The following is a 110,808-nucleotide window of genomic DNA, read 5'->3' as shown; positions in this document are numbered from 1 at the left end:
CCAGGGGCCGATGACCCGGACCCCGTTGGACCGGGACCCTCGGTACATGACCACACCCGACGCAGCACCCGGCCCTACGGCGGCAGCGCTACCCGAGACCGCGCCCGTCCAGGCCCGTCGGCGCGCCCGCCACACCTGGCTCGTCCCCACCGGCCTGCTGCTCCTGGCGCTGATCCCCGCCCTGGGCGGCTCCGCGCGGCTCGCCGAGCTCGCCTCCGACCCCGTGCTCACCGAGGAGAACGCGCGGTTCGTCAGCCAGCCCCTGCCCGTCGTGCTGCACGTCGTGTGCGTGACGGTCTACAGCCTGCTGGGCGCCTTCCAGTTCGTGCCGAGCCTGCGCCGACGTCGCTGGCACCGGTGGGCCGGCCGGGTGCTCGCCCCGGCGGGGGTCGGCGTCGCCCTGACCGGACTCTGGATGACGGCGTTCTACGACCTGCCGGTCAAGGACACGGCGGTGGTCAACGGCATGCGCTACCTGGTGGGCACCACCATGCTGCTCGCGATCGTGCTGGGGGTGCGGGCGGCGCTGCGCCGCGACCTCGCGACGCACTCCGCGTGGATGACGCGTGCGTACGCGCTGGCGATGGGCGCCGGGACGCAAGGGCTGCTGCTCGGGCCGCTCGTGCTGGTCACCGGCAGCCTCGACCCGGTGACCAACTCGATCGGGCTGACCGCCGGCTGGGTGGTCAACATCGCGGTGGCCGAGTGGGTGATCCACCGCCGTCGGCTGCGGGGGCACGGATAGTCCGGCCGGTCCAGCCCGCATGTGACGCAAGCCATGGCTCCGCCGTCGGCGACCTGTGGCATGCTGACGAGCAGCAGTACGCACACACGTGCTCCGGGGTCGGTGTAATTCCGAGCCGGCGGTGATAGTCCGCGACCCGCGTCCGTCCGCAAGGACAGGCCGGTTGACCTGGTGGAACTCCAGGACCGACGGTGAAAGTCCGGATGGGAGGAAGCACGTGCGGCGCCGCCGTCCCCTGGGGCGTGCGTCGCCGTGACGTCGTGCGCGCGGGCCGGGCCTTGCGGCCCCCGGTCCGCGTACCCGTCGTCCACCCCGGAGCACCGACGCTCGGGGAGGACGGCATGAACCAGGCAGCCACGGATCACACGGCCACGGATCAGGCGAGCACTGATCAGGCGAGCACTGATCACACGGCCACAGCGCCGCACGGTCTCGAGACCGTGATGCGCCGCGCCCTCGCGCTCGCCGCGCTGGGCCCGGCCCACGGCCCCAACCCGCGCGTCGGCTGCGTCCTCCTGGACCCGGGCGGCCGCACGGTCGCCGAGGGTTACCACCGCGGCGCCGGCACCCCGCACGCCGAGGCGGCGGCCCTGGCGGACGCGCGGTCCCGCGGCGTCGACCCGCGTGGCACGACGGCGGTGGTGACCCTGGAACCCTGTGCGCACCACGGCCGCACCGGCCCCTGCGCCGATGCCCTGATCGACGCCGGCGTGGCCGCCGTGCACGTCGCGGTCGGCGACCCGAACCCCGTCGCGACGGGCGGCGCCGACCGGCTGCGGGCGGCCGGGATCCCGGTGACGGTGGGCCTGCTCGCCGACGAGGGCGAGGAGCTGCTGCGCGCCTGGCTGCACGCCGTGCGCGCCGGGCGTCCCTACGTGACGCTGAAGCTCGCCACCAGCCTCGACGGCCGGGTCGCGGCCGTGGACGGCACGAGCCGCTGGATCACCGGCGCCCGGGCCCGCGCGCACGCCCACACGGTCCGTGCGCAGGTCGACGCGATCGCCGTCGGCTCCGGGACCGCTCTGACCGACGACCCGTCCCTGACCGCCCGCCGCACCGACGGCGGCCTCTTCGACCACCAGCCCCTGCGGGTGGTGCTCGGCCGCCGCCCGCTGCCCGACGGCGCCCGCCTGCGCGGGCCCGGCGGCGAGCTGCTCCAGCTACCCGGGGACGACCTCGACGCCGCTCTGCGCGCGCTCGGCGACCGCGAGGTGCGGCACCTGCTCGTGGAGGGTGGCCCCACCCTGGCGACCGCCCTGCTGGCCGCGGACGCCGTCGACGAGCTGCACGCGTACGTTGCGCCGGTGCTGCTCGGCGCGGGCGCCACCGCGGTCGGCGACCTCGGCGTGACCACGATCGGCGATGCCGCGCGGTTCGCCACCGAGGACGTGACCCGGCTCGGCGACGACCTGCTTCTGGTGGCGCGGCGGATCGCGCCCGCAGCCGGCCCCGCCGCCCCTGCCGGCTCTGCCGGCGGCGAGATCGAGTACGAGAACGGCTCTGTCCACACCGCCCAGCACGGCCGGCCCCGCCGGCACACCGAGGAGGAGATCTGATGTTCACGGGAATCGTCGAGGAGCTCGGCTCAGTGGTCGCGCTCGACCGGCCCGACGGCGCCGCGGGAGAAGACGCTCCCGACGCCGTCCTGACCGTCGCGGGCCCGCTCGCCACGTCGGACGCCCGCCCCGGCGACTCGATCGCCGTCGACGGCGTCTGCCTGACCGTCACCTCGGTGGCGGACGGCGCGTTCGTGGCCGAGGTGATGCCGGAGACGCTGCGCCGCACGTCGCTCGGCGGGCTGGTCCCGGGTGCGCGCGTCAACCTGGAGCGGGCCCTGCCGGCGAACGGCCGGCTGGGCGGGCACGTGGTGCAGGGGCACGTCGACGGCGTGGCCACGCTCGTGGGCCGCACGCCCGGTCCGCGCTGGGACGACCTCGAGTTCGCCGCTCCCGCCGCCGTGACCCGGTACGTCGCGGAGAAGGGCTCCGTGGCGCTGTCCGGGGTCTCGCTCACCGTCACGTGGGTGTCCGACGACGGCTTCGGCGTCTCGCTGATCCCGACGACGCTGGCCGCCACGACGCTGGGCGGTCTGGCCCCGGGCGACGCGGTGAACGTCGAGGTCGACGTGCTCGCCAAGTACGTCGAGCGGCTCATGGCGGCGGGAGTCGCGCGATGACCGGGACGGGGGTGACCGCGCCGGTCGACGCGGGAGCCGAGCGCCCGGGAGCGGACGACCAGCACCGGACGGAAGAGTCGCACCGGACGGAAGAGCTGATGGCGCGTGCCCTCGCCGAGCTCGCCACGGGCCGTCCCGTGCTCGTGGCGGACGACGCCGGCCGGGAGAACGAGGTCGACGTCGTGCTGGCCGCCGGCGTCGCGACGCAGCAGTGGGTCGCCTGGACGGTGCGGCACTCGTCCGGGTACCTGTGCGCGCCGATGCCGGCGCACCGGGCGGACGCCCTGGAGCTGCCGCTCATGGTGGAGCGCACCGAGGACCCGCTGCGCACGGCCTACACGGTGTCGGTGGACGCCGTGGGGGTGTCGACCGGGATCTCGGCGGCCGACCGGGCGCTGACCCTGCGGGTGCTCGGCGACCCGACGTCCGTCGCGGGTGACCTGATCCGGCCCGGGCACGTCCTGCCGCTGCGGGCGCGCCCGGGCGGGGTGCTGGAGCGCCCCGGGCACACGGAGGCCGCCGTGGACCTGGTGCGGCTGGCGGGGGAGCGGGTCGCCGCTGCGGGCGCTGCGGGCGCGGCAGCGCTGGGCGAGGTCGGCGCGATCGCCGAGCTGGTGCGCGACGACGGCGACGTGATGCGCCTGGCCGAGGCGCACGACCTGGCTGCTCTGCACGGGCTGGTGCTGCTGACCGTCGCCGACCTGGTGGCATGGCGGCGGGCGCACGACCCGGCGCCTGCCGGTTCAGGACCGAAGGACGACACGACCTCCGCCGCCGGCCCCGCGTCCCGCGTCGAGCGCGTCGCGCAGGCCGCGCTGCCCACGCGGCACGGCGACTTCCGGGTGGTCGCGTACCGGGACCTCGTCTCGGGCGCGGAACACCTGGCCCTGACGCCCGTGGGGCGCGAGGGCGGCTCCCTGGTGCGGGTGCACTCGGAGTGCCTGACGGGCGACGGCCTGGGCTCCCTGCGCTGTGACTGCGGCCCGCAGCTCGAGGCGTCGCTGCGCGCCGTGGCGGCCGAGGGCGGCGCCGTCGTGTACCTGCGGGGGCACGAGGGCCGGGGGATCGGCCTGGCCGCCAAGATCCAGGCGTACACGCTGCAGGACGCCGGGCGGGACACCGTCGAGGCCAACGTCGAGCTCGGGCTGCCGGTGGACGCGCGGGAGTACGGCGCGGCGTCGGCGATCCTGGCCGACCTCGGTGTGGCCGGTGTGACTCTGCTGACCAACAACCCGGACAAGGTGACGGGCCTGCGCGCGGCGGGCACGGACGTCGTCGGGCGGCGTGGGCTGGTGGTGGGGCACGGCGTGCACAACCACCGGTACCTGGAGACCAAGCGGCTCGTGATGGGGCACCGCCTCGGCGCGGTCGCCGTCACCGAGCTGAACCAGGACGAGCTGAACCGAGCACAGAACCAGAACGAGCTGAACCAGAACGAAGGAGCATGCGCATGAGCGGGGCTGGAGCACCCAACGTGATCGTCGACGGCACGGGCCTGCGGGTGGTGCTGATCGCGGCGAGCTGGCACCAGCAGGTGATGGACGGCCTGCTGGCCGGCGCCCGCCGGGCGCTCGTCGCGTCGGGCGCCACGTGGACTGAGGTGCGGGTGCCGGGTTCGTTCGAGCTGCCCGTGGCCGCGGCGCGTGCCGCCGGGATCGGGGGAGGGCCGGCCGCCGACGCCGTCGTCGCGCTCGGCGTGGTGATCCGCGGGGGCACGCCGCACTTCGACTACGTGTGCTCGGCGGCGACGTCGGGCCTGACAGACGTGAGCGTGCGGACCGGGGTCCCGGTCGGGTTCGGGGTGCTGACGTGCGACGACGAGCAGCAGGCGCTGGACCGGGCGGGCCTGGAGGGGTCCAAGGAGGACAAGGGTGCGGAGGCCGTGGAGGCGGCCATCGCGACCGCGGCGACGCTGCGGGCCTTCGCGTCGAGCGGGGTCTGAGCAGCGTGCCCGGAGCGCTGGCGGCGCTGAGCCGGCGCTGAGACCTGCGGGCCGTTCCGGGTCCACGGACCCGGAACGGCTCTGCTGTTCGCCCGTCAATCGGTGGTCCCTCTTCCACTCCCTGGTATAAATAGTGTGCCAAGCGGCTGTGCCACACCCGAGCCGGGCGGACAACGCACCGAACAGCCGAAAGAAAGCCCGGTCTCGGCACACTGGTCGGGTATGAGAACCTCACGCGCCCGGCGGGCGGCAGCGGTAGTGATGACGACGGCGCTGGCCGGAGTGCTGGCCGGAGGGTTGACGGGCTGTGCGGCCGCAGACCTGCCCGGCGGGGCGTCCGGCCCGACCGGGGGAGCGGGCGGGAAGACGGCCGGAGCGTCCGACGAGACGACGGGCGACCCGGCCGAGGAGGAGCTGCTCGCGGAGCCGCTCGACCAGCTGGCGGGAGCCGCGTGTGTCGACTGGGTGCGGTTCGTCGACCCGGCCGAGGCGGCGTCCGCGGCCGGTGCCGTGCTGCTGGGGACCGTGGTGGAGCGGGACGGGACAGCGGACCTGTACGGCGTCGAGGCGAACAGGTGGTTGTTCGACGTCGAGCAGGTGCTGGAGCGGCCCGACTCCGAGATCCCGGGTTGGGAGCCGCCGGAGGAGCTCGCGATCTCGCCGGGGGAGCGCATCTCGGTGGTCTCGACGCCCGAGACGTGCGGCGGCCGCGACAGCGCCTACCCGGCCGGCGACCCGCTCGACCCGGCCACCGACCCCGGTCCTGTGATCGTGCTGCTGTCGGGCTCGACGGAGGACGGGTCGACCGACAGCGAGGTGGGCTTCCAGCTGATCACCCCGTTCCAGGGCGTCGTACCGCCCGAGGACGACGGCGCGCTGCCGGCGGAGTGGCCCGAGAACCCTTGAGCACGGCTCGCGGAGGAGGGGCGTCGACCCCGGGCCGGAACGAGAGCCTGGCCACAACGTGGGACGGCGAGGGGTGGTGGCCCCCTCGCCCGATTACTCTGAGCACGTGAAGACCTTCGAGACCCTGTTCGCCGAGCTGACCGAGAAGGCCGAGACCCGTCCCGCGGGTTCGGGCACCGTGGCCCAGCTGGACGCGGGCGTCCATGCGATCGGCAAGAAGGTCGTGGAGGAGGCCGCCGAGGTGTGGATGGCGGCGGAGTACCAGTCGGACAAGGAGACGGCGGAGGAGATCTCCCAGCTCCTGTACCACCTGCAGGTCCTGATGGTTGCCAAGGGACTGACCCTCGAGGACGTGTACACGCATCTGTAGCGAGGCTTCCGGGTCTCGACAGGCTCGACCCCCGCTGGTCGAGCTGACCGCCGGTCGAGCCTGTCGAGACCCGGACCTCGCACCCAGACCCGTCGTACACCCCGGAGAGGAACCAACCACATGCTGCGTATCGCCGTCCCCAACAAGGGCGCCCTGTCGGGCCCCGCTTCCGAGATGCTGCGCGAGGCGGGCTACCGCCAGCGCCGCGACACCCGCGAGCTCGTGCTCGCCGACCCTGAGAACGACGTCGAGTTCTTCTTCCTGCGCCCGCGCGACGTCGCGGTCTACGTGGGAACCGGCACCGTCGACGTCGGCATCACCGGCCGTGACCTGATGCTCGACTCGGGAGCCGACGCCGTCGAGCACCTCGGCCTCGGGTTCGCCCGCTCCACCTTCCGGTACGCGGCGCCCGCCGGGCCCGGCGAGAGCGACCCGGTGACCCGGATCGAGGACATCGCGGGACGCCGCGTGGCGTCGTCGTACACCACGCTCGTGGCGCAGCACCTGGCGAAGCAGGGCGTCGAGCCCGCCGCCATCGTGCACCTGGACGGCGCCGTGGAGTCGAGCGTGCGGCTCGGTGTCGCGGACGTGATCGCGGACGTCGTCGAGACCGGCACCACGCTGCGGGCCGCGGGCCTGGAGGTCTTCGGCGACCCGATCCTGCGTTCGGAGGCCGTGCTGATCCGGCGTTCCGACGCCGAGGCGCCCGCCGGCCTGGAGGTGCTGACCCGCCGTCTGGAGGGCGTGATCACCGCCCGCGAGTACGTGCTGATGGACTACGTGGTCCCCGAGTCCCGGCTGGAGCAGGCCGTGGCGATCACGCCCGGCAAGGAGTCCCCGACGGTCTCGGCGCAGCACCACAGCGACGCCCGCGCGGTGCGCGTGATGGTGCCGCGCAGCGAGACCAACCGGATCATGGACGCGCTGTACGAGGTCGGGGCGCGCGCCATCATCGTGACGTCCATCCACGCCTCGCGGCTGTAGGGCCCATGGGACCGGCGACGGGTGGCGGCGCCTCCGGCCAGGGCCGGGGCGACGACCGGTTCCGCACCTTCCGCGGCCGGTTCGGCACGCCAACTGCCTACGGCATCGCGCTGCTGTTCGCCGGAGGGTGCACGTTCGTCGCGCTGGCGGCGAGCGGCCCCGGGGCGGACGCCGCCAACCGCATCTCGATCATCGTGTTCGGGTTGCTGGGCGCCCTGGTCGCCTGGCGGTTCGGCGCGGTGCGCGCGGTCCCGGACCGGACCGGGCTCACCGTCGTCAACTACGCGAAGCGGCGCCGGCTCGACTGGGCCGAGATCGTGACGGTCCGGTTCGGGCCGAACGACCCGTGGGTGCACCTCGACCTGGCCGACGGCGACGTGCTCGCCGTCATGGGCATCCAGCGGGCCGACGGCGAGCACGGCATGGCTGAGGCGCGCCGTCTGGTGGCGCTGATCGCTGAGCTGGGCGAGGCCGCGGAGCCGGACCAGGGGTCCCCGCGGTAGGGCCTCGTAGGAGCAAGGCTCGTGAGAGAGAGAAGCAGTGCGCCTGTCCTTCCGGACAGGCGCACTGCTTCTTGGTCAGGCTCTTCGATCAGCCGGCGTCAGCGGCTGCTGCGTGCCTCGTAGTGGGCCGGGCCACGGCCGCGGGGGCCGCGGTCGCCGTCCGGACGACGGTGGTCCCCACCGGTGCGCGGGCCACGCTCGCCGCCGCGCGGTGCGCCGCGGTCCAGCGTGATGCGCAGCGGCTTGCCGGCCACGCGGGCGCGGGCCAGGCGGTCGAGCGCCTCGTTGTCCAGCGGCGCGATGATGTCCACCAGCGAGAAGTTGCCGAAGATGTCGATCTTGCCGACGTCGGCGCCGGTGATGCCACCCTCGCCCGTCAGTGCGCCGACGATCCCGCCCGGCTGCACGCCGTGCGTGTGGCCGACGGCGATGCGGTACCGGGTGCCGCGGGCCGGACGGCGGATGCCGCGCTCGCCCTCGGACCGGCCGCGCGTGGGCCGGTCGCCCGACCGGTCGTGGCGGTCGCCCTCGCGGGTGTTGCGCCGGGCGGCCGCGGCCTTGGCCTCGGCCCGCTCGCGCTCGTACTCCTCCTGCTCCGCGCGGGCCCGGGGGCCGTCGTCGCCGACAGCGAGCGCCGCCATGGCGGCGGCGACGTCGATGGGGTCGACGTCGTTCTCCTGGGCGTAGGTGCGGATCATCTCGGTGTACATGTCGAGGCGGCCGGCCTCGCGGCGGGCCTCGACCTTGCCAAGGGCGCGCTTGACCTGGTGGGCGGAGACGTCCCGGGGGGAGGGGATGTCGACCTCTTCGAGCTGGGCGCGGATGGTGCGCTCGATGGAGCGGAGCTTGCCGCGCTCGTGGGGGGTGACGAAGGTGAGGGCCTCGCCGGTGCGTCCGGCGCGGCCGGTGCGGCCGATGCGGTGGACGTAGGCCTCGGGCTCGCCGGGGACGTCGAAGTTGACGACGAGGCCGATGCGGTCGACGTCGAGGCCGCGGGCGGCGACGTCGGTGGCGACGAGGACGTCGAGGGCGCCGGAGCGGAGGCGCTCGACGATCTTCTCGCGCTCCTTCTGGGCGACGTCACCGGAGATGGTGGCGGCGGAGATGCCCTTCTCGATGAGGGCGGAGCCGACGTCCTCGGCCGCACCGCGGGTGCGGGTGAAGACGATGGCGGCGTCGGCGTCGGAGGTGGCCAGGACGCGGGCGAGCGAGCCGACCTTGTGGCGGAAGGGGACGACGGCGTAGGTCTGGTGCACCGCGGTGACGGTGGACGACTGCCGGGCGACGGCGATCTGGACCGGGTCGGTGAGGTGCTGGTCGGCGACCTTGCGGATGGCCGGGGGCATGGTCGCGGAGAAGAGGGCGACCTGGCGCTGGGCGGGTGCCTGGCCGAAGATCTCCTCGACGTCCTCGGCGAAGCCCATGCGGAGCATCTCGTCGGCCTCGTCCAGGACGAGGAAGCGGATGTCCTCGAGGCGCAGGGCGCCGCGCTCGAGGTGGTCCTTGATACGGCCGGGGGTACCGACGACGACGTGGACGCCGTCGCGCAGGGCGCGCTGCTGGGGCACGTAGGGGGCGCCGCCGTAGACGGGCAGCACGCGGACGTCGTCCATCTTGCTGGCGAACGACTCGATGGCGTCGGCGACCTGCATGGCGAGCTCGCGCGTCGGGGTCAGGACGAGGGCCTGGACCTTGCGCAGGGCGGGGTCGACGGCGGCGAGGAGGGGGAGGCCGAAGGCGGCGGTCTTGCCGGTTCCGGTCTGGGCGACGCCGGTGATGTCGCGGCCGGCGAGCAGCTCGGGGATGGCGCGGGCCTGGATGGCGGAGGGGGTGATGAAGCCGAGCTCGTCGATGGCGGCCATCAGGGGCGCGGGCAGGTCAAGGCTCGCGAAGGTCGGGCCGGTGGGCTCGGCCGGGGCCTGGGTGGCCTCTGCCTCAGGGGTGGCGGCCGTGGGGGCTGCCTGGTCGCCGGAGTCGGCGGTGACCTGAGCGGTCTCCTGCTGGTCGGCAGGCGCGATCAGGTCATGGGTGTCGATAGACATGCAGTGCTGCACCGTTCGTCGTGGGGTGGGGGAGTCAGGGCCGAGGTGAGGGCCCTCGCGTCGCGCGCTCCCGACACACCTTCCCCGCAACCGAGGCTGCGGGCCTGTCTCGCACTTTGCGTGCACACACGGGAAGACGACGAACTCCAAGGGGATGTGGGACCACTGTATCGGCTGCGAGCGCCTTGGGCACAGAGGTTTGGAGCGTGACGTGCAGCACGCGGGTGATGTCGTGCGTGGTGAGGGCGTTGTGGGGTGGGTGTTGTCGGCGTGTCGGTGTGGGTGGAGGCTGGGTCTTGAGGGGGTGGTGCACGGGGTGGTGCTGGTCGCGCTGACCGGCGTGCCGTGCGTATACGCAACGGTCGCCCCGTAGTATGGCGGCCGAGACGAACCGGCGTGAGCAAGGGCGGTGAGCGTGTCCACTGGGGCGGAGATGAGCTCCCGGGTGCTGACCGTGCCCAACGTGATCAGCATGGTGCGGCTGGCGTTCGTGCCGGTCTTCGCGGTGCTGATCGTGGTCGGCGAGGACGGGTGGGCGCTGGTGGTGCTCGCGGTCTCGGGTGTGTCGGACTGGTTGGACGGTGTGCTCGCCCGTCGCCTGAACCAGGTGACGCGGCTGGGGCAGATGCTGGACCCGCTGGCGGACCGGTTGTTCATCTTCGTGACCCTGATCGGCCTGGCCTGGCGTGAGGTGGTGCCGCTGTGGCTGGTGCTGGTGATCGTGGCGCGTGACGTGCTGCTGGCGGCGACGGTGCCGGTGCTGGCGCGTCTGGGGTACGGGACGTTGAACGTGACGATGGTGGGCAAGGTCGCGACCTTCGGCCTGTTGTACGCGTTCCCCCTGTTGCTGCTGGCGGAGATGCCTGGCTGGGTGGGAGCGGTCGCGCACGTGGTGGGCTGGGCGTTCACGTGGTGGGGTGTGGGCCTGTACTGGCTGGCCGGCCTGCAGTACGTGGCGCAGGTGCGCCGGCTGGTGGCTGCGGGATGACGCCGCCCGGTCCGGTGGCCGGTCCGGCGTCGGCTCCGGTGTCGGGCGGGGCGGGGCCGGCGCGGCGGCCGGACGAGTCGATGACGCTCCTGCGGGAGGTGACCGAGCGCCCGCTGGACCCGGGGTACGCGCTGATGGCGCGGCGCCGTGCGGAGGCGGGTGGGGCCGCGGGGCGGAGCAGGCGCAGCGTGGTGCTGATGCTGCTGGTGGCGATCCTGCTCGGGGCGGCGACGGCGGTGGCGGTGCGGGACCTGCGGGCGCCGCAGCCGACGATCGCCAAGGGGCGGGCGGTGCTGATGGAGCAGATCCAGGACCGCTCCGCTCAGGTGGAGGCGTTGTCGGGGCAGACGGCGTCGCTGAGCGCTCAGGTGGAGGGGTTGCAGACCGGTGGGCTGCTGCCGTCGGCGCTGCAGGAGGTCAACCAGCTTGACCGGCTGGTCGCCGGTGCGGTGCCCGTGGAGGGCCCGGGCATGGTGGTGTCGCTGACCGACGGTTCGGGTGGCGGGCTGGTGGAGCCGGGGGATGCTCCGGCGGAGTCGCGGGTGCGGGACGCGGACGTGCAGTTCGTGGTCAACGAGCTGTGGGCGGCGGGTGCGGAGGCGATCGCGATCAACGACGAGCGGCTGACGTCGCTCTCGGCGATCCGGAACGCGGGTGACGCGATCCTGGTGGACCTGCAGCCGCTGAACGGGCCGACGTACCGCATCGAGGCGGTCGGTGACCCGGAGGACATGCAGGTGGAGTTCGCGCGGTCGGCAGGGCTGGGTTTCCTGCAGCTGCTGAGCGCGGAGTACGACATCAAGAACGAGGTGACCACGAGCGACGGGATGTATCTGCCCGGTGCGGGCTCCCCGACGCTGCGGTGGGCGAAGGTGTCGCAGCCGGGAACGACGGCGGGCACGACACAGGACCGATCCGAGGAGGACAACGGATGATCGCGATCGTCGGGCTGGTGATCGGCGTGGTGGCCGGGCTGGTGCTGCAGCCGACCGTGCCGCTGATCTTGCAGCCCTACCTGCCGATCGCGGTGGTGGCCGCGCTGGACGCGCTGTTCGGCGGCCTGCGGGCGATGCTCGACGGGCTGTTCGACGACAAGGTGTTCCTCGTGTCGTTCCTGTCGAACGTGGTGGTGGCCGCGTTCATCGTGTTCCTCGGTGACCAGCTCGGGGTGGGCAGCCAGCTGTCCACGGCGGTGGTGGTGGTGCTCGGGATCCGGATCTTCTCGAACGCCGCCTCGATCCGCCGGCACATCTTCAAGGCGTGAGCATGAGCAAGGAGAAGAACGGCGCGGGCGCGAAGCCCGACAAGACCGGGTCGAACAAGCCCAGGACGGGAGAGCCGGCGCGGGTCGAGCCGGTCGAGGCCTCCTCGACCGAGCAGACCGGGACCGAACAGCCCGAGACCGAACAGGCCGGGGCGGACCGAGTCGAACCCGAGCAGGTCGAACCCGAGCAGGTCGAGAGGCCCGCCGCGGAGCCGGAACAGCCGGACGACGACGCGCCCGTGCCGGATGCCGGTCCGGCCGAGGCCCCCGCCGAGCCGCCGTCCGGTTGGCGACGGGTGGGGCGGCTGCTGCGCCCGCGCGGCACGCGCTCGGAGCTGCTGACGGGTCTGCTGTGCCTGGCCCTCGGGTTCGCGCTGGCGGTGCAGGTCGGGCAGTCGACCGGTGACCAGCTCAGCAGCCTGCGGCAGGACGAGCTGGTGCGGCTCCTGGACGAGGTGACCCAGCGCGCCGACCAGCTCGACGCCGAGGTCGGGGACCTGGAGGCGATCCGGGACGACCTGCAGTCCGAGGACGGGCGCGACCAGGCCGCGCGTGACCTGGCGGAGCAGCGTGCCGAGCAGGAGGGCATCCTGTCCGGCCGGCTCCCGGCGCAGGGCCCGGGCGTGCAGATCCGCGTGACGGACGGCGCCAAGCCCCTGGAGGCGCAGGCCCTGTTCAACCTGCTGGAGGAGCTGCGCAACGCCGGCGCCGAGGCCATCCAGGTCAACGGCAAGCGCCTGGTCACCACGAGCTACTTCGTGGACTCCGGCGGCGGCGTCGTGCTCGACGGCGGGGCCATCGCCTCGCCCTACGAGTGGACGGCGATCGGCGACCCCGACACGATCGACCGCGCCCTGGAGATCCCCGGCGGAGCGCTGCCCCGCATCCGCGAGGAGGGTGGGGAGGCCACCACCACCCGGTCCGATCAGGTCGAGGTCGACGCCGTGCGCATCCCGGGCCGCCCGGAGCACGCCGAGCCGGTGGACCCGGACGCCGGGAAGTGACTCCGACCACCTTCCTGACCTGCCCGGACACCCATTCGGACCCAACCTGCCGAACCAGCATGCGGAACTCCCAGGACGTCGGTAGTTTTATCCGGGTTGGTTCCTGACATTGGTTTTCGCCACCACCCCGATCGGGGTAGGTTGAGTGGAACCCGGACGCCGCCCCGGCCGTTGTACCGACGTAGTCACCCCTGTTTCACCGACATCGCACCCGAGGAGACCTGATGACGGACCCCAGCGCCCATCCGGTCGGGCCCGATACCACGGCCAACCTGGGTCGCATCGCGTTCCCGACCTCCGACGAGCAGGCACCCCGCACCGCCCTCAGCCCGGAGGAAGCGGCCGCCGTCGCCGCCCTCCCGCGGCACTCGGCCCTGCTCATCGTGCAGCGCGGCCCCGGTTTCGGCGCCCGGTTCCTGCTCGACACCGGCCGCTCGGTCGCGGGCCGCAGCGAGCAGGCCGACATCTTCCTGGACGACGTCACCGTCTCGCGCAAGCACGCCGAGTTCGTCCGCGAGGGCGACTCGTTCGTCGTGCGCGACATCGGCTCCCTGAACGGGACCTACGTCAACCGGGGCCGGATCGACGCCGCCACTCTCGTGACCGGCGACGAGGTCCAGATCGGCAAGTTCCGCCTGACCTTCCACGCCAGCCCGCAGTCGCCGGCCCAGTGGGGCCCGGGAACGCCCGCCCCGTGACGACCGGCGCCGCACGCGACCGTGACCGTGAGCACGGCCATGACGCGGACCTCGACGCGCCCTGGCCCCGGGGCATCTCCCGGCAGGCCACGATGCGCATCAGCGACGTCCTGCGTGCGCTGGGCCAGGAGTTCCCCTCCGTCTCGCACTCCAAGCTGCGCTTCCTGGAGGAGCAGGGCCTGATCGACCCCGTGCGGACGCCGTCGGGCTACCGCCAGTACAGCCAGGCCGACGTCGAGCGCCTGCGGTTCGTCCTCACCGAGCAGCGCGACAGCTACATGCCGCTGAAGGTGATCAAGGAACGCCTCGCAGCGATGGACGCCGACCCCGACTCGGCCGAGCACCCAGCACCACGCCTGGCCGCCGCCGGCTCACCGGCCCGACGACGCTGGACCGCGCCCGCCGTGGCCCAGGCCGCCGGCGTCACCGAGGAGTTCGTGCTCAGCCTCGCCCAGGCCGGCCTCCTGCCGTCCACGGGCAGCACCTTCGGCCCCAGCGCGGTCGACGTCGTACGCATCGCCGACGCGCTGGCCGAGTTCGGCGTCGAACCCCGCCACCTGCGCACCTTCCGCACCGCCGCCGACCGGCAGGTCACACTCGTGGACCAGGTCGTGGCACCGCTGCGCAGCCAGCAGGCCAGCGCCGGCCGCGGCCGCGCCGCGAGCATCGCCACCGAGATGGGCGAGCTGTTCACCCGCCTGCACGCCGCCTGGGTACGCCAGGGCATCGACGACCTCGGCTGAGCACACCCCCGACACACCCGGCCCAGCACGCCCGGGACGCGGAACACGTTTTGCCGTCCACGGACCGGCCCGTGACCAGGAACTTGTCCCGAGCGCGCGACGAGGGGCACCAGGACGCCGTACGGTGAAAGCGTGAGGCCGGACGACGTGCCGATGGTCCCGGTGGAGATCCTCGGCGTTCGACAGCAGCAACGCGATCAGGAGATCGTCGTGCTGCTGCTCGACACTGCCGCCGACCTGGCCGTTCCCATCGTCATCGGCGCACGCGAGGCCAGCGCCATCGCCATGGCCCAGGCCGGCCTCGCCACACCGAGGCCCATGACCCACGACCTCCTGCGCGACGTCCTGGGCGCCGTCGGGGTCGCGCTCGAACGCGTGGAGATCGTCGCCCTGGAGGGCGGCATCTACTTCGCCGAGCTCGTCCTGAGCAACGGGGTACACCTCGACTCACGCGCCTCCGACGCGATCGCACTCGCCGTGCGCACCGGCAGCCCCGTGCTGTGCTCCGCCGAGATCGTCGCCCTGGCCGGCGTCGAGATCGTCGACGTCGACCAGCAGGCGGAGGTCGAACGCTTCCGTGACTTCCTCGACCACGTCACACCGGAGGACTTCTCCGGCCCGCCCGGCGGGGGCGGGCAGGGCGGTGGCCGGACCGGGTGAAAAGCGGGCCAACCGCGACACGCCGAGACGTTTCGCGGCGCGCATCTTTGAAATCACCTTCGACGCGCCATAGCGTGGCCACGACACCCCAGGAGGCACAGTGAACACCAGCGGTGAGAGAGCCACACGCGCTACGGTCCCGCACGGCGCGCAGGGTCTCCTCTTCGGTGAGGACCTGACGGAACAGGACGCCACGACCGGCTACCGGGGCACCACCGCGTGCCACATCGCCGGCATCACCTACCGGCAGCTCGACTACTGGGCCCGCACCGGGCTCGTGGAGCCGAGCATCAAACCCGCCACGGGATCCGGCACCCACCGGTTGTACAGCTTCCGCGACATCCTCGTGCTCAAGGTCGTCAAGCGACTCCTCGACACCGGCGTCTCCCTCCAGCAGATCCGCACTGCCGTCACGGCCCTGCGGGAACGCGGCGTGGAGGACCTGGCCCAGATCACCCTCATGTCCGACGGCGCGAGCGTGTACGAGTGCACCTCACCGGACGAGGTCGTCGACCTGGTCGCCGGCGGACAGGGGGTCTTCGGCATCGCCGTCGGACGCGTCTGGCGCGAGATCGAGGGCACCCTGGCCCAGATGCCGACCGAGACCCTGGAACCCGGCGAGTCCGACGACGTCCCCGAGGTCGAGGGCGACGAGCTCGCCCAGCGCAGGGCCGCCCGCTCCGCCGTCTGACCCGCCCGCCGACCACCTCCTGAGCCGTCTGGCACGGGGTGCACAGCACCCCGACCAGGCGGCCTGCTGTTGCCACGGCACAGGCGTAGCCTGCGAGCATGCACCTCACCTTCCACGGACACGCGTGCGTCACCCTCCGCCTGCCCGGCACCCTGCCCGACGGCGGCGGCACGCTCGTCATCGACCCCGGCACCTTCAGCGACACCGACGCCGCCCTCACCGGCGCGCGCGCGATCCTGATCACCCACGACCACTTCGACCACGTCGACGCGCCCGCTGTCGTCCAGCACCTCACCGCGCACCCGGACACCCAGGTCTGGGCCACCGGCCCGGCAGCCAGCGCCCTGCGTGAGGCGGGTGCCCCGGCGGACCGAGTGCACGAGGTGATGCCCGGTCAGGTGCTGGACGCCGGCGGTGCGCGTGTCACGGTGGGTGGTGGGGACCATGCGCTGATCCACCCGGAGATCCCGCGGGCGGTGAACGTGACGTACCTGGTCGAGGCGGACGGGGCGAGCGTGTTCCACCCGGGCGACTCGTTCGACCCTCCGGCGGCGGCGCCGGAGGGTGGTCTGGACGTGCTGCTGGTGCCGGTGGCGGCGCCGTGGTTGCGGACGGCGGAGTTCATCGACTTCGCGCGGTCGGTCCCGGCGGCGACGGTGGTGCCGATCCACGACGTGTTCCTGTCGGAGATCGGGTACGGCAACGTGGGGCGTTGGCTGGACACGGCGCGCCTCGGGGGTGAGTACACGTACACGCGGCTGGCGCCGGGGGAGTCGCTGGAGGTCTGACGCGCCGGGCCGGTACGACTAGTGGTCGACTTGCGTAGTTTGCGAGTCGTGGCGGTGCTGCGCGAGGCTGGACGGATGGCTGACGAAGACATCGAGCAGGCGACGAACCTGGCCGTGACCCTGGGATGGTCGGCGCTGGCCGTGACGGTCGCCTACGTGGCTGTGGTGCTGGTCTCCAAGCTGGTCCGGGTGGCGGCGCGCGGCAACACGACGGTGCGTGAGGTGGCGCTCCGGCTGCGCCGACCCGCGCATGCGACGTTCATGGTGCTGGCGATGTGGATCGCGGTCTGGTCGACCGCGAACCGGCGCGATCCGTGGTTCCCGGTCCTGGAGCACGTGGTGGTCATCTCGGTCATCGTGAGCTCGGCGTGGATGATCGGCACGGTCGCCGTGGTGGTGGAGGACCGGGTGCTGCGCCGGGTGGGTAACCGTCTGGCGGGTCGGTACGCCCGTCGTCTGCGGACCCAGGTCATGGTGGTCCGGAGGCTGACGATCGGGCTCGTCGCGGTCGTGGCCTGCGCCGCGGTGCTGTTCACGTTCCCGGAGGCGCGGGCTGCGAGTGCCAGCCTGCTGGCGTCGGCGGGGGTGCTGTCGGTGGTGGCGGCGCTGGCGGCGCAGTCGTCGCTGGGCAATGTGTTCGCGGGACTGCAGATCGCGTTCAGCGACGCGGTGCGGGTGGGTGACGTGGTGGTCGTCGAGGGGGAGTGGGGGACGATCGAGGACATCACGTTGGCGTACGTGGTGGTCGGTATCTGGGACGAGCGCAAGCTGATCCTGCCGTGCACCTACTTCACGACGACGCCGTACGAGAACTGGACGCGGAAGTCCTCGGAGGTGCTGGGCACGGTGGAGATCGACGTCGATTTTCGTGTGCCGTTGGAGGCGATGCGCGAGGAGCTGGAGCGGGTGGTGCGGGGGTCGGACCTGTGGGACGGGCGGGTGGTGAGCCTGCAGGTGACGCATGCGGTGTCGGGGACGGTGCGGACGAGGGCGCTGGTCAGTGCTGCGGACAGCTCGGCGCTGTGGGACCTGCGGTGTGCTGTGCGAGAGGGGCTGGTGACGTGGTTGCAGCGGGAGGCGCCGTACGCCTTGCCGCGGACACGGTGGGAGGGGGAGGTCCCGGAGATGCTCAGAGCAGGGGCCGCAGGGGGATGAGCAGGTATTCGCCGATCTTGGCCACGGCGCCGCGTTCCTCCCACTGGGCCAGGGTGAGCTCGCTGGCGTTGGACAGGTCCATGGCGAAGACGTCCTCCATGCGGGCGGCCAGGCCGGGGTCGACGATCTCGAGGTTGACCTCGTAGTTGCCGGTGAGGCTGAGGCGGTCGATGTTGGCGGTGCCGATGGTGGTCCAGCTGCCGTCGATGGTGGCGGTCTTGGCGTGGACCATCGCGCCCTCGTACAGGAAGATCCGCACGCCGCCGCGCAGGAGGGACGCGTACTGGCCGCGGGCGAGCCAGTCGGCCACCACGTGGTTGGAGCGGTGGGGCACCAGGACCCGGACGTCGACGCCGCGGGCGGCTGCCGCGAGGAGGGCGGCGTGGATGTCGTGGTCGGGGATGAAGTAGGCCTGTGTGATGTACACGTGGTGCGTGGCTCGGTCGATCGCGTCGAGGTACAGGCCGCGGATCGGGAACACCAGTTCGGACGGCGCGTTGCGGGCGGCCTTGAGGTGCGGCAGCCAGGTGCCGGAGCCGACGTCGGACAGGATGGGGTGGCGCGGCCTGCGGTGCCGGTTCCAGAAGTCGACGAACGCGTTGCGCAGCTCCCAGACCGACGGGCCCTGGAGGCGTACGTGGGTGTCGCGCCACTGCGTGGCGTACAGGGAGCCGATGTTGTATCCGCCGACGAACCCGATCTCGTCGTCGACCACGAGGATCTTGCGGTGGTCGCGCCCGGACTTGCGGACGTTGAGGAACGCCATGCCGGGGCGCAGCACGGGGAAGCGCAGCACGTGCACGCTGGGCGGGAAGTCGAAGAACGAGTAGGGCACCACGAGGTTCGCGAAGCCGTCCACGATGACGTAGACGTCGACGCCGCGCGCGGCGGCATCGATCAGCTCCTGCTTGAACTGCTGGCCCACCTCGTCGTTCTTCCAGATGTACGACTCCAGCATCACGCTGGTGCGGGCTCCGCGGATCGCCTCGAGCATCGCGTCGTACAGGTCGGCCCCGTACGTGTAGACCGTGGTGGCGGTCTCGTCGATGTGCTCGGTGAGCGGCTTCTCGGTGGGGAACTTCGCCGTCAGGGGGTGGATGCGCCGTCGGACCATGTCGGTCGCGGTCAGGGCGACGGCCACCGCCGCGGGCACGGCCGCGGCGACGATCGCGGCACGGGTCGCGACCGACCGGGCACGCTGCGTGAAGTCGGACGGGACGTCCACGGTGAGCTTCGGAAAATTGCCGGGGATCTTACGTGCAGCCACGACCTCACGGTACCCGGTCTCACGGTGTCGGACCCGGTAAGACGCACGGCGCGGGTCAGTGGAACGTCGTGGCGTAGTACGCCTGGCGGTCCACGGTCTCCACCGTGACGTCCTGGGTGCGTTCGAGGTGGCGGCGCAGGTTGTCGGCGAACCGCAGCGAGTCGTCGTTGAACCGGGAGACGTCGTAGGCGCACACCACCTGGTTGGCGGCGAGGTGGGCCACGAGCGCGTCGATCATGTCCATGAAGGTGCGGGTGGCGCGCCGCCCGGGGTGCGCCAGGGTGAACCCGATGTACCACAGGGCCCCGCGCGCGGCGTGCTCGGGGTAGCGGGCGGCGAAGAACTCGGGGCTGACCCAGGGCACGGCGGCCAGGTCCTTCGCGAGGGTGGTCAGCCCCACGGGCTCGCCCTGCTCGTCGCGGGCCAGGAGCTTGGTCACGCGCCGGTCGGCCATCTCGGCGTCGAACTCCTGGCGGTACAGGACGTGCCGGGCGGCGGCGCGGGTGCGCAGGGGCTCGAAGGCCTGCACGTACAGCTCCCAGAACCCGTCGGCGTCGGCGCCGCCGACGACCTCCTCGAAGGTGACGTCAGCCATGCTGGAGCTCCTGCCAGCCCACGTGCCGGTAGGTCGCCACGACGACGGCGCACACCGGCATCGTGACGCAGGTGATGCCCGTGATCCGGCGGCCCTCCGGGTGGTACCGGTTCCCGCGCGTGGCGGACAGGTCCTGCAGGCTGTGCGTGAGGTCCGCCGAGACCTGCTCGTTCGAGGGCCCCTCGTGCTCGACGAACAGGCCCGCCCCGCTGCCGTCCTCGTGCCGGGACCACGCGATGCCCGCCCACGCCTCGTGGCCCGGCAGTGATGCGTGGGCTTGGGCGTACACGCAGAACAGCACGTCCCCGTGCGCACCGCGCAGCTGGTCGTGCCGCTCCACCTCCTGCACGGCGGCCCCTGGCGGTACGATCGAGCTGAGCCGCACCAGGTTGAAGTCGCTCACGCCGGCGGCGGCGAGGGCGGCGTCGAACGCCGCCAGGGGCGTACGCCCTGTGCCGCTGCCCGAGCTCACACGGATGGTCAGGGTGTCGGTCATCGAGGCCTCGTGGTCGGGTGCTGGTCGGACTGGTCGGACTGGTCGGGCTGGTCGGGTCGATCAGGCGGGTCCGGAGGATCCCGCGGGTCGAGGGGGTCGGGCCGTCCGACGTCGCCGGCACGGCCGGCAGCGGCGTCCAGCAGGTCGAGCACGGAGTGCAGCACCGCGTCCGGTGCCGCCCGGCCCTTGGTCAGGAAGACGGTGCTGCCCAGACGCAGGTCGGCGCGTTCGGCCGGGTTGACCTCGGCTCCCGAGTAGACCACGAGCGGCACCCGGCGCAGGCGGCCGTCGCGCCGTAGGTCGGCTACGAGCTCCCGGCCGTTGCCGTCGGGCAGGGTCAGGTCGAGCACCACGAGGTCCGGGTCAGCACCGTCGGCCAGGGCGCCGCGCGCCTCGCCGACGGTGCTGACCGTGGTCACGACGAGCCCCGCGTTGCGCAGCACCGTGGCCACGACGGTGCGCAGGTCCTCGTTGTCCTCGACCAGCAGCACCCGCCCGTGGTGCGGCTGGCGGCGGATCACGTCCCGCACGGTCTCCACGATGCGCTCGGGGTCCACGGGCTTGACCAGCCAGTCGTCCGCGAGCGCCGCGGTCTCCAGGGCGTCGTGGGGGCGGGTGGCGGACAGGACGACGACGGGGACGTCGGCGGTCGCGGCGGTCCGCCGCAGGCGGCTGAGGACCTCGGCGCCGCTGGTGCCGGGCATCGCGAGGTCGAGGACGACGGCGGCGGGGTGCTCGTCCTCGACGACGGCGAGCGCGGCCTGTCCGTCGGTGAGGCCGACGACCTCGTAGCCGCGTTCCTCCAGGACGGTGCGCAGGACGTCGACGACGTACCGGTCGTCGTCGACGACGACGACCTGGGTGGCCTGGGGTGAGCCGGTGGTCTCGGGGGCGCGGAGGGGGCCGAGGGGGTGGGGGGCGGCGCGGCGCAGGGTGAAGCGGAAGCTGGACCCGGTGCCCTCGCCCTGGCTGACGGCCCAGAGGCGGCCGCCGTGGCGTTCGACGATGCTGCGGGCGATGGTCAGGCCGAGGCCGGAGCCGCCGCGTTCGCGGGTGTCGGAGGCGTCGACCTGCTCGAAGCGCCCGAAGATGGCCTCGAGCTTGTCGGACGGGATGCCGCGGCCCTCGTCGTCCACGCGGACCTCGACGAGGTCGCCGACGGGGGCGGCGCTGACGCGCACGGTGCTGCCGGCGGGGGAGAACCGGACGGCGTTGCCCAGGAGGTTGGTCAGGGTCTGGACGATGCGTCCGGCGTCGGCGCGGACGATCTCGGGGGAGGTCTCGGCCTCGAGGGTGATGCCGGCGTCGTCGGCGAGGACGGAGACCTGGTCGACGGCGGCGGCCACGAGCGTGTCGACGTGATGGTCGGCGAGGTCGAGCTGGGTGGTTCCTGCTTCGAGGCGTTCGGTGTCGAGGATCTCGTCGACGAGGCGGCTGAGGCGTTCGCTGCTGGTCAGCGCGATACGGACCATGCGGTCGGCCTGCTGGGGCGAGTCGGCGAGGGCGTTGCTGTCCAGGAGGGTCAGGGCGCCGCGGATGGCGGTCAGCGGGGTGCGCAGCTCGTGGCTGACGACGGACACGAACTCGTCCTTAATGCGTTCGACCTCGCGTCGTTCGGTGATGTCGCGGAAGACGACGACGGCGCCGCGGATCACGCCGTCGTCGCGCAGGGGGCTGGCGGTGACCTCGACGGGTACCTCCTTGCCGTCCAGACGCAGGTAGGTGTCCTGTTCGGCGGTGACGGTGACACCGTCGCGCAGGGCCTCGGCGATGTAGCAGCCCTCGGCGGGCAGCGGGGTGCCGTCGTGGGCGGGGGCGTGGAAGGTGGCGTGCGCGTCGTGGCCGACGAGGTCGGACACGGTGGCTCCGAGGGTGTAGGCGGCGGCCGTGTTGACGAAGGTGACGCGGCCGGCGGTGTCGACGCCGTAGATGCCGTCGGCCACGGACTCGAGGGTGCGTTCGCGTTCGCTGGCCAGGGAGCGCAGCTGGGCGGTGCGTTCCTGCACGCGGCGTTCGAGGCCGTGGCGCAGGGACTCGTTGTCCACGACGACGATGATCTGGCGGGTGACGACGGCGACGAGGACCGCGACCCACAGTGCGTTGGCCACCCAGGGCACCGCGTGGTCTCCGGACTGGGCGACGCGGACCAGGGCTGCGGCGAGGAACAGGGTGAACGTGACGACGGTGCCGAGCACGGGCGTCCCGGCCTCGCGCCGGCCCACGACGGGGGCGCCGGACGCGGCGGGGTGGCGTGCGGCGAGCGCGATCGCGAGGTAGCCGCCGACCCAGCCGGCGTCGACGGGGCTGCCGAACGTGAAGCCGCCCTGGGCCTGCAGGAGCGCGAACGCGACGTCGGCCACGGCGTACAGGACGAACCCGCCGCCGACGAGGACCAGGGGTACGCGTTCGGCGCTGTTGGAGCGCGTCATGACCTGGACGGCGAGGGTGGCAAGCAGGGCGTCGACCACGGGCAGGGCGTAGGCGGTCAGTGCGGGGTCGGCCTGGGAGGGCTCGGACTGCAGGGCGACGGCGAACAGCGCGATGTACAGCACGGAGCCGCCGACGACGGCGCTGTCGAGCAGCATGCGCACGAGCTCCTGGCCGCGGGGGCGGACGGCGGGGAAGAGCGACAGGCCGACGACGCCGAGCAGGAGGGCCGCGATGTAGGCGACGTCCCCGGTGGCGGGGTCGCGGACGAGGCTGGAGTAGACGTTGCCGGTCAGGCCCACGATCGCGCCGAGGGACAGCAGGCCCCAGGCCCGGCGGCGCCGGCCGACGGACAGGACCGCGCGGTGCCCGCAGCTGATGGCCGCCACGATGCCCGCCCCGGCGATGGCGGCCATGGAGATCTGTTCGCGTGCCGGCTGGCCCAGTGGACTGGCCAGGGCGAGGGCGAGCAGCACGACCAGCACGCCGGCGACCCAGCACCAGCGCAGAAACCCGTCCTTCGACTGTGCAGCGTCGCGCCGCGGCCCCATGTGCCCGAGCGTAGGGCACCCTTCGCGAGCACGCAGTTTAACCCGCCGTCTCGCCCACCTGCTCATCTCTCCGCCGGACGCCCCGCGGTGGTGGGGTGGCTCAGTCGCGCCAACCGAGCAGGTGGGAGATCTGGTCGGGCAGGGTGAGCGGGTCGAACGGCTTGGCGAGCACCCCGGCGACCCCCAGACCCTCGTACTGGCGGCGTTCGGCGGGCTGGACCTTCGCGGTCAGGAAGATCACGGGCACGCTGCGGGTGCGTGGCTCGGCCTGGAGCTGCCCGAACGTGGACGGGCCGTCCATCGTGGGCATCATGACGTCCAGCAGCACCGCGTCGGGCGGGTCGGCGGCGCACATCGTCAGGGCGTCGGCCCCGTTGGTGGCGAGCTGGACGGTCCATCCGGCGACGATCTCCAGGCCCGTGCGCACCACGTCCCGGATCGCCTCGTCGTCGTCCACCACCAGGATCCGCCGGTTCATCGGGCCGCCGCCCGCGTTGCCAAGCCGAGTGTCTTCAGCATCTGCCCGTCCCTTCCGGCGGTTCTCATCGTGCCACGGAGGGTCCCGTTCGCGCCCGGCGTCAGGCGGGTGACCCGCGGGTGAGCGGGGGGTGACGCGTGCCCGACGAGGGGCGACGACAGGCGCGCCGGGGGATTCGTGCCTACCGTCTTACAGGTAGGGCAACCAAAGGGGCGGGCTGGTTCCTGCGTGGAGGAGGACGTATGACCGACGACGTGGCCGGTGCTCCGTCCCCCGCGTGGTCCGCCCTGGTGGTCGAGGACGACCCGGACGCGGGCGAGTTCACGCGGACCGTCCTGGCCCAGCACGCGGGCGTCGACGTGGTCCTGGCCGGGGACGCGGAGAGCGCCCTGGCGGCCCTGCAGGGCGCGAAGTTCGACCTCGTGGTCATCGACGTCGAGCTTCCCGGGCGCTCGGGCCTGCAGATCCTGCCCGAGGTGCACCGGCTCGCCGCCGGCGTGCCGATCATCGTCCTGACGGCGCACAACCGCGTCGACTACGCGGTCAGTGCCCTGCGCGGCGACGTCGACGACTTCCTGGTCAAACCCGTCGACGTGGACACGCTGGTCGAGCGGGCCACCACCCTGGTGCAGCGTGGTCGCGACCGGCGGGCCGCGACCCGCAGCCGCACGGTCCTCGCGGTCGGCGCCCACCCGGACGACGTCGAGATCGGGGTGGGCGGCACCCTGGCCGCGCACGCCGGCAGCGGGGACCGGCTGGTGATCCTGACGATGTCGGGCGGCTCCGTGGGCGGCGACACCCAGGCCCGCCGCCGGGAGTCCCAGGAGGCCGCGGACATCGTGGGTGCGAAGCTGATCCACCTCGGCTTCGAGGACACGCACCTGGACCCGGCGTCGGGACCGATCACCGCCGTCGAGGACGTGATCCGCGAGTTCCGCCCGGACCAGGTCTACACCCACAGCAACCACGACCGGCACCAGGACCACCGCGCCGTGCACCAGGCCGTGCAGGTCGCCTCCCGCGCCGTGGCCGACCTCGCGTGCTTCCAGAGCCCGTCGTGCACGATCGCCTACCAGCCCAACCGGTTCATCGACATCGACGAGCACCTGGAGACCAAGCTGCGCATGCTGCGCGCCTTCGCGTCCCAGGCGCACCGCGACTACATGGACGAGGACATCGTGCGTGCCACCGCCCGCTACTGGTCCCGGTTCACCCGCGGCCGGTACGCCGAACCCCTGGAGACGATCCGGTCCACGATGCGCCTGACGCCGGCGCACGCCGTGACCGCGGACGAGATCGCCGGCGGGCCGGGGCACGCGTGAACACCCGTGGCGTCAGCGAGAGCGCGGGCGACAACGTGAGCCGCGACTCGGTGGACGCCGAGCTCGGCGTCGTCGGTCACGAGCTGCGCTCGCCGCTGACCGCCGTCATCGGGTACGCCCAGCTCCTCGGGATCAGCTCCCTGAACGACGAGCAGCGCCGGCACGTGGAGGTCATCGAGCGCAACGGGCGGCGCATGCTGCGCCTGGTCGACGAGCTGCTGCTCAGCGCCCGCCTCGCGGCCGGCACGTTCGATCTCGACCGCGCCGACACGGACCTCGCGGCGCTCGCGGGCACCTGCGTCACGGACCTGACGCCCACGGCGCAGGCTGCCGGGCTGACGCTCACCGCCCACGCGCCGGGTCCGGTGCAGGTGCCGGGCGACCCGGACGTCCTCGCGATCGCGATCGACAGCCTGCTGGGCGCCGCGATCAAGCGCACCCCCCGCGGCGGGTCCGTCACGGTGGGCGTGCACGCCGCGGGCCCGGACGCCGTCGTCGAGGTGACCGACACCGGGGTGCCCCTGCCGTCCGACGCGCTCGGTCGCCGCACGCCACGCGAGGCGACCGGGATCACGCTCGGCCTGCCGGTCGTCACAGCGGTCGTGGCCGCGCACGGCGGCACCGTGACCGTCGACAGCGGCCCCGACCAGGGCACACGGGTCAGCCTGACCCTTCCGACGGGCTGGTCCGCACCGAGGGCGTCGTCGGGGGAAGCGTCCTCCACACCTCGCTCAGGGCGCTCCAGTGCTCCGGGGTCATCAGCGTGAACGGTGTGACGTTGACCGCCGTGACGCCGTTCGTGCTCGCCGCGCGCACGCCACGGGCCATCAGCCCCGCCGAGATCGAGTCGTCGGGCTGGCTGAGGTCCCACAGGCCCACCGACACGATGAACTTCTCCATCGGGATGTCGGAACCCGCCAGCTCCGCGAGGACCTGCTCCAGCTCCTGCGGGCTGTGGTCCCCGATACCGAGGTAGCCCCACAGCACCAGCCGGTCGGCGGCCCCGGCCAGCAGCGGGTAGCTCAGGCCGGCGTCGGGCACACCCTTGACCGGGTCCTCCCAGTTGATCAGCACGTCCATGCCGAGGTTGGTGCGCTTCCCGGTGTCGGCCGCGACGTCGTCCAGCACCGCCGACGCCTGGTCCAGGAAGTCGGCCAGGACCTGCGAGCGCCACTCGCCGATCTCCGGTGCGTCCTGGTGGATGCTGCCGTCGGCCTCGCGGGGCCAGTCGTCCTCCCCGGTCATCTCCCGGTACAGGGCCGCGTCGTCCTGCCCGAACGTCTCGTCGTCGAACTTGAGCTCGCTGAACGTGATCTGGTCGGGCTGGTAGCGGCGGGCGAGCTCCTCGACGAGCTCGAGGAAGCGGGCGCCGACGGGCCCGTCGTGGATCGCGGAGGCGGACGGCGTGTACTCGGAGCGCGAGCCGTCCTCGCCGACCCCGCCGACCGACGGGTCCTTCTTGATCCAGGCCGGGATCAGGGCGTCGATCAGGAGGTCGACGCGGCGCGGCTCCCCGTCGGGGCTCTCCGCGAGCTCGTCGATCGCCCGGGCGAGGTGGTCGGTGCCTTCCTCGGCGACGGCGTCGGGGTGTGCTGCCCAGTCGAAGGCGACGAACTCGACGCGGCCGGCGGCGAGGGTCACCATGTTCACGTGGGCGGCGTCGAGGTGCTCACGGACGGCGTCCCAGTCCTGTTCGGTGTCGGTGATGTCCTCGATGCCGAGGCTGACGGAGTGCACCTCTTCCGCCTGGACCAGGGGGCGGTCCACGGTGGGCGGTACCGGGTCGGGGGTGCAGCCCGCGAGGGCGGCTACGCCGACGAGCGCGGCGAGCCCGGTGAGCGTGGCCGCGACGGCGCTCGCGGGGGTGCGTGCGGTGCACTGGCTCATCGGTCCTGCCTCGTGTCCGCGGAGGTCTCCGGAGCGCCGTCCAGGTTTGTGTCGATCGAGATGGTGCCGGTCCGGTCGAGCTTGTTCCACCGGTTGTCGGCGCCGCGCAGCTCCAACCACAGTGCGCGGAGCATGACCAGACTCATCATGGCCGAGTAGAAGGGCCACAGCGGCAGGGTCCAGGCGTGCCGCAGGTCGCCGGGTGAGCGGTCGAGCAGGACGGCGACCAGGAGCAGCACGACCGACAGGGCCAGCCCGGTGAACAGGACGACGCCCCAGACCGTGTCGGGCAGGGCGCTGGTGTCGCCCAGGAACGCGAGGACCACGAGGACGACGAACGCGGCGACCTGGACCACGGGCAGCAGCACCTGGGTGGCGACGGTCAGGGCGAGGTAGGGGCCGAAGATGCCGTAGCGGGGGTTGCCGACCATGTCGCGGTGCCGGCGTACGGACTGGAGCAGGCCGCGGGCCCAGCGCACCCGCTGCTTCCACAGGCCGCGCAGGGTCGACGGCGACTCGGCGTGCACCAGGGCGCGGGGGGCGAACGCGACGCGGTACCCGGCGCGGTAGACCCGCCAGGTCAGCTCCAGGTCCTCGCCGACCGTGTCCTCCCGCAGGGGTCCGGTGCGTTCCAGGACGTCCCGGCGGAACGCGCCGGTGTTTCCCGAGACGATGGGCAGGCAGCGCAGCACGTCCAGGGCGCGGCGCACGAGCCCGGTCCCGACGTGGCTGACCAGGGCGAGGTAACGGGTCTGGACGCGGTCGAGGTTCACGGTCCGGTCGTCGCCGCACACGGCGCCGATGCGGGAGTCGGCGAAGGCGCGGACCATCTCGCGCAGCGTGTCGGGCCGGAACACGCCGTCGGCGTCGACCAGCACGAGCACCTCGCCGCGGGCGTGCTGCAGGCCCCGGTTGAGCGCGGCGCCCTTGCCGGCGTTGGGCTGGGTCAGGGCACGCACGCGGGGCAGCTCGGCCTCGAGCGCCTGGAGCTGGGCGAAGGTGTCGTCGGTGGAGCCGTCGTCGACGCAGACGATCTCGAAGTCGGGGTAGTCGCTGCGGGCGATGGACCGGATGCAGGCGTCCAGGACGACGCCCTCGTTGTAGGCGGGGACGATGACGGAGACCGACGGCGGGGCCGCGGGCGGCGGGGCGAAGATCGTCGAGGCATGGGGCGGGGTGCCGGCGGGCGGGCGGCGGTGGCGGGCCTCGAACCACAGGGCGCAGGGCACGATGAGCAGCCGCGCGAGGCTGACGACGAGGACCGTCACGCCGAACACGAGGACGGCGGCGGCCAGGGCCTGGTTCATCGGGGGGCCAGCCGGTGCGTCAGGGCGGCGTCGAGCAGCTCCGGGGCGTGGTCGCTGTTGGCGCCGAACCGCCCGTTGACCTCCAGGACGAGGGGCGCGCCGGTGGTGTCGCGGCGGATGTCGAGGTCGGCGGGCCCGGTCAGGCCCAGGGCTTCGACGGCGCGGCGGGCGACGTGCTCGACGTCGGGCAGGGTGCCTGCCCGGGGGCGGACGACGGCGGCGGCGTTGCCGACGCGACCCTGCTTGAGCTCGGTCTTCTCCAGGACGACGGCGGTGATCGTGCCGGTGCCGGTACGGGGGCGGTACAGCTGCGGGCAGTACTCGGTACCGGGTGCGAAGGACTGGACGATCCAGGAGGCGTCCAGGGCGCTCCAGGCGCTCTCGTCGGCGCCTGCTGTGCCGACAGCGTCGGCCGTGGTGCCCAGGTCCGCGGGGGACTCGATGAGCCGTACCCCGCGGCCGCCGCGCGAGACGCGGGGCTTGAGCACGATCGGTCCGCGCGCCCAGGCCAGGGCCTCGGCGACGCCGCCGAAGTCGGTGGGCAGGGCGAAGCGCGGTACGGGTACGCCGGCGCGGTCGAGCGCGAGCATGGTGAGCAGCTTGTCCGCGGCGATGGCGGCCGGTCCCGGGTCGGGGGTCAGCACGGGGCCGACGGCGTCCGGGAAGGGCCCCGGCACGGCGCTCGCGGTGCCGGGGCCTTCGGCGTCGAAGGCCCGGTCGGACGACCGGTCGAGCGCCTGGGCCAGGACCGCGACCTGGGGCAGCTCGTCCTGGACGGTGGGGAGCACGAGGTCGGGGGCGTGCTTGAGGATCAGGTCCCGCATGCCGGTGGCGTAGTCCCACGCATCGGCGCGGGGCGCCTGGTCGGTGGCGGGGTAGTTCGGGTCGGTCACGGGCGTGATGTCGACCCCGACCCACGTGAGGTCGGCGCCCGCGGCGGCCCGGGCGGCGAGCTGGCTGCCGAGCGCACGGCCCGCGGGGCCGCCCGCGCCCGTCACCAGCACGGTGGTCATAGATCTGTCCGCATCGGCAGGCTCCTCGTCCGGGTAGTCCGAGTCTCACCCGCCGCTGGTGGGGCCGCACTCGGAACCCGTGGTCCGGGAGCCGCGTCATTCGATGGCGGCCCCCAGGGGATGGGAGCGGATGGCGGCGGCCAGCTCACCCTCGATGCGGTCGAGGTAGACGCCGGTGGTGGCGATCGACGCGTGCCCGAGGAGCTCGGCGACGACCTTGACGTCCCACCCGTCCGCCACCAGCAGGGTCGCCGTGGTGTGCCGCAGAGCGTGCGGGGTGGCCTCGCGCTGGTAGGGCGCGGGCATGCGGCGCACGGCGCGGGCCAGCAGCGCGCGGATGGCCTGGGTGTCGATGCGGCGGCCGCGCCAGGACAGCAGGAGGGCGCGCTGGGCGTCGTCGTCCTGCGGGCGCTTGGCGGCCAGGGTGGGGCGCAGCCGGGTCAGGTAGTCGTCCAGGGCGCGGGCCAGGGGCGCCGAGAGAGTCACGGTGCGGGTGTTGCCGCCCTTGCCGCGGATACGCCAGGTGGTGCGCTCGGGCTCGCGGGCGACGTCGTCCACGTCGGTGCGGGCCAGCTCCGAGACGCGCGGGCCCAGGACCAGCAGGAGCGCGACGACGAGCCGGTCGCGCAGCGCGAGGTCCTGGTCGGTCCGGGCCGGGGAGTCGGGCGGGGCCGTGGTCAGCAGGCTGCGGGCGGCGCCCGCCGACAGGGCGGTGCGCGCGGTACGCAGGTTGCCGCGCACCTTGGCGGGCGGTGCGGCCCACTGCATGGGGTCCGCCTGCACCCAGCACTCCCGGGCCGCGTACGCGAAGAACCGGGACACGGACTGCCGGAACCGGTTGACCGTCGCCGTGCTGCGCCCGGGACCCGCCTTACGGTCGGGGTCGGTGTACCGGGCGTCCGGCGCGGACTGGTACCGCACCAGCACGGTGTCCACGTCGGACCCCGTCACGTCGTCCAAGATGCGCTCGCGGCCCGTCAGGCGCCCGAACTCCGTCACGTCACGCGTGTAGCTGCGTGCCGTGGCGGGGGACAGGACACCGCGGATCGTCTCGACCTCGACCGCCGCCAGGTAGCGGCGTGCGGCTTCGTCGACGGTGATGCGCTCGAGGCGCGGAGGAGCGACCATGTCCGCCACCCTAAGCGCGACCACTGACACTCCCGATTTGCCGGAATGTGCCGCTGACCTGCGACGGGACCGGCGCTCGCCGCAGCGCACCACGCCGGTCCGCGTACACCCGGCTTCGCGCACCGGCGAATGTGCTTGTGCCCTCCGGGCACGCGCAGTTGCCTGGACCGAGAGGTACGCCCAGGACGGAGAGAACCCATGACCACCACAACGCCGTTCCGCTTCGGCGTCGTCGCCACGCCCGCACGCACCGGCACCGCATGGCTCGACCAGGTCCGCCACGTGGAGCGGCTCGGCTTCGACACCCTCGTCGCGCCCGACAGCATCGCCCACGGCCTGTCCGTGCTGCCCGCGCTCGCCGCGGCCGCCACCGTCACCAGCCACCTGCACCTGGGCACGTACGTGCTGGCCAACGACTTCCGCCACCCCGTGCTGGTCGCCAAGGACGCCGTGGCCCTCGCCGTGCTGTCCGACGGGCGCTTCGAGCTCGGCATCGGCGCCGGCCACCCCGGCACGGGCCCCGACAACGCCATGCTCGGACGCACGTTCGACCGCCCCAGGGTGCGTGTGTCGCGGCTGGCCAAGTCCGTCCGCATCATCCGCCGCCTGCTCGACGGCGAGACCGTCACCACCACGGGGGAGCACTACGCCACCACCGACGCCTGCGTGGTCCCGCGCGACACCGACCTGCCCCGCGTCCCGCTCCTGATCGGCGCCGGGGGACCGCGCATGATCACCCTCGCCGGCCAGAACGCCGACACCGTCGCCCTCGGCATCCCGCTCGACGCCGACGACGCCACCGCCGCAGCCCTCGTCAAGGTGCTGCGCGACGCCGCCACCGCCGCAGGCCGCGACGCGCCCCTGGAGCTCAACGTCAACCTCATGGCCGTCGGCGACGCCGTACCCCGCTACCTCGCCGACCGCGTCGACCCGACGGCGCTCGCGGCCTCGGGGGCGGTGTCCGTGGTCACCGGGCCGCCGCAGCAGATGGCCGACCAGCTCCGGGAGCGCCGCGAGCGCCTGGGCATCTCGTACCTCGTGGTGTCCGAGGAGCTGATGGACGCGTTCACCCCGGTACTGCGGATCCTGTCGGGGGAGTGAGGGGCGCGGGGAGCAGGGCGCCCAGGAGGGTGCGCAGCCCGGCCGTGGCGTCGTCCGAGGCGGGTGGGGCGTCGGGGAAGGCGAGCCGGTGCACGACGGCGCCGTCCAGGTGGGCCATCAGCAGGGCCGTGTGCGCCGCCGGGTCGGGGGAGCCGGCGGCTGTCAGCCACTGGCGGCCGATCGCGGCGACGCGGGCCGCGCCCCGGCCCATCTCCGCCTGGAGCCCGCGGTCGCGGGCAGCCTCCATGAACAGGCTGTAGCGCGCGACGGTGAGGGTGCGCAGCTCTCCGGTGAGGGTGGCGACCATGCTCGCCAGGAGATGGGCGAGCGCGTCGGAGGTGGTGGGCGCGGCTGTGGCGCCGGCCAGGCGGGTCCAGCCGTCGACCTCGGTGTCGATCATCCGCACGACCATGGCGCGCAGCAGCGCCTCGCGGGTGCGGAACAGGTTGGACGTGGAGCCGGTGGGCAGCCCGGCGGCGGCGTCCACGGCGCGGTGCGTCAGGGCGCGCATGCCGTCGGTGCCGACCACGTGGATCGCGGCGTCGAGCAGGGTGTCCGAACGGGAGGGCATGCCCTCACACTACGGCTGTAGTCAATTGCACTACATCTGTAGTACCGTCGCGGGCATGCCACGAGCCGTCATCATCGGCGCCGGTATCGCCGGCACCGCCACCGCCATCGGCCTCACCCGCGCCGGCTGGCACGTCACCGTCCACGAACGCGCCACCCACCCCGAGACCAGCGGCGCAGCCCTCGGCATGTGGCCCACCGCGATCACCGCCCTCGACCAGCTCGGCGCCGGAGACGCCGTCCGCGCCGTCGCCACCCCGCAACACGCAGGCACCGTCCGCCGCCCCGACGGCACCCTCCTGGCCAGACTCGACACCGAACGCATCACCCGGCACCCCGGCGACCACGTACGACTCATCGCCCGCCGCGACCTCGCCCACATCCTCGGCACCGCACTGCCCGCGGAGACCATCCACCACCACAGCGCCGTCCACGGATCCGCCGACGACATCGCCCGCGGCCGGGTGGACACGGAAACGGACGGCGCCGCACCAGGACGTGAGGCGGGCAGCCCGGCGCTCGCGGACGTCGTCGTCGTGGCCGACGGCGTGTTCAGCGCGCACCGCACCGCCCTGCTGGGGGAGCGCTACCGCGCCCGGTACACGGGCCAGAGCGCGCTGCGCGGGCGCGTCGCCGTCGTCACCCACGAGGTGAGCGAGACCTGGGGCCCCGGTCGGCGGTTCGGCGTCACGCCCTACCTGGACGGCACCACCAACTGGTACGCGTCCCTCGACGCACCCCGCGGGCAGCGCGCCGCCGGGGGAGAGGTGGCTCTGCTGCGCGGGCTGTTCGCCGGGTGGCACGCCCCGATCGGGCAGGTCCTGGAGGCGCTCACCGAGGACGACGTCATGCGCCACGACCTGTACGACGTCCACCCGCACCTGCCCACCTACGTGGCCGGACGCGCGGTCCTGGTGGGCGACGCCGCGCACGGCATGACCCCCGATCTCGGCCGCGGCGCGTGCGAGGCGGTGGTGGACGCCGTCACGCTGACCCGGTGCCTGACGGACGCCGAGGGCCACCTGAGGGCGGGCGGCGTCGACCGTGCGCTCGCGCGCTACGACCGCCTGCGCCGTCGTCCTACGCAGCGCCTGCAGACCCTGGCCCGGGGCATGGGCCGGGTGGCGCACGCGCGGCGGTTCACCGGGGCGCGCGACCTGCTGCTGCGCGTGGCGCGCTGAGCGGCGTGGGTCGGGTGTCGCCGGCGCATGGTTGAATCCGCGGGTGCGAGCGATCCTCTTCGACGAGTACCAGGGCCCCGTCTCCGTGCGCGAGGTCCGCGACGTGACAGCCCCCGACGGCGGCGTCGTCGTGCGGGTGCACGCCACCGGGCTGTGTCTCAGCGACTGGCACGCGTGGGCAGGCCACGACACCGACATCCCCGCCCTGCCGCACGTGCCGGGCCACGAGCTCGCGGGCACCGTCGCCCAGGTCGGCGCGGGCGTCACGAAGTGGCGCGAGGGCGACCGGGTCACCGTGCCGTTCGTGAGCGGCTGCGGTACCTGCGAGTGGTGCCGCACCGGGCAGGCGCAGGTCTGCCCCGACCAGACCCAGCCGGGCTTCACGCACTGGGGCTCGTACGCCGAGCTCGTGGTCCTGAACGCGGCCGACACCAACCTCGTGGCGATCCCGGAGGGCGTCTCGTACGAGGCGGCGGCGAGCCTGGGCTGCCGCTTCGCGACCGCCTACCGGGCCGTGGCCGGCCGGGCGCAGGTCCGGGCCGGGGAGTGGGTGGTGGTCGTCGGCGCCGGCGGTGTGGGACTCAGCGCCGTCATGATCGCCGCGGCCCGCGGGGCGCGCGTCGCCGCCGTCGACCGGTCCGAGGGTGCCCTGGAGGCCGCCCGTCGCGCCGGCGCCGAGCGCACCGTCCTGGCCGACGGCCTGGACGTGCCCGCCGTGGTGCACCAGCTGACCGACGGCGGCGCGCACGTCGCGGTGGACGCCGTCGGCAGCGAGCAGACGTGCGCCGACGCGGTGCTGAGCCTGCGCCGACGCGGCCGCCACGTCCAGGTGGGGCTGTTCGCGCCCGTCGACGGCGGGCCGCGCGTGCCGATGGGCCGCGTGATCGCCTGGGAGCTCGACGTGCTCGGCAGCCACGGCATGGCCGCCGCCGACTACCCCGCGATGCTCGACCTGGTGGCCTCCGGGGCGCTGCGCCCGCAGGACCTGGTCGACCGCGTCGTCGGCATGGCGGAGGCCGCCCGGCTGGTACCCACCATGGACACCGCGCCCCGCGCGGGGATGGTGGTGCTGGACCCGGCGCGGGAGTGATCGGGTAACGGCACTTCGGGCCGGGCGGGACTCGTCGACGGCGTCGGTCAGGTGGCCCAGCGCAGCAGCCCGGCCAGGGGCTGCGGTACCCGGTCCAGGGGGACGGCCTCGGCCAGGCGGCGCCCGTAGTACTCCTTGCGGCCGCCCTTGCTGCCGAAGAACCGGTGCAGCTGCTGGGCCGTGGTGCGGTCGCGCTGCGCCGGCTGGCCCTGCAGACGCTCTAGGCTGCGCAGCTCGCCCTCGGCCGTGATCAGCTCGATCACCGCGTCGGCGCCGAGGGCGCGGATCAGCTCGTCCTCGAGGTCTCGGTCGCAACGGAAGAAGCCGTGCGCTGACAGGGAAGCCCTCGCGCTCTCGGGGCGTAGCCCGACCCGGTCCAGCCCCTTGATCACGAAGCGCTCCTCGGCGGCGTCGTACAGCCCGCCGATCCGGAGCGGCTGGCTCGTGCGGACGGGGGAGTCCAGGAGGGCGACCAGGTGGTGCCCGATGTTGGTGATGCCGCCCATGGCGACGACCTGCACACCGAGGGTGGCAAGGGGGAGACCTTGTCGCGCGGCGAGGGCCTCGACGGCCGCGCGGTCGCTCTCGCCCTCGACGAGCACGGCGGTGCTGGTCGAGGGGGCGAGTATCCCGGCGAGGTTCATCGTCTCGGAGCGTATGCCGGAGGTGCGGGACAGCGCCGCAGAAAATCCGGACTGCTACCGTGATGATCTTCTTTGATATCGAAAGACGGTTGTGTTGCGCTATACACACTGCTTTAGGTTTCCTGGGGCCGACCAGTGGTAGGGGTGGGGGTGTCCTGGGGCGGGCTGCACGGCGAGGTTGGCCTCGGCTGCCTGATGCTCGTCGTCCGATCGCCTTCGAGGCCTAAGTTTCTTCGCTTTGGGTCGCGCCAAAGCGAAGAAACTTAGGCCTCGAAGGGGAAGAGCCGGGCGGGGATCACCTTCGGGGCGAGCTGCGGCCCTGGTGGCGCGCTCGGGGCGCCATTTGGCGCCATTGCCGCACGGAGGCACTCGGCGATGCCCTGGGGGCGTGGTTCCTGGCCGTTCTCCACGCCGTAATGACATAATGTGCATTATCGGATCTCACCAGAAGCGCGGGATCTCGGCCTTCGCGCCGGCCTGTCGGCCGAATCGGCACGGTGCCCGGCTGCGTCATCCGATGGCCATCCAGCCCGCCGACGCCCGCTGGACCGCGGACTGCGAGACCCAGCGCGCCGCCCAGGACCGGCCAGTTCGTGTGCCTGACCGCTCCGGCAAGGCACCGCTGATCAGCGAGCTCGTGAGCGAGATGTACGCATGGCGTCCGACCATCTGAGATCCGCGATCCTGGATCGCCGGTGCCTCGACGCTCGCTGACATAACGAAGCCGCGACCAACCTCCGCGCCTGGCACCCGGCACGGTTCCCGGCACTGATGCAGGCGCGGAGCCGACGCCGCCCGCAGGGCACAATCGCCGCATGACACCTGAACTCGACGCCAGGGAACGTGATGCCCGGGCCGCCGATCCGCTGTCCGACGTACTGTCCGTGGCCGACGCCCTGCGCCGCCACCCCACGGTTCGCCTCGGTGACGACGTCGACCCCGGCTGGTGCGAGGCGCTCAACCTCTGGGTGAGCACCCACGGCCTGGAACGGGTCACCGGGCGGGACGCGACGCTCGTGATCACGGGTGATCCCGCACACATCGGAGGCGCCTTCTGGGTCCACTCCCCCAACGCCGGTGTCGAACGACTGGCGTCGACCTTGTCGGAAAGCGCTCTCCTGACCCGTACGACGGGCACCATGCCGGCGCGTATCGCCGAGTACGTGCTGACCTGGGTGCTCGCGGAGCGCTGGCACGTCCCGCGGTACCTCGCGCACACGGCGACGGCGACGTGGGACCGCTCGGAGCCGCCGCTGCCGCCCCGTCGTCAGGAGGCGGTCGTGATCGGCACCGGTGCGATGGGATCGGCGATCGCCCGGACGCTGGGACTGCTCGGGTACCGCGTCGTGGGACTGAGCCGGACGGGCCGGCCCGACGGCGCGTTCGACGTCGTCCTGCCGCTCGACGAGGCCTTTGGCAGGACGGACGCCATGCCGTCCGCTACCACCCTCGACGCGTCCCGGGCGGACGTCCTGGTGCTCGCGCTCCCCCACACCCCGCAGACCGACGGCCTGGTCACGCCCGGCCTGCTGCGTGCCTTCGACGGGGTGCACCTGGTCAACATCGGCCGGGGCTCGGCCGTGCAGACCGCGACGCTGGTGGGCGCGCTCGATGCCGGCCGCGTGCGGCACGCGACCCTGGACGTCACCGAGCAGGAGCCGCTCCCGGCGTCGTCACCCCTGTGGCGGCGGCCGGACGTCACCGTCACGCCGCACGTCTCGGGGCTCACCCTGGCGGCGGACGTCGTGGAAGCGCTCGACGCGGCGCTGACCGAGATCCGCGCCGGGGTCCGGCCGTCCTCGGCCGTGGGGCGGCACCGCGGCTACTGAGCGTGCTTGCCCGGCGCGAACGGCCACTCCTCGAACGCGCTGCACAGCCCGTGGTCGTCGAGCTCCAGGATCCACAGGTCGCGCCAACGGTCACCCGGCTCGAGGTACTCGACGTTCACCCGGACCACCGCCGTCGGACCGTCCACCGCGATCACCTGGGCGGTCAGCGTGAACTCCTCGTCCGGGCCGTCACGTTCGGCGTCCCAGAACTCCGCGAGCGCCGGGAGTCCGACGACGGGTGGTGCCCAGGGTGAGGTCTTGTAGGTGGCGTCGGCGGTGAAGAGCTGGGCGAGGCCGTCGGTGCCCGGGGTGCGCCAGAGTCGTTCGTAGTCGCGGACCCAGGTCTCGACCTGTGTGCGGTGCGTCATTCCTCGAGGCTAGTCATGGGGCGTCGGGTACGCCTGGGCGGTCGATCTGCTCGGCGAGGTGCTGGGGTGCCTGGATGCAGTAGGAGTCGGTGAGGAGCTCGGTGAGCTCGTCCCAGTCGGTGTGCTGGTCCAGGACGAGGCCGACGACGTTGCTCCCCCAGTCGGCCTTGAAGTACTGGGGGCCGAGGTGCTGGAAGGCGTGGACCTCGTCGGGGTCGGCGCGGAAGGTGACGCGGACGAGGCCGTCCTCGCCGCCGAAGACGTGGGCGACGGTGCTGTCGCGGGTCTTCCAGGCGACGCCGGTCCAGGCGTCGTGTTCGGTGCACTCGGGCAGGCGTTCGAGGATCGCGGCGATCCGCTGGACGACGTCGACGGGTACGGGTGCGCGTTCGGTCACGTGGGGAGTCTTGCACCAGCCACTGACACCGCTCCCCTGCCTGTTGGGTCGGGCCTCGGTCAGACCAGGCCGAGCTCGCGGGCCCGTACCCCGGCCTGGAACCGGGACTCCGCGCCGAGGGCGTCCATGAGCTCGGCCACGCGGCGCCGGTAGGTGCGCACGCCGAGCCCCAGGGTGCGGGCGGCGGTCTCGTCCTTGACGCCCTGGCTGAGCAGGTCCAGGACCTGGGGTGCGAGCTGGCGGATCTCGGCGATCTGGGTGTCGTAGACGGCGAGGTCGGTGGCGGACCGGAAGGCGGCCTCGAACAGGGAGGTGACGCCCTGGACGGTCTCGGGCTGGGTGATCACGCTGTAGCTGCGCTGCCCGGCGCGCACGTCGCCGGCGAGGATCACCAGGCGGCGGTCGAGGATGATCGTCTCGTTGATCTCGTCGGCGGTGATGCGGATCTGGGCGCCGTGCCGGTCGCGGTCGCGGGCCAGGCCCTGGGCGGCCACGGGGTCGAGCAGCAGGGCGGACCGGTAGACCTTGCGGATCCGGACGTCGCCGGGTCGGCGGTGGCGGATGGCGTCGGCGAGCTCCCCCGACGCCTGGGCGCGGGCCCAGGTGGCGAGGTCGTTCGCGGCGCAGGCGACGTCGGTGGCGGACGCCAGCAGGTGCGCGGTGCGCTCCATGAGCTCGCGCTCGCCGTGCACGATGGTGACCATCTCGCCCGTCCGCATGGGAGCGATCATGCCCCGTGTGCCGGGCCGGGCACCAGGCGGGGCGCCGGATGCGGCAAGAACCTGCCAACGGGCCGGGGATCCGCGGCGGCGGGGACAGGCTGGTGGCATGACGACAGACACGACCACCTCCACCACCTGGCAGCTCGGGGACCGCACCGTCAACCGGGTCGGCCTCGGCGCGATGCGGCTGATGGGCATGCCCTGGGACGCCGCGCCCCGCAGCCGTGACTCGGCGCTCGCGGTGCTGCGCCGCGCCGTCGAGCTCGGGGTGAACCACATCGACACCGCCGCGTTCTACTTCACGCCCACCCGGTCGGCCAACGAGCTGATCAGCACTGCCCTGCAGCCCTACGGGGACGACCTGGTGATCACCACGAAGGTGGGTCCCGCGCGGTCGCGGGACGGGCAGATGGAGCCGATGGCGCGCCCCGACCAGCTGCGCGCGCAGGTCGAGGAGAACCTTCGCCAGCTCGGCCGGGACCACCTCGACGTCGTCAACCTGCGCTGGGGCACCCGTATGGCGGGCGAGGGGCGGGCGGCCGACTCCGTCGCCGAGCACTTCGGCGCCCTCGCCGAGCTGCGGGACGCCGGGTTGATCCGGCACCTCGGCGTGTCCAACGTCCTGGCCGAGCAGCTCGCCGAGGCGCTGACCATCGCGCCCGTGGTGTGCGTGCAGAACCAGTACGGCCTGACCAGCCGGGAGGACGACGCCCTGGTCGCCCTGTGCGGCGAGCGTGGCATCGCGTTCGTCCCGTTCTTCGCGGTCGGGGCGGCCGTACCTGGCGCTTCTCCCGCCGAAGGCGCCGACGACACCGGGCGGTCGGAGGTCGCCGCGATCGCGGCTGCCCACGACGCCACCCCGGCACAGGTGCGCCTGGCCTGGACGCTGCACCGGGGCCCGCACGTCCTGGCGATCCCCGGCACGGGCAGCGTGGCGCACCTGGAGGAGAACGTCGCGGCGAGCGCCCTGCGGCTGAGCGGTGCGGAGCTGGCGGTGCTGGACGGGGTGGGCGGCAGTGGTGGCGTCGTCGGCGGGGACGGCCGGTAGCCTGACCGGCGTGAAGATCGCGGTCACCGGTTCGACCGGCACGGTGGGTAGTCAGGTCGTGGGCCTCCTGGCCGCGAGCGCCGGGAACGAGGTCGTGGCGTTGGCCCGGCGTCCGGAGGCGGTGGCCGCGGCGTTGGGTGCCCGAGGCCCGGACGCGCGGGTCCCGGATGCGCAGAGCCCGGTCACCGCGGTGTACGCGGACTACGACGACCTGGCCTCGTTGCGGGCGGCGCTGGTGGGGGTGGACACCCTGGTGTTCGTCTCGGGTGACGGTGAGGCGGCGCGGATGCTGGTGCAGCACGGGAACGTGGTGCGGGCGGCCGCGGACTCGGGCGTGGGGCACGTGGTGTACCTGAGCGGGGTGGACGCGGATCTGGCGTCGCCGTTCTGCTATGCGTTCACCAACGGGTACACGGAGGGTCTGCTGGCGGCGAGCGGGTGCGGGTTCTCGTTCGCGCGGGCGTCGCTGTTCACGGAGTTCTTCGCGGCGTTCCTGCGGCCGGCGCTGGTCTCGGGCGAGCTGCGGGTGCCGGCCGGGGACGGTCGGGTGTCGCCGGTGTCGCGGGCCGACGTGGGGCGGTGCCTGGCTGCGCTGGCGGTATTGCCGCCGAGCGGGCGGCACCATGACCTGACGGGTCCGCGGGCGCTGTCCCTGGAGGGTGTCGCCGAGGAGCTCACGCGGGTGGCGGGGCGGCCGGTGCGGTACACGGACGTGGAGCCGCGGGTGCTGGTGGAGGACCTGGCGCGGGACGGTGAGGACCCCTGGTGGACGTACGCGTACGGCAGCATGTTCGCGTCCGTCCGCCAGGACCGGTGGAGCGCCGTTTCGACCGAGGTGCGGCGCCTGACGGGACGGGTCCCGCTGGGTGTGGCGGACGTCGTCGGCCTCGTTGCCTGACGACGTCCGCCACACTCCGGGTCAGCGGTACTGCGCGACGATCGGGCAGTCCATGGGGTCGGCGTAGCCGAGGCCGACGCGGTTGAGGTAGCGCACGATGATGCCGTAGGACTCGATCAGGCCGGTCTCGGTGTACGGGATGCCGCGCTCGGCGCAGAACGCCTGCACGATCGGGCGCACGTGGCGCAGGTTGACGCTGGGCATCCGCGGGAAGACGTGGTGCTCGACCTGGTAGTTGAGGCCGCCCATGGCCCACTCCACGAAGCGGCCGCCGCTGATGTTGCGCGAGGTGAGGACCTGGCGGCGCAGGAAGTCGATGCTGGTGTCCTTGGGCAGCAGCGGCATGCCCTTGTGGTTGGGGGCGAAGGTGGCGCCCATGTAGACGCCGAAGACGGCGAGCTGGACGACGAGGAACGCGAGGCCGAGGGCCGGGCCGAGGGTGAGGAGCACCAGGGCGGGGAACCCGATGAGGCGGACGGCGAGCAGCACGCTCTCGACGGCGCGGTGCTTGATGCCGGGTGTGGTGGCAAGGGTCTGGACGGAGTTGGCGTGCAGCACGGGGCCGAACAGGGCGAGCATCGGGAAGAACAGCCAGCCCTGGCGGCGGGTGACCCAGCCGAGGAACCCGGTGCGTCCCGTCTCCTCCCCCGGGACGAACACGAGGGCGCCGGTGGCGATGTCGCCGTCCTTGCCGATCACGTTGGGGTTGCCGTGGTGCTTGTTGTGCTTGCGGTTCCACCAGCCGATGCTCAGGCCCACGAAGAGGTTGCCGACGATCCGGGAGAACCACTCGTTGTGCCGGCCGTGGGCGAAGATCTGCTGGTGCCCGCCGTCGTGGGCGAGGAACGCGCCCTGGGTGAAGACGACGCCGAACAGCGCGGCGACGGCGAGCTGCCACCACGTGTGCCCGAGGGTGAGCAGCAGTGCCAGCGCGATCCCGAAGGCGGCGGCGAGGGCGATGGTGCGGCCGACGTACCAGCCGACGCGGCGCTCCATGAGGCCGGCGGCGTTCGCGCGTTCGACGAGCTCGAAGTAGTCGTTCGTCTGCGCGTTGCGGGCCGTGCGTCGTTGGCGGGCCGGGCGGGGCGGGGCTTCGGTCGTCATGTGCGTCAACCTAGGAACCTGGCTTGTGGTGGCGCGTCCCCCGCAGGAGCCAATCTCACCCCCTACGCAGGTAGTGGGTCGGTGTCCTCGACGGGCAGGGTCGCGGTGATCTCGAAGCCGCCGTCGAGCGTGGGGCCCGCTGAGACGACGCCGCCGAGCGCGGTGACACGCTCGCGGATCCCGGCCAGGCCCAGGCGGGCGCCGGGGGTGGGCTCGTCGTCCCGGTCCGGCGCGGTGTTGGTGACGGCCACGCGCAGCTCGTGCCCGTCGTCGGTCACCGTCACCGTGATCGCGGACCCGGGGGCGTGCCGCAGGGCGTTGCTCAGGGCCTCCTGGACGACGCGGAACGCGGTCAGCCCCACGACCTCGGGTACGGCGCTCTCGTCGGCGTCGGCACCAGCATCCTCGCCGGTGCCGCGCGGGTGGGCTTCCCGGTAGGTGATCTCCACGCCGGAGGCACGCGTCGACTCGATCAGCCCCGTGACGTCGGACAGCGTCGGCAGCGGCGCGGTGGGCGCGGTGTCGTGGCCGCGCAGGATGCCCAGCAGGCCGCGCATCTCCCCCAGTGCGCGGCGCGAGGAGGCGGCGATCTCCTCGAACTCACGCTGCACCGCCTCGTCCAGGCCGGGCTGGCGGTAGCGCGCCGTGGACGCCTGGACGGTGATGACCGACATGCTGTGCGCGACGACGTCGTGCAGCTCGCGGGCGATCCGGTTGCGCTCCTCGAGCTCGCGGCGCCGCCCCGTCTCGGTGGCGCTGAGCCGCTCGGCCTGCTCCATGCGCAGCACGCTCAGGCTCCACAGCCGCACCAGCACGCCGAACAGGGCGAAGCCGCCGCTGAGGGAGACCAGCACGACACCGTTGGCGAACGCGCTCGGGTGCCCGCCGTCGCTCAGCGCCGCCGGGGCCAGCACGGTCAGCATCGCGCCGGCCAGCCACAGGGAAGCGGCCCAGTACCAGGAGTGGCGCAGGGCCAGCACGAACACCGTCAGGCAGTGCGCCAGCAGCACGGTGACCGGCCACGGCCAGGGCCACTCCGGCGGCGCCCCCGCGGTGACGACCGCCAGGGCCGCGGACCCCGCGATCGAGGCACTCAGCCCCGCCCACGGCCAGCGCATCGCCAGGATCGCGGCGGCGCAGTCGACCAGCGTGAACGCCATCGCGGCAGCGGGGTGCGTGCCGTAACCGGAGGCGGTGACCGGCCAGCCGACGGCGACCAGCGTGACCGCCGCGATCGAGACCAGCGACCACAGCCACACGACCTCACGCCGCGCGATCGAGACCGCACTGACGTCCAGCCGGGTCAGGGAGCGCAGCCGTCGTCGCCGCGTCTGAGGTGGGTGATCCATCCTGAGCAGGCTATGCGCTCCCCCGCGCCGGGCGCGTCCCTCGTACGAGCGACCCGGCGTCATACTTTCGTCTCTCGGTTAGGTTGTCCCCATGCCAGCCTCCGACGTCGCCCACGACATCCGCGTGCTCATCGTCGACGACCAGTCGATGATCCGCGCCGGGTTCGAGGCCCTCCTGAACGCGCACGAGGGCATCACCGTCGTCGGCACCAGCGACGACGGCGCAGGCATCGCCGACGTCGTGCGCCGCGTGCAGCCCGACGTCGTGCTCATGGACATCCGCATGCCCAAGGTCAACGGTCTGGACGCCGCCCGCACCGTCATGGGCCTGCCCGGCACCCCGCCCAAGGTGATCATGCTGACCACCTTCGACGCCGACGAGTACGTCTTCTCCGCCCTGCGCGCCGGCGCCAGCGGGTTCCTCCTCAAGGACTCCCCGCCCGAGGAGCTGACCCACGCCGTCCGGATCGTCGCCGCGGGTGACGCGCTCCTGTCTCCGCGCGTCACCCGCGCCCTCATCGCGGACTACGCGGCCCGCCCCGCCGTGCCCGCCTCGGCCGAGGTCAGCCTCGCCGGGCTGACCGACCGCGAGCTCGACGTCATGAAGGCCGTCGCGGCCGGGCGGTCCAACGCCGAGATCGCCACCGAGCTGCACCTGGCCGAGCAGACCGTCAAGACGCACGTCTCCCGCATCCTGAACAAGCTCGGCCTGCGCGACCGCACCCAGATGGTCGTCAGCGCCTACGAGTCCGGCCTGGTCCGCCCCGGCCGCTGACACCTCACGGGTTGCCGACGTAGCGGGCCAGGTGCTCCCCGGTCAGGGTCGCGTCCCCCGCGACCGCCTTGGCCACCAGGTCGGCCGGCGTGCCCTCGAAGACGACGCGGCCGCCGTCGTGCCCGGCCCCGGGACCGAGGTCGATGATCCAGTCGGCGTGCGCCATGACGGCCTGGTGGTGCTCGATCACCACCACGGACTTGCCGGACTCCACGAGGCGGTCCAGCAGGGCCAGGAGGTTCGCGACGTCGGCCAGGTGCAGGCCCGCGGTCGGCTCGTCCAGGACGTACACGCCGCCGTCCTCGGCCAGGTAGGTGGCGAGCTTGAGGCGCTGGCGCTCGCCGCCGGACAGCGTGGTCAGGGGCTGACCGATCTTGAGGTACCCCAGGCCGACGTCGGCCAGGCGCGCCAGGATCTTGTGCGCGGCGGGGGTGCGGGCCTCGCCGGCGGAGAAGAACTCCTCGGCCTCGGCCACCGACATCGCGAGGACCTCGGCGATGTCCTTGCCGCCCAGGCGATACTCCAGGAAGGCGGCCTGGAACCGCTTGCCCTCACACTCCTCGCAGGTGGTGGCCACGGTGTCCATGAAACCGAGCTGGGTGTAGACGACACCGGCGCCGTTGCAGGTGGGGCAGGCACCCTCGGAGTTCGCGCTGAACAGGGCGGGCTTGACGCCGTTGGCCTTCGCGAACGCCTTGCGCACCGGCTCGAGCAGCCCGGTGTAGGTGGCGGGGTTGGAACGGCGCGAGCCCTTGATCGCGGACTGGTCCACGACGACGACACCGTCACGCCCGGCGAGGCTGCCGTGGATCAGGGAGCTCTTGCCCGAGCCCGCGACGCCCGTGACGACGCACAGCACGCCGAGCGGCACGTCGACGTCGACGCCCTGCAGGTTGTGGCTGCTCGCGCCACGGATCTCCAGGGCGCCCGTGGCGGTGCGCGGGGACTCCTTCAGGGTCGCGCGGTCCTCCAGGTGACGTCCGGTCAGGGTGTCGCTGGCGCGCAGCTCGTCGACCGTGCCCTCGAAGCAGATCGTGCCACCCGCGCTGCCGGCGCCGGGGCCGAGATCGACGACGTGGTCGGCGATGGCGATGGTCTCGGGCTTGTGCTCGACGACCAGCACGGTGTTTCCCTTGTCGCGCAGCTGCAGCAGCAGGTCGTTCATGCGCTGGATGTCGTGCGGGTGCAGACCGATGGTCGGCTCGTCGAACACGTACGTGATGTCGGTCAGGGCGGAGCCGAGGTGACTGATCAGTTTGGTGCGCTGCGCCTCACCGCCGGACAGCGTGCCCGACGGCCGGTCCAGGGACAGGTAGCCCAGGCCGATCTCGGTGAACTTGTCCAACAGGTTCTGCAGGTTGCCCAGCAACGGGGCGACCGACGGCTCGTCCAGCTCGCGCACCCAGTCGGCGAGGTCGCCGATCTGCATGGCGCACGCGTCGGCGATGTTGATGCCCCGGATCTTCGACGCCAGGGCGGCCTGGGCCAGGCGGGTGCCGCCGCAGTCCGGGCAGGTGATGAACGTGACGGCACGGTCCACGAAGGCCCGCAGGTGCGGCTGGAGGGCGTCGCGGTCCTTGGCGAGCATCGAGCGCCGCACCTGGGGCACCAGGCCCTCGTAGGTCAGGTTCGCGCCGCCGATCTTGCGCTTGGTCGCGTCCCGGTACAGGAAGTCGTGCCGCTCGGTCTCGGTGTAGTCGCGCACCTTCTTGTCACCGTCCAGGTACCCGGACTCGGTGAAGAACCGCACCGACCAGCCGCCCGCCTTGTAACCGGGCACGGTGATGGCGCCCTCGTTGAGCGACTTGTCCTCGTCGACCAGCTCGCTCAGGTCGATGTCCGAGACCGTGCCCCGGCCCTCGCACCGCGGGCACATGCCGCCGTGGTAGACGGCCTCGCGCACGATCTGCTTCTCGCCCGTGGCCGACGTCATCACGCCGCTGGCCTTGCGGGCCGGGATGTTGAACGAGTACGCCACCGCAGGACCGGCCGACGGCGTACCCAGCCGGCTGAACAGCAGCCGCAGCAGCGCGTTGGTGTCGGTCACCGTGCCGAGCGTGGAGCGCGGGTTGGCCCCGAGCCGCTCCTGGTCCACCACGATCGCCGTGGTCAGCCCCTCCAGCAGGTCGACGTCGGGCCGCGACAGCGACGGCATCATGCCCTGCACGAACGCGCTGTAGGTCTCGTTGATCATCCGCTGCGACTCCGCGGCGATCGTCGCGAACACCAGCGAGCTCTTGCCCGAGCCCGACACCCCGGTGAACACCGTCAGGCGGCGCTTCGGGATCTGCAGGTCCACGTCCTTGAGATTGTTCTCCCGGGCGCCGTGCACGCGGATCAGGTCGTGGCTGTCGGCCGGGTGGGTGCCGGACGACGTCGCGTCCACTGGGGTGGTCGTGCTGGTGGTGGTGCTCGCCGCGTTCATGCTCGGCCTTCCGTGGTGGTACGTGATGCGGATACGAGGGGTCGGTCTTCGGCGACCGGCCCGGTGTCGTCGGTCAGCTCGGTGTCGGACGGTCCGGCGTCGGACGTGCCGACCGAGGCCGCCCGGAGGTAGGCCGCCAGCCCTGGGACGCACATGCGGGGCTCAGAGCTGCTTGATGCGGACGGTGTTGCCGGCCGGGTCGCGGAACGCGCAGTCGCGGAAGCCGTACGGCTGGTCCACGGGCTCCTGCATGACCTCGGCCCCGGTGGCCTGCACCCGCTCGAACGTCGCCTCCAGGTCGGTGGCGCCCAGGATCACGGCCGCGTAGGTGCCCTTGGCCATCATCTCCGTGACGGTGCGGCGCTCGGCGTCGGTGACCCCCGGGTCGGCCCCCGGAGGGGTCAGCACGATCGAGGTGTCCGGCTGGTCGGCGGGACCCACCGTGATCCAGCGCATGGCGCCCTGCCCGACGTCGAGGAAGGCCTCGAAGCCCAGCGCGTCCCGGTAGAACGCCAGCGACGCCTCCGGGTCCGTGTGCGGCAGGAACGTCTGGTGGATCGTCAGGCCTGTGCTCTTGCTCGTCTGTGTGCTCATGAGCGTCACGTTAGGTCCGGGCGTGGGGGTTGCGCTTCTCGATTCCTGACCGGCCTGGTCACCTGCTTGGCGATGCACGCGGGCAGGCCCGCGGGGTCGACCTCCGTGGACCCGAGCTGCGGGTCGTTGCGGTAGACGCTCGGCGGCACCCCGACCAGCTCGGTGAACCGCGTGCTGAACGTGCCCAGCGACGAGCAGCCCACCGCGAAGCAGACCTCGGTCACGCTCAGGTCGCCACGGCGCAGCAGCATCATGGCCCGCTCGATCCGCCGGGTCATCAGGTAGCTGTACGGCGACTCGCCGTAGGCCGCCTTGAACTGGCGCGACAGGTGCCCCGCCGACATGTGCACCCCCGCCGCGAGCGCCGCGACGTCCAGGGGCTGGGTGTACTCGCGGTCCATGCGGTCGCGTACCCGGCGCAGGAGGGCGAGGTCGCGCAGGTGGTCGGCGTCGACGGCGTTGTTCGTCACGCAGGCGATGCTGTCATGCGGTGGCGCCCGGCTCAGGTGCGGGCCGGGAGCGAGCGCAGGAACGTCACAACACGTCCGTGGTAACACCGCAGGTAAGAGCGCCCGACCGGGAACAAATCGGGCCTTGTCGCACGTTGTGAGAGCAGCAATGAGCAACTGTCCGATGGCTGTGGCCCAGGGCTCGTCCCAACCTGTGGTGTGCGTCGGCGCACCCGTGTCTCCCTGGCTCGGCAACCCGGTCCGCGCACCCCGTCCAGCGCTCTCTCAGGGCGCTCCCGGTGGTTCCGGATCGGCTCGCGCGATGCTGCTCACCCGGCCCCCTACGTATGGAGGACCACGTGACAACACCCGCCCCACTCCTGCGTCCTGCCCCCGACTCCCCGGATGATGCTCACGGCCTCGCGCCGGGGGTGGTTCCTGACCGTGTCGCGGACCGGGTCCCCGGCCCTCTGATGATCGTGGTGGGCGGTGTTCCGGGGGCCGGCAAGAGCACTTTGCTGGCCGGCGTCGCCGCTGACGTGCCCCGCGCGCTGGTGCTCGACCCGGACCGCTACCGGCGGCGGATCGCCGCGCGTCTGCCGTCCTGGGTGCCGTACGGCAGCTACCGATGGCTGACGCACACCCTGCACGCCGTCGCGACGGTCCTGTACCTCGTGGCTGGTGCGCGGCGGGGCCGGCCGTTGCTGGTGCACGACACCGCCACCCGCGAGCGCCGTCGGGAGCTGCTGGGCCTGGTGGCGCGGCTGTGCGGGTGGGACCCGGTGCTGGTGGCCGTGGACGTGTCGCTGGCGGAGGCGTTGGACGGGCAGCTGGACCGGGGTCGCGTGGTGCAGCCGGACGAGTTCGTGCGGCACTGGGAGCGGTGGACGGCGCAGCGGTCGCTGCTGGCGGGGGCGCGCGGAGGCGCGCGTGGTCCCTGGTCGGCGGTGCACCTGATGGCGCGGTGCGACGCGTTCGGGCAGGTGCGTGAGCTGGTGCGGCGGCGTTCGGTCGTGGTGGCGGCGAGCCGGCCGGCGCCGGGTCCGTCCGGTGGCCGGGCCGCGAACCCCTGCGCGGCCTAGCGGCACCTGCGCCGCCTAGCGGCCGTCCGACGTCGGCAGCCCCGTCAGCAGGGCCTCGCGGAGGCTGTCGGGCAGGTCCGGCGGCACGTCGGGCACCACGGCCAGGGCGTGCAGCGCGCGGCTGAAGTAGTTGCGCGCTGCCGCGGCCAGGACGACGTCGACGATCTGCCGGTCGTCCAGGCCCAGCTCGCGCAGCCGCAGGGTGTCCTGCTCGGTGATCGCGGCCGAGTCGCCGCTGATCTTCTCGGCGAGCTCCATGGCCGCGACCTCCAGCTCGGTGAGGCCGGCGGCGTGGTAGTCGAGCGCGATGCGTTCGAGCTGGGCGTCGTCGAACACGCCGCGGGACTTGCGGCCGTGGGCGAGGCGGCAGGCCTCGGAGCCGATGGCGCCCGCGGCGGCGAGGGTGACCAGCTCGTACAGGCGCAGGCCGATGCTCTGCGCGACGGCGCCGGTGAGATCCTCGAACGCCTGGTGCGCCCGGGGGTTGGTGGCCATGACGCGGGTGTGGCTCGGCACGTAGCCGAGGGCGTCGAGGTCCCCGGCGTACCGCTCGGCCCAGGCGCCGGTCGCCTGGGCGGGCTCGGGCGTGCGGATGATGCTCATGTCCGTCAGAGTCCCACCGCCGGGGCGGGGCCGACAGCGGGTGGGCGGGTGAGATCCTCGCCCACCCGCTGTCGGCCCGGCCCCCGCAGGGGGCGTCAGCGCCAGCCGAGCGCGGGTGCCACGTGCTTGACGATGTTCTCGATCACGTGGGCGTTGTAGTCCACGCCGAGCTGGTTGGGCACGGTCAGCAGGAGCGTGTCGGCGGCCTCGATCGCCTCGTCCTCGCGCAGGTCGTCGATCAGGGCGTCCGGCTCGCCCGCGTAGGTCTTGCCGAACCGGGCCGGGCCGGTGTCGAGGTGGCCCACCTGGTCCTCGCTGTAGACCTCCATGCCGAAGTACTGCCGGTCACGCTGATCCGTGATGGGGAAGATGCTGCGGCTGACCGACACGCGCGGGGTGTGCTCGTGCCCGGCCTCGGCCCAGGCGTCGCGGAACCGCTGGATCTGCTCGGCCTGCAGGCGGTGGAACGGGATGCCGGTGTCCTCCGTGAGCAGCGTGGAGGACATGAGGTTCATGCCCTGGGCCGCGGTCCACTCGGCCGTTGCCCGGGAGCCCGCACCCCACCAGATGCGCCGGCGCAGCCCCTCGGAGTGCGGCTCGATGCGCAGCAGGCCCGGCGGGTTGGGGAACATGGGCCGTGGGTTGGGCTCGGCGAAGCCCTCGCCGTCGAGCGCCTGGAGGAACCGGGCGGTGTGCTCGCGTGCCATGTCGGCGCCCCCGGCGTCCTTCGGGGCGGGCTCGTGGCCGAAGTACCGGTAGCCCTCGATGACCTGCTCGGGTGACCCACGGCTGATGCCGAGCTGGAGCCGCCCGCCGGAGATCAGGTCCGCCGCACCGGCGTCCTCCGCCATGTACAGCGGGTTCTCGTACCGCATGTCGATGACGCCGGTGCCGATCTCGATGCGGCTGGTGCGCGCGCCGACCGCGGCCAGCAGCGGGAACGGCGAGGCGAGCTGCCGCGCGAAGTGGTGCACCCGGAAGTAGGCGCCGTCCGCGCCCAGCTCCTCGGCGGCCACGGCCAGGTCGATCGACTGCAGCAGCGCGTCCGACGCCGAGCGGGTGCCCGACGTCGGGTGCGGTGTCCAGTGACCGAAGGACAGGAACCCGATGTTCTTCACGCTGACCTCAACTCTCCCGGGCGGTCCGTCCCGTCCCGCGACGGGAGGAACGTTCCCGAACCGTTATCGGTACCGGGGCATCGTTTCCGACTCCCCGGGCGTCTGTATCAGTGTGAGCAACAACGACGCCTTCCTCGACCGCACCACCTCCGCGCAGCCCGGCCACTTCTACGGTCGCACCCAGCCGGAGCCCGTGCGCTGGTGGATCCCCCTGGTGGCCTCCACCGGCGCTCTGCTCGTCCTCGTCCTGGGTACCGCCGCCGTCGTCAGCGGCATCGTGAACCAGGCGATCGGCAGCATCGGCTGACCGTCCCCCAGGGGCGCCCAGCGCAGGAGGCCCGGCCGGACGGCACATCGCCGTCCGACCGGGCCTTCGTCGTGCCGGGACGGACGCCCGGCGCGGAGCTCAGACCTGCTTGCGCACCGCGTCCGCCACGGCGTCCGCGACCCGGTGGTCGAACACCCCGGGGATGATGTACGCGCTGTTCAGCTCCTCCGGCGCGACGACGTCGGCGATCGCGACCGCCGCCACCCGCAGCAGCTCCGTGGTGATGTCCGTGGCGCCCGTGTCGAGCAGCCCGCGGAACAGACCCGGGAAGGCCAGCACATTGTTGATCTGGTTCGGGTAGTCGCTGCGCCCGGTGGCCACCACCGCGGCGGTCTCGGCCGCCTCCAGGGGGTCCACCTCGGGGGTCGGGTTGGCCAGCGCGAACACGATCGCGTCCTGCGCCATCTGCGCCACGTCCGCACCCGACAGGATCCCGCCCGCCGAGACCCCGACGAACACGTCGGCGCCCTTGAGCCCCTCCTGCAGCGTGCCGGAGAACCCGTCGACGTTGGTGTTGTCCACCAGCCAGCGCCGGTGCGGGTCGTCCGTGACCACGCCCGGGTGCAGCGCGCCGCCCCGGCCGAACGCCACGATGTGCCGCGCGCCCTGGGCCTTCAGGAGCCGGATGATCGCGTTGCCCGCCGCGCCCACGCCGGACACCACGATCCGCACGTCCGCCAGGTCCTTGCCCACGACCTTCAGTGCGTTGACCAGCGCCGCCAATACCACGATCGCCGTGCCGTGCTGGTCGTCGTGGAACACCGGTATGTCCAGCTCGGCCCGCAGCCGCGCCTCGATCTCGAAGCAGCGCGGCGCCGCGATGTCCTCCAGGTTCACGCCGCCGTACACGGGCGCGATCGCCTTGACGATCCGCACGATCTCGTCCGTGTCCGTGGTGTCCAGGCACACCGGCCAGGCGTCCACGCCGCCGAACTCCTTGAACAGCGCCGCCTTGCCCTCCATCACGGGCAGCGCCGCCGCCGGGCCGATGTCGCCCAGACCCAGCACCGCAGTGCCGTCCGTGACCACCGCGACCGTGTTGCGCTTGATCGTCAGCCGGCGCGCGTCCTCGGGCTTGTCCGCGATCGCCAGGCACACCCGCGCGACCCCCGGGGTGTACGCGCGCGACAGGTCGCGCCGCGTCTTGAGCGGCACCTTGTTCGTGACCTCGATCTTGCCGCCCAGGTGCATCAGGAACGTCGAGTCGCTCGACTTGAGCACCTCCGCGCCCTCGACGGCGTTGACGGCCGCCACGACCCGCTCGCCGTGCTCGGCGTCGATCGTGTCGCACGTGACGTCCACGACCAGGCCGTGCGACGTCGAGTGCGCGATGTCCACGCCCATGACCGCCGCCCCGGCGTCGGCTACCGCCGCTACCACCGTGCTCGTGGCGCGCTGCGAGGCCGCCACCTCCACGCGCAGGGTGATCGTGTAGCTCGGGCTGGGCAGCGACATCGTCGTTTCTCCTCGGTCTCCGGACCTCGTCGGCCGGGCAGGCGGCGCGCGGGCGTGCGCGCACCTGGAGATTCCTACCCGCAGAACGTGACGTGCGCCACACGGGACCGCCATCCGGACGGCGCACCCGCGAGCGCCCCGCAGGATGGGCACGTGAACGTCTCCCCCGACTCCCCCGCCCGTGACGACGTGCTGCGTCTGCTGGACGAGCACCTGACCGACATGTTCGCCACCTCGCCCGCCGAGAGCGTGCACGCCCTGGACCACGCAGCGCTCCTCGCCCCGACCATCACGTTCTGGACCGCGCGGGACGACGACGGCACGCTCCTGGGGTGTGGTGCGCTGAGCCGGCTGGACGGCCCCGACGGCGCGTACGGCGAGATCAAGTCCATGCGCACCGCCGCTCCCGCGCGGGGCCGTGGCGTCGCCTCCGCGCTGCTGGACGCCGTGCTGGCCGAGGCTCGGCGGCGCGGGTACCCCCGCGTGAACCTCGAGACCGGGACGGAGGACTACTTCGCGCCGGCCCGCCGCCTGTACGCGCGCCACGGGTTCGTCGAGTGCGACCCGTTCGGCAGCTACGTCCCGGACCCGAACAGCGTGTTCATGACCCTGGAGCTGCCCGCCGACCGGCCGGACGAGAGCCCGGCTACCGCAGGAGCGTCCGCAGGCTCGTGATCCGCGCCTGGCCCAGCCCCGCGTACCGCAGGTAGGCCACGGGGTCCAGGTCGGCCAGCCACTCCAGCAGGGCCGCGCGGCGCTCGCCGACCCGCTCGTCGAGCTGGCGGGCGGTCCAGGTCTCGCCGCGATGCTGCACCCAGGCGCCCCGCTCCACGTCGTAGGCGATGCCGCCCCCGCGGTGCGTGGTGCCGCGGAACGCGCGCTCGTAGTCGCGCGCGATCGCCTGGTGCTCCACGCCCGTCAGCGACAGGAGCAGGGCGGTGATCATGCCGGTGCGGTCGCGGCCGGCCGCACAGTGCACCAGCACGGGCCCGGGGGCGTCGGCGATCGCGCGGAACACGCCGGCGAACAGGTGCGGGTACATCGCGATGTTCGGCGCGTAGGAGCGCGGGTGGTCCAGCCAGGGGCCGCACGTCTCCAGGAAGTGCGGGTCGCCGGGGTCCTCGGTCGGGGTGTGGTGCGTGACGACCTCCCAAGGGCGCTCCGCGTCGGGCATCAGGCTCCGCGCCTGCTTGACCTCGGCGGGGTTGCGCAGATCGACGACGGTCGTGAGCCCGTCGTCGATCGCCTCCGCCCAGCCGGTGGTCGTCATCGGCTCGGGCGCGCCGGACCGCCAGACGCGGCCGCGCACGGTCACGTCGCCGTCCTCCAGCGGGAGGCCGCCGAGGTCCCGGAGGTTGACGGCGCCGTCCCAGACCTGGAGGTTCACCGGGTTGCTCATGCCCGGCATCGTGGGTGGGTGTCCACGGGCAGGTCAACGGGTAGAACTGCCCGTGGACAGCGGGATCAGGTCAGGCGTCCAGGTCGACGACGACGAGCGCGTAGTTGTCCGGGGCGCCTGCCGTCTCGACGGCGTCGGCGATCTGCCGTGCGACGTCGTCTGGGGCGCTGGGGGTCGTCAACAGGTCCGCAAGGTGCCCGGGCTCCAGGACGGCGTGGACGCCGTCGCCCGTCAGCACGATCCGGTCGCCGGGGCGCACCGGCGTGGCGGTCAGGTCCGGTCCGTCGTCGGAGTGCCCGCCGGTGCCGGCCGGTACGAGCGCGCGGTTCAGCAGGCTGCGGTCCTGGTGCGAGCGGGCCTCGTCCTGCGTGAGCCGGCCCTCCTCGATGAGCGCGGTGACGACCGTGTGGTCGCGGGTGAGCTGGTCGGCGCGACCGTCCCGCACCAGCCACAGCCGCGAGTCACCGACGTGGGCGCTGAACAGCGTGGACCCCACCAGCAGCGCGACGGTGGCCGTGGTGCCGAAGTGCCTGGGGTCGGTGAGTGCGGCGGCCTCGGCGTCGAGCGCCCGCTGGGCCTTCGCGAAGGCCGTCCGGAGCGCGGCGGCGGGGTCACCATCGGCGGCGGCCCAGGACTCGTCCAGCGTGGCAAAGGCATCGACGGCCAGCCCGGCGGGCACGGGGCTGCCGTGCGGTCCGAACCCGTCGGCGACGACGAACAGCGAGCGCCCGGCGTGGAGCGCGTCCTGCTGGGCGGGGCGGGCGCCCTGGCCGAGCCGTGAGGCGCTGCGGTGGGTGAGGGTGGGGCCGGTGGTGGGCATGCTGGTCTCCTTCGTGCGCAGGTGCTGGACGACGGATGCGACGATGTCGCGGCGCGAGGCGGTGTCGGCCTCGACCTGGCGCCAGTACGCCCGCACCTGGTCGGCCGCGACGCCTGCAGGCGCGGCGGCGACCCCACGGATGCGGGCCAGGGGCATGCCGATCAGGCGCAGTTGCGCCACCAGGCGGGCCCGGTCGAGCTGGGCGGGCGCGTACCGGCGGTACCCGCTGAACGCGTCCACGTGGTCGGGGCGGAGCAGGTCGAGCTCGTCGTACAGGCGCAACGCCTTGGGTGTCAGGCCGGACCTGCGGGCGAACTCGCCGATGCTCAGGTGCTCCACGTCGTCATCCTCGTCCCCGGCGACGGTCGCCGGTGCCCAGGAGCGTGGGTGTTGCCCCAGGGTGAAGGTCAAGGCTTGCGGAGCGCCGTTGCGTATAAGCAACAAGATGCTTCAACAGATGCCAAACACTGCTACTCCTGCGAGCCTGGCACCGTTCAGTTCCAGCTCCGAGGAGTCATCGATGGCCGCCCCCACCCTGACTGCGACCCACCATCGCGCGGTCGCCAACCTGCTCAGCCCGCCGCGCCTGGCACCGTACCTGCGGGCATCGGGCGGCAACCTGAGGGCGGCGCTCAAGCTCTACCAGTGGAACGTGGAGATGTCCTCGGCCGTGTACATGATGCTGCACCTCGTCGAGGTGTTCCTTCGCAACTCGATCGACAAGCAGCTGCGTGCGTGGAACGCGACCCAGATCAATCCGCAGACCTTGCGGCCGCACGGCAGGGACTGGCTCCTGGACCCGTCGCATCTGGTCGAGCGGGTCGTGCGACGGGACGAGATCGACAAGGCCGCGCGGCGGGCGAGGCTCGCGGTCAGGGACTCCGCGACGAGCCGGCGCCCGGTGACACATGACGACGTGCTGGCACAGCTGGCGTTCGGCACGTGGCGTTTTCTGCTACCGGGTCGGGATCCCGGGCGGCAGCTGCTGTGGCGGGAAGCGATTGGCGGGGCCTTTCCCGGGCTGAGGCGCCCGGTGCGAGACCTGGTCCGTGACGTCGATCGCCTGCATCGTCTTCGCAACCGCGTGGCGCACCTCGAGCCTCTGCTCGTGGTCGCGGTCGTGAGCCTCCAGCTCAAGGCTGCCCGACGGGTACTGCGAGAGATCGAACCCTCCGCGGAAGCGTGGCTCGTCTCGCAGCAGCAGGTCTCGACGGTGGCTGCCCAGCAGCCGGTAGCTGCCCCCAGAAATGCCTAACGGCCCCCTCAGTGAGAACTGAAAGGGCCGCGGCCGAACTGTTAACCGGGAGACCTGCCCCGGCTTTCGTGCACCAGTCTAGACCACCGGCTCGGGCTGTGCGCGGCAGGACTTCACCGCCGCCGCGGCACCGCCACCCGGTCCAGGTCGGCCGCCACCGTGAGCTCGCCGTCGAACACCGTGCGGGCCTCGCGCTCGAACTCCGTCGGGTCGGTGTAGCGCTGCGAGAAGTGGGTCAGCACGAGGCTGCGCACGCCGGCCTGCGCCGCCACGGTAGCGGCCTCCAGGGCGGTCAGGTGCCCGTGGTCGTGCGCGAGCCCGCTGTCACGGTCCAGGTAGGTCGACTCGATGACGAGCAGGTCCACGCCGTCGGCCAGGCGCCGCACGGCGTCGCACAGCCGGGTGTCCATCACGAACGCGAACGACTGGCCGGGGCGCGGCTCGCTGACGTCCTCCAGCCGGACCAGGCCCCGCGCGGTCCGCAGCGTGCCCTCCTGGGCGAGGCGTCCGACGTCGGGCCCTGAGATGCCCGCGGCGGCCAGGCGCTCCGGGACCATGCGGCGGCCGGCCGGCTCGTCGAGCCGGTACCCGTAGGCCTCCAGCGAGTGGTCCAGCCGCGCCGCGCTGAGCACCGCCGGGCCGTGCATCTCCCCCGGCACGCGACGCACCTCCCCGTCGCGGCTCAGGCCCTGCAGCGCGAGGCGCTCCTGGTGGTAGAACGCGGTGGCGTCGCACAGGTTCTCGACCCAGCGGCGGCCCGACTCCGGGAACACGATCGGGATCGTCTGCGGCACGGCGTCCAGGCTGATGCGCTGCACCACGCCGGCCAGGCCGAGACTGTGGTCGCCGTGCAGGTGCGTGAGCGCGATGCGGGTCAGCGCCGTCGCGGAGATGCCGGCGTACAGCATCTGGCGCTGCGAACCCTCGCCCGGGTCGAACAGGATGACCTCGTCGTCCCAGAACAGCACGTAGCCGTTGTGGTTGCGGGTGCGGGTCGGCACCTGGCTGGCGGTGCCGAGGGCCACGAGCTCACGGCTCGAGACGCGGTGGTTGGCCGGACGCTGGAACACGGTCGCATTGTGTCCCGGGGCGCGGCCTGCGGCACGGGAAAAACTCCCGATAAGGCCAAGGTCCTTAACTTTCCAAAGATCACCCGCAGCCCGGCAAGACGTTCAGCGGGTCGCAGCCGTACCTGGCCTGGGCGAGCAGGAGCACGGCGTACCCGAACCCGGCAAGCATGGCCCCACCCACCAGGATGTTCAGCACCGGATAGGCCCCGCCCTGGATCGCCGGGGTCAGCGCGAGCCCTGCGCCGGCAAGCAGGCAGCCCAGTGCCACAATGGTGATCGGGCTGGTCAGGGCGTCGGAAGTGGACAGCTGCAGCCAGCCGAACCGTTCCCCGACCAGGACGAGCGCGACGTACGGAAGAGCGAACGCGAGCGCCGCGATGGCGCGCCAGTCCATGATCGAAAGCTTTGCCAGCATCCTGACCTCCCCTTGTGCACCGCCCAGGCGGTGGCCAAACACCCACCGTAAGTGTTAATAATCGGGGGGCGGTCCGCTATCTTTGGTAGTGATTTTCACAGAATCCGACATATTCGTACGATCTCCACTTTCAGGACTCTCGCTCAGATGGCACCCTGTGGCGCGTCGTCGCGCCAACGGCGGCACGGCGGTCGAGAAAGGACGCGCATGGCGAGGGACGAACGCGTGGGCAAGCCCGCGTACGCAGCGGTGTCGACCCGGATCACCGGAATCCAGCTTGCCGGGGCACGACTACGAGAGATCGCCGTCGTCCGGATCGACGAGCGCGGCGGCGTGGTCGACGAGTGGTCGGCGGTGCTGCACCCCGACGGCGCGTGGATCGCGCTGGCCGACGTGGCCGCCACCCTCCGCGAGCGCCTGTCGCAGATGGCGATCGTGACCCACAACGGCCGGCTCGGCATCGAGGTCCTGCGCGCGGAGCTGTCCCACCTGGGCTGGGAGCTGCCCACGCTCGCCCAGCTGACGATCATCGACGCGAGCTACCACTACCTGCCCGGCCTGGTGCACCGCCGCCTGTCGGACTGCTGCACCGCGGCAGGTGTGCCGTTCGAGGGCGGTCAGCCGAGCTCCGGCCCGCTCAACGAGGCGCGGGCGGTCGCCGGACTGCTGGCCCGGTTCGTGCAGAGCGCGAGCGGCCTGCCGGACCTGCCCGAGCTGCTGCAGGTCACGCTGCGCGCGTGGGTCTACCCGTGGCCCGAGGGCCCCACCCGCACGCCCGGGCCCCCGCGCCCGTGGCCGGGCCGTCGCGGCCGGAGTGTGCTGACGACGCTCGCCGGCCAGCCGCTGGCCGACGCGATCGCGGCGGTCGCCGACGTGCGCACCAACGGTTACCTCTCGCTCGTCGCCGAGACGCTCCAGGACGGCCGCCTGACGCCGCAGACGGCGTCGGGCCTGGCCGAGGCCGAGCCGCTCTACCGGCTGACGCCGGAGGCGGCCGCCGACATCCGCAAGAAGTTCTTCGACGCGCTGGTGCACCAGGCGATCGAGGCCGACCGGTACCACCTGGAGGCCCGGCAGGAGCTGTGGCGCGTCGCGGACACGCTCGGCTGCTCCCGGGAGTCGGTGATCGAGCCGATCGTCGAGGCGACGCCCGTCGAGTTCCCCAAGCTGGTGGACGAGTCGGGTGCCAAGAAGCCGACCGATGGGCGCCGCTCGTCGTCCCCGGCGCAGATGCGCGCCTGGGCCATCGCCAACGGGTTCGACGTCGAGGGCTACATCCGGCTGCCCTGGTCCATCGTGCGGGCCTTCGAGGAGGCGCACGCCGAGCCCGTCGACCGCGCGATGCGCCAGACCGTGCGGGAGGAGCCGTCGGCCAGCGAGCGCGCGACCCGCAACGACTCGCGGTCCGCCCTGGGACCCGACCAGCGGCCCATCCCGATGCCGGCGCCGCGGACCAACCCGCGGCCGTCGCGCACCACGGACCCCGACGAGGGCGTTCCCCAGCTCGAGTTCGACCGGCTGGAGACACCGCCGATCGGCAACCCGCTGGTCTGACCAGCGACGACGTGGGGCCCGCAGCCGGTGGCTGCGGGCCCCACGCGTGCTCGGGCCTGCTCAGGCAGGCGGCCTCAGCTGCCGGGGAACCCCTCGGGGTTCTGCGACTGCCACCGCCACGTGTCGGCGCACATGTCGTCGATCGTCTTGGTGGCGTGCCAGCCCAGCTCGGTGTTGGCGCGCGTCGGGTCGGCCCAGAACGCGGGCAGGTCCCCGGCCCGGCGCGGCCCGATCTCGTAGGGCAGCTCGCGGCCCACGGCGCGCTCGAACGCCTTGAGCAGCTGCAGCACCGACGTGCCGGTACCGGTGCCCAGGTTGAACGCCCGCGCCGGCTCGGCCATGTCGTCCAGGTGCTCCAGGGCTGCCACGTGCCCGGCGGCGAGGTCGGTCACGTGCAGGTAGTCACGCTCGGCCGTGCCGTCCGCGGTCGGGTAGTCGCCCCCGAACACCGTGAGCTTGTCCCGGCGTCCCACCGCGACCTGCGCGATGAACGGCATCAGGTTGTTCGGGATGCCCTGCGGGTCCTCGCCGATGTCCCCGCTCGCGTGCGCTCCGACCGGGTTGAAGTAGCGCAGCAGCGCCACCTTCCAGCCCTCGGAGATCTGCGCGATGTCCGACAGGACGCGCTCGATCATCACCTTGGTCTGCCCGTACGGCGAGGACGACGACAGGTACTCGTAGTCCTCCGTGTACGGCACCGGGGCCTTCTCGCCGTAGACCGTCGCCGAGGAGGAGAACACCAGCTTGGTGACCCCGTACTTCGCCATCGACGCCGCCAGGGCGAACGTGGAGTCGAGGTTGTTGCGGTAGTAGTCCAGCGGCCGGGCGACCGACTCCCCCACCGCCTTGAACCCCGCGAAGTGGATCACGGCGTCGATGTGCTCGTGCGCGAACAGCCGCTCGGTCTTGTCGGCGTCGGTCAGGTCGAAGGCGTGGAACGGGATCTCCCGGCCCGCGAGTGCCTCCAGGCGACCCTGGACGGAGGGCTTCGAGTTGGAGAAGTCGTCGACCACGATGACGTCGTGACCGGCGGCGACCAGGGCAAGGACGGTGTGCGAGCCGATGTAGCCGGCCCCACCTGAGACGAGAACGCGCATGGCTTCCAAAATACCGGCTCGTTCGCCCGGTTCGGGCACTGGTACGTTCGCGCGCGTGACGATGCCCGAGGCGATGCTCCTGTTCGCGCTGGTCGCGATCCCCCTGACGATCATGCCGGGCCTGGACAGCGCGCTCGTGCTGCGGACCGCCGTCGTCAGCGGCCGCGGGCACGCCTACGCGACAGCGCTCGGCATCAACATGGGCACCCTGGCGTGGGGCGTGGCTGCCGCCGTGGGCGCGACGGCGGTGCTCGCCGCCTCCGAGACCGCCTACCGGGCGCTGACCCTGGCCGGCGCGGCCTACCTCGCCTGGCTCGGTGGCCGTCTGCTGTGGACCAGCTTCCGCCCGGGAAGCTACGACGCGCTGCCGGACGGCGTCGTCCCCGGCGCCGCCTCGTCCGGCACGGCCCTGACCGACGTCGTCCGGCCGGTCGTGACCCGGTCCCGGTGGCGCTCCTTCGCGGTCGGCGCCACGACCAACCTGCTCAACCCCAAGGTCGGGGTGTTCTACCTGGCCACCATCCCCCAGTTCCTGCCCGACGGCGTGCCGCACCTGCTCATGGGCGTCCTCCTGGCAACCGAGCACAACGTCCTGGGGCTGGCCTGGCTCGGCCTGCTGATCCACGCCGCGGGGCTCGCCAAGCGGTGGCTGTCCGGGCGCGCGATCGCCCGCGTCACCGACCGCGTGACCGGCGTCGTGCTGCTCGGCTTCGGCGGCCGCATCGGGTGGAACGCCCTGACCGGGCAGGCCCGCCCGCTCTGACGGCCGCCTCACCGGGCACGGCCTAGCGGCGCGCGGCCTGCCCGGCCTCGGCGCGGACCGCGTCGAGCATGTCGTCCACGGAACCCGCCGGGTCGGTCACCGGCGCCTGGACCCGGCGCACGGTGCCGTCGGGCGCGATCAGCAGGGTGGTCCGCTTGAGCCGGTCCGTCCCGGCCGCACGGAACACCGGCAGGCGCAGGGCGGAGGCCGCCAGGCCGTCCTGGTCCGAGGCCAGGGCATAGGGCAGGCCGGCGTGCATGGCGAAGGCCGCGAGCTGGTCGGGGCGCTGGGTGGACACGCCGAGCACCCGCGCGCCGGCCTCGGCGAGGGCCGCGGTGCGTGCGGCGTAGGTGTTGCACTCGAGCGTGCAGCCGCGGGTGCCGGGGATGTCGCCCCAGCCGGCGGGGTACCCGTCCGTGTCAGGAGCGTAGGCACCCGGGAAGAGGAAGAGCACGGTCCAGCGGTCGGGGTCCACGAGGCCGACAGGGGTGTCGTCGTGCGCCGTGAGCGTCACGTCCGGCACCCGCGTGCCGACGAGCGCGTGTACACGTCGTGCCTCCGCGTCGCCGACGGCGCCCGACACGGTGCCGTCGCCCATCACGTGGCGTGTCCCCCACTCCTGCAGCGCGACGAGCACGGGTACGAGCCCCTCGCCGCGTCGGGTGAGCCGGTAGTCGAACCGGGGCGGGTGCGCGGAGTACGGCACCCGCTCCAGGACGCCGTCGTCCACGAGCCGGCCGAGCCGCTCGGTCAGTGCCCGTCTGCTGAACCCGAGCTCGTGGGCGAGCACGTCGAAGCGTGAGACGCCGGCCGCGGCCTCGCGCACGATCAGCAGGCTCTGCCAGTCGCCGATGACGCCGAGCGACTGCGCGATCCCGCAGTCGGCGTCGGCCAGGTCCTCCTTGCGCATGCGCGCCATCCTCTCGCACGTCGTCGCCTGGGTGCCGTCGATCGGCCCCGGTGCCTGGGCGGCGTTGCGCCATCCGCCGCACCTCTGCCACTGTACGGGCAGTCAGTTCCAAATTGGAACCCACTACGTGATCACGACGGAGACACCCCATGACGACGACGGCCCCGACCGCCGCACGCTCCTTCTGGACCTTCTGGGCAGCCACGACGACCAGCAACACGGGCTCGGCGGTCACGAAGATCGCCCTGCCCCTGACCGCCGTGCTCGTGCTCGACGCCGGACCGTTCGAGACCGGGCTGCTCGCCGCGGCGTCCTACCTGGCCTGGATCGTCATCGGGCTGCCCGCCGGTGCGGTCGTGCAGCGCTGGCCGCTGCGCGGCACCCAGATCGGCACCGACCTCGTGCGGGCCGCCGCCATCGTGTCGGTGCCGCTGGCCTGGTGGACCGGCCACCTGACCCTGGCGCAGCTGTTCGCCGTGGCGCTCACACTCAACTTCGCCGAGGTGCTGTTCTTCAGCGCCAGCACGACGTTCATCACCTCCGTGGTGCCGCGCGACCAGCTCACGAGCCGCAACTCGCTGATGTCCGGGACGCACGCGGTGACCGAGCTCGGCGGGCCCTCGCTGGGCGGGCTGGTCGTCCAGCTCGTCGGCGCCGCACCCGCGCTGCTGCTCGACGCGGCGTCCTACGTCGCCTCCGCCGTGCTGCTGCGCACCCTTCCCGAACGGCGCCAGCCGGGAGACGACGACCCGACCCCGCTGCGCCGGCGCATCGCCGTGGGCTGGCGGTTCGTCACCGGCCACCCCGTCCTGGCGCCGTGCACCTGGTGGGCGTGCGTGGTCAACACCGTCTGCGGCGCCCAGCTCGCCCTGTTCACGATCTACCTGGTGCGGGAGCTGCAGGCACCGGCCGCCGTGGTCGGGCTGCTGCTGGCGACCGAGGGCGTCGGGGCGCTCCTCGCGGCCGCGGCGACACCCTGGCTCGTGCGGCGGTTCGGCTCGGCGCGCGTCGTGCTGTTCGACGGGCTCGTCGGGTTCGCGGGCGCCCTGCTGATCCCCGCTGGTGCCGGCCACTGGGGCTGGCTCTGCTTCGCCGCCGGCAACCTCCTCTTCGCGGCCAGCGTCGTCCCCGGCAGCGTCGTCACCCGCACCTACCGGCAGGTCGCGAGCCCGCCCGAGCTCCTGTCCCGTGTCATGGGCACCGTCCGCTTCGTGTCCTGGGGCTGCATCCCTCTGGGCGGCCTGATCGCCGGGGCGGTCGCCGAGACGGCCGGGACCCGGGCGGTGCTGCTCGGGTCGGCGTTCGTGATGCTCGCCGGTCCCGCGATCCTCGCGGCGAGCCCCGTACGGCGGCTGCGGAACCTGGAGGACTACGCGACCCCGCAGCCTGTGGCGCCGTGACCGGCCGCCCCCGGGGTGGCCGCCCGGGCACCCCGCCCGGCGCCGTCCTCGACACACCCCTCGCCACCACGACCAGGCCGAACGCTCCGACTACGCTGCCCACGTGGCGTACACCGAGCAGCGCACCGACTCCGAGGGCCGCACCGGCTACGTCGGCCGATACCGCGTCGACGGGCGCCTGCGCAGCACCCGCCGCTTCACCGTCCGGCGTGAAGCGCTCGCCGAGGCCCGCCGGCAGGAGGAGGCGGGCAAGCACGCCGAGTGGATCGACCCGTCCGCGGGCCGCGTCACGATGGCCGAGTGGTTCGCCACCTGGCAGGAGGCCCGCGTGGACCGCGCGCCGCGCACCGTCGAGGCCGAGCACGAACGCTTCCGGTCGCTGGTGGCACCCACGTTCGGGGACCGCCCCCTGCGGCAGGTCACCCACGAGGACGTCGCCCGCTGGGCCGCCACCATGACCTCGCCCACCACCGGCGAGACCGCCTCGCCCGCCCGACGCCGGGACGCGGCCCGGCTCCTGGTGGCCCTCCTGGACGCCGCGGTCGACGCGCGCCGGCTGCGCAGCAATCCCGCGCGCACGCCGTCGGGCAAGGTGCCGGCCCTGCCGCGGGCGCCGAAGACCAAGCCGCACCGGTACCTGTCCCACGAGCAGCTGCGCCGCGTGGCCGACGCGACGACGTCGGCACAGACCCGCACGCTCGTGCTGCTCACGGCCCTGACGGGCCTGCGCTGGGGTGAGGTCAGCGCGCTGACGGTGGCCGACGTCGACCCGCTGCGCCGCCGCGTGCGCGTGGCCAAGGCCTATACCCGGCTGGACGACGGCACGCTGCTGCTCGGCGACACCAAGACCCATGCCCGGCGTGAGGTGCCGCTGCCGTCGTCCCTGGTCGGGGCCGTGGCCGCCCAGGCGGCGGGGCGTGCGCCCGGCGACCTGCTGTTCACCGGGACGCGCGGCGGTCCCCTGCGCCGGGAGAGCTTCGACCGGTCGGCGTTCCGGCCCGCCGTCGACGCGGCCGGCGGCGCGGTCCGCACGCTGCGCCAGGCCCTCGGCCTGCCCACCCCGGGCCTGTACGACGACGACGTGGTCGCCGCGGTCCGCCGCCTCCAGTCCGAGGGCGGGGTGGAGCCGACGGGCGTGACCGACCCCGCGACATGGGCGCTGGTGGCCGCCGCCGACCGGGCGCGGGCGGAGATGACGCGCGGCGAGAAGGTCAGCCGCACCCGGCTGCTGGTCGCGCTGTCACGGACCACGCTCGCGCCGGGCGCCGAGGACTTCGACACGCTCACGCTGCACGACCTGCGGCACACCGCTGCGTCGCTGGCGATCTCCGGCGGGGCCACCGTCAAGGCGGTCCAGCGCATGCTGGGCCACGAGTCGCCGGTCCTGACGCTGTCCACGTACGCGGGCCTGTTCGAGGACGACCTCGACGCCCTCGGCGAGACGATGAGCGCGGCGTTCCAGGCGTCCGCCGTCGTGCCCGGGGCCGGGCCTGGTGCCGTGGGCGGTGCGGTCGAGGGGCCCGCGGCGGTCACGCCGATCCGGGCCGTACGCAGCCGCGCGGGCTGACCCGAACTTTTTCTCGGGAATCGGTGATCCTGATGTCGAGAACCCGACGAGCGCTCCGTCCTAGGGTCGAGGGCGCAGAGACCGCGTCCGTACCGCGTCCACGACGCAGGGCCCCGCGGGGCCCGTGACCCAGGGAGACAACCATGGCGAAGTACCTGCTGCTGAAGCACTACCGGCGCGGCGGCCCCGAGTGGGTTCCCGGCACGGACGTGCCGATGGACCAGTGGAGCCCGCAGGAGATCACCGACCACATCGACTACATGCGCCGGTTCGCCGAGAAGCTCACCGAGAGCGGCGAGTTCGTCGGCGAGGGCGCGCTCTCCCCGGAGGGCACGTTCGTCCGGTACGGCGGCGAGGGCCGCCCGCCGGTGACCGACGGGCCCTTCGCGGAGACCAAGGACCTCATCGCCGGCTGGATGATCATCGACGTCGAGTCCCAGGAGCGCGCCTACGAGGCCGCGGCCGAGCTGTCCGCCGCACCGGGCGTCGGCGGCCGCCCCATCTACGAATGGCTCGAGGTGCGGCCGTTCCTGGGCGAGGACCTGACGATCTCCGAGTGAGCCGGACGACCTGAGGAAGGCTGGACGTGGACCACGACGCGGTGAACGACCGGGTGCGGACGCTCGCACCGCAGGTCCTCGGCGTCCTCGTCCGTCGCGGAGCAGACTTCGCGACGGCCGAGGACGCCGTCCAGGAGGCCTTGATCGAAGCCGTGCGGCACTGGCCCGACGACCCGCCGGACGACGCCAAGGCGTGGCTGCTGCGGGTGGCCGGCCGCAAGCTGATCGACCTCCAGCGGTCCGAGGCCGCCCGCCGGCGGCGTGAGGAACGGGCGGGTGACGAGCCGCCGCAGGGCCCCACCGAGCAGTCCGACGACACACTGCTGCTCCTGAGCCGCTGCTGCCACCCCGCGCTCAGCCCGGCGTCGGCCATCGCGCTGACGCTCCGGGCCGTGGGCGGGCTGACGACGGCGCAGATCGCGCGGGCCTTCCTGGTCCCCGAAGCCACGATGGCGCAGCGGATCTCGCGCGCCAAGCGCACCATCACCGGCGAACGGTTCGACACGCCCGGCGACGCCCGCGCGGTGCTGCACGTGCTGTACCTGATCTTCAACGAGGGCTTCACCGGCGAGATCTCGCTGGCCGACGAGGCGATCCGGCTCACGCGCCAGCTCACCGTGTCCTCGGCGGCCCGCCCCGAGGGAGCCGACCCCGAGATCGCCGGGCTGCTCGCGCTCATGCTGCTGCACCACGCGCGACGCGACGCCCGGTACACCGCGTCCGGCGAGCTGGTGCCACTCGACGAGCAGGACCGGACGCTGTGGGACACCGCGATGATCAGCGAGGGAGTCGACGTGCTCCAGACCGCCCTGTCCCGCGACCGCCTCGGCCCGTACCAGGCCCAGGCCGCCATCGCCGCCCTGCACGACGACGCACCCGTCGCCGCCGAGACGGACTGGCCGCAGATCCTGCAGTGGTACGACGAGCTCGCCGGGCTCACGGACAGCCCCGTTGTGGCACTCAACCGCGCCGTCGCCGTGGGGCAGGTGGACGGGCCGCGCGCCGGCCTGGCCGCGCTGGCCGCCGTCGACCCGGGGCTGTCCCGGTGGGACGCCGTCGCGGCCCACCTGTACGAGCGCGCCGACGACACCGAGCTGGCGGTGCGGCACTACACGACCGCGGCGGACCGGGCGACCAGCGCCGCCGAGCGCACGCACCTGATCAAGCAGGCGGCGCGGCTGCGGGCCGGTCGGTGAGGCCTGTCCCTGCCGCGAGGTAGGCCTCCAGGGCTGCGGCCCCGGCGAGCATCGCGCGGCCGCGGTCGGTGAGACGTCCGTGCCACTCCGCCAGGGTGCCCCGCAGCGGCGCCAGGCCGCCGGCCGTCCGCACCCGCTCGATCAGGGGCACGATCTGCTCCAGCAGATACCCGCCGCGACGCAGCTGGTGGGTCAGGCGGGCGTCGCGTACCGCCGCGGCGTCGTAGACCCGGTAGCCGGTCCGCGGGTCCCGGCGCGGCCGCACCAGGCCCGCGCGCTCCCAGGTGCGCAGGGTGGCGGGCCGGATCCGCAGCTGCGCCGCGAGCGGGCCGACGAACGTGTCCTGGGCCTCGGTCCGCGGGGCCGGTCGGGCGGACCGAGGGCCGGCGGTCGTGGCGTCCAGGTCGCGCAGGGCGTCCTCGACGGCGCGCAGCGTCCGGCGGTCCTCCAGGAGCACGGCGTGACTCTCGTCGATCAGCCGGAACGCCTCACCCACGGCGCCGTCGTGCACCGCGCGCATGATCGCGGCCGCGCCCTGGTGACCGTGCCCGGGCACCAGGGCCAGGAAGGCGCGCAGCGCACGGGCGTGCCGTGGCGTGTAGGCGCGGTGGCCGGCGGGCGTGCGGTCGGCCGCGGGGAGGATGCCGGCGTCCTCGTAGTTACGGACCGCCTGCGTGGACAGGCCGTGCCCGCGAGCCAGGTCGACGGGCCTCAGCCGGACACCCGTTTGAAGGTTGTGCGCCACCTACCGCTCCGTTCTGGGGCCAGGTCTCAACCGGGCCTTCAACGATACCGTTGAGGGAATGGTGAGAGACATCGAGGACACCCTTCATCCCTTCGACGCCGCCTCCGTGCTGGCCCTGCTGACGGACCGGCCCCGGATCCTGGCCCTCGGCGAGCCGACCCACGGCGCGCAGGACCTGCTCCGGACACGCAACGCCCTGTTCCGCGAGCTCGTGGAGCATCACGGCTACCGCACGATCGCCCTGGAGACCGACTGCCTCGCGGGCCTGCTCGTCGACGACCACGTCACCACCGGCCGGGGCGACCTCGACGACGTCCTGGCGCGCGGCCTGAGCCACGAGTGGGGCGCGTACCCGGGCAACCGCGAGCTCGTGCAGTCGATGCGAGCCCACAACGAGGGCCGACCGGCCGCCGAACAGGTCCGCTTCGCCGGCGCCGACGGGCCGCTGGAGATCTCGGCGGCCGCCAGCCCCCGTGCGGCCCTCACAGCGCTGCACGACTACCTGTCCGCCCGTGTGGACGCCGACCTGCTGCCCTGCACCGCCGACGTCCTGGACCGCATGATCGGCCCGGACGAACGCTGGACCGAGCCCGACGCCATGATGGATCCCGCCCGGTCGGTCGGGCAGTCCGCCGAGGCCAGGGAGCTGCGCCTGCTCGCCGACGACCTGGCGACCCTCCTGGAGACGCACGCCCCGCAGCTCGTGACCGCCTCCACGCCCCAGGAGTGGGACCGGGCCCACCTGTACGCGCGCACCGCCACCGGACTGCTGCGCTACCACTTCTGGATGGCCGACCCCACGCCCGCACGCATGACGCGCCTGCTCGGGGTCCGCGACGCCATGATCGCCGGGAACCTGCTCGCCCTGGCCGAGCGCGGACCCGTGCTGGTGGCCGCCCACAACAGCCACCTGCAGCGCACCCGGAGCACCATGACCATGTGGGACCAGCCGCGCCTGGCGTGGTGGGGCGCCGGGGCACTCGTCAGCACCCGGCTCGGCGGCCGGTACGCGTTCGTCGCCACGGCGCTCGGGACGCTGCGGGGCCAGGGTGTGGACGTGCCGGAGCCGGACACGGTCGAGGGTCTGCTGTACAGGCTCGGCGGGCCCGGGCGGGAGCAGCTCCTGGTGGATGCTCCGAGGCTGGCCGCACTGCTCCGCGAGGACGGCACTGCCGGGACGGCGCTCGCGGCCCGCGTGTCCCCCTGGTTCGGCTACGCGCCGCTGGACCCGGCCGACCTGGCGGAGGCCGACGCGGTCGTGTTCGTCAGGGACGTGCCGCGCCGGTAGGCACCGGATCGAGCCCGCAGGCGGCCCAGACGCTCGGGCTGACACCCCGGGTCCGCTTGAACGCGGCGCTGAACGCGAACGCGTCCGTGTAGCCGACGGCGCGCGCGACCTGGGCGACGGTCGTCGCGTCGCGGTCGGTCAGGAGGTCTGCCGCGAGCGTCATGCGCCAGCGGGTCAGGTAGGTCAGGGGCGGTTCGCCCACCAGGTCGGCGAACCGCTTGGCCAGGGTGGAACGCGACACGCCGGTCCGGTCGGCCAGCGACCCGACCGTCCAGGGCGCCGCCGGCTCGGCGTGCAGCAGGCGCAGCGCGTCGCCGACCACCGGGTCCCGCTGCGCGGCCCACCAGCGCGGGGGCTCGCCGCCGGGCCGGTCGAACCAGTCGCGCAGCGTGCAGACCAGCATCCAGTCCAGGAGCCGGTCGAGCACCACCTGCTGGCCGGGTGTGTCGACGGCGACCTCGGCGGCGAGGTGCTCCACCACGGCGTCGGACGTACCCCCGGTGCCCACGCACAGCACCGGGGGTAGTGCGTCGAGCAGGCGTCGGCTGATCTCGCCGCGTACCGGGTAGGCGCCGACGATCAGGGTGGTCGCGCTGCTCCCGGTGCTCCCGCCCGGTGCGTCGCCTGCGTCACTCACGACGTCGGCGTCGTGCCAGCCGAGCCGGTGCCGGGTCCCGCCCAGCTCGGGCGTCGCGCAGAACTCGCCGCACGCGATCGGCTCGGCCGACGTCCCGACCTCGTCGACGAAGGTGAACGTCTCGGGGCCGCGCACGACGGCGGTCTGCCCGGCGCGGAGCTGCACGGCCGGGCCCTGCTCGGGGACGATCCACCCGCCGCCGCCCAGGACCGTGCACAGGGTCAGCGGAGCGCCGTCCACGAAGTCCAGGGCCCAGGGCGGGGTCAGGGTCGAGCTACCGAACAGGGAGCCGTGGGCGCGCACCCCGCGGATCAGGTCACTGAATGCGTCCATCCTGGCGAGGCTAGACGATCACCCATGCGATTCGGCGCTCTGCCCATGGATTCGTCCGATCGGGTGCCGTTGGATCGGTGGCATGAGCAACAACACCACCCTGGTCCTCGGGGCCAGCGGCAAGACCGGGCGGCGCGTCGCCGCCCGGCTCCGGCTGCATGACGTGCGGGTCCGTGCCGCCTCGCGGTCCAGCCGGGCGTACTTCGACTGGTCCGAGCCGGGCGGCTGGGACCACGTGCTGCGAGACATCGCCACCGTGTACGTGGTGCCACCCGCCGTGCCCGGGCCGGTCCACGAGCTCGTAGTGCGCGCCGAGGCCGCCGGCGTGCGACGCCTGGTCCTGCTCTCCGGCCGCGGCGCCGACACCTGGGGCGACTCCTCTTTCGGGCTGGACATGCGCTCTGCCGAGGAGGCCGTACGCGGCTCGGCCCTGGAGTGGACGGTGCTGCGCGCGTCGAACTTCGACCAGAACTTCGACGAGGATCTCTTCCACGCCCCGCTGCTCGCCGGCGAGCTGACGCTCCCCGCGGGGAGCGTCCCTGAGCCGTTCGTCGACCTCGAGGACGTCGCCGACGTCGCGGCGGCGGTGCTGACCGAGCCCGGACAGCACGCCGGGCGGACCTACGAGCTGACCGGGCCGCGCGGAGTGACCTTCGCCGAGGCCGTCGACCTGATCTCCCGGGCGTCCGACCGGCCCGTCACCTACCGGCAGGTCTCCCCCGCCGAGTACCGCACGGCCCTCGTCGAGGCGGGCGTGGGCGAGGACGACGCCCACCACGTCGCCGAGATGTTCGTGCTGATGGAGCGCGGACTGCTGGCCGGGCCGACCGACGACGTCGAGACCGTGCTGGGGCGCCCGCCGCGGGCCTTCGAGGAGTACGTCGTACGGGCCGCGGCCGCGGGGGCCTGGCGCTCCTGACCCTTTCCCACAGCCATCTTCCGAAGACCTCCCGAGAGGACCCACCATGAGCGCCACCAGCCTGACCCCCGAGGACCTCCAGCTCCTCACCCGTCCCCTGCACGGGTTCCTCTCCGTGGCCGGCCCGGCTCAGCCGCCCCAGCCGCGGCCCGTGTGGTTCGAGGCCACCGCGGACGGGACCGTCCAGCTGTTCACGGAGCGGGACTCGTTGAAGGTGCGCCGCCTGGAGCGTGACTCTCGTGCGTCGCTCGTGGTCGCGGCCCCGGTGGGCGAGGACGAGCGCTGGGTCTCCGTCGCCGGCCGCGCCACGGTGGAGGCCGACGGCGCCCGGGACCTGGCGTCTCGCCTCGCGGCCCGCTACTGGGACCTCCGGGACCAGGCCCGGGCCGACGCGCTCGCCGCGATGCTGCGGGTCGACCTGCTCCGTGTCGTCATCCGTCCGGAGGCCGTGCGCCGGTATCCGTCCTGACGTGCCGCGCCGGGAGTCACGGCCACTCCAGCCGGGATCCGAGCTGGATCCCCCGTGGATTCGCTGCTCACCATCTGCTCTCCGGACATGGAGTAGCGACCTCCAGAAGGGCTCATACCGTTGATATCTCGCCACTGAGCGACTCCCTACGCACCCGCTTCAGGAAAGCGGGTGCGTAGTTTGTGGCGCAAAAGTCGGAGTAGTATTGCGCTACTACTCGTACTACTACGAGTGGCGAGATGACGGCGAAAAGATGGGGCTGACGATCAGCGGCCGTCCGATCGCGGGCATCGACACGACGACCTGAGCGGGGAACAACGTGCGGGACAAGGAACGGGTCTTCCAGGCGGCGGACGCCCTGGTGGCCGAGGGTGTGGCGGTCACGGTCACGAACGTGCGCGAGCGCGCCGGGTGCTCGAACGCGACCGCCACGAAGTACCTGCGGGAGTGGCGCGAGACGAGGGCCGCCGAGAGTGACGCACGCTCGGCGCTCCCCGAGCTCCCCTCCTCGGTGAGCACCCTGGCCGAGCGTGGCATCGAGGCGCTGTGGGGAGCGGCGGTCGAGGCGGCGCGCACGGAGCACGAGGCGGCCGCCGCGGCGTCGGAGGAGGCGCTGTCCGCGGTCGCGGGCGAGGCGGACGCCCTGGCCACGCGCGTGGACGAGGCCGACGCCGAGCTGGCGCAGTTCCGGGCGCTGCTGGAGACCGCGCGGGAGCACGCGCGCGCGGCGCAGGACGAGCGAGGGGTGGCCGAGGAAGCACGCGCGGAGTCCGCGGCGTCGGCCGCCCGGCTGGAGGGCGAGCTCGCCGCCGCCCGGCAGACGCTGCAGGCGGTCCGTGACGAGCTCGACCAGGACCGGGCCGCGGCCACGGCCGCCGAGCGCGCCCGGTCCGAGGCCGAGGCGGCGCGCGCTCAGGCCGAGGGCGCCGCCGTCGGGCTGCGGGAGTCGCTGACGGACGTGCGCGCCGCGCTGGAGGCCGCCCGGGGCGACGTCGCGCAGGCGAACCGGGACCGTGCGGCCGCGGAGACCGGCAGGTCCGCCGCGGAGGCCGCCGTCGCCCGGCTGGAGGGTGAGCTCACCGCCTCGCGGGACGCACTGGAGGCCGCGCGCCGGCAGGCGACGGAGGCGGAGCAGGCCCGCGTCGCCGCCATCGCGGCCCAGGCGCAGGCCGAGGGTGCGGCGGCAGGGCTGCGGGAGGCGCTGGACGCCGTCACGGAGTCGGTCGCGGACGGTGCGAGGGCCAACGCTGGGGCGAAGGACGCCGCGATGGCCCAGGCGAAAGCCGATCCCGGCGCCTGACTCCACCCCCTGGCCCCGGCGAGTGTCAGTGGCGGGTGCTGAGATGGCGACATGAGCCTTCGAGGATTCTCCACCATCAACTACTGGGCCGACGACGTCGGTGCCGCCGCCGACTGGTACTCCGAGCTGCTCGGCGTCGAGCCGTACTTCCAGCGCCCCGGACCGGACGGGAAGCCGGCCTACGCGGAGTTCCGCATCGGGGACAACGAGGCCGAGCTCGGCCTCGTCAGCCGCGCGTTCGCGCCCCCGGGACTGCCCGCCCAGCCCGGGGGCGCGCTCATGTACTGGCACGTCGACGACCTGGACGGCTTCGTGGCCCGTCTGCTGGAGCTGGGCGCCACCGAGTACGAGCCGATCACCCCGCGCGGCGACAACGGCTTCGTCACCGCCTCCGTCGTGGACCCGTTCGGCAACCTGCTGGGCGTCATGTACAACCCGCACTACGTCCAGCAGTTCGGGGGTGGGCCCGGGGCCGCTAGGTTGCCTGAGTGACTTCCGCACCCCTGACCTCCGCGCCCGAGATCATCAGCTCGCTCCTCGACCTGACCGCATGGACCGTCTTCGACGTCGACCCGGAGGGCCGCATCCTGGCCGGGAACGACGAGTCCGGCAGCATGCAGCTCGTCGAGATCTCGCCGGACGGCAGCCGCACCCAGCTCACCGCGCTGCCGTCCCGCTGCTCCGGCCGCTACGTGCCCCGCACCCGCACCGTGGTGGTGCAGCACGACAACGGCGGCGACGAGCAGATGCAGCTCAGCCTGCTGGAGATCACCCCGGGCGCCGCTCCCGCCACGACGGAGGACCTCACACCCCTCGTCCATGACCCCGCGTACAAGCACGACCTGGCCGACGTCTCCGCCGGATCCGTGGTGTTCCTGACCAACCGGCGCGACGGCGTCGACTTCGACGTCGTGGTCCACGACCTCGCGACCGGCACCCAGACCACCCTGTACGACGGCGGCGGATACCTCGTCGACGCCGTCGCCTCCCACGACCGGCGCTCCGTGGCGATCACCGTGCTCAGCAGCCGGCCGCGCTCCACGCAGATCCTCGTCGCCGGCGCCGCGGACGCCGCCGTCACCGGAACGGTCACCCCGGCCGACGAGCACGCCCACCACACCCACGTCTCCTGGACGGCAGGCGACGACGCCCTGGTCATGGCGTCCGACCACGAGCGCGAGCACCCCGCCGTCGTCCGGGTCCGCACAGAGGCCGACCGGGCCGCGGGGACGACCTGGGAGACCCTCGTCGAGGCCGCCGACCACGACCTCGAGGTGGTCCTCTCCCCCGACGGCTCCGTCATGGTCGTCGGCCACCACCAGGACGGCGTCACCACCCTCGCCGTCCACGAGCACGACGGCACCCACCGCTGCGACGTCACCCTGCCCGACACCGGCGTGCCCACCGTCGTCTGGGCCCCCGACTCCTCACGCTTCGCGGTGCACCTCACCGCGTCGGGCGACCCGGGCTCCATCCACCTCGTCGACGCCACCACCGGGACCGCCACCACCCTGGTCGACGGCCGCGCCCAGATCCCCGACGGCCTGCCCATCGCACTGCCCACCGTGCACCGCGTCCCCACGCCCGACGGCGAGCAGATCCCCTGCTTCGTCTACCGGCCCGCCACCACCGACACCCCGGTCGCCGGTGCGTCCGTCGTCCTCGTGCACGGCGGCCCCGAGGGCGAGGCCACCCGCCTCTTCTCCCCCGTCATCCAGGCCCTCGCCGGCGCCGGGTTCACCGTGCTGGTGCCCAACGTGCGCGGCTCCGCCGGCTACGGCAAGCGCTGGGTCAGCCTCGACGACGTCGACAAGCGGCTCGACTCCGTGGCCGACCTCGCCGCCCTGCGCGCCTGGCTGCCCGAGCTCGGCCTCGACCCCGAGCGCAGCGCCCTGTGGGGCGGCTCCTACGGCGGCTACATGGTGCTCGCCGGTACCACCATGCAACCCGACCTCTGGGCCGCCGGCGTGGACATCGTCGGCATGTCCTCCCTGGTCACGTTCCTGGAGAACACCTCCGAGTACCGACGCGCCGCCCGCGAACGCGAGTACGGCAGCCTCGAGCGCCACCGCGACCTGCTGGTCGCCGCCTCACCCATCACCTACCTCGACCAGCTCCGCGCGCCCCTGTTCGTCATCCACGGCGCCAACGACCCCCGCGTCCCCCTCTCCGAGGCCGAGCAGATCACCACGGCGCTCGCGGACCGCGGGATCCGGCACGAGCTGCGGGTCTATCACGACGAGGGGCACGGCCTGGCCAAGCGGGCCAACCGCAAGGACGCCTACCCGGCCGCGATCGCGTTCCTGACCGAGATCCTGGGGCGGTGAGCGCACCGTGACCTTCGAGGAGCGCCGCCTGCGCCTGTCGGTCGACGACCAGATCGAGGGCCGTTACCTCGAGGTGCCGTTCGAGATCCCCGGGCGTGGCGCGGACGCCCTCGAGGTCACGCTCGCGTACGACCGGGACGCCGCCGTGATCGACCTGGGCTGCCGCGACCCGGAGCGGTGGCGCGGCTGGTCGGGCGGTGCGCGCTCCCGGTTCGCCATCGACCCGGGAGCGCAGCCGGTCGCGAACCTGGGCACCGGCACAGGCCGCGGCGCGGCCACGCCCGGGTACGAGCCGGGCGAGCTCGTCCCGGGCGCGTGGGCGGTGGTGCTCGGCCTGCACCGGCTGCCCGCCGAACCGGTCGACGTCACGGTCACCATCGCCACCGGGTCCGACGCCGGGCCGGTCGAGGACGACCCGCCGGCGCCGCCCCCGCCGTCGGGCACCGGGACCGGCCGCACCAGGCTGGGCCGCGACCTGCCCGCGCCGGACGGCCTGACCTGGTACGCGGGCGACCTCCACGCGCACACCACGCACTCGGACGGGACGCTGAGCATCGCGCAGCTCGCGTCCGCCGCCGTCGGGCGCGGCCTGGACTTCCTCGCCGTGACCGACCACAACACCGTCTCGCACCACGCGCACCTGCCCGGCGTCGGCGCGGCGTACGACCTGTGCTTGTTGCCCGGGCAGGAGGTCACCACGCACGCGGGCCACGCGAACGCGTTCGGGGACATCGGCTGGGTGGACTTCCGGCGTCCGGCGCGGCAGTGGCTGTCCGACGTCGAGGCGCGCGGCGGGCTGCTGTCCGTGAACCACCCGCTGCAGGACGACTGCGGCTGGCAGTTCCCCGTGCGGACCGGATTCCTGGAGCTCTGGCACATCTCGTGGTTCCTCGACCTGACGGCGACCGGGCCGTGGGCGTACCTGCGGGGCCTCGGCTCGTCGGACGGCGACCCGGGCACGCGTCCCGTGTTCCTGGGCGGCAGCGACTTCCACACGCCCGACCAGGGCTACCCGCCCGGCACGCCCACGACCTGGGTCGCGGCGGCCGACCGCTCGCCGGAGGCGATCCTGGACGCGATCCGCCAGGGTCGCACCGCCGTCAGCCGCTTCCCGGGACCGAACGAGCCCGTCCTGGTGCGGGTGGGCGACGACCTGGTCGCGGTCGACGCGGACGGCACCGTCCTGGTCGAGGGCCTGCCCGACGGCGGCACCGACCGCAGGCGGCGGGTCCGCGGGGACCGCGTGACGTTCTCCGCGCCGCGCGAGCAGGGCCCCTACCGGCTGGAGGCGGCGGACCGGACGCTGCTCGCGATCAGCGCGTGACCGGCCGGCTGCCCGCGCCGGCGTCCTGCGGCGCCGCGGGCAGCCGGATGAACCGCGACACGACCGTGCCGATCGTCAGCAGCACGAACGGGTACACCGACAGGTACACGCGGAACGCCTGCCCGGGGTCCGGTCCGGGGTCGGCGCCCGAGCGGTAGCCGAACCACAGCGCGAGCGACGCCAGCGCCGCCGCCGTCAGCAGGCCGTTGAGCCGGCCCAGCACCCCGAACGCCGCCAGGAACAAGCCGCTGCGGTGGGTGCCGTGCTGTGCGGCGTCGGCGTCGAGCACCCGGGCGATCACCAGGTCGTTGGTCGCGAGCACGCCGGAGTAGCCCACGGCCACGGTGAGCCCGGCGAGGATGCCGGTGACCAGGTCGGTCGCGAAGTACAGGGGCACGAACCCGACGGCCGCGACCGGCAGCGCGAGCCGCCACGTCCAGGCCGCGCCCTTGCGCCGCACCACGGCCGCCCACACGCTCAGCATTCCGATCGACACGGCGATCACGACGAGCTGCAGGATGCTCGCGTCCAGCGCCGACCCGCCCAGCGTGTGCGCCACGTACAGCTGCAACCCGCCGAGCACCAGCGCCATCGCCGCGCCGTAGCAGGCGTTGACCAGCCCCACGGTCCAGAAGTGCACCGTCGAGAGGATCTGACCGACGGACCGGAAGAACTGCGGCTTGGGCTCCGCGTCCAGGGCCGGGTCCTCGCGCACGCCGAGCGCGGTCCACAGGATGACCGCCGCCGAGACCACGCCGAAGATGATCGCCAGCCGCCCGTAGCCGACGGCGGAACCCTCGGTGCCCAGCACGTTCCGCGCCAGGACGGGCGTCAGCGCCAGTGCGATCACCAGGGCGACCAGCTGCGCGCCCTGCCGCACCGCGTTCGCCGTCGCCCGCCGTCGCTCGTGGGTGAACAGCTCCGGCAACAGCGCGCCGTAGCTGGCGTTGATCAGGGAGTCCGCCATCTCCGTGGTGATCGCGAAGACCGCGAACCACACCGCGAGCCCCACCGCCGAGTCCGCCACCGCGCCCGGCACCGTGAACAGCGCGATCGTCGTGGCCGTGAGCACCAGCGCGCCGACCACCAGGTACGGCCGACGCCGCCCCCACCGCGAGCGAGTCCGGTCCGAGAGGTACCCGAACACGGGGTTGTCCAGCGCGTCCAGTACCCCGTACACGGCGTACACGGTCGCGTAGACGACGGCGTCCAGGCCGAGCACCTCAACGTACACGTAGAGCATCGAGCCCTTGACCAGGTTGATCGGCAGCGACGTGCCGAACATCCCGACGCCGTAGCGCAGCGGCGACGTCCCGCCCGCACCCCGGGGCGGGGATCCTGCCTGCGGCGCGTCCTCGGCCTCCACGCCGGTGAGCCTACTCACCACCCGCTGACGAGGTCGATGCCCTCCCGCTCGATCTCCCGGGTGAAGACCGGGTCGCCCAGCAGCCGCAGCTCCCACGCCCGCTTGCGCCACCACGTCGCCGAGACGTCCCGCTGACGCGGGGTGTCCGGCGCCGGGTGCAGGAAGATCTCGCTCGCCCCCTCGGGCAGCCGGCGCAGCAGGCGCAGGTAGTGCTCCCGCAGCGTCGCGTAGTCCCGGGCCTCCGCGTCACCGCCGCGTAGGGTCGCGATCACCCGCGGGATGCGCACCCCGGCGGCGTCCGCCGCCGCGACGGCGCTCGCGTGCCGGGCGCGGACGCCGGCGCTCGCCAGCACGGGGTCGCCGTCGCCGTACAGCTCCAGGCCGCGGGGCATGCGGAACGCCAGGCCGTGCGCTGCGCAGAACGCGATCGACTCGGCGAGGTAGGAGCGGCCGACCAGTCCGTACAGGGTGCCCTGGTGCGAGTCGAGCCGGGCGGGCGACGGCGCGTCGGCGGCCGCGGCGGCCCGGGTCAGGGCGTCGACCTGGGCGCCGATCCGGTCGGTGACGTCGTCGAACCCGCCTTCCGGCGCCGGGGTGGGGAGCACGACGTGCACGCCCGGGGCGACGTCGGGCGCCGCCTCGGCGACGTGCCGCACGGCGCGCGCCGCACCCGGGTTCTCCGGCGGGCCGCCCGGCCCCGCGCCGGGGTCGACGGTGATCACGGAGACCGCCGTGAGCGGCGATCCGGCCAGCAGGGCGGCGATCTCGCGGTCCGCGTCGGGATCGGTCCCGGCGTCGTCGGCGGTGAGGACGAGGCTGCGCGTCATGCGGCCCAGTCTGGCGCAGCGGCGAGCTGTCCGGGCCACGACGGGCCGCTGACCTCAGTCTTTACCGATGACGCCGGTGCCGAGCGCCGTCTTGACCTTGCCGAGCTCCAGCTCGAGCTCCCAGGGCGTGGTCACGTGCGGGATGGCGGACGGGACGCAGGACGGCTTGGCCGTGTGCAGGGTGAGGCTCGCGCCGAGGGTGTCCGCCCGCCAGACGCCGGTGCCTACCACCTCGTACTCCCCCACGTCGGTGCGGTGCAGCATCACGACGTACTCGTGGTCGCTGCGCAGGATCGACGCGAGGTTCGCCCCGGGGGGCGAGGAGGCCGAGCCGACCTGGGTGACGACCAGGCTCGCGTCCTTCTCGACCTCGCCGAGCATCACCTTCCGCAGCTCCAGCTCGGTACGTGTCCAGGGCACCCGGTCCACGACGTCGACCCCGGAGCGGCCGGCCTGCACCAGTGCGACGACATCGGCGTCGGCGACCAGCTGCTCGACCGTCGCGTACTTCTCGGGGACGGTGAAGTTCGCGACGCTCGCCTCGCGCGCGCACCCGACCAGCAGTCCGCCCACCAGCAGGACGCCGAACAACGACGCCCCGACACGTGCACGCATCCGTCGTTCACCCCCTGTCGTCCTGGTCCTCGGGTGCGGTGGGCACCCACTGAGAGAGAGCGACAGGTCGCGGCGCGCGGGGCGCCTGCTTCGTGTACTCGCTTGCAGTGCAACGAATGGTCCCCCGCTGCGAGAAGCGGGTACAAGGGGTCACCCGGGCGAACCCGTGCGGATCAGGTTTGTGATTTACCACTATCTGAAAACACGGCGGAGAACCCGTGAAAAGGGGCGGCTGACGGCGCCGCTGGTGGCCGCCGTCAGGCGGCGTGGGTGCTGGCGATCGCGCGCACGAGGCCCGAAGTGGAGATCGAACCCTTGCGGTAGCGCTCGACCGCGGCGGCCAGCGCCTCGCCGACGTCGCTCGGTATGCGCGAGGACGGCGCCGTCGGGTGCCAGATCTCGCGCTCGAAGACGGCGGTCCGGCGGGCCGGTCCCCGGAACAGGCGTCCGGCCAGTGCGGGCGGGGGGCCGGCCGGCGGTGCGGGCACGGGCGGCAGCGGGGCCGGCGGCGGGGGCACCGGTGGCAGCGGCACGGGAGGCACTGCCGCGTTCGGCTCGGGCCGTGCGGCCTGGTTCGCCAGCTGGGAGGCCCGGTATCGGGCACCGGGGTTCCAGCGCAGCGTGGGCATGGCGGGCGGGGCGTGCCGCACCCCGCTGCTCTCCCGGCGGGGAGCCGGCGGGTGCGTAGCCTCGGTGACCTCGGCGGGCTCGGGGTTCTCGGAGAGCACAGGGGCCTGCGATTCGGCGGCTGCGGTCCGAGCGGCCTGCTCGGCGTGTGCCTGCCGCAGTGCGGCGACGATCCGGGCGACGCGCCCCGTGTCGGCCCGCGGGCCGGTCGCGGCGGGCGAGGCCTCGGCAGGCAACGCCCCCGCGGTCGAGTCGCCTTCCACGTCTTCGGCAGCCGGACCCTGCGCATCGGTGGCCTGCGCATCGGTGGCCTGCGCAGTGAGAGTCTCAGGCCCGGCAGGCTCAGCACCGGCTGCCTCTGCGCCAGGAACCTCGCTCGAGCCCTCGGCCTCACGGGCGTCCGGCCCTGCGGCGCGGGGCGTCTCGACCTCGGTCTGGGCCTCGGTCTGGTCCTGCGTACCGTCCGTCGTGCCGTCCGCCATGACCGCGCTCCCTCACCATCGACTGCCCGCGACCCGCTGCGGTTGCTGTCCCATATGTTCCCTGCCCTGCCCGGGACGTGCAAGCCCCGGGCAGGGCAGGGTCATGGTGGAGTCATGACGGCTGGTCAGTCGCCGCCCAGCAGGTCCAGGAAGCTGGGGGTGCTGGCGAACGGGTCGTCGCGCTTGGTGTGTTCCCCGCGCGCCGCCATGGTCGCCGCGAGGGACCGGCCGGCCCGCTCGATGCGCTCGGGCAGCGAGCTCGCGCCGTCGTCGCGCCGGGTGCGGTCGCCGGCCTGCGCCCAGTCGTCCGTGGCCGCGAAGACCGACGTCGTGACGACGTCGGCCCGCAGGTACGTGAACAGCGGGCGCATCGAGTACTCCAGCGCGAGCGAGTGCCGCGGCGTGCCGCCGGTCGCGCCGAGCAGCACGGGCATGCCCGTCAGGGCGTCCTTGTCGAGGATGTCGACGAACGACTTGAACAGCCCCGAGTAGGTGGTGGTGAACAGCGGCGAGACGGCGATGATGCCGTCGGCCTGCGTGATCGTCTCGATGTCGCGGGCCAGGTCACCCGTGGGGAACCCGGTGAGCATCGCGTCGATGATCGCGTGGCCGTGGTCGCGCAGCTCGACGACCTCGACGGTCACGTCGTGGCCGAGCGCCTTCAGCTCGCGCGCGGTGGCGTCCGCGAGGCGGTCCGCCAGCAGGCGCGTGGAGGAGGGCTGGCCCAGCCCCGCGTGCACGACGGCGATGGTGCGCCGGGGCCGGTCCTCGGTGGGGACGATCCCCGTCATCAGAGCGCCTCCTCTGCGAGCTTGCCGGTGAACTCGTCGCCGCCGTCACCCACGTGGGTGGCGCCGGCCGCGCCCTTGGCCTGCGCCGCGGCGACCCGCTCGGCGTGCGTCGGCGGGTTGGCCGGCACGTCCTCGGGACGCTTGGCGTCGGCGATCTTGCGCAGCTCGGGCACGACCTCGGAGGCGAGGATGTCGATCTGCTCCAGGACCGTCCTGAGCGGCAGCCCGGCGTGGTCCATCAGGAACATCTGGCGCTGGTAGTAGCCGACGTCGTCGATGAACGAGCCGTACCGGTCGATGACCTCCTGCGGGGAGCCGACGGTCAGCGGCGTGTCGCGCGTGAAGTCCTCCATGGTGGGGCCGTGTCCGTAGACGGGCGCGTTGTCGAAGTACGGCCGGAACTCGGTGATCGCGTCCTGGCTGTTCTTGCGCATGAACACCTGGCCGCCGAGGCCCACGATCGCCTGGTCGGCACGGCCGTGGCCGTAGTGCTCGAACCGCTGGCGGTAGAACTGCACCATCTGCTTGGTGTGGCTCATGGGCCAGAAGATGTTGTTGTGCAGGAACCCGTCACCGTAGTAAGCGGCCTGCTCGGCGATCTCGGGGCTGCGGATCGAGCCGTGCCACACGAACGGCGGGACGCCGTCCAGCGGGCGCGGCGTGGCGGTGAAGCCCTGCAGCGGGGTGCGGAACTTGCCCTCCCAGTCCACGACGTCCTCGGTCCACAGGCGCCGCACGAGAGCGTAGTTCTCGATCGCGAGCGGGATGCCCTGGCGGATGTCCTGCCCGAACCACGGGTACACGGGGCCGGTGTTGCCGCGGCCCATCATCAGGTCCATGCGACCGTTCGAGATGACCTGGAGCATCGCGTACTCCTCGGCGATGCGGACCGGGTCGTTGGTGGTGATCAGCGTGGTCGCCGTGGACAGGGTGATGTCCTTGGTGACACCCGCGAGGTAGCCGAGCATCGTCGTCGGGCTCGAGGCCACGAACGGCGGGTTGTGGTGCTCACCGGTCGCGAAGACGTCGAGGCCTGCCTCGTCCGCGTGCTTGGCGATGGTGAGGATGGCACGGACGCGCTCGGTGTCGTCCGGGGTGTGCCCCGTCGTCGGGTCCGTCGTCACGTCGCTGACACTGAAGATCCCGAACTGCATGATGCTGTGCTCCTCGATCGTGGTGCTCCTGAGCGGGTCGCCGCTCGCGCTGTTCATGCATCTGCATGAACATGGGTCTCAACCGGCGACCCGTGCTGATTGTTCCCGCCGCGAACACGGTCACCTGCCTCGACGTGCGTGAGATCGCGCACATACACACCCAGTTTGCCCGGAGTGCGCTTGCGGGCGCACGTCCGGTCGGTAGCCTGGTTTGGCACGGCTGGTCGTCAGACCGCCGGAACATGGGCTGGAACATCACAGAGGGTCCCTGCGTTGGCTATACGGACCTTTTTCCGCCACCTATCCCGACAACCCTCTGGAGGACATCGTGCCTGACCGGTCCCTGCGCGGTATGAGCATCGGTAGTAAGAGCATGGAGTCTGACGAGGGCGTGGACTTCGCCCCTCGGTTCCAGGCCTACTACGACTGCCCCAACGGCCACACCATCATCCTGCCCTTCGCCACCGATGCGGACGTACCCCCGATCTGGGAGTGCCGCTGTGGCGAGGAGGCGCTGCTCCGCGACGCCGAGAAGCCCGAGCCGAAGGCGACCAAGCCGCAGCGCACCCACTGGGACATGCTGCTCGAGCGCCGCACCGTGAAGGAGCTCGAGGACCTGCTCGACGAGCGCCTCGAGCTGCTGCGCGCCGGCAAGCTGCGCCGCTCGGCCTGACCCCTCCCCGGGGGCGCGGTGCCCAGCAGCAGGAATAGCAGAACGACCGCCGGTCCGGACCCGAGGGTCCGGACCGGCGGTCGTTCTCGTACGCCCACGGGCTACCGGCCGGACGACGCCACCTCGGCGCCGGCCGCGTCCCGACCGCGCGCCCGACGCCGCGCCCCGACCCGGCCGACGACGCCGGCCACCACCAGCAGGACCGCGAGACCACCGGCCACCCAGCCCGGCCAGTACCCCGCCGCCACCGCGGGCGTGACCGAGGACCGCAACGGCAGGTTCGCCACGAACTCGTCGGCCGTGAACAGGTCGGTCGTGCGCACCACGCTCCCGTCCGGCGTGATCACCGCCGAGACCCCCACCGTCGAGATCTGCACCGCCGCCCGCCCGGTCGTGACCGCCTGCAGCCGCGACATCGCCAGCTGCTGCGTCGACTCCGCGGTCCACCCGAACGACGCGTTGTTCGTCGGGATCACCAGCACCTGAGCACCCTGCTTCACCGCGTCCCGCACGATCTCGTCGTACGCCACCTCGAAGCAGATGACGGTCCCCAGCCGGTACGCGCCCTGCCCCAGACGACTCGGCACATCGACGACCGGCGGGTTGACCCCCGCGATCATGTCCGTGGTCACCCGGTCCACCTGGTCCGAGAAGACCCGCAGCACCGACCGCAGCGGGATGTACTCACCGAACGGCGCCGGGTGCTGCTTCGCGTACCGGCCGATCACCCCCTGCCCCGCCTGCCACAGCAACGACACGTTGTACCGGCCGCCCGTCTCCGGGAACTCCTGCGCCCCCACCAGGATCGGCGCCCCCACCGCCGCGGACGCCGCGTCCAGCCCGTCCGCGACGTCCGACGCCGTCTGCGGGTCCAGGTCGCTGCCGTTCTCCGGCCACAGCACCACGTCGAGCTCACCGGCGTAGTCCTCCGCCAGCACGTACGTGCCCTCCAGATGGTTGTTCAGCACCTCCGCCCGGTTCGCGAACGCCCCCAGGCCCGGCTCCCCCACGTTCCCCTGCACCGCACCCGCCCACAGCTGCCCGTCCTCGGCCAGGTCGCTCCCGGCGTCGTACACCTCGTTCCCCTCCGGCGTCCGGACGGAGCCGGCGCTCGCGGACGTGGGTACCGGCAGCACGAGCGGCACCAGGACGACGACGGCGCCCAGCGCGAGGGCGCCGACGGCGCGGCCGACGTCGGCGCCGGGGCGCGTGGCGCCGTCGGGCCGGGTGCCTGCCACGAACGCCCGGACGACCGCCGCCACGGCCAGGGCGAGCAGCACGCCCGCGAAAGCGACCAGGAGCGTGACGGCGACGGTGCCGCCGAGCCAGGCCGCGCGTCCGGTCGGGGCACCGGCCATGGCCCAGGCCAGGCGCCCCCAGGGGAACCCGCCGAACGGGATCTCGGCGCGCCACTGCTCGACGGCGACGAAGAGCACGGCGAAGGCGGCGGCGAGGCGCCAGCCGCGGCGGCGGACGAACGGCGCGCGGCGGGCCCAGGTCCACAGCGCGCCGAACCCGCCCAGGAACAGCGCCTCGACGGTCGCCACGGCGATCCAGGGTGCGGTCTCGGTCGACTCGTGCGCCCACCACAGGTGCGGAAGGAAGAACGCGAGACCGAACAGGAGACCCATCAGGAAGTTCCACCAGGCGCTGTCCCGGCCGAGCGACCAGTACAGGACGGCTACGGCGAGGAACGCGGCGGGCCAGAGACCGGCGTCGGGGAACGCGGCCCACAGGAGGAGGCCGCCGGGCACCGCGAGGAACAGAGTCAGCAGCCGGGACGGCTCACGCAGGCGCACGCTCGCAGCCTACCGGCGGGTTCACCCGCCCGGCCGGGCGTCGGGTCGGGCGGGCCTGGGCGCCCCGGTCAGAACGTGTCGTGCAGCACGACTCCGTCGCGCAGGGTGTGCAGGCACTCGGGCTCGACGGCGTCGGGCGAGAGGTCGGGCAGCAGCGGGGTGCCGGCGCGCGCCTCCTCGCTCCAGGAGCTGAGCCGTCCAGGGGCGGCCTGCACACCGAGGTGCTCGGCCCGCCACACGGCGAGGTGGGCGGGCGCGCCGACGCGCAGCTGCCCGGCGCCGGTGTGGTCCAGGCCCGCCAGGCGCCAGCCGCCGCGGGTGTGGGCGCGGAACGCGGCGCCTGCGGAGATGCGCTGGTCGGGGTCCTCGTGGCTGGTCGCGGCGCGCACGCCCTGCCAGGGGTCGGCCGGGGTGACGGGGGTGTCGGAGCCGAACGCGAGCGGCACGCCCGCCTGGGCGAGGTCGGCGAACGGCATGATCGAACCGGCGCGCATGGCGCCGAGCCGGGAGGCGTACACGCCCTTGCTGCCGCCGAACGACGACTCGAACGCGGGCTGCACCGACAGGCCGATGCCGTGCACCAGCAGGGCTGCGAGGGTCACGGCGTCGACGAACAGGGCGTGCTCGATGCGGTGGTGCCCGGCGCGCAGGGCGGACTCACCGCTCATCTGGGCGGCGATCTGCAGGCCGAGCACGGTCTCGTCCATGGCGCGGTCGCCGATGACGTGGAACGCGGCCTGCACCCCGGTGGTGCCGCGGGCGGTCTGGACGGCGACCAGGTGGTTCGCGATCTGGTCGGCGGTCAGGTACAGGTTCCCGGTCCAGGGCGAGCCGTCGGGGTTGGTCAGGGCGCCGGCGAACGAGGCCGACGACGGGTCGCTGGGCAGGTCCGAGTAGGGGCTGCGCATCGCGGCGGTGCGCGAGCCGATCGACCCGTCGACGTTGAGGTCGCCGCCGATCCCGGTCAGGAACGGCAGCTCGTCCAGCAGGGCGCGGGCGTCGTCGGCGCCTGTGCACAGCTCGCCGCGGTAGGCGGCCAGGTGCGGCAGGCCCAGTGCGCCCGGTTCGGCCAGGGCGTCGGCCGTGACCGATGCGGCGCTCAGGGCGTGCAGCTCGGCCAGGCCGGCACGGGTGTCGAGGTGCTCGCCGCTCATCTCGTGCACGGACACGATGCCGCGGGCGGCCCACGCGGCCAGGGTCTCGCGGTACAGGCGGGTGCGGCGCTCGGGCGAGAGGGCGTGCGCGACGTCGCGCACGGTGTGGTGCAGGTCGGCGGTGACCAGGCCGGTGTCGGCGGGGGCGTCGGACCAGCCGGAGCCGGACAGGCCGGTTCCGGTCCAGGCGGGGTCGCGCTCGATGCCGGCACGGTGGGCCAGGGCGGTGGAGATGACGGCGGAGTGCACGTCGACGCGGGCGGCGTACACGGGGCGGCCGTCGCACGCGGCGTCCAGCTCGGCGCGCGTGAACGCGCGGCGCTCGGGCCAGGTCTGTTCGTCCCAGCCGAACGCGAGCAGCACCTGCTCGCCGGACGGGTCGGCCGCCGCGAGCTTGCGGGCGCCGGAGTGCAGGGCGGCCAGCGCGTCGGCCAGGGAGTGCACGCCGCCGGCCGGCGTGAGGTCCACGGAGTCGGTGGACAGGCCGGTCTCCAGGACGTGGGCGTGCGCGTCGACGAACCCGGGGGTGACCAGCGCGCCGTCCAGGTCGATCACGCGGTCGGCGCGGGCGGCGAGCCCGGCCGCGGTGTCGTCGGCTCCGATCCATGCCACGACGCCGTCGTCCACGAGGATCGCCTCGGCGAACGGGTCGGCAGCGGAGTGCACGACTCCGTTGCGGTAGAGGATGGATCGGGCAGGGTGGCTCACGGTGGGAACTGTAAACGATCGAGCGGGTCGGTGCCCTGGTCAGGGGGTGACCGAGAGCACAGTCACCCGCTCCTCACCCGGGGCCGGCGCCATCGCGGCACCGGCCCCGGGTGGTCTCAGAGGCTGGAGTAGGCCACGACCCCGCGCAGCACGGCGTCCTGCGCCTTGCGGGCCGTGGAGCGCAGCTTCTCCGACGGCGCGGCGCCGCCGAGCTGGTCCAGCACGTCCACGACCTGCTTGCACCACCGTACGAAGTCGCCCGCGGCCAGGTCGGAGCCGCGCAGCACGGAGTCCAGGCCCTTGCCCGACGCCCACCGGTACATCGCGCCGACCAGGCCCAGGTCGAGCGCGCCGGTCGCGTCGATGCCGTGCGCCTCCTCCAGGTCGTCGACCTCGGACCAGACGCGCTGCGTGTCGTCCAGCACACCGGCGAGGCGCCCGGTGGGCCCGCCGGGGATGTACGGGTCGGGGGCGTCGTCGCGCCGCCCCTGGTAGACGACCGTGGACACGACGGCGGCCAGCCCGGCCGGGTCGAGGCCGTCCCACACGCCGCGGCGCAGGCACTCGGCCAGCAGCAGGTCGTTCTCGGCGTACAGGCGGCGCAGCCACCTGCCGTCGTCGGTCACCCGGATCCGGCCGGTGCCGGTGTCGGCGCCGGTGCGCTGCAGGTACCCGAGGGTGAGCAGCACGTCCAGGGTGCGGTCGAACGTGCGGGCGATGGACCCGGTACGGCCCTCGACGCGGCGCACGAGCTGGTCGTGCTCCCGCTTGAGCTTGTTCCACCGCTCGGCCCACCGGGCGTGGTCGTCCCGTTCGGGGCAGGCGTGGCACGGGTGGGCCTTGAGGGCCTTGCGCAGCCGGGCGAGCTCGGCGTCGGTGGAGGCGTCCGAGCGGCGGCCGGCCGGGGAGCTACCGCCCCGTGCCGCGCGGCCTGTGGCGCCGCGCGGCGGGGACGTCGTGGAGTGCGCCGAGGGCACGTCGTCGGCCAGGACACCGAGTGCGTTGCGCATGGACGAGACCAGGTCGCGGCGCGCGTCGGGCTTGCGCGGGTTGAACGCCTTGGGGATCCTGACCGTGGTCACGGTCTCCAGGCCGTCTGGCGCGTCGGCCAGGGTCAGCTTCTTGACCTGCCGCTCCTGGGTCAGCACCGTCGGGCGTGGCCCGTCGAACCCGCCGGGCTCGCCCGGGTCGAGCACGAGCACGTACCCGCGCCGCCGCCCGGACGGAACCTCGACGACGTCGCCGCGCCGCAGCTTCTCCAGGGAGGCGACGACCTCGGCGCGACGTGCGCCCGTCGCGGCGCGGGACAGCTCCCGCTCACGGTCCTTGATGGCGCGGCGCAGGTCCATGTACTCGCCGAAGTCACCGACGTCGCACGACATGGCCTTGGCGTACCCGTCGAGGGCCTCGGCGTGCGCCTGGGCCTGCTTGGCCAGGCCGACGACGCCGCGGTCGGCCTGGAACTGCGCGAACGAGGTCTCCAGGACCTCGCGGGCGCGGTCGCGGCCGACCTGGGCGACGAGGTTGACGGACATGTTGTAGGTGGGGCGGAAGCTGGACTTGAGCGGGTAGAGGCGCTTGGACGCGAGGCCGGCCAGGGCCACGGGGTCCAGGGCCTGGTGGTCGACGACGACGGCGTGGCCCTCGACGTCGATGCCGCGCCGCCCGGCGCGGCCGGTGAGCTGGGTGAACTCGCCGGGGGTGACGGGGACGTGGCTGGTGCCGTCCCACTTGACGAGCTTGTCCAGGACCACGGACCGGGCGGGCATGTTGATGCCGAGGGCGAGGGTCTCGGTGGCGAAGACGACCTTGACCAGGCCGCGGGAGAAGAGGTCCTCCACGGTCTCCTTGAACACGGGCAGCATGCCGGCGTGGTGGGCGGCCACGCCGCGGGCCAGGGCCTGCGACCAGGACCAGTAGCCGAGCACGTCGAGGTCCTCGGGCGGGATGGCGGCGGTCCGCTCCTCGACGACCGAGCGGATCGTGGCCTCCTCCTGCGGCGAGGTCAGCCGCAGCCCGGCCTTGAGGCACTGGTCGACGGCGGCCTCGCAGCCCGCGCGGGAGAACACGAAGTAGATCGCGGGCAGCAGCGCGTCGGCGTTCAGGGCGTCGATCACGATGAACCGGGGCGGGGTGCGCCGTCCGGTGCCGATCGCGCCGCTCGGCCCGTCGGCGCGCCGGCCGTTGCCGCCGCGGTACCCGCGGTCGCCCCGGCCGCGCCCGCGGCCTCGTCCGCCGTGGTCGCCGGGGCGGTTGCCGCCGCGCCCGGACCGGAACGCGGCGGACAGGTCGGGGTTGATGGGCGGGCTGGTGCCGGGGTCGGTCGGGTCGACGTGCCCGGCGTACAGGTCCAGGAGGCGCGGCTTGCCGCGCGGCTCGGGCGAGGACATGAGCACGTGCTGCCACAGCGGCACGGGCCGCCGCTCGGAGACGACGACGGCGGTGTCGCCGCGCACCATCTCCAGCCAGTCGCCGAACTCCTCGGCGTTGGACACCGTCGCGCTCAGGGAGACGAGCTGCACGTCGTCGGAGAGGTGGATGATGACCTCTTCCCAGACGGGACCGCGGAAACGGTCGGCCAGGTAGTGCACCTCGTCCATGACGACGTACGCGAGCCCGTCCAGGGTCGGGGACCCGGCGTAGAGCATGTTGCGCAGCACCTCGGTGGTCATGACGACCACGGGTGCCTCGCCGTTGATGGTGGAGTCGCCGGTGAGCAGGCCGACGTTCTCGGGGCCGTGGCGGCGCACCAGGTCGGCGTACTTCTGGTTGGACAGGGCCTTGATCGGCGTCGTGTAGAACGCCTTGCGTCCGGAGGCCAGCGCCAGGTGGACCGCGAACTCGCCCACGACGGTCTTCCCGGCTCCCGTGGGGGCCGCGACCAGCACGCCACGGCCCTGTTCCAGGGCCTCGCAGGCGGCGACCTGGAAGTCGTCGAGCTCGAACCCGATGACCTCCCGGAACTTCGTCAGCTCAGGGTGATCGGCCGCCGAACGGCTCTGGGACCGGAAGGCCGAGTACCGCTCGGCGGGGCTCAGGTCGTTCATGGTGCACAGCCTACGGTCCCTGTGTGACACGACGGTATGACACCGCCGCGCGACACGGGGACCGCAGGCCGTCAGACCTCGACGTCGACCTCGGCCAGCCGCTTCTCCACGCGCCTGTCGTGCAGCAGCGCCACCCCGACGGCGGCGAAGTACAGCACGCAGATCGGCAGCGCCACCAGGATCATGGTGAGCGCGTCCGGCGTGGGCGTGATGATCGCGGCGAACGTGAAGGCGACCAGGATCGCCCACCGCCAGCCGCCCAGCAGCCCCTTGCCCGACATCAGGCCGGCGAAGTTCAGGCCCACCAGCAGCACCGGGGACAGGAACGCGAGCCCGAACGCGATCAGGAGCCGCATCACCAGCGACAGGTACTCCTGCGCGTTGGTGAACGCGGTCGCGTCGTCCGGCAGGAAGCCCGACAGGATCTGGATCGCGTGCGGGAACACGAGCCAGGCCATGTACGCGCCACCCAGGAACAGCGGGAACGCCGCACCGACGAACCCGTACGCGTACTTCTTCTCGTTCCGGTTCAGGCCGGGCGTGATGAACGCCCACACCTGGTACAGCCACCACGGGCAGGTGAGGAAGACCGCGAGGAACAGCGACGACTTGATCTTCAGGTCCAGTGCCGCCATCGGCCCGGCGAAGTTCAGGGTCATCTCGTTGCCGCGCATCTCCTCCGCCACGACCAGCGGTCGCTGCAGCAGGACGAGCAACGGGTCGTACAGCAACCATCCCAGGATCGCGCCCACCACCAGGCCGAGCGCGATCAGGACGAACCTCTTGCGCAGCTCGAGCAGGTGCTCGAGCAGTGGCATCCGACCGTCGGACGCCCGTCTCGTTCGTGCCACCGATCAGGCCTTGGGGATGTCGCGGTCCTTGTGGTCGATCAGGCCGGGGGTCGACCCCGTTCCTGAACCGGTACCCGTCCCGGTGGTGCTCGTGGTGGTCGCGGAGCCCGGCACGTTGTCGGCAGCGTTGCCGTCCTCGTTCCGGTCGTCGCGCAGGTCCTTGACCTCCTTCTTGAAGATCTTCATCGACTGTCCGACGCTCTTGGCCAGGCCCGGCAGGCGGCTGGACCCGAAGAGCAGCAGGACGACGACGAGCAGGACGATCCAGTGCCACGGCTGCATGGCGCCCATGGTGACTCCTTACGGTGCGGTGCTGATTGTGGTGCGGATGTGCCCGATCCTACGCGGATCCGGGGGGCGAATTGGTAGCCCCCCGGTAGACGGCAGGTAGCGACACCCGCCGCGGCGGGCCGGACTACTCGTTGAACTGCTTCCACTTCTGCCACGTCGCCACGTTCCGTGCCCGCCGCGCGTCCCGCCGGCCCGCACGCGCCACCCGCTGCGCGTGGACGCGCTGGTAGTGGATGGTGACGTCGTCGAACAGGCTCGGCCCCGCATGCTGCGTGCCTGCCGCCTCCCGCGCCCGGTCGGACAGCTCCTGCAACCGGTCGGCCGACTCCCCGAACCGTTGCGAGGCCCGGCCGAGCTCCTCCAGGAGTCCCTTGGCGGACCGCCACAGAGAACGGGCCAGAAAGAACGCTCCGACGAGGGACCCCACGATCAAGAGGGTCCATACCCAGAACCACATGGTCGCCCAGCCTAGTGGTGATCGGGCGATGTGGCTGCGTCGCGCCCACCTTCGCCCGCCGCACCCGCCCCGTACAGCGCCAGGGCCTCGGCCGCGGTGCCCGCTACATCGTCCGCCAGCACCGCCGGCGAGACCGACCGCACCAGCGGCGCCAGCCGCACCAGGGAGCTGCGCAACCACCCCGGGTTCGTCACGCGCAACGTCACCTCGAAGTCCCCGTCGGGCAGGTTGCGCACCGACTCCACCGGCACCTCCTCGGCGAACCACCGCGCCCGCGGCGCGAACCGGATCGTCGCCAACGGCGACGAACCACCCGCGAACAGCGCCGCGAAGTCGATCTCCGCACCTGCCTCCCCTGGGTGCGCCTGCACGGGCACGTCCGTCTCGACCGCCTCCAGGATGCGGTCCACCCGGAACGTGCGCGGCGCGTCCGCGCGGTAGCACCACGCCGCGAGGTAGGCGAACTCGTCCTGCGTGTGCAGCCGCACCGGGTCCACCTCCCGCTCGCTGACCACGTCCGACGACGTCACGTACCGGATCCGCAGCCGGTGCCGGTTCGTCAGCGCCGACGAGATCGCCGCCACGACCTGCCGGTCCCCGCCCGGCGCGAGCCGCACGTCCACGGCGCTCGCGGCCTCGCCGGTGGCGTCGGTGAGCTTGCCCAGGGCGGACTCGACGACGGCGGACCGGGCCGGGTCGGCCTGGACCGCGTCGGTGGCCTTCATGGCCCGCAGCGCTGCGACCAGCGCCACCGCCTCGCGGGTGCCGAGCCGCAGGGGCCGGGTCATGCCCCGCGCCTCGGTCAGGTGCACCACGCCGCGGTCGATCGACGCGGCGTCGAAGTCGATGAGGTCGTCGGGCCAGTACCCCGGGGTGCCGGACACCCACAGGGCGTCGACGTCCTTCTGGATCTGCGCGGGCGTGGTGCCGAACCGGCCCGCGAGATCGGCCACGGACACCGGACCCGCACCATCGAGGTAGGCGACGATGCCGAGCAGGCGCAGCAGGCGGTCGTCGGCGCGCTCAGCCATGGGAGGCCTCCGTGGGTGCGGTACGGGTGGTGGAGGTGGCGCTCGCGGGCCCGACCGGCCCTGGCGACCCGGGTGGGTCGCCGAGCGCGGCAGCGGCCCGCAGGCGCCGGACGGTCTCCTCGCGGACGGCCTCGGGTTCCAGGACGACGACCGCGGCACCGTACCCGGCGGCCTCGGACGCCATGCCGGTCAGGGACCGGTAGGGCACCTGGAGGATGTCCCACCCGGCGGGGTCCCCGGCCAGGGCGCCGGCGCTCGCGGTGAGCCGCGCGTCGTAGGTGGTGCGTTCGCCGTCGGGCACGGCCTTGGCGCGGGCGCGCAGCGCGCTGGCGCGTTCGGGGCGGACGGCGACGACGGCCTGCCGCATCTCGCCGTGGGTCTTGCCGAGCATGGCGTCGGTCTCGAAGTCGGGGACCTCGAAGGCGCCGGCCGGTCCGGTGACGCGCACGCGGGACTCGATGCGGGTCATGCGGAACACCCGGGGCGCCTGCCGGTCGCGGTCGAAGCACATGAGGTACCAGCCGCCGTCGCGGGCGGCGATGCGCCACGGTTCGACGTGCCGGACGAGCACGGCCCCGTTGTAGGCGGCGCGGTAGCTGAACGTGACGACGCGGCGGGCCTCGATGGCCTCCATGAGGGGCCCGTAGGCGTCACCGACGGCACGCACGGACGGCGCGAGCCCGGCCAGGGCGTCGGCCGACGGGTCGCCCGCCCCGGCGGCCCGCAGCTTGACCATGGCGCGCGTGATGTCGGTCTGCAGCGTCTTGTCCTGCCAGAACTGCGCGGCCAGGGACAGCACGCCGAGCTCTGCGGGCGTGAGGTCGATCGGCGGCAGGGCGTAGGCGTCCTGGTCGATGCGGTACCCGAGCTCGTCGGTGTGCCCGCCGGTCCCGACGGTCACCACGGGGATGCCGAGGGCGCGCAGCATGTCCTTGTCCCGCTCGAACATCCGCTCGAACGCCTCGTCGCTGGGCGCGTCGGAGTAGCCGGCCACGGCGGTGCGCACCTGTTGCTTGGTCATGGCGGCGTTCGTGTTCACGAGCGCGATGACGAGGTTCAGGAGGCGCTCGGCGGGGTTGAGACCCGTGGCCGGGGCGGAGGACGAGGTGGGGGGCGGGTCGCTGGACATCAGGACAACGGTATCGGGCGGTAACCTCCACGGTGTGATGACGTGGCGGATCGGGACCGTGATTTCCACAGGCAGGGCGTGGCGAGGAGCCCTCGAGCTCGAGGTGACCCTCGACCGGCCCCTGCCCGGCCGGGCGGCCGAGGGGACGGCGGACGGCGCCGCGGGCCCGGTGACGGTCCGTGCCCTGGCCTACACCGACCTCGTCGGGCAGCCGGCGGCCGGTGACGCCCTGCTGCTGAACGTGTCCGCCCTGGCGCGCGGCCTCGGTACCGGCGGGTACGCGCTCGTGGTGGGCCCCGCCGCCGCGGGCACCCAGCTGCCCGCCGACCCGCCCGTCGGGCCGGGGCACCTGGTCAAGGCCCGGTACACGCCCCTGCAGTCCATGGTCCTGGGCGTCGACGAGCAGGAGTCGCCCCACCACGCCGTGCTGGCCGACGCCGACAGCCTGGACGGCATGCCGGTCGTGGTGGCCGACCTGCACTCTGCGCTCCCCGCCGTCGTCGCCGGGCTGCGGCACGCCGCCGCCGCGTCCGGGCGCGACCCCGGCGACCTTCAGATCGCCTATGTCATGACCGACGGCGGCGCCCTGCCCGCCGCGTTCTCGCGCACCGTCGCCGCCCTGCGGGACACCAGCTGGCTCACCACCTGCGTCACGGTCGGCCAGGCCTACGGCGGCGACCTGGAGGCCGTCACCGTCCACACCGGCCTGCTGGCCGCCCGCCACGTCGCCGGGTGCGACGTCGCCGTCGTGGCCCAGGGGCCCGGCAACCTCGGCACCGGAACCCGCTGGGGCTACTCCGGCGTCGCCGCCGGCGAGGCCGTCAACGCCGCCGCGACCCTGACCGGCCGCCCCGTCGCGTCCCTGCGCGTGTCCGGCGCCGACCCACGCGACCGACACCTCGGCATCTCCCACCACTCCCTGACCGCCTACGGCCGCGTAGCCCTGGCCCCCGCCGACGTCCCCGTCCCGGTCCCCACCACCGACGTGGAGAACCTGCCCGCCTGGGGCCCCGACCTGACCCGGCGCATCCACGAACAGGCCACCGCCCTGGCCACCCCCACCGCCCGGCACACCCTCGTGGACGTCCCCGCCGACACCACCCTGCTGGAGACCCTGCGCACCTCCCCCGCCGGGCTGCGCACCATGGGCCGCGGCCTGGACGCGGACCCCGCCTCCTTCGTCGCAGCCGCCGTCGCCGGGATCCACGCCCACCAGCTCGCCACCACCACCGACCCGGCCCCCGACACCGCCCCATGACGCCCCGAGCACGTATCGCCCTGACCTGCCTGCTCGTCACCGTCGTCGTGCTCGGCGCCGCCACCGCCACACCCTGGACCCTCAGCCCACCCCGACTCCCCGCCCCCGAGCTGAGCCGGCCCCCGATGCAGCAGCCCAGCGGCGCCACCAGCCCCGCACCCCAGCCCGTCCAGCAACCCGACCAGGTCGACTCCCGCTGGATCATCCTGGTCCTCGTCACCCTCCTGGCCCTCCTGGTCGCCGCCCTCATCACCCTCGCCGTGCGCAAGCTCCTGGCCGTGGACCGCGAACCCGTCGACACCGACCCCGACCACCTCGCCGCCGGCGCCTCGACCACAACCCTCGGCGACGACATCGACCTCCCCGAGCTGCAGGACGCCGTCACCCGCGCCCTCACCCACCTCGACGGACACCCCCGGCCCCGCGACGCCGTCGTCGCCGCCTGGGTAGCCCTCGAAGAAGCCGCCGCCCGCGCCGGCACCCGCCGCGACCCCGCCCAGACCCCCACCGAGTTCACCAGCACCGTCCTGGCCGCCACCCCCGCACCCGCAGGCGCCGTCACCCGGCTGCGGACCCTCTACCAGCGCGCCCGCTTCACCGACCGGCCCGTCGAGACCACCGCCGTCGACCAGGCCCGCACGGCGCTCGCGGAGATCGCCCGCAGCCTCGACGTCGACCAGCCCTCCCCCGGCGGCCCGGCGGGCACCGGTCCCGCCGGGCGGGGCACGCGATGAGCCAGGACGACATGAGCCAGGGCCCGTCGCGCTGGAACTGGTCGCGCCTGGTCACGGTGACGATCGTCGCGGGCCTGGTCGCGGCCGCGCTGGCGTACTGGCAGATCGTCGACCCCTGGCACGCCGCCGCCCTGGCCGCGGTCGTCGTCGCCGCGACCACCCTGTGGTCCCGGACCGAGCTGGTCGTCGAGGACCCGCAGTGGCCGCGCGTACCCACCACGGCCCGCGCCGGCGGGCGGCACGACGTCTCCGACCTGAGCTGGTCCACGTTCGGCCGCGACGGGCGCGTCACCGACCGCGTCGTGCGCCGCGTGCGAGCCCTGGCCGCCGACCGGCTGCGCGCCCACGGCGTCGACCCCGCCGACCCGGCCGCCAAGGCCGAGATCGAACACCTGCTCGGCGCCCGCGTCGTCGCGCAGCTCGCGTCCCGCGAGCCGCCCACCGCCCGCACCCTGCAGACCTGGCTCGACGCCGTCGAACGCCTGGGACCCGCGCCCGCCACCCGCACGGCCCGCACGGCACCCCGCCCGGCAACCGACCCGGCCACGACCACCCCCGAGGAGAACCGTGCCTGACCTGAACGACCCCGACCTGAACGACCCCGCCCCCGCCGACCCGCACACGCCCGGACCCCTGCCCGTCGCCGACGTCGCCGCACTCGGCGAACAGGTCCTGGCCGAGGTCGGCACCGCCGTCGTCGGGATGCGCGACGCCCTCCAGGTGGCGCTCGCGACCATCCTGGCAGGCGGACACGTCCTGTTCGAGGACGTGCCGGGGCTCGGCAAGACCCTGGCCGCCCGGTCCCTGGCCGCGGCGCTCGGCCTCGACTTCGCGCGCCTGCAGTGCACACCCGACCTGCTGCCGGCCGACATCACGGGCTCGTCCGTGTTCGACCCCGCCACCCGCACCTTCGAGTTCCGGCCCGGTCCCGTGTTCACGGGACTGTTCCTCGCCGACGAGATCAACCGCACCGCGCCCAAGACCCAGTCCGCGCTGCTGGAGGCCATGGCCGAACGGCAGGTCTCCATCGAGGGCACCAGCCGCCCACTGCCCAGGCCCTTCCACGTGCTGGCCACGTCCAACCCCGTCGAGTACGAGGGCACCTACCCGCTGCCCGAGGCCCAGCTCGACCGGTTCATGGTCCGCCTCGCCGTCGGCTACCCCGACGCCACCCAGGAGGCCGAGGTCCTCAACCGACGGCTGGCCCGCCGACAGGAGGCCGCCCCGGTGGGCCAGGTCGTCGATCCCACCACCGTGCTCGCGATGCAGGCCGGCACAGAGGCCGTGCCCGTCGATCCCGACGTCGTGCGCTACTGCGTCGACCTGGCCGCCGCCACCCGCGGCCACACCGCCCTCGAGGTCGGCGCCTCGCCCCGCGGCTCGCAGAACCTCGTGCTCCTGGCCCGCGCCGTCGCCGTCCTGGACGGACGCGACTACGTGCTGCCCGAGGACGTCAAGCGCGTCGCCGTCGCCGTGCTCGCCCACCGCATCACCCTCACCCCGACCGCCTGGGCGTCAGCCACCCGACCCCAGGACGTCGTCACCGACCTGCTGCACACCGTGCCCACCCCCACCACGGTCCGGAACGCATGACCGTCGGCGGCGTCATCGTCTCGGCCGGCCGCACCTCCCGCGGCGAACGCACCGACGGCCGCCGCGGCTGGCAGCTCACCTCCGCGTACACCGCGGCCGTGGCCGCCGGCGTCGTCCTCCTCGCCCTCGGCACGCTGACCGGCCGGGCCGACGTCGCCCTCGTCGGCGTACCCGGCCTCCTGGCCGCGGTCTGGGGCCGCACCAGCCGACCCGCACCCCACCCCGATGCCACCCCGGCCGGTCACCACGCCGAGAGTACGGACCCCGAACCCCGCGCCACCCTGGACGAACCCGAGGGCACCGCCGCCCCCGGCGAGCTCACCGCCACCCTGCGCCTGACCACCCAACCCACCACCGGCATACTCCACCTGCGCATCGCCGCCGCCGGCCACCGCACCACCGAGCTGGCGCTCGCGGCGCGACCGCGCGAGGTGCCGCTGCGGCTGTCCACGGTGCGCACGGGGCCGCAGGAGACGTTCGCGATCGACCTGCGCGGTTCGCTGCACCACGTCTGGGAGCAGGAGGCCACGCAGGTGGGTGGTACGCGGCGCCTGGTGCTGCCCGCGGCGGCGCCGCTGGGCCGGCTGCCCCTGCCGCAGCGGCTGCGGGGCCTGACCGGCCCGCACTCCTCGCGCCGCCTGGGTGACGGCGCGGAGCTGCGCGACATCCACCCGTTCACGCCGGGCGACCGCCTGCGCCGCATCGACTGGCGCACCACCGCGCGCCGCTCGCCCGACCTGGACACCCTGTACGTGCGCCGCACCTACGCCACGGCGGAAGCGACGGCGGTGCTCGTGGTCGACTCGCGCGACGACGTGGGCCCCGACCTGCGCACCTGGCGCGGCTACGGCACGCTCCGCGTGGACGAGCCGACGTCGCTCGACCTGGCCCGGCACGCCGCGGCGTCGGTGGCGCAGGCCCTCGTGGACGCCGGCGACCGGGTGGGCCTGGAGGACCTGGCGCGCCGGCGCCGTCCCCTGCCGCCCGCGTCCGGGCGGCGGCACCTGCGGCGCGTGATCCACGGCCTGGCCCTGGCACACCCGAGGGACCGCGCCGCCGTGCACCGCGTGCGCCCGCCGCAGGTCCCGGCCGACGCGATCGTCTACCTGTTCTCCACCGTGCTCGACGACGAGCCGCTGCACCTGGTGCGCACCTGGCGCGCCAAGGGCCACCCCGTCGTCGTGGTCGACACCCTGCCCGACGTGCATCCGGTACCCGAGCACCACCTGCGGATCGCGTGGCGCATCGCCCGCCTCGAGCGCGAGGACCGGCTCGCCGCCCTGGCCGGGGAAGGCGTGCCCGTCGTGGGGTGGGCCGGTTCCCGCCGCGACCAGGCCGCCGTCCGGTTCGAGGCCCTCGCCCGCGCCGCCGAGCGGCACCTGCCCGGCCGGACGGTCCTGCCATGAGACTGCCCCGGCTCCCGGCCCGCCTGTCCGACGTCGCCGCCAGGCCCCTGCCACAGATCACCGTCGAGACCGGCCCGACCGTGCCCGGCTGGGTCCTGCGGCTCGCCCTGCTCGCGCTCACCCCGGCCCTGCTCCTGCTCGCCGCGTCCCGCAGCGATCTCGCGCCCGCCCTGGTCACCACCGTGGTCGTCGCCTGCACCGCCCTCCTCGTGCTGCGCCCCACCCCGGCCACCGCCGGCGTCACCGTCGTGCTCGCCGGAGTGTTCCTGTGGGGCTTCGGCGCCCGGCCCGACGGCGACTTCGACCCCGCCGGGCTCGCGGTCGCCCTGCTGGCCTACGCCGTCGTCCGCGCCACCTGGTGGGCCACGCACCTGCCCGCCCGCGGCCGCGCCGAGATCGCAGCCCTGACCGCCGGGTGGCGGCGCGACGTCGTCGTCCTGGCCGCCACCGGCCTCCTCGGCGCCCTCGCACTGCTCGCCTCCGACACCGCCCTGCCCGGCGCCGTCCTGCTCGCAGCGCTCGCCGTGCTCGGCCTCGCGTTCGTCGCACTGGCGACCGGGCGCGACGCGCGTGACGATGGAGAGCACTGACCGCCGGCCGGAACAGGAGTGCCCCACATGTCCCCGAAGCTGCCCCGCTACACCGTCCCGTCCCTCACCCCCGAGCAGGGGGCGGAGGTCGCCGAGATCCTGCAGCAGCGGCTGCACGCGCTGAACGACCTGCACCTGACCCTCAAGCACGTGCACTGGAACGTGGTGGGCCCACACTTCATCGGCGTCCACGAGATGCTCGACCCGCAGGTCGACGCCGTACGCGCCATGGTCGACCAGATCGCCGAACGCATCGCCACCCTCGGCGTCGTGCCCATCGGCACCCCCGGCGCCCTGGTCGCCGCCCGCACCTGGGACGACTACGCCCTCGGCCGCGCCCCCGCCATCCAGCACCTCGCCGCGCTCGACGACGTCTATGCCGGAGTCATCACCTCCCATCGCAACGCCGCCGACGCCACCGCCAAGCTCGACGACGTCACCAACGACCTGCTCATCGGGCACCTCCACGACCTCGAGCAGTTCCACTGGTTCGTGCGCGCCCACCTCGAGTCGGCCTCCGGATCCATCACGGAGTAACACCCACGGACAACACGGAAGCGCAGGTCACCACGAGGTGACCTGCGCTTCCGGATGCGGGGACCGGGGTACCGCCCGTGACCCGCCTGGTCCCGCCGGCTCAGCCCACCGGCGTGAAGTCCCGGCTCCCCAGGAAGTCCGGCCGCGCACGCTCCGCCGCGAACGGCTCCACCGCCGTGTTCTCCACACTGTTGTAGACCAGGAAGATGTTCGACCGGGCATACGGCGAGATGTTGCCGTTCGACCCATGCATGCAGTTGCAGTCGAACATGACCGCGCTCCCCGCACCACCGGCCAGCACGTCGATCCCGTGCACGTCCGCCATCCGTGTCAGGATGTCCTCGTCCGGCGTCCCCGCGTTCTGCATCACCAACGACGACCTGTAGTTGTCGTTCGGCGTCCGGCCCGTACAGGACACATACGTCTTGTGCGTCCCCGGCATGATCATCAACGGACCGTTGAACGAGTAGTTGTCCGTCAACGAGATCGAGACACTCACCGTCCGCATCCGCGGCAGCCCGTCCTCCGCGTGCCACGTCTCGAAGTCCGAGTGCCACGCGAAGTCACCACCACCAAAGCCCGGCTTCAGGTTCACCCGACTCTGATGGATGTACACCTCAGACCCCAGGATCTGCCGCGCCCGACCCACCACCCGCGGATCCCGCGCGATCCGCGCGAACACCTCGCTGCTGCGATGCACGTCGAAGATCGTCCGCACCTGCTGCGAACTACCCTCCACGATCGTGCGCTCGTCCGCCCGCACCACCGGATCCGCCGACAACCGCGCCAGCTCCGCCCGGAAACCGTCCACCTCCTCCGCGGTGATCAGGTTCTCCAGCACCAGGTAACCGTCCCGGTCGAAACCGTCCAGCAACCCCTGGTCCAGCGGGCCGTCAGCCGCACCACCCCAGACCACCCGGTCCTGACGCGGAAGCTCCGCGGCGTCACCATCCACCCGCGTCGGGTACAGGTCCTCACCCCCGAACCCGGCCGTCATACGGCAGCCTCCTCCTCGACGACCAACGGGTACACCCCGTCAGCGTCATGCACCTCCCGCCCCGTCACCGGCGGATTGAACGTACAGATCAACCGCAGGTCCGTCGTCGGACGCATCGTGTGCTTCTCGTTCCCGTCCAGCAGATACATCGTCCCGTCCGAGATCTCGTGCACCTCCCCCGTCTCCCGGTTCTCCAGCTCACCCGTACCACCCACGCAGTACACCGCCTCGACGTGGTTCGCGTACCACATCTCCGTCTCCGTACCCGCGTACATCACCGTCTCGTGGAACGAGAAACCCACACCCTCCGACGCCAGCACGAACCGCCGGCTCCGCCACGTCTCCGACCGCACATCCCGGTCGGTACCCTCCAGATCAGCCAGTCGAGTGACAATCACTTGCTCTCCTCTCCTCGGGGATCCCCATCCAGGACGTCGCTGCCCCGGACGTCACTGCCCTCACCCCGGTACACCGGCGCACCCAGCACCTCGGCGCTCGCCGCCGCGATGATGTCGATGCCGGACACCAGCTCGTCGGAGCTGATGGTCAGGGCGGGCATGGTCTTGAGCACCTCGTCCTCCGGCCCGGAGGTCTCGACCAGCAGGCCGCGCTCGTACGCCGCGGCCGCGATCTTCGACGCCGCGGACGGCTCGGCGAACTTGATGCCGGTCAGGAACCCCCGCCCCTTGACGACGGCGCCGTCGTAGCCGCTCGCGATCTGCGCCAGCCCGGCGTGCAGCTCGGCGGCGCGGGCGCGCACGCCCGCGGCGAACTCGTCGTCGGCCCAGAACTGGTTCAGTGCCGCCGTGGCCGTGACGAACGAGGTGTTCTGGCCGCGGAACGTGCCGTTGTGCTCGCCCGGCTCCCACTGGTCCAGCTCGGGGCGGATCAGCGTGAGCGCCATCGAGAGCCCGAAGCCGGAGATCGACTTGGACAGGCACACGATGTCGGGCACGATGCCCGACTCCTCGAAGCTGAAGAACTCGCCCGTGCGACCGCAGCCGGCCTGCACGTCGTCCAGGATCAGCAGGATCCCGTGCGCGCGGCACAGCTCGGACAGCGCGCGCAGCCACTCCGGCCGCGCGGCGCTCAGCCCGCCCTCGCCCTGCACCGACTCCACGATGATCGCGGCCGGCTTGTCGACGCCGGACCCGCTGTCGCCCAGCACCCGCTCGAGCCACAGGAAGTCCTCCGTGGCGCCGGAGAAGTAGTCGTCGTACGGGATCTTCGAGCTGTTGGTCAGCGGCAGGCCCGCGCCGTTGCGCTTCATCGAGTTGCCGGTCACCGACAGTGCGCCCAGGGTCATCCCGTGGAACGCGTTGGTGAACGACAGGATGTGCTGGCGGCCGGTCACCTTGCGGGCGAGCTTGAGCGCGCTCTCCACCGAGTTGGTGCCCGTGGGCCCGGGGAACATCACCTTGTAGTCCAGGTCGCGCGGGCGCAGTATCCGGTCCCGGAACGTCGTCAGGAACTCGCGTTTGGGCGCCGTGTGCATGTCGAGCGCGTGGACGATCCCGCCGCTGCGCAGGTAGTCGACCAGCGCGTCCAGCAGGACGGGGTGGTTGTGCCCATAGTTCAGGGCACCGGCCCCGGCGAAGAAGTCGAGATAGCTGCGGCCGTCCTCGGCCTGGATCGTGCTGCCGGACGCCGTCGTGAACGTCGCGGGCCAGTTCCGGCAGTAGCTGCGGACCTGGGACTCGATGTCGTCGAAGACGCTGGTCGAGGAGGCCTCCATGGAGCTGCTCGTGGGGTGGTCGGTGGGCATGGCGGTGTTCGGGCGCATGGCTCCTTTCCACGGTCCGGCCCTGGTGGCCGGACTCGGCTGGGGTCGTTCGGGCGTGCCGGTACGTACCCGTACGCACCGGGTCCTGCTGGGTCGTGCTGGGTCGTGCTCTGGGGATCGGTGACCGGGACGAGGTCAGGAAAGTGGCCCGATGCGGAACACGAGCTCCGCGTCATGGCCGTCCGGGAACGCCTCCGTGGGGAAGACGGTCCGCACGTCGACGGGCGCACCCTGGGCCGACGCGAAGGACATGAACAGGGCGATCGACGCCGTGTTGTCCGAGGTGATGGTGGTCTCGACGTGGGTGCACTCCGGGTGCCGGCCCGCCAGGTGGGCGAGCATCCGGGACGCCAGCCGCTGGCCGCGGTAGGCGTGGTCGACGGCCACCTGCCAGACCATCAGCGTGGTCGGCTCGTCGGGCCGGACGTACCCCGTGACGAACCCGGCGGGCTCGTCGTCGACGGTGACGATCACCGAGGTCCGGGCGAAGTCTCGAGCCCAGAGGAGGTACGCGTAGGACGAGTTGAGGTCCAGCGTCTTGCTGTCGCGCGCCAGGCGCCACATCGCTGCTCCGTCATCGACGGTGGGCTCCCTCAGCGCCACCGTGGTCTCGGTCGGATGGATGTGCTTGAGTTCCTCTTCGAGGTTCTGCATGACAATTCGACCGTAACGAACTTGGTCGACAATTGCACATTGCGATCACGTGACGAACGCATGACCGGCGTGTTCCTGCGGCAAACACGGGGTAACGCCACAGGGAGCCGCCGGAGGACCATCGGGCCCGCGGGTACTGTGTCGCGGGTGACCGAGCCATTCATCCGTCAGTACCGCGTCGCCGACCGGGCCGACGTCGCCGACATCTGCGTCCGCACCGCTGCGGCCGGTGGCGACGCCCGCGGCGTCTACTCGTCCGACGACCTCATGCCCGAGGTCTACGCCCTGCCCTACGTGGACCACTCCCCCGACCTCGCGTGGGTGGTCGAGCACGAGGGCCGCGCCGCCGGGTACATCGTGGCCGCCGCCGACACCCGGGCGTTCGCCGAGTGGTGGGCACGTGAGTGGACGCCCGGCTTCGTCGCCCGCCACCCCGAGCCCGGCCCGGCCACGGGCGCCGATCCCGGCTACACCGAGGCCCAGCTCCTGCGCGACGGCGCCGACCCGCAGCGCATGGTCCGCGGCCTGCGTCACGGCGAGCTCACGACGCACCCCGCGCACCTGCACATCGACCTGCTGCCCGTGCTGCAGCGCCGCGGACTGGGCTCCCGCCTGATCGACACGCTGCGCGCCGCACTGGCCGAGCGGGACGTGCCGGGCGTGCACCTGGGCTACGCCGCCGAGAACGTCGCCGCCCGCAAGTTCTACGACCGCTACGGCTTCACGGAGCTGCCGTCGTCGACGCCGACGTCCCCGCTGCTGGGCATCGCCAGCTCCTGAGCCGTTCCCGCCCGCCCCTTCTTGCCCCCGGCCCGGCGCGCCGAGGTCAGCGGTCCTCCCGGGCCGCGTCGATCCAGGCGCGCCGGACCTGCTCGAAGCGGGTCGGCAGGGGCGGGCGCAGCGCGCCGTAGCGGGCGTTGGTGCGGTGCACGAACCTCCGCCACGACAGCACCAGCCCCTGCCGCGTGATCGGCAGGCCCGAGGCGACCGTGGTGCCGTTGTCGTGCGTGTGGTGCACCGTCAGCAGCAACGCCCGCGGCACCGAGCCCTCCAGCTCGGCCGCGAGCTCCTCGCGCACCACCATCCAGTGCTTGAGCAGCACCACCAGGTCCGCCGGCAGCAGGTGCCGGTGCGGGGTGCGGTGCTTGCCGTGCCGTACCAGCACGCTGCCCTCGGTCACCTTGGCCCGCGCCGGCCCGAGGTCGATGTCCTCGACCCGCACGCGCAGGAGATCCCCGTACCGGGAGCCGGTCGCCCGCACCAGGCCCGTGATCACCGCCAGGCGCACCGCCTCCGGCTTGGCGCCAGGACGCATCGCCTCCGTGGCGAGCTCACGCCACACCCACTCGGCCTCCTCGAGGCTCACCGGAGGCCGTGGGTAGCGGCCGGGCTCCCCGGCCCTGGCTGGCGGTGAGCCGGCATCGGTACTGGTCATGGGTCTAATCTACGCTTGGCACACTATTAATCAAGGGGGAAACGCCGGTTCACGACGACCTGGTGCGTACCCTCTGACGGTGGACCTCCCCAGCACCATCGCGCGCCCCGTCGACCACGAGCTCGTCATCAAGAGGTCGCGGTTCCTGGCCCACCTCGCCCCGGCCGGCAGCGTCGCGGAGGCCGACGCCGTGATCGCGGGCCTGCGCAAGGAGCTCTGGGACGCCCGGCACCACTGCGTCGCCATGGTGCTGGGCACCCGCGCGGACCAGGCCCGCTCCTCCGACGACGGCGAGCCGAGCGGCACCGCCGGGGTGCCCATGCTGGAGGTCCTGCGCCACCGGGGCCTCACCGACCTGGTCGCCGTCGTCACCCGGTACTTCGGGGGCGTGAAGCTCGGCGCCGGTGGCCTGGTGCGTGCCTACTCCGGCGCGGTCGCCGCGGCCCTGGACGACGCCGCCGCCTCCGGCGTCCTGCTGCGCCGTGAGCTGCTGCGCGAGGTCGAGGTGCCGGTCCCCCACGCCGACGCCGGCCGCATCGACAACATGCTGCGGGACTGGGCATCCGGCCACGGGTCGGTCATGGAACCGCCCAGCTACGGTGCCGTCGCACACCTGCGGCTGCTGGTGCCGCAGCACGAGCTGGCCGCCCTGGCCGCGGACGTCGCGGCCGCCTCGGCGGGTGCGCTGTCCCCCGAGGTCGGCGATGCCCGCGTCGTCGACGTTCCCGTACCGGCGTCCCCGGCGCGTCGTCCTTGACTGGCCCCGTACCGGGGTGAATTGTCTGGGGCACCCAGTACGTGCCCGCAGCAAGCAGCCAGGCCCGCACCGTGGAGGGACCGATCATGCACCGTCGCATCCGCCCGTCCGTCGCCGTCGTCGCACTGACCGCCACCACCGCGCTCCTCGCCGCGTGCGGGGCGCCCGCGGAGGAGTCCACCGACTCGATCACCTTCTGGACACCGCAGTCCACGCCCGAGCGGGTCGCCGCCCAGGAGGCCGTCGCGAAGGGGTTCACGCAGGAGACCGGCATCGAGGTCGACGTCGTCCCGCTCGCCGCGGCCGACCAGGACCAGGCCCTGGTGACCGGCGCCGCCTCGGGCGAGGTGCCCGACGTGATCCTCGCGGGCGCCTCGCAGGTCACCTCCTGGCAGTCCCAGGGGCTGCTCGACACCGACGTCGCCCAGGAGGCCCTGGACACGCTGGACCCCGCGACGTTCAACCAGAACGCGCTCGGCGCGGTCACGGTGCAGGACACGGACTCGGGCGAGAGCACGGTCGCCGCCGTGCCGAGCGACGGCTGGGTGCACCTGATCGCCTACCGCACCGACCTGCTGGAGGAGGCGGGCGTCGAGGTGCCGACCACGGTCGCGGAGCTCGCTCAGGCGGCGACGGCAGTCAAGGAGGAGCTGGGCGTCACCGGCATCGCCCTGGGCACCCAGTCCGGCACGGCGTCCGGCACCGAGGGGATCGAGTCGATCTTCCAGTCCGCCGGCTGCAGCCTCGTGACGGACGGCGAGGTGGCCATCGACTCGCCCGCGTGCGCCGAGGCCGCCGGCTACTTCAAGGAGCTGCGCGACTCGTCCGTCGCGGGCGACTACGACGTCGAGTCGGCACGGGCCGCCTACCTGGCGGGCGACGCCGCGATGCTGCTGTTCTCGACGCACATCCTGGACGAGCTGGCGAACCTGGACGAGGCGGTGCCGCCGTCGTGCGAGGAGTGCGGCGACGACCCGGAGTTCCTCGCGAAGAACTCGGGGTTCATCACGGTGCTGGAGCCGCCGGACGGGTCGGAGGGGTCGGCCGAGGGCGCGGCCCAGTTCGGCGCCACGCTCGCCTACGCGGTGCCCGCCCGTGCGCACGCCGACGAGGCCCGCCGGTACATCGAGTACATGCTGAGCACGGGCTACGCCGACACACTGGCCGTGGCGACCGAGGGCCGCCTGCCGCTGCGCACCGGCACCCCGGAGAACCCGACCGAGTACCTGGACGCGTGGGGCGGCCTGGGCTTCGGGCCCGAGGTCGAATCGTCGGTGGCCGAGGTGTACGGCGACGAGCTGGTGACCGCCATGGGCGAGGGCATGGACGCCGTCGACCGCTGGGGCCAGGGCACGCCCGACGCGACGCTCGCGGGGCTGGTCGCCACGCAGGGCACGCTGGCGCAGCAGCTCGACCCGCTGTACCGCGGCACGGACCCCGCCGAGGTGACGCGGCAGATGGCCGCGGAGGTGACGGCGCTGCAGCAGGACCAGTGAGGACCGCGCGCGTGCCGGCGTCCCGCACGCCCGCACCCCGAACGCGGGCGCCGGCGGGGCGGGCCCGGCGGGAGAACCGTTCCGGCTGGCTGCTCGTCTCACCGTCCCTGGCGGTCGTGGCCCTCGTGGTGCTGCTGCCGTTCGCGCTGGTGGTGGTGTTCGGCTTCTCCGAGATCAGGCTCGTCGACATCCCGTTCCTCGGCACGGAGCCGATCGGGTGGTCGCTGGACAACTTCGAGCGCGCGATGGCGTCGCAGGCGTTCTGGGGCGCCCTGTGGACCACGGTCCTGTACGCGGGCCTGACGGCGGCCGGCTCGCTCGCCGTCGGGCTGGTGCTGGCGCTCGCGCTGCGCCGGCCGTTCCGCGGGCGGGGCCTGGTGCGGGCGCTGCTCCTCGTGCCGTACGTGCTGCCGGTGGTGGCCGCGGCGACCATCTGGAAGACGATGCTGAACCCGCAGTACGGCGTGGTGAACGCCTTCGGGCGTGCCTACCTCGGGTGGGACACGCCCGTGGGGTTCCTCAGCACCACCTCCGCGGAGGTCTGGGGCCTCCCGGTTCCGGTCGCGCTGCTGGTGGTGGTCCTGTTCGACATCTGGAAGTCGGCCCCGCTCGCGTTCCTGTTCCTGACCGCGCGGCTGCAGGCGGTACCCGGCGAGATCGAGGAGGCCGCGGCGCTCGACGGCGCAGGCCGCCGGCAGACGCTGCGGTACATCCTGCTGCCGCAGCTGCGGGCCGTGGCCCTGCTGCTCCTGCTGCTGCGGTTCATCTGGTCGTTCCAGAGCTTCGACGACGTCTACCTGCTGACGGAGGGCGCCGGGAGCACGCAGGTCATGGCCATCAAGGTCTACACCGAGCTCGTGACCAAGGCAGACATCGGCAGCGCGGCCGCGTTCGGGCTGCTGATGAGCCTCATCCTGGGGGTGCTCCTGATGGGGTACGTGCTGCTGTCCCGGCGGAGCTCAGAATCATGAGGGGGCTGTCATGAGCGGCGTCCGGCCCACCCGCGCGGCCCGCACCGGCCGCGCCGTCGTCGTCACGCTCGCACTGCTGTGGTCGCTGGGGCCGGTCGCGTACGGCGTCGTCCTGTCGATGCGGCCGTACGCGGAGGTGACTCGCGACCCGCTGGGGCTGCCGACGGGGCTGGACCTGTCCGCGTTCGCGACGGCCATGCGGGACGAGGCGGACGGCGGGTTCGGGCTCGGGCGGTTCGTGCTCAACTCGCTCGGCGTCGCCGTCGGGACCGTGCTGGTCAGCATCGTGGTCTGCGTGCTGGGCGCCTACGCGGCCGCCCGGCTGCGGTACCGGGGGCGGGCCGTCACGAACGGCATCATCCTGGCGGTCTACCTGTTCCCGGGGATCGTGCTGGCGGTGCCGAAGTTCGTGATCCTGTCCAGGCTGGGGCTCACCAGCTCGCTGGTGGGGCTGCTGATCGTCTACGTGGCGGCCACCGTGCCGGTCGCGCTGTACATGATGCGGAACTTCTTCCTGGCGCTGCCGGCCAGCGTCGAGGAGGCGGCGATCATGGACGGCTGCACGCTGGGCCAGCTGCTGACCCGCGTGGTGCTGCCGATCGCGGTGCCCGGCGTGGTGGCCACCGCGATCTACGTGTTCATGATCGCCTGGAACGAGTACTTCTACGCCCTGCTGTTCCTGGTACAGCACCGCGACCTCTGGACGGCGCCGCTCGGCATCGCCCAGCTCGGCGACTTCCAGGTGCCGGTCACGGTGCTGCTGGCCGGGTCCATCGCGGTGACCGTGCCCGTGGTGATCATCTTCTTCCTGGCCCAGCGGTACATCGTCTCGGGGCTGGTCCAGGGTGCCGAACGATGAGGTGTGTCCGATGCGCTCGGGAAGGACTGTCCTGAGGAGGACCGCGCGATGAACCGTTCCCTGCGTCTCGCCGTGCTCGGCGCGGGCGGGCGAGGCGCCGACGCCTACGGCCGCTGGGTGCGGGCGCACCCGGAGCGCGCCCGCATCGTCGGGGTCGCGGACCCGGAACCGGCCCGGCTGGACGCCCTGGCCGGCACGACGGCGGCCCGGTACCCTGACTGGCGCGACCTGGTGGCCGACCTCGCCCACCTACGGCCGGACGCCGTGCTGATCGCCCTGCCGGACGCGCTGCACGTCCCGGCCGCCGCCGCGGTGGCCGACGCCGGGCTGCCGATGCTCCTGGAGAAGCCCGCCGCGCCGACGCTCACGGGACTGACCGACCTGGCCGGCGTGGTGCGCCGGACGGGAGCCCGGGTCGCCGTCGGGCACGTACTGCGGTTCGCGCCGTTCTGGCGGGCCGTGCGGGCCGTCGTCGCGGCGGGATCGCTGGGCGACCTCGCGACGATCGAGGTGCGGGAGAACATCGGGTTCTGGCACTTCGCGCACTCCTTCGTGCGGGGCAACTGGCGCAACGCCGCCGGGTCCAGCCCCATGGTGCTCGCCAAGACGTGCCACGACCTGGACCTGATCCGGTGGCTCGCGGGGGCGGCGCCCCGGACCGTGTCCAGCGCGGGGTCGCTGCTGCACTTCCGCGCCGAGAACACACCGGCCGGCGCGCCGGGACGCTGCACCGACGGCTGCCCCGTGGCCGCGGACTGCCCGTTCTACGCGCCGCGGTACTACGTGGACGCCCTGCGCGACGTCATGGGCCACCCCGTGACGATGCTCGGCGCCGACCTCTCCCCCGCGGGCCGGCTCGCCGCGCTGCGGCGCGGACCGTACGGGCGCTGCGTCTACCGCTGCGACAACGACGTGGCCGACCACCAGCAGACGCTCCTGGAGTTCGGTTCGGGGCTGACCGCGACGCTCACGGCGAGCGCGTTCACCGCGGAGAACACCAGGCATCTGACGATCACGGGGACGCGGGGGCAGCTGCACGGGCACATGGACTCCGGCGAGATCCGGGTGGACCTGTTCTCGCCCGCCGGGTGGCTGCCGGCGGGTTCCGGTGGGTCGGCGGGGGCGCTCGCCGGTGCGGGGCTGCCGGCCGAGGTCGAGATGGTGGCCGGCGTCGAGGTGGTGGCCTCCGGTGTCGCCGGCCCCCTGGGACACACGACCTGCACGCTCGTCGCCCGCGCCGACTCGGTCGCGGCCGACCACCGGGGGCACGCCGGAGGGGACGACGCCCTGATGGACGCGTTCTGCCGCGCCGTCGTGGACGGCACCGTCGGGACGGGCGAGCTCTCGTTCGCGACCGCGCTGGACAGTCACCTCATGGCGTTCGCCGCCGAGGAGTCGCGCACGCGGGCGGGCGTGGTGGACTTTCCGGCATGGACGGAGACGGTGCTCGGGTCGGTCGGTTCGGCATGACAGGCGGGGCGCGGCCGGGCGTGTCGTGGGCGGACGCCGTCCGCGGTGTCGCCGAACGTGCCGGGGTCGATCCCGGGCGGGTCTCGCTGGAGCCGTTGCCGGCCGGGTGGACGAACGAGACGCCCGAGGCGGCCACGGAGCGTGCCGCCGGCCCCGCATCCGCAGCCGAGTACGTCGCCACCGGCGGCCGCCTGACGATCCGCGCGTCGGACCCCGTCGCCGCCTCGGTCGCCCTCGCGCGCTACGTGCGCGCCCACCTGGGCACGCGCCTCACCTGGCAGCGACCCCGGGTGGGTGCAGGACCGGAGGCCGCCGTCGGACCGGAGGCGCACGCGGGGCCACAGGTGGGCACGGGACCCCTCCCCGACGCGCCTCGGACCGGCGTCTCGACGCCGCACGCCGTGCGCTACTACCTCAACGTGGTGACCTTCGGGTACTCGACGCCGTTCTGGGGCTGGGACCGGTGGGAGCGCGAGATCGACTGGATGGCGTTGCACGGCGTCACGCACCCGCTCATGCTCGTGGCCCACGAGGCCGTGCTGTCCGAGACCTTCCGCCGGGCCGGGCTGCCCGACGCCGAGGTGGCCGAGTGGATCGGCGGCGCCGCGCACTTCCCGTGGACGTTCATGGGCGGGATGCACTCGTTCGGCGGTCCGCTGCCCGCACGCTGGGCCGAGCGCCGCGTCGACCTGGCCGGGCGCATCCTGGCGCGGATGCGCCAGCTCGGCATGACACCGGTGCTGCCCGGGTTCGGCGGGCACGTGCCGCCGTCGCTCGCGGGCGCGGGTCCCGCTTCCGGCGGGTACCGCACGGACGACGCGGCCGGATACGACTCGGACGGCTACGACGAGATCGAGTGGCAGGGCTGGCACATCCCGCTGCTGCACCCCGAGTCGGCCCGGTTCCAGGACCTGCACGCGACGTTCGGCCGGGTGCAGCGCGAGCTGCTCGGCCCCGGGACGGGGTTCTACGCGGTGGACCCGTACATCGAGTCCGTGCCGCCGTCGGACGACGTCGACCACCTGCGCTCCGCCGGACGCGGGACGTACCGCGCGCTGGCCGCGGCGGCCCGGAACGCAGGGGAATCCGAGCCGGTCTGGGTGCTGCAGGGGTGGCCCTTCCACTACAAGGCCGCGTTCTGGACGCCGGACCGGGTAGCCGCGTACCTGAGCGACGTGCCCGTGGACCGCACGCTCGTGCTGGACCTCTGGGGCGAGCACGTGCCGCTGCACACGGCGCTGCTGGCCGACGGCGCCCCGCTCGCCGGGCGGCCCTGGGTCTGGTGCGCGCTGCACAACTTCGGCGGGCGACCCGCGCTGTTCGGCGACCTGGCGGGACTCGTCCGGGACGTGGCCGCGCTGCCCGACGGCGTGCCGCACCTCCGAGGCGTCGGCCTGGCCCCCGAGGCGATCGAGAACAACGAGATCTTCTACGAGCTCGCCACGGACCTCGCCTGGGACGACGCCCCACGCTCCCCCGCAGCCCTCGACGCCTGGCTGGAGAGCTTCGTGCTCACCCGGTACGGGCTCCTGGGCTCGTGGGCTGCCGGTCACCCGGTGCCCGATGCTGCTCAGGCAGCGCTGCGCGCTTGGCACACTATTTATTCGACGCTCTACGGTCCCGGTCGCACCCGCTCGATCCCGACGCCGGTCATCGCCCGGCCCTGGAGCGCCGGCCTCCCGTTCCCGGCGCAGCGCAGCGCCGGCGAGGCGATCTCAGGTCCGCAGCCGCCCACGCCGTCGTCCGACGTCGACGCCGAGAACGACCCCGCGATCGAGACCGCCCTCCCCCACCTCGCCGACGCGGTGCGGGACCTGACGGCGGTCCGGGAGCTGCTGTCTGCCGCGAGATCCCGGCGACGCCGGTGGACCGGTGGCGGCGGGGCGACTGCGACTCCGAGGGTCGGGTCCGGCGGAGACCACGAGACAACGGTCGGCACCGCGGGGAGCAGGGCCGGCGTCGAGGACGTCGCGGGTGGCGCCCTGGACGTCCTCGACGCCGACATCGCCGACCTGACCGGGCACGTCCTCGCCCAGGGCACCCGCGTGCACGTGCGCGGCATCCTCGCGGCGGCGCGGTCCGGCGACCCCGACGGCATCCGCGCGCACATGGCCCGCCTGCGGGCCGACCTGCTGCAGCTCGACGAGCTGGCCGGCGCCCGCCCGGAAAGCCGGGTGCGCACCTGGACCGACGCCGCCCGCTCCTGGGGCGACACCGCCGCCGAGCAGGACGCGATGGAGGGCGAGGCGCGCAGCCTGGTCAGCGTCTGGGGCGGACAGCACAACGGCCTGCACGACTACTCCGGCCGGCACTGGCACGGCCTGGTGCGCGAGCTCTACCTGCCGCGGTGGCAGGCCTGGGCCGACTGGCTGACCGACGCCGCCGCGGCGGGGCCGGTGCCCCCGGATGCCGACCCCACGGCGCTGCACGAGCGCGTCGTCGCGATCGAGGAGACCTGGCGCACCGCCACGTCGGGCGGACACCCGCTGACCGGAGCGGAACCCGCCGAACAGGATGGTCGGTAGAAGGTCAGGTGGTGGGGGGGGCGGGGGGGGCCCCCCCCCCCCGGGGGCCCCCCCCCCGGGGGGGGACCCACCCCCCCCGCCCCCGGGGGGGAGGACCCCGGCGCGCCGCCCCGCGCGCCGCGGGCGGGGGGGC

At 73.3% G+C, this 110,808-nt stretch carries 111 protein-coding genes and 1 riboswitch; of the genes, 61 read left to right on the top strand and 50 right to left on the bottom strand.

Going from position 1 to position 110,808, the window contains the following annotated elements:
* Positions 1-46: 46 nt before the first annotated feature.
* The 9 genes from ACH47X_RS11880 to ACH47X_RS11840 all read left to right on the top strand — a co-directional run bounded on the left by ACH47X_RS11880 (position 47) and on the right by ACH47X_RS11840 (position 7,626).
* Positions 47-745 (top strand): DUF2306 domain-containing protein, encoded by a 699-nt coding sequence (locus ACH47X_RS11880; protein ID WP_397404459.1) that lies wholly within the window; start codon positions 47-49, stop codon positions 743-745.
* Between the two features lie 84 nt (positions 746-829).
* Positions 830-966, top strand: a riboswitch (FMN riboswitch).
* 222 nt (positions 967-1,188) lie between these two features.
* Entirely contained in the window at positions 1,189-2,301 is a 1,113-nt protein-coding gene (gene ribD / locus ACH47X_RS11875) for a bifunctional diaminohydroxyphosphoribosylaminopyrimidine deaminase/5-amino-6-(5-phosphoribosylamino)uracil reductase RibD (protein ID WP_397404623.1), read from the top strand.
* Positions 2,301-2,921: a riboflavin synthase gene (locus ACH47X_RS11870; RefSeq protein ID WP_397404457.1), complete on the top strand. Its 621-nt coding sequence runs from the start codon at positions 2,301-2,303 to the stop codon at positions 2,919-2,921. Before ribD ends, ACH47X_RS11870 begins: the two co-directional genes overlap by 1 nt.
* Positions 2,918-4,375 carry a GTP cyclohydrolase II gene (gene ribA / locus ACH47X_RS11865; RefSeq protein ID WP_397404455.1) on the top strand — a complete coding sequence of 486 codons (1,458 nt, stop codon included), beginning with the start codon at positions 2,918-2,920 and terminating at the stop codon, positions 4,373-4,375. Before ACH47X_RS11870 ends, ribA begins: the two co-directional genes overlap by 4 nt.
* The gene (gene ribH / locus ACH47X_RS11860; protein ID WP_397404453.1) at positions 4,372-4,863 is read left to right on the top strand and encodes a 6,7-dimethyl-8-ribityllumazine synthase; all 492 of its coding nucleotides are present in this window, start codon (positions 4,372-4,374) and stop codon (positions 4,861-4,863) included. Before ribA ends, ribH begins: the two co-directional genes overlap by 4 nt.
* Positions 4,864-5,085: 222 nt before the next feature.
* A complete protein-coding gene (locus ACH47X_RS11855; protein ID WP_397404451.1) occupies positions 5,086-5,769 on the top strand; it encodes a hypothetical protein in 684 nt (227 codons plus the stop codon).
* Positions 5,770-5,875: 106 nt separating this feature from the next.
* Positions 5,876-6,139: a phosphoribosyl-ATP diphosphatase gene (locus tag ACH47X_RS11850; RefSeq protein WP_020015382.1), complete on the top strand. Its 264-nt coding sequence runs from the start codon at positions 5,876-5,878 to the stop codon at positions 6,137-6,139.
* 120 nt (positions 6,140-6,259) lie between these two features.
* The gene (hisG, locus tag ACH47X_RS11845; protein WP_397404449.1) at positions 6,260-7,123 is read left to right on the top strand and encodes an ATP phosphoribosyltransferase; all 864 of its coding nucleotides are present in this window, start codon (positions 6,260-6,262) and stop codon (positions 7,121-7,123) included.
* A 5-nt stretch (positions 7,124-7,128) separates the two neighbouring features.
* Positions 7,129-7,626, top strand: coding sequence for a PH domain-containing protein (locus ACH47X_RS11840; RefSeq protein WP_397404447.1), 498 nt, complete (start codon positions 7,129-7,131; stop codon positions 7,624-7,626).
* 98 nt (positions 7,627-7,724) lie between these two features.
* Here the strand turns inward: ACH47X_RS11840 and ACH47X_RS11835 are convergent, their stop codons facing one another.
* The gene (locus ACH47X_RS11835) at positions 7,725-9,668 is read right to left on the bottom strand and encodes a DEAD/DEAH box helicase (protein ID WP_397404445.1); all 1,944 of its coding nucleotides are present in this window, start codon (positions 9,666-9,668) and stop codon (positions 7,725-7,727) included.
* A 433-nt stretch (positions 9,669-10,101) separates the two neighbouring features.
* Here ACH47X_RS11835 and ACH47X_RS11830 point away from each other — a divergent pair, with 433 nt between their 5' ends.
* From ACH47X_RS11830 to ACH47X_RS11785, 10 genes are all read left to right on the top strand, one after another.
* The gene (locus tag ACH47X_RS11830; protein ID WP_397404621.1) at positions 10,102-10,656 is read left to right on the top strand and encodes a CDP-alcohol phosphatidyltransferase family protein; all 555 of its coding nucleotides are present in this window, start codon (positions 10,102-10,104) and stop codon (positions 10,654-10,656) included.
* A complete protein-coding gene (locus ACH47X_RS11825) occupies positions 10,653-11,591 on the top strand; it encodes a DUF881 domain-containing protein (RefSeq protein WP_397404443.1) in 939 nt (312 codons plus the stop codon). Before ACH47X_RS11830 ends, ACH47X_RS11825 begins: the two co-directional genes overlap by 4 nt.
* Positions 11,588-11,920: a small basic family protein gene (locus ACH47X_RS11820; protein WP_020015376.1), complete on the top strand. Its 333-nt coding sequence runs from the start codon at positions 11,588-11,590 to the stop codon at positions 11,918-11,920. The genes ACH47X_RS11825 and ACH47X_RS11820 overlap by 4 nt, the downstream gene beginning before the upstream one ends.
* Positions 11,921-11,922: 2 nt before the next feature.
* Positions 11,923-12,924 (top strand): DUF881 domain-containing protein, encoded by a 1,002-nt coding sequence (locus tag ACH47X_RS11815; RefSeq protein ID WP_397404440.1) that lies wholly within the window; start codon positions 11,923-11,925, stop codon positions 12,922-12,924.
* Positions 12,925-13,148: 224 nt separating this feature from the next.
* Positions 13,149-13,622, top strand: coding sequence for an FHA domain-containing protein (locus tag ACH47X_RS11810; RefSeq protein ID WP_020015374.1), 474 nt, complete (start codon positions 13,149-13,151; stop codon positions 13,620-13,622).
* Positions 13,619-14,365, top strand: coding sequence for a transcriptional regulator FtsR (gene ftsR / locus ACH47X_RS11805; protein WP_397404438.1), 747 nt, complete (start codon positions 13,619-13,621; stop codon positions 14,363-14,365). The genes ACH47X_RS11810 and ftsR overlap by 4 nt, the downstream gene beginning before the upstream one ends.
* A 153-nt stretch (positions 14,366-14,518) precedes the next feature.
* Positions 14,519-15,025: a bifunctional nuclease family protein gene (locus ACH47X_RS11800; protein WP_036961889.1), complete on the top strand. Its 507-nt coding sequence runs from the start codon at positions 14,519-14,521 to the stop codon at positions 15,023-15,025.
* Positions 15,026-15,125: 100 nt separating this feature from the next.
* Positions 15,126-15,716 carry a MerR family transcriptional regulator gene (locus tag ACH47X_RS11795; protein WP_036961893.1) on the top strand — a complete coding sequence of 197 codons (591 nt, stop codon included), beginning with the start codon at positions 15,126-15,128 and terminating at the stop codon, positions 15,714-15,716.
* A 98-nt stretch (positions 15,717-15,814) separates the two neighbouring features.
* Positions 15,815-16,504, top strand: coding sequence for an MBL fold metallo-hydrolase (locus tag ACH47X_RS11790; protein WP_397404436.1), 690 nt, complete (start codon positions 15,815-15,817; stop codon positions 16,502-16,504).
* A gap of 75 nt (positions 16,505-16,579) precedes the next feature.
* On the top strand, positions 16,580-17,659 hold the full coding sequence (locus ACH47X_RS11785) for a mechanosensitive ion channel family protein (RefSeq protein ID WP_397404434.1): 1,080 nt from the start codon (positions 16,580-16,582) through the stop codon (positions 17,657-17,659).
* On the opposite strand, the gene ACH47X_RS11780 is transcribed toward ACH47X_RS11785, so the two are convergent.
* The 5 genes from ACH47X_RS11780 to ACH47X_RS11760 form a co-directional block, all read right to left on the bottom strand.
* Positions 17,634-18,926, bottom strand: a complete 1,293-nt coding sequence (locus tag ACH47X_RS11780; RefSeq protein WP_397404432.1) for a phosphatidylserine/phosphatidylglycerophosphate/cardiolipin synthase family protein — start codon at positions 18,924-18,926, stop codon at positions 17,634-17,636. The genes ACH47X_RS11785 and ACH47X_RS11780 overlap by 26 nt on opposite strands.
* Positions 18,927-18,981: 55 nt before the next feature.
* Positions 18,982-19,521 (bottom strand): hypothetical protein, encoded by a 540-nt coding sequence (locus tag ACH47X_RS11775; protein ID WP_397404430.1) that lies wholly within the window; start codon positions 19,519-19,521, stop codon positions 18,982-18,984.
* Positions 19,514-20,017, bottom strand: a complete 504-nt coding sequence (locus tag ACH47X_RS11770; protein ID WP_397404428.1) for a pyruvoyl-dependent arginine decarboxylase — start codon at positions 20,015-20,017, stop codon at positions 19,514-19,516. Before ACH47X_RS11770 ends, ACH47X_RS11775 begins: the two co-directional genes overlap by 8 nt.
* Positions 20,014-22,995, bottom strand: a complete 2,982-nt coding sequence (locus ACH47X_RS11765; protein WP_397404426.1) for a response regulator — start codon at positions 22,993-22,995, stop codon at positions 20,014-20,016. Before ACH47X_RS11765 ends, ACH47X_RS11770 begins: the two co-directional genes overlap by 4 nt.
* Before the next feature lie 100 nt (positions 22,996-23,095).
* The gene (locus ACH47X_RS11760) at positions 23,096-23,473 is read right to left on the bottom strand and encodes a response regulator (protein WP_397404424.1); all 378 of its coding nucleotides are present in this window, start codon (positions 23,471-23,473) and stop codon (positions 23,096-23,098) included.
* A gap of 242 nt (positions 23,474-23,715) precedes the next feature.
* Here ACH47X_RS11760 and ACH47X_RS11755 point away from each other — a divergent pair, with 242 nt between their 5' ends.
* Together ACH47X_RS11755 and ACH47X_RS11750 are read left to right on the top strand one after the other, a co-directional pair.
* Positions 23,716-24,795, top strand: coding sequence for a PIG-L family deacetylase (locus ACH47X_RS11755; RefSeq protein WP_397404422.1), 1,080 nt, complete (start codon positions 23,716-23,718; stop codon positions 24,793-24,795).
* A complete protein-coding gene (locus ACH47X_RS11750) occupies positions 24,792-25,562 on the top strand; it encodes a sensor histidine kinase (RefSeq protein ID WP_397404420.1) in 771 nt (256 codons plus the stop codon). Before ACH47X_RS11755 ends, ACH47X_RS11750 begins: the two co-directional genes overlap by 4 nt.
* Here the strand turns inward: ACH47X_RS11750 and ACH47X_RS11745 are convergent.
* The 4 genes from ACH47X_RS11745 to ACH47X_RS11730 all read right to left on the bottom strand — a co-directional run bounded on the left by ACH47X_RS11745 (position 25,456) and on the right by ACH47X_RS11730 (position 30,130).
* Positions 25,456-26,682 carry a hypothetical protein gene (locus tag ACH47X_RS11745; RefSeq protein ID WP_397404418.1) on the bottom strand — a complete coding sequence of 409 codons (1,227 nt, stop codon included), beginning with the start codon at positions 26,680-26,682 and terminating at the stop codon, positions 25,456-25,458. The two genes, ACH47X_RS11750 and ACH47X_RS11745, sit on opposite strands and share 107 nt — an antisense overlap.
* On the bottom strand, positions 26,679-27,989 hold the full coding sequence (locus ACH47X_RS11740) for a glycosyltransferase (protein WP_397404416.1): 1,311 nt from the start codon (positions 27,987-27,989) through the stop codon (positions 26,679-26,681). The genes ACH47X_RS11745 and ACH47X_RS11740 overlap by 4 nt, the downstream gene beginning before the upstream one ends.
* On the bottom strand, positions 27,986-29,002 hold the full coding sequence (locus ACH47X_RS11735) for an ATP-grasp domain-containing protein (protein WP_397404414.1): 1,017 nt from the start codon (positions 29,000-29,002) through the stop codon (positions 27,986-27,988). The genes ACH47X_RS11740 and ACH47X_RS11735 overlap by 4 nt, the downstream gene beginning before the upstream one ends.
* Positions 29,003-29,098: 96 nt before the next feature.
* Positions 29,099-30,130, bottom strand: coding sequence for a tyrosine-type recombinase/integrase (locus tag ACH47X_RS11730; protein WP_397404412.1), 1,032 nt, complete (start codon positions 30,128-30,130; stop codon positions 29,099-29,101).
* Between the two features lie 198 nt (positions 30,131-30,328).
* On the opposite strand from ACH47X_RS11730, the gene ACH47X_RS11725 reads away from it, so the two are divergent.
* Complete coding sequence (locus ACH47X_RS11725) at positions 30,329-31,231, top strand: TIGR03621 family F420-dependent LLM class oxidoreductase (RefSeq protein WP_397404410.1); 903 nt, start codon at positions 30,329-30,331, stop codon at positions 31,229-31,231.
* On the opposite strand, the gene ACH47X_RS11720 is transcribed toward ACH47X_RS11725, so the two are convergent.
* Positions 31,197-31,802 carry a TetR/AcrR family transcriptional regulator gene (locus tag ACH47X_RS11720; RefSeq protein ID WP_397404408.1) on the bottom strand — a complete coding sequence of 202 codons (606 nt, stop codon included), beginning with the start codon at positions 31,800-31,802 and terminating at the stop codon, positions 31,197-31,199. The genes ACH47X_RS11725 and ACH47X_RS11720 overlap by 35 nt on opposite strands.
* Positions 31,803-31,857: 55 nt before the next feature.
* Between ACH47X_RS11720 and ACH47X_RS11715 the strand changes: the two genes are divergently transcribed.
* Positions 31,858-32,982, top strand: coding sequence for an FAD-dependent oxidoreductase (locus ACH47X_RS11715; protein WP_397404406.1), 1,125 nt, complete (start codon positions 31,858-31,860; stop codon positions 32,980-32,982).
* 43 nt (positions 32,983-33,025) lie between these two features.
* Positions 33,026-34,072, top strand: coding sequence for an alcohol dehydrogenase catalytic domain-containing protein (locus tag ACH47X_RS11710; RefSeq protein WP_397404404.1), 1,047 nt, complete (start codon positions 33,026-33,028; stop codon positions 34,070-34,072).
* Between the two features lie 47 nt (positions 34,073-34,119).
* Here ACH47X_RS11710 and ACH47X_RS11705 read toward each other — a convergent pair whose 3' ends face one another.
* Positions 34,120-34,716: a TOPRIM nucleotidyl transferase/hydrolase domain-containing protein gene (locus tag ACH47X_RS11705; RefSeq protein WP_397404402.1), complete on the bottom strand. Its 597-nt coding sequence runs from the start codon at positions 34,714-34,716 to the stop codon at positions 34,120-34,122.
* 517 nt (positions 34,717-35,233) lie between these two features.
* Between ACH47X_RS11705 and ACH47X_RS11700 the strand changes: the two genes are divergently transcribed.
* Positions 35,234-35,389: a hypothetical protein gene (locus ACH47X_RS11700; protein ID WP_397404400.1), complete on the top strand. Its 156-nt coding sequence runs from the start codon at positions 35,234-35,236 to the stop codon at positions 35,387-35,389.
* 142 nt (positions 35,390-35,531) lie between these two features.
* Positions 35,532-36,545, top strand: a complete 1,014-nt coding sequence (locus tag ACH47X_RS11695) for an NAD(P)-dependent oxidoreductase (protein WP_397404398.1) — start codon at positions 35,532-35,534, stop codon at positions 36,543-36,545.
* Here ACH47X_RS11695 and ACH47X_RS11690 read toward each other — a convergent pair.
* From ACH47X_RS11690 to ACH47X_RS11680, 3 genes are read right to left on the bottom strand one after another with little or no spacing between them, the layout of a single operon-like run.
* Entirely contained in the window at positions 36,539-36,913 is a 375-nt protein-coding gene (locus ACH47X_RS11690; RefSeq protein ID WP_397404396.1) for a nuclear transport factor 2 family protein, read from the bottom strand. The two genes, ACH47X_RS11695 and ACH47X_RS11690, sit on opposite strands and share 7 nt — an antisense overlap.
* Before the next feature lie 13 nt (positions 36,914-36,926).
* A complete protein-coding gene (locus ACH47X_RS11685; RefSeq protein ID WP_397404394.1) occupies positions 36,927-37,310 on the bottom strand; it encodes an MmcQ/YjbR family DNA-binding protein in 384 nt (127 codons plus the stop codon).
* Positions 37,311-37,369: 59 nt separating this feature from the next.
* On the bottom strand, positions 37,370-38,029 hold the full coding sequence (locus tag ACH47X_RS11680; RefSeq protein WP_397404392.1) for a DNA-binding response regulator: 660 nt from the start codon (positions 38,027-38,029) through the stop codon (positions 37,370-37,372).
* A gap of 109 nt (positions 38,030-38,138) precedes the next feature.
* Between ACH47X_RS11680 and ACH47X_RS11675 the strand changes: the two genes are divergently transcribed.
* Together ACH47X_RS11675 and ACH47X_RS11670 are read left to right on the top strand one after the other, a co-directional pair.
* A complete protein-coding gene (locus ACH47X_RS11675) occupies positions 38,139-39,080 on the top strand; it encodes an oxidoreductase (RefSeq protein WP_397404390.1) in 942 nt (313 codons plus the stop codon).
* A gap of 10 nt (positions 39,081-39,090) precedes the next feature.
* Positions 39,091-39,978, top strand: coding sequence for an NmrA family NAD(P)-binding protein (locus ACH47X_RS11670; protein WP_397404388.1), 888 nt, complete (start codon positions 39,091-39,093; stop codon positions 39,976-39,978).
* A 21-nt stretch (positions 39,979-39,999) separates the two neighbouring features.
* Here ACH47X_RS11670 and ACH47X_RS11665 read toward each other — a convergent pair whose 3' ends face one another.
* Both ACH47X_RS11665 and ACH47X_RS11660 read right to left on the bottom strand, forming a co-directional pair.
* On the bottom strand, positions 40,000-41,082 hold the full coding sequence (locus ACH47X_RS11665) for a fatty acid desaturase family protein (RefSeq protein WP_397404386.1): 1,083 nt from the start codon (positions 41,080-41,082) through the stop codon (positions 40,000-40,002).
* 62 nt (positions 41,083-41,144) lie between these two features.
* Positions 41,145-42,431 carry a sensor histidine kinase gene (locus ACH47X_RS11660; protein ID WP_397404384.1) on the bottom strand — a complete coding sequence of 429 codons (1,287 nt, stop codon included), beginning with the start codon at positions 42,429-42,431 and terminating at the stop codon, positions 41,145-41,147.
* A gap of 91 nt (positions 42,432-42,522) precedes the next feature.
* Between ACH47X_RS11660 and ACH47X_RS11655 the strand changes: the two genes are divergently transcribed.
* Positions 42,523-43,206, top strand: coding sequence for a response regulator (locus tag ACH47X_RS11655; RefSeq protein WP_397404382.1), 684 nt, complete (start codon positions 42,523-42,525; stop codon positions 43,204-43,206).
* Positions 43,207-43,210: 4 nt separating this feature from the next.
* Here ACH47X_RS11655 and ACH47X_RS11650 read toward each other — a convergent pair whose 3' ends face one another.
* The 3 genes from ACH47X_RS11650 to ACH47X_RS11640 form a co-directional block, all read right to left on the bottom strand.
* Positions 43,211-45,631, bottom strand: coding sequence for an ATP-binding cassette domain-containing protein (locus tag ACH47X_RS11650; protein WP_397404380.1), 2,421 nt, complete (start codon positions 45,629-45,631; stop codon positions 43,211-43,213).
* A 162-nt stretch (positions 45,632-45,793) separates the two neighbouring features.
* Positions 45,794-46,225 (bottom strand): VOC family protein, encoded by a 432-nt coding sequence (locus ACH47X_RS11645; RefSeq protein ID WP_397404378.1) that lies wholly within the window; start codon positions 46,223-46,225, stop codon positions 45,794-45,796.
* A gap of 5 nt (positions 46,226-46,230) precedes the next feature.
* Positions 46,231-46,695 carry a helix-turn-helix transcriptional regulator gene (locus ACH47X_RS11640; protein ID WP_036962128.1) on the bottom strand — a complete coding sequence of 155 codons (465 nt, stop codon included), beginning with the start codon at positions 46,693-46,695 and terminating at the stop codon, positions 46,231-46,233.
* Between the two features lie 338 nt (positions 46,696-47,033).
* On the opposite strand from ACH47X_RS11640, the gene ACH47X_RS11635 reads away from it, so the two are divergent.
* Positions 47,034-47,756 carry an AAA family ATPase gene (locus ACH47X_RS11635; RefSeq protein WP_397404375.1) on the top strand — a complete coding sequence of 241 codons (723 nt, stop codon included), beginning with the start codon at positions 47,034-47,036 and terminating at the stop codon, positions 47,754-47,756.
* A gap of 15 nt (positions 47,757-47,771) precedes the next feature.
* On the opposite strand, the gene ACH47X_RS11630 is transcribed toward ACH47X_RS11635, so the two are convergent.
* Together ACH47X_RS11630 and ACH47X_RS11625 are read right to left on the bottom strand one after the other, a co-directional pair.
* A complete protein-coding gene (locus ACH47X_RS11630; RefSeq protein ID WP_397404373.1) occupies positions 47,772-48,359 on the bottom strand; it encodes a carboxymuconolactone decarboxylase family protein in 588 nt (195 codons plus the stop codon).
* 95 nt (positions 48,360-48,454) lie between these two features.
* A complete protein-coding gene (locus ACH47X_RS11625; RefSeq protein ID WP_036962120.1) occupies positions 48,455-49,477 on the bottom strand; it encodes an LLM class flavin-dependent oxidoreductase in 1,023 nt (340 codons plus the stop codon).
* 112 nt (positions 49,478-49,589) lie between these two features.
* Between ACH47X_RS11625 and ACH47X_RS11620 the strand changes: the two genes are divergently transcribed.
* The gene (locus tag ACH47X_RS11620) at positions 49,590-49,784 is read left to right on the top strand and encodes a hypothetical protein (RefSeq protein ID WP_397404371.1); all 195 of its coding nucleotides are present in this window, start codon (positions 49,590-49,592) and stop codon (positions 49,782-49,784) included.
* A 99-nt stretch (positions 49,785-49,883) separates the two neighbouring features.
* Here the strand turns inward: ACH47X_RS11620 and ACH47X_RS11615 are convergent, their stop codons facing one another.
* Positions 49,884-51,260, bottom strand: coding sequence for an NAD-dependent malic enzyme (locus ACH47X_RS11615; RefSeq protein ID WP_397404369.1), 1,377 nt, complete (start codon positions 51,258-51,260; stop codon positions 49,884-49,886).
* Between the two features lie 153 nt (positions 51,261-51,413).
* Between ACH47X_RS11615 and ACH47X_RS11610 the strand changes: the two genes are divergently transcribed.
* A complete protein-coding gene (locus ACH47X_RS11610) occupies positions 51,414-51,935 on the top strand; it encodes a GNAT family N-acetyltransferase (RefSeq protein WP_397404367.1) in 522 nt (173 codons plus the stop codon).
* Here the strand turns inward: ACH47X_RS11610 and ACH47X_RS11605 are convergent.
* Both ACH47X_RS11605 and ACH47X_RS11600 read right to left on the bottom strand, forming a co-directional pair.
* Positions 51,907-52,659: a tyrosine-protein phosphatase gene (locus ACH47X_RS11605; RefSeq protein WP_397404365.1), complete on the bottom strand. Its 753-nt coding sequence runs from the start codon at positions 52,657-52,659 to the stop codon at positions 51,907-51,909. The two genes, ACH47X_RS11610 and ACH47X_RS11605, sit on opposite strands and share 29 nt — an antisense overlap.
* Before the next feature lie 70 nt (positions 52,660-52,729).
* Positions 52,730-53,818: a MerR family transcriptional regulator gene (locus ACH47X_RS11600; protein ID WP_397404363.1), complete on the bottom strand. Its 1,089-nt coding sequence runs from the start codon at positions 53,816-53,818 to the stop codon at positions 52,730-52,732.
* A 181-nt stretch (positions 53,819-53,999) separates the two neighbouring features.
* On the opposite strand from ACH47X_RS11600, the gene ACH47X_RS11595 reads away from it, so the two are divergent.
* Positions 54,000-54,734, top strand: a complete 735-nt coding sequence (locus tag ACH47X_RS11595) for a hypothetical protein (protein ID WP_397404361.1) — start codon at positions 54,000-54,002, stop codon at positions 54,732-54,734.
* A 113-nt stretch (positions 54,735-54,847) separates the two neighbouring features.
* On the opposite strand, the gene ACH47X_RS11590 is transcribed toward ACH47X_RS11595, so the two are convergent.
* A complete protein-coding gene (locus tag ACH47X_RS11590) occupies positions 54,848-55,804 on the bottom strand; it encodes a ribonuclease Z (protein ID WP_397404359.1) in 957 nt (318 codons plus the stop codon).
* 79 nt (positions 55,805-55,883) lie between these two features.
* A complete protein-coding gene (locus ACH47X_RS11585; protein ID WP_036959738.1) occupies positions 55,884-56,219 on the bottom strand; it encodes a hypothetical protein in 336 nt (111 codons plus the stop codon).
* A gap of 207 nt (positions 56,220-56,426) precedes the next feature.
* On the opposite strand from ACH47X_RS11585, the gene ACH47X_RS11580 reads away from it, so the two are divergent.
* A complete protein-coding gene (locus ACH47X_RS11580; RefSeq protein WP_397404357.1) occupies positions 56,427-57,773 on the top strand; it encodes a hypothetical protein in 1,347 nt (448 codons plus the stop codon).
* A 74-nt stretch (positions 57,774-57,847) separates the two neighbouring features.
* Here ACH47X_RS11580 and galE read toward each other — a convergent pair whose 3' ends face one another.
* On the bottom strand, positions 57,848-58,870 hold the full coding sequence (gene galE / locus ACH47X_RS11575) for a UDP-glucose 4-epimerase GalE (protein ID WP_397404355.1): 1,023 nt from the start codon (positions 58,868-58,870) through the stop codon (positions 57,848-57,850).
* A 61-nt stretch (positions 58,871-58,931) separates the two neighbouring features.
* Between galE and ACH47X_RS11570 the strand changes: the two genes are divergently transcribed.
* On the top strand, positions 58,932-59,633 hold the full coding sequence (locus tag ACH47X_RS11570; protein WP_397404619.1) for a LysE family translocator: 702 nt from the start codon (positions 58,932-58,934) through the stop codon (positions 59,631-59,633).
* 22 nt (positions 59,634-59,655) lie between these two features.
* Here ACH47X_RS11570 and ACH47X_RS11565 read toward each other — a convergent pair whose 3' ends face one another.
* Complete coding sequence (locus ACH47X_RS11565) at positions 59,656-60,543, bottom strand: winged helix-turn-helix transcriptional regulator (RefSeq protein ID WP_397404353.1); 888 nt, start codon at positions 60,541-60,543, stop codon at positions 59,656-59,658.
* A gap of 149 nt (positions 60,544-60,692) precedes the next feature.
* On the opposite strand from ACH47X_RS11565, the gene ACH47X_RS11560 reads away from it, so the two are divergent.
* The 4 genes from ACH47X_RS11560 (at position 60,693) to ACH47X_RS11545 (ending at position 65,266) form a co-directional block, all read left to right on the top strand.
* Positions 60,693-61,943, top strand: a complete 1,251-nt coding sequence (locus tag ACH47X_RS11560) for an MFS transporter (RefSeq protein WP_397404351.1) — start codon at positions 60,693-60,695, stop codon at positions 61,941-61,943.
* Between the two features lie 103 nt (positions 61,944-62,046).
* Entirely contained in the window at positions 62,047-63,510 is a 1,464-nt protein-coding gene (locus tag ACH47X_RS11555; protein ID WP_397404349.1) for a tyrosine-type recombinase/integrase, read from the top strand.
* A 143-nt stretch (positions 63,511-63,653) separates the two neighbouring features.
* On the top strand, positions 63,654-64,070 hold the full coding sequence (locus ACH47X_RS11550) for a YciI family protein (protein ID WP_397404347.1): 417 nt from the start codon (positions 63,654-63,656) through the stop codon (positions 64,068-64,070).
* A gap of 26 nt (positions 64,071-64,096) precedes the next feature.
* Complete coding sequence (locus ACH47X_RS11545) at positions 64,097-65,266, top strand: RNA polymerase sigma factor (protein WP_397404345.1); 1,170 nt, start codon at positions 64,097-64,099, stop codon at positions 65,264-65,266.
* On the opposite strand, the gene ACH47X_RS11540 is transcribed toward ACH47X_RS11545, so the two are convergent.
* On the bottom strand, positions 65,232-66,011 hold the full coding sequence (locus ACH47X_RS11540; RefSeq protein ID WP_397404343.1) for a MerR family transcriptional regulator: 780 nt from the start codon (positions 66,009-66,011) through the stop codon (positions 65,232-65,234). The two genes, ACH47X_RS11545 and ACH47X_RS11540, sit on opposite strands and share 35 nt — an antisense overlap.
* A 58-nt stretch (positions 66,012-66,069) precedes the next feature.
* On the opposite strand from ACH47X_RS11540, the gene ACH47X_RS11535 reads away from it, so the two are divergent.
* Positions 66,070-67,299 (top strand): erythromycin esterase family protein, encoded by a 1,230-nt coding sequence (locus tag ACH47X_RS11535; RefSeq protein ID WP_397404341.1) that lies wholly within the window; start codon positions 66,070-66,072, stop codon positions 67,297-67,299.
* Here ACH47X_RS11535 and ACH47X_RS11530 read toward each other — a convergent pair.
* Complete coding sequence (locus tag ACH47X_RS11530; RefSeq protein ID WP_397404339.1) at positions 67,277-68,269, bottom strand: AraC family transcriptional regulator; 993 nt, start codon at positions 68,267-68,269, stop codon at positions 67,277-67,279. The genes ACH47X_RS11535 and ACH47X_RS11530 overlap by 23 nt on opposite strands.
* An 82-nt stretch (positions 68,270-68,351) precedes the next feature.
* Between ACH47X_RS11530 and ACH47X_RS11525 the strand changes: the two genes are divergently transcribed.
* The 6 genes from ACH47X_RS11525 (at position 68,352) to ACH47X_RS11500 (ending at position 74,608) form a co-directional block, all read left to right on the top strand.
* Positions 68,352-69,188 carry an NAD(P)H-binding protein gene (locus ACH47X_RS11525; protein WP_397404337.1) on the top strand — a complete coding sequence of 279 codons (837 nt, stop codon included), beginning with the start codon at positions 68,352-68,354 and terminating at the stop codon, positions 69,186-69,188.
* A gap of 46 nt (positions 69,189-69,234) precedes the next feature.
* Positions 69,235-69,657 carry a pyridoxamine 5'-phosphate oxidase family protein gene (locus ACH47X_RS11520; protein WP_397404335.1) on the top strand — a complete coding sequence of 141 codons (423 nt, stop codon included), beginning with the start codon at positions 69,235-69,237 and terminating at the stop codon, positions 69,655-69,657.
* A gap of 319 nt (positions 69,658-69,976) precedes the next feature.
* Positions 69,977-70,957: a DNA-binding protein gene (locus tag ACH47X_RS11515; protein WP_397404333.1), complete on the top strand. Its 981-nt coding sequence runs from the start codon at positions 69,977-69,979 to the stop codon at positions 70,955-70,957.
* A gap of 51 nt (positions 70,958-71,008) precedes the next feature.
* The gene (locus ACH47X_RS11510; protein WP_397404331.1) at positions 71,009-71,449 is read left to right on the top strand and encodes a VOC family protein; all 441 of its coding nucleotides are present in this window, start codon (positions 71,009-71,011) and stop codon (positions 71,447-71,449) included.
* Entirely contained in the window at positions 71,446-73,284 is a 1,839-nt protein-coding gene (locus ACH47X_RS11505; protein WP_397404329.1) for a S9 family peptidase, read from the top strand. Before ACH47X_RS11510 ends, ACH47X_RS11505 begins: the two co-directional genes overlap by 4 nt.
* A 7-nt stretch (positions 73,285-73,291) precedes the next feature.
* Positions 73,292-74,608, top strand: coding sequence for a CehA/McbA family metallohydrolase (locus ACH47X_RS11500; protein WP_397404327.1), 1,317 nt, complete (start codon positions 73,292-73,294; stop codon positions 74,606-74,608).
* On the opposite strand, the gene ACH47X_RS11495 is transcribed toward ACH47X_RS11500, so the two are convergent.
* The 6 genes from ACH47X_RS11495 to ACH47X_RS11470 form a co-directional block, all read right to left on the bottom strand.
* Positions 74,598-75,974 carry an MFS transporter gene (locus ACH47X_RS11495; RefSeq protein ID WP_397404325.1) on the bottom strand — a complete coding sequence of 459 codons (1,377 nt, stop codon included), beginning with the start codon at positions 75,972-75,974 and terminating at the stop codon, positions 74,598-74,600. The two genes, ACH47X_RS11500 and ACH47X_RS11495, sit on opposite strands and share 11 nt — an antisense overlap.
* A 14-nt stretch (positions 75,975-75,988) precedes the next feature.
* A complete protein-coding gene (locus ACH47X_RS11490) occupies positions 75,989-76,801 on the bottom strand; it encodes a ChbG/HpnK family deacetylase (protein ID WP_397404323.1) in 813 nt (270 codons plus the stop codon).
* A gap of 54 nt (positions 76,802-76,855) precedes the next feature.
* Positions 76,856-77,416, bottom strand: coding sequence for a hypothetical protein (locus ACH47X_RS11485; protein ID WP_397404321.1), 561 nt, complete (start codon positions 77,414-77,416; stop codon positions 76,856-76,858).
* Positions 77,417-77,673: 257 nt separating this feature from the next.
* On the bottom strand, positions 77,674-78,525 hold the full coding sequence (locus ACH47X_RS11480) for a hypothetical protein (RefSeq protein WP_397404319.1): 852 nt from the start codon (positions 78,523-78,525) through the stop codon (positions 77,674-77,676).
* A 125-nt stretch (positions 78,526-78,650) separates the two neighbouring features.
* Positions 78,651-79,316, bottom strand: a complete 666-nt coding sequence (locus ACH47X_RS11475; RefSeq protein WP_051432655.1) for an FMN reductase — start codon at positions 79,314-79,316, stop codon at positions 78,651-78,653.
* Entirely contained in the window at positions 79,316-80,470 is a 1,155-nt protein-coding gene (locus ACH47X_RS11470; protein WP_397404617.1) for an LLM class flavin-dependent oxidoreductase, read from the bottom strand. The genes ACH47X_RS11475 and ACH47X_RS11470 overlap by 1 nt, the downstream gene beginning before the upstream one ends.
* A 328-nt stretch (positions 80,471-80,798) precedes the next feature.
* On the opposite strand from ACH47X_RS11470, the gene ACH47X_RS11465 reads away from it, so the two are divergent.
* Positions 80,799-81,143: an RNA polymerase-binding protein RbpA gene (locus ACH47X_RS11465; RefSeq protein WP_026365682.1), complete on the top strand. Its 345-nt coding sequence runs from the start codon at positions 80,799-80,801 to the stop codon at positions 81,141-81,143.
* Positions 81,144-81,244: 101 nt separating this feature from the next.
* Here the strand turns inward: ACH47X_RS11465 and lnt are convergent, their stop codons facing one another.
* The 8 genes from lnt to ACH47X_RS11425 form a co-directional block, all read right to left on the bottom strand.
* Positions 81,245-82,942, bottom strand: coding sequence for an apolipoprotein N-acyltransferase (lnt, locus tag ACH47X_RS11460; protein WP_397404316.1), 1,698 nt, complete (start codon positions 82,940-82,942; stop codon positions 81,245-81,247).
* Positions 82,943-83,010: 68 nt separating this feature from the next.
* On the bottom strand, positions 83,011-84,804 hold the full coding sequence (locus ACH47X_RS11455) for an amidohydrolase (protein WP_397404314.1): 1,794 nt from the start codon (positions 84,802-84,804) through the stop codon (positions 83,011-83,013).
* A gap of 116 nt (positions 84,805-84,920) precedes the next feature.
* Positions 84,921-87,851 carry a DEAD/DEAH box helicase gene (locus tag ACH47X_RS11450; RefSeq protein WP_397404312.1) on the bottom strand — a complete coding sequence of 977 codons (2,931 nt, stop codon included), beginning with the start codon at positions 87,849-87,851 and terminating at the stop codon, positions 84,921-84,923.
* A gap of 71 nt (positions 87,852-87,922) precedes the next feature.
* The gene (gene tatC / locus ACH47X_RS11445) at positions 87,923-88,669 is read right to left on the bottom strand and encodes a twin-arginine translocase subunit TatC (RefSeq protein WP_036959722.1); all 747 of its coding nucleotides are present in this window, start codon (positions 88,667-88,669) and stop codon (positions 87,923-87,925) included.
* A 36-nt stretch (positions 88,670-88,705) separates the two neighbouring features.
* The gene (gene tatA / locus ACH47X_RS11440; RefSeq protein ID WP_397404310.1) at positions 88,706-88,993 is read right to left on the bottom strand and encodes a Sec-independent protein translocase subunit TatA; all 288 of its coding nucleotides are present in this window, start codon (positions 88,991-88,993) and stop codon (positions 88,706-88,708) included.
* Between the two features lie 124 nt (positions 88,994-89,117).
* On the bottom strand, positions 89,118-89,450 hold the full coding sequence (locus ACH47X_RS11435; protein WP_397404308.1) for a hypothetical protein: 333 nt from the start codon (positions 89,448-89,450) through the stop codon (positions 89,118-89,120).
* 11 nt (positions 89,451-89,461) lie between these two features.
* On the bottom strand, positions 89,462-90,481 hold the full coding sequence (locus ACH47X_RS11430) for a helix-turn-helix transcriptional regulator (RefSeq protein WP_397404306.1): 1,020 nt from the start codon (positions 90,479-90,481) through the stop codon (positions 89,462-89,464).
* Positions 90,474-91,610 carry a helix-turn-helix transcriptional regulator gene (locus tag ACH47X_RS11425; protein WP_397404304.1) on the bottom strand — a complete coding sequence of 379 codons (1,137 nt, stop codon included), beginning with the start codon at positions 91,608-91,610 and terminating at the stop codon, positions 90,474-90,476. Before ACH47X_RS11425 ends, ACH47X_RS11430 begins: the two co-directional genes overlap by 8 nt.
* A gap of 34 nt (positions 91,611-91,644) precedes the next feature.
* Between ACH47X_RS11425 and ACH47X_RS11420 the strand changes: the two genes are divergently transcribed.
* The 7 genes from ACH47X_RS11420 to ACH47X_RS11390 are packed head-to-tail and all read left to right on the top strand — an operon-like array spanning position 91,645 to position 97,728.
* Positions 91,645-92,868, top strand: a complete 1,224-nt coding sequence (locus ACH47X_RS11420) for a DUF3866 family protein (RefSeq protein WP_397404302.1) — start codon at positions 91,645-91,647, stop codon at positions 92,866-92,868.
* Positions 92,865-93,602 carry a DUF4129 domain-containing protein gene (locus ACH47X_RS11415; RefSeq protein WP_397404300.1) on the top strand — a complete coding sequence of 246 codons (738 nt, stop codon included), beginning with the start codon at positions 92,865-92,867 and terminating at the stop codon, positions 93,600-93,602. The genes ACH47X_RS11420 and ACH47X_RS11415 overlap by 4 nt, the downstream gene beginning before the upstream one ends.
* A complete protein-coding gene (locus ACH47X_RS11410; protein WP_397404298.1) occupies positions 93,599-94,177 on the top strand; it encodes a hypothetical protein in 579 nt (192 codons plus the stop codon). The genes ACH47X_RS11415 and ACH47X_RS11410 overlap by 4 nt, the downstream gene beginning before the upstream one ends.
* 1 nt (position 94,178) lies before the next feature.
* A complete protein-coding gene (locus ACH47X_RS11405; protein ID WP_397404615.1) occupies positions 94,179-95,195 on the top strand; it encodes an AAA family ATPase in 1,017 nt (338 codons plus the stop codon).
* Entirely contained in the window at positions 95,192-96,601 is a 1,410-nt protein-coding gene (locus tag ACH47X_RS11400; protein WP_397404296.1) for a DUF58 domain-containing protein, read from the top strand. The genes ACH47X_RS11405 and ACH47X_RS11400 overlap by 4 nt, the downstream gene beginning before the upstream one ends.
* On the top strand, positions 96,598-97,191 hold the full coding sequence (locus tag ACH47X_RS11395) for a hypothetical protein (RefSeq protein WP_397404294.1): 594 nt from the start codon (positions 96,598-96,600) through the stop codon (positions 97,189-97,191). Before ACH47X_RS11400 ends, ACH47X_RS11395 begins: the two co-directional genes overlap by 4 nt.
* A gap of 27 nt (positions 97,192-97,218) precedes the next feature.
* Positions 97,219-97,728: a Dps family protein gene (locus tag ACH47X_RS11390; protein ID WP_036959712.1), complete on the top strand. Its 510-nt coding sequence runs from the start codon at positions 97,219-97,221 to the stop codon at positions 97,726-97,728.
* Positions 97,729-97,828: 100 nt separating this feature from the next.
* On the opposite strand, the gene thpD is transcribed toward ACH47X_RS11390, so the two are convergent.
* From thpD to ectA, 4 genes are all read right to left on the bottom strand, one after another.
* Positions 97,829-98,725 (bottom strand): ectoine hydroxylase, encoded by an 897-nt coding sequence (gene thpD, locus ACH47X_RS11385; protein ID WP_397404292.1) that lies wholly within the window; start codon positions 98,723-98,725, stop codon positions 97,829-97,831.
* Positions 98,722-99,123 carry an ectoine synthase gene (locus ACH47X_RS11380; protein ID WP_036959709.1) on the bottom strand — a complete coding sequence of 134 codons (402 nt, stop codon included), beginning with the start codon at positions 99,121-99,123 and terminating at the stop codon, positions 98,722-98,724. The genes thpD and ACH47X_RS11380 overlap by 4 nt, the downstream gene beginning before the upstream one ends.
* Complete coding sequence (gene ectB, locus ACH47X_RS11375; RefSeq protein WP_397404289.1) at positions 99,120-100,508, bottom strand: diaminobutyrate--2-oxoglutarate transaminase; 1,389 nt, start codon at positions 100,506-100,508, stop codon at positions 99,120-99,122. Before ectB ends, ACH47X_RS11380 begins: the two co-directional genes overlap by 4 nt.
* Before the next feature lie 135 nt (positions 100,509-100,643).
* A complete protein-coding gene (gene ectA / locus ACH47X_RS11370; protein WP_397404287.1) occupies positions 100,644-101,162 on the bottom strand; it encodes a diaminobutyrate acetyltransferase in 519 nt (172 codons plus the stop codon).
* A 147-nt stretch (positions 101,163-101,309) separates the two neighbouring features.
* Between ectA and ACH47X_RS11365 the strand changes: the two genes are divergently transcribed.
* Positions 101,310-101,942: a GNAT family N-acetyltransferase gene (locus ACH47X_RS11365; RefSeq protein ID WP_397404285.1), complete on the top strand. Its 633-nt coding sequence runs from the start codon at positions 101,310-101,312 to the stop codon at positions 101,940-101,942.
* A 46-nt stretch (positions 101,943-101,988) separates the two neighbouring features.
* Here ACH47X_RS11365 and ACH47X_RS11360 read toward each other — a convergent pair whose 3' ends face one another.
* On the bottom strand, positions 101,989-102,597 hold the full coding sequence (locus ACH47X_RS11360) for a tyrosine-type recombinase/integrase (protein WP_397404283.1): 609 nt from the start codon (positions 102,595-102,597) through the stop codon (positions 101,989-101,991).
* Between the two features lie 79 nt (positions 102,598-102,676).
* Between ACH47X_RS11360 and ACH47X_RS11355 the strand changes: the two genes are divergently transcribed.
* The 6 genes from ACH47X_RS11355 to ACH47X_RS11330 all read left to right on the top strand — a co-directional run bounded on the left by ACH47X_RS11355 (position 102,677) and on the right by ACH47X_RS11330 (position 110,675).
* On the top strand, positions 102,677-103,354 hold the full coding sequence (locus tag ACH47X_RS11355; RefSeq protein WP_397404281.1) for an IMPACT family protein: 678 nt from the start codon (positions 102,677-102,679) through the stop codon (positions 103,352-103,354).
* Between the two features lie 86 nt (positions 103,355-103,440).
* Positions 103,441-104,850 carry an ABC transporter substrate-binding protein gene (locus tag ACH47X_RS11350; RefSeq protein ID WP_397404279.1) on the top strand — a complete coding sequence of 470 codons (1,410 nt, stop codon included), beginning with the start codon at positions 103,441-103,443 and terminating at the stop codon, positions 104,848-104,850.
* Positions 104,851-104,861: 11 nt separating this feature from the next.
* The gene (locus ACH47X_RS11345; protein WP_397404277.1) at positions 104,862-105,821 is read left to right on the top strand and encodes a carbohydrate ABC transporter permease; all 960 of its coding nucleotides are present in this window, start codon (positions 104,862-104,864) and stop codon (positions 105,819-105,821) included.
* Positions 105,822-105,831: 10 nt separating this feature from the next.
* Positions 105,832-106,680 (top strand): carbohydrate ABC transporter permease, encoded by an 849-nt coding sequence (locus ACH47X_RS11340; protein ID WP_397404275.1) that lies wholly within the window; start codon positions 105,832-105,834, stop codon positions 106,678-106,680.
* Positions 106,681-106,728: 48 nt separating this feature from the next.
* Entirely contained in the window at positions 106,729-108,150 is a 1,422-nt protein-coding gene (locus ACH47X_RS11335; RefSeq protein ID WP_397404273.1) for a Gfo/Idh/MocA family protein, read from the top strand.
* A complete protein-coding gene (locus tag ACH47X_RS11330; protein WP_397404271.1) occupies positions 108,111-110,675 on the top strand; it encodes an alpha-N-acetylglucosaminidase TIM-barrel domain-containing protein in 2,565 nt (854 codons plus the stop codon). Before ACH47X_RS11335 ends, ACH47X_RS11330 begins: the two co-directional genes overlap by 40 nt.
* Positions 110,676-110,808 lie beyond the last annotated feature (133 nt).

This window comes from Promicromonospora kroppenstedtii (assembly GCF_044389675.1).
GTDB lineage: Bacteria > Actinomycetota > Actinomycetes > Actinomycetales > Cellulomonadaceae > Promicromonospora > Promicromonospora kroppenstedtii.
Note: the sequence above shows the minus strand (reverse complement) of the source record. Positions and strands in the feature narration are given on the sequence as shown.

What these genes read in the sequence shown, in the direction of transcription:
- ACH47X_RS11880 (WP_397404459.1), top strand. Translation starts at nt 47, where the DNA reads ATGACCACACCCGACGCAGCACCCGGCCCTACGGCGGCAGCGCTACCC.
- ribD (WP_397404623.1), top strand. Translation starts at nt 1,189, where the DNA reads ATGCGCCGCGCCCTCGCGCTCGCCGCGCTGGGCCCGGCCCACGGCCCC.
- ACH47X_RS11870 (WP_397404457.1), top strand. Translation starts at nt 2,301, where the DNA reads ATGTTCACGGGAATCGTCGAGGAGCTCGGCTCAGTGGTCGCGCTCGAC.
- ribA (WP_397404455.1), top strand. Translation starts at nt 2,918, where the DNA reads ATGACCGGGACGGGGGTGACCGCGCCGGTCGACGCGGGAGCCGAGCGC.
- ribH (WP_397404453.1), top strand. Translation starts at nt 4,372, where the DNA reads ATGAGCGGGGCTGGAGCACCCAACGTGATCGTCGACGGCACGGGCCTG.
- ACH47X_RS11855 (WP_397404451.1), top strand. Translation starts at nt 5,086, where the DNA reads ATGAGAACCTCACGCGCCCGGCGGGCGGCAGCGGTAGTGATGACGACG.
- hisG (WP_397404449.1), top strand. Translation starts at nt 6,260, where the DNA reads ATGCTGCGTATCGCCGTCCCCAACAAGGGCGCCCTGTCGGGCCCCGCT.
- ACH47X_RS11840 (WP_397404447.1), top strand. Translation starts at nt 7,129, where the DNA reads ATGGGACCGGCGACGGGTGGCGGCGCCTCCGGCCAGGGCCGGGGCGAC.
- ACH47X_RS11835 (WP_397404445.1), bottom strand. Translation starts at nt 9,668, where the DNA reads ATGTCTATCGACACCCATGACCTGATCGCGCCTGCCGACCAGCAGGAG.
- ACH47X_RS11830 (WP_397404621.1), top strand. Translation starts at nt 10,102, where the DNA reads ATGAGCTCCCGGGTGCTGACCGTGCCCAACGTGATCAGCATGGTGCGG.
- ACH47X_RS11825 (WP_397404443.1), top strand. Translation starts at nt 10,653, where the DNA reads ATGACGCCGCCCGGTCCGGTGGCCGGTCCGGCGTCGGCTCCGGTGTCG.
- ACH47X_RS11820 (WP_020015376.1), top strand. Translation starts at nt 11,588, where the DNA reads ATGATCGCGATCGTCGGGCTGGTGATCGGCGTGGTGGCCGGGCTGGTG.
- ACH47X_RS11815 (WP_397404440.1), top strand. Translation starts at nt 11,923, where the DNA reads ATGAGCAAGGAGAAGAACGGCGCGGGCGCGAAGCCCGACAAGACCGGG.
- ACH47X_RS11810 (WP_020015374.1), top strand. Translation starts at nt 13,149, where the DNA reads ATGACGGACCCCAGCGCCCATCCGGTCGGGCCCGATACCACGGCCAAC.
- ACH47X_RS11800 (WP_036961889.1), top strand. Translation starts at nt 14,519, where the DNA reads ATGGTCCCGGTGGAGATCCTCGGCGTTCGACAGCAGCAACGCGATCAG.
- ACH47X_RS11790 (WP_397404436.1), top strand. Translation starts at nt 15,815, where the DNA reads ATGCACCTCACCTTCCACGGACACGCGTGCGTCACCCTCCGCCTGCCC.
- ACH47X_RS11785 (WP_397404434.1), top strand. Translation starts at nt 16,580, where the DNA reads ATGGCTGACGAAGACATCGAGCAGGCGACGAACCTGGCCGTGACCCTG.
- ACH47X_RS11775 (WP_397404430.1), bottom strand. Translation starts at nt 19,521, where the DNA reads ATGGCTGACGTCACCTTCGAGGAGGTCGTCGGCGGCGCCGACGCCGAC.
- ACH47X_RS11770 (WP_397404428.1), bottom strand. Translation starts at nt 20,017, where the DNA reads ATGACCGACACCCTGACCATCCGTGTGAGCTCGGGCAGCGGCACAGGG.
- ACH47X_RS11765 (WP_397404426.1), bottom strand. Translation starts at nt 22,995, where the DNA reads ATGGGGCCGCGGCGCGACGCTGCACAGTCGAAGGACGGGTTTCTGCGC.
- ACH47X_RS11760 (WP_397404424.1), bottom strand. Translation starts at nt 23,473, where the DNA reads ATGAACCGGCGGATCCTGGTGGTGGACGACGACGAGGCGATCCGGGAC.
- ACH47X_RS11755 (WP_397404422.1), top strand. Translation starts at nt 23,716, where the DNA reads ATGACCGACGACGTGGCCGGTGCTCCGTCCCCCGCGTGGTCCGCCCTG.
- ACH47X_RS11745 (WP_397404418.1), bottom strand. Translation starts at nt 26,682, where the DNA reads ATGAGCCAGTGCACCGCACGCACCCCCGCGAGCGCCGTCGCGGCCACG.
- ACH47X_RS11740 (WP_397404416.1), bottom strand. Translation starts at nt 27,989, where the DNA reads ATGAACCAGGCCCTGGCCGCCGCCGTCCTCGTGTTCGGCGTGACGGTC.
- ACH47X_RS11735 (WP_397404414.1), bottom strand. Translation starts at nt 29,002, where the DNA reads ATGACCACCGTGCTGGTGACGGGCGCGGGCGGCCCCGCGGGCCGTGCG.
- ACH47X_RS11730 (WP_397404412.1), bottom strand. Translation starts at nt 30,130, where the DNA reads ATGGTCGCTCCTCCGCGCCTCGAGCGCATCACCGTCGACGAAGCCGCA.
- ACH47X_RS11725 (WP_397404410.1), top strand. Translation starts at nt 30,329, where the DNA reads ATGACCACCACAACGCCGTTCCGCTTCGGCGTCGTCGCCACGCCCGCA.
- ACH47X_RS11720 (WP_397404408.1), bottom strand. Translation starts at nt 31,802, where the DNA reads ATGCCCTCCCGTTCGGACACCCTGCTCGACGCCGCGATCCACGTGGTC.
- ACH47X_RS11715 (WP_397404406.1), top strand. Translation starts at nt 31,858, where the DNA reads ATGCCACGAGCCGTCATCATCGGCGCCGGTATCGCCGGCACCGCCACC.
- ACH47X_RS11705 (WP_397404402.1), bottom strand. Translation starts at nt 34,716, where the DNA reads ATGAACCTCGCCGGGATACTCGCCCCCTCGACCAGCACCGCCGTGCTC.
- ACH47X_RS11700 (WP_397404400.1), top strand. Translation starts at nt 35,234, where the DNA reads ATGGCCATCCAGCCCGCCGACGCCCGCTGGACCGCGGACTGCGAGACC.
- ACH47X_RS11695 (WP_397404398.1), top strand. Translation starts at nt 35,532, where the DNA reads ATGACACCTGAACTCGACGCCAGGGAACGTGATGCCCGGGCCGCCGAT.
- ACH47X_RS11690 (WP_397404396.1), bottom strand. Translation starts at nt 36,913, where the DNA reads ATGACGCACCGCACACAGGTCGAGACCTGGGTCCGCGACTACGAACGA.
- ACH47X_RS11680 (WP_397404392.1), bottom strand. Translation starts at nt 38,029, where the DNA reads ATGCGGACGGGCGAGATGGTCACCATCGTGCACGGCGAGCGCGAGCTC.
- ACH47X_RS11675 (WP_397404390.1), top strand. Translation starts at nt 38,139, where the DNA reads ATGACGACAGACACGACCACCTCCACCACCTGGCAGCTCGGGGACCGC.
- ACH47X_RS11665 (WP_397404386.1), bottom strand. Translation starts at nt 41,082, where the DNA reads ATGACGACCGAAGCCCCGCCCCGCCCGGCCCGCCAACGACGCACGGCC.
- ACH47X_RS11660 (WP_397404384.1), bottom strand. Translation starts at nt 42,431, where the DNA reads ATGGATCACCCACCTCAGACGCGGCGACGACGGCTGCGCTCCCTGACC.
- ACH47X_RS11655 (WP_397404382.1), top strand. Translation starts at nt 42,523, where the DNA reads ATGCCAGCCTCCGACGTCGCCCACGACATCCGCGTGCTCATCGTCGAC.
- ACH47X_RS11650 (WP_397404380.1), bottom strand. Translation starts at nt 45,631, where the DNA reads ATGAACGCGGCGAGCACCACCACCAGCACGACCACCCCAGTGGACGCG.
- ACH47X_RS11645 (WP_397404378.1), bottom strand. Translation starts at nt 46,225, where the DNA reads ATGAGCACACAGACGAGCAAGAGCACAGGCCTGACGATCCACCAGACG.
- ACH47X_RS11630 (WP_397404373.1), bottom strand. Translation starts at nt 48,359, where the DNA reads ATGAGCATCATCCGCACGCCCGAGCCCGCCCAGGCGACCGGCGCCTGG.
- ACH47X_RS11615 (WP_397404369.1), bottom strand. Translation starts at nt 51,260, where the DNA reads ATGTCGCTGCCCAGCCCGAGCTACACGATCACCCTGCGCGTGGAGGTG.
- ACH47X_RS11605 (WP_397404365.1), bottom strand. Translation starts at nt 52,659, where the DNA reads ATGAGCAACCCGGTGAACCTCCAGGTCTGGGACGGCGCCGTCAACCTC.
- ACH47X_RS11595 (WP_397404361.1), top strand. Translation starts at nt 54,000, where the DNA reads ATGGCCGCCCCCACCCTGACTGCGACCCACCATCGCGCGGTCGCCAAC.
- ACH47X_RS11585 (WP_036959738.1), bottom strand. Translation starts at nt 56,219, where the DNA reads ATGCTGGCAAAGCTTTCGATCATGGACTGGCGCGCCATCGCGGCGCTC.
- ACH47X_RS11580 (WP_397404357.1), top strand. Translation starts at nt 56,427, where the DNA reads ATGGCGAGGGACGAACGCGTGGGCAAGCCCGCGTACGCAGCGGTGTCG.
- galE (WP_397404355.1), bottom strand. Translation starts at nt 58,870, where the DNA reads ATGCGCGTTCTCGTCTCAGGTGGGGCCGGCTACATCGGCTCGCACACC.
- ACH47X_RS11570 (WP_397404619.1), top strand. Translation starts at nt 58,932, where the DNA reads ATGCCCGAGGCGATGCTCCTGTTCGCGCTGGTCGCGATCCCCCTGACG.
- ACH47X_RS11565 (WP_397404353.1), bottom strand. Translation starts at nt 60,543, where the DNA reads ATGCGCAAGGAGGACCTGGCCGACGCCGACTGCGGGATCGCGCAGTCG.
- ACH47X_RS11560 (WP_397404351.1), top strand. Translation starts at nt 60,693, where the DNA reads ATGACGACGACGGCCCCGACCGCCGCACGCTCCTTCTGGACCTTCTGG.
- ACH47X_RS11550 (WP_397404347.1), top strand. Translation starts at nt 63,654, where the DNA reads ATGGCGAAGTACCTGCTGCTGAAGCACTACCGGCGCGGCGGCCCCGAG.
- ACH47X_RS11535 (WP_397404341.1), top strand. Translation starts at nt 66,070, where the DNA reads ATGGTGAGAGACATCGAGGACACCCTTCATCCCTTCGACGCCGCCTCC.
- ACH47X_RS11530 (WP_397404339.1), bottom strand. Translation starts at nt 68,269, where the DNA reads ATGGACGCATTCAGTGACCTGATCCGCGGGGTGCGCGCCCACGGCTCC.
- ACH47X_RS11525 (WP_397404337.1), top strand. Translation starts at nt 68,352, where the DNA reads ATGAGCAACAACACCACCCTGGTCCTCGGGGCCAGCGGCAAGACCGGG.
- ACH47X_RS11520 (WP_397404335.1), top strand. Translation starts at nt 69,235, where the DNA reads ATGAGCGCCACCAGCCTGACCCCCGAGGACCTCCAGCTCCTCACCCGT.
- ACH47X_RS11510 (WP_397404331.1), top strand. Translation starts at nt 71,009, where the DNA reads ATGAGCCTTCGAGGATTCTCCACCATCAACTACTGGGCCGACGACGTC.
- ACH47X_RS11490 (WP_397404323.1), bottom strand. Translation starts at nt 76,801, where the DNA reads ATGACGCGCAGCCTCGTCCTCACCGCCGACGACGCCGGGACCGATCCC.
- ACH47X_RS11485 (WP_397404321.1), bottom strand. Translation starts at nt 77,416, where the DNA reads ATGCGTGCACGTGTCGGGGCGTCGTTGTTCGGCGTCCTGCTGGTGGGC.
- ACH47X_RS11480 (WP_397404319.1), bottom strand. Translation starts at nt 78,525, where the DNA reads ATGGCGGACGGCACGACGGACGGTACGCAGGACCAGACCGAGGCCCAG.
- ACH47X_RS11475 (WP_051432655.1), bottom strand. Translation starts at nt 79,316, where the DNA reads ATGACGGGGATCGTCCCCACCGAGGACCGGCCCCGGCGCACCATCGCC.
- ACH47X_RS11470 (WP_397404617.1), bottom strand. Translation starts at nt 80,470, where the DNA reads ATGCAGTTCGGGATCTTCAGTGTCAGCGACGTGACGACGGACCCGACG.
- ACH47X_RS11450 (WP_397404312.1), bottom strand. Translation starts at nt 87,851, where the DNA reads ATGAACGACCTGAGCCCCGCCGAGCGGTACTCGGCCTTCCGGTCCCAG.
- tatC (WP_036959722.1), bottom strand. Translation starts at nt 88,669, where the DNA reads ATGCCACTGCTCGAGCACCTGCTCGAGCTGCGCAAGAGGTTCGTCCTG.
- tatA (WP_397404310.1), bottom strand. Translation starts at nt 88,993, where the DNA reads ATGGGCGCCATGCAGCCGTGGCACTGGATCGTCCTGCTCGTCGTCGTC.
- ACH47X_RS11435 (WP_397404308.1), bottom strand. Translation starts at nt 89,450, where the DNA reads ATGTGGTTCTGGGTATGGACCCTCTTGATCGTGGGGTCCCTCGTCGGA.
- ACH47X_RS11430 (WP_397404306.1), bottom strand. Translation starts at nt 90,481, where the DNA reads ATGGCTGAGCGCGCCGACGACCGCCTGCTGCGCCTGCTCGGCATCGTC.
- ACH47X_RS11425 (WP_397404304.1), bottom strand. Translation starts at nt 91,610, where the DNA reads ATGTCCAGCGACCCGCCCCCCACCTCGTCCTCCGCCCCGGCCACGGGT.
- ACH47X_RS11415 (WP_397404300.1), top strand. Translation starts at nt 92,865, where the DNA reads ATGACGCCCCGAGCACGTATCGCCCTGACCTGCCTGCTCGTCACCGTC.
- ACH47X_RS11410 (WP_397404298.1), top strand. Translation starts at nt 93,599, where the DNA reads ATGAGCCAGGACGACATGAGCCAGGGCCCGTCGCGCTGGAACTGGTCG.
- ACH47X_RS11400 (WP_397404296.1), top strand. Translation starts at nt 95,192, where the DNA reads ATGACCGTCGGCGGCGTCATCGTCTCGGCCGGCCGCACCTCCCGCGGC.
- ACH47X_RS11395 (WP_397404294.1), top strand. Translation starts at nt 96,598, where the DNA reads ATGAGACTGCCCCGGCTCCCGGCCCGCCTGTCCGACGTCGCCGCCAGG.
- ACH47X_RS11390 (WP_036959712.1), top strand. Translation starts at nt 97,219, where the DNA reads ATGTCCCCGAAGCTGCCCCGCTACACCGTCCCGTCCCTCACCCCCGAG.
- thpD (WP_397404292.1), bottom strand. Translation starts at nt 98,725, where the DNA reads ATGACGGCCGGGTTCGGGGGTGAGGACCTGTACCCGACGCGGGTGGAT.
- ectB (WP_397404289.1), bottom strand. Translation starts at nt 100,508, where the DNA reads ATGCGCCCGAACACCGCCATGCCCACCGACCACCCCACGAGCAGCTCC.
- ectA (WP_397404287.1), bottom strand. Translation starts at nt 101,162, where the DNA reads ATGCAGAACCTCGAAGAGGAACTCAAGCACATCCATCCGACCGAGACC.
- ACH47X_RS11360 (WP_397404283.1), bottom strand. Translation starts at nt 102,597, where the DNA reads ATGACCAGTACCGATGCCGGCTCACCGCCAGCCAGGGCCGGGGAGCCC.
- ACH47X_RS11350 (WP_397404279.1), top strand. Translation starts at nt 103,441, where the DNA reads ATGCACCGTCGCATCCGCCCGTCCGTCGCCGTCGTCGCACTGACCGCC.
- ACH47X_RS11340 (WP_397404275.1), top strand. Translation starts at nt 105,832, where the DNA reads ATGAGCGGCGTCCGGCCCACCCGCGCGGCCCGCACCGGCCGCGCCGTC.
- ACH47X_RS11335 (WP_397404273.1), top strand. Translation starts at nt 106,729, where the DNA reads ATGAACCGTTCCCTGCGTCTCGCCGTGCTCGGCGCGGGCGGGCGAGGC.
- ACH47X_RS11330 (WP_397404271.1), top strand. Translation starts at nt 108,111, where the DNA reads ATGGACGGAGACGGTGCTCGGGTCGGTCGGTTCGGCATGACAGGCGGG.